The organism is Paenibacillus sp. KS1, assembly GCF_001680695.1.
Classification (GTDB): Bacteria; Bacillota; Bacilli; order Paenibacillales; family Paenibacillaceae; genus Paenibacillus_B; species Paenibacillus_B suaedae.
In genome coordinates, this window is record NZ_MAIS01000007.1 from 1 (window position 1) to 102,275 (window position 102,275).

At 48.5% G+C, this 102,275-nt stretch carries 95 protein-coding genes, 2 pseudogenes, 1 riboswitch and 1 other annotated feature; of the genes and pseudogenes, 26 read left to right on the forward strand and 71 right to left on the reverse strand.

Annotated elements, in window-relative coordinates:
* A partial coding sequence (uvrC, locus tag BBG47_RS03995) for an excinuclease ABC subunit UvrC (RefSeq protein ID WP_083189073.1) occupies window positions 1-2,022 on the reverse strand: 2,022 nt, incomplete at its 3' end.
* 189 nt (window positions 2,023-2,211) lie between these two features.
* Window positions 2,212-2,532: a thioredoxin gene (trxA, locus tag BBG47_RS04000; protein ID WP_065290629.1), complete on the reverse strand. Its 321-nt coding sequence runs from the start codon at window positions 2,530-2,532 to the stop codon at window positions 2,212-2,214.
* Between the two features lie 247 nt (window positions 2,533-2,779).
* Here trxA and BBG47_RS29285 point away from each other — a divergent pair, with 247 nt between their 5' ends.
* Window positions 2,780-2,929 carry a hypothetical protein gene (locus tag BBG47_RS29285; RefSeq protein WP_005551050.1) on the forward strand — a complete coding sequence of 50 codons (150 nt, stop codon included), beginning with the start codon at window positions 2,780-2,782 and terminating at the stop codon, window positions 2,927-2,929.
* A gap of 219 nt (window positions 2,930-3,148) precedes the next feature.
* On the opposite strand, the gene dnaI is transcribed toward BBG47_RS29285, so the two are convergent.
* The 7 genes from dnaI to BBG47_RS04035 form a co-directional block, all read right to left on the reverse strand.
* Entirely contained in the window at window positions 3,149-4,096 is a 948-nt protein-coding gene (dnaI, locus tag BBG47_RS04005) for a primosomal protein DnaI (protein WP_065290630.1), read from the reverse strand.
* A gap of 30 nt (window positions 4,097-4,126) precedes the next feature.
* Window positions 4,127-5,641: a DnaD domain protein gene (locus BBG47_RS04010; protein ID WP_065290631.1), complete on the reverse strand. Its 1,515-nt coding sequence runs from the start codon at window positions 5,639-5,641 to the stop codon at window positions 4,127-4,129.
* Window positions 5,642-5,914: 273 nt separating this feature from the next.
* The gene (locus BBG47_RS04015; RefSeq protein ID WP_254659736.1) at window positions 5,915-6,721 is read right to left on the reverse strand and encodes an aminoglycoside phosphotransferase family protein; all 807 of its coding nucleotides are present in this window, start codon (window positions 6,719-6,721) and stop codon (window positions 5,915-5,917) included.
* A gap of 72 nt (window positions 6,722-6,793) precedes the next feature.
* Window positions 6,794-7,150, reverse strand: coding sequence for a cupin domain-containing protein (locus BBG47_RS04020; RefSeq protein WP_065290632.1), 357 nt, complete (start codon window positions 7,148-7,150; stop codon window positions 6,794-6,796).
* A gap of 85 nt (window positions 7,151-7,235) precedes the next feature.
* The gene (locus tag BBG47_RS04025) at window positions 7,236-9,080 is read right to left on the reverse strand and encodes a S9 family peptidase (RefSeq protein ID WP_065290688.1); all 1,845 of its coding nucleotides are present in this window, start codon (window positions 9,078-9,080) and stop codon (window positions 7,236-7,238) included.
* A 198-nt stretch (window positions 9,081-9,278) separates the two neighbouring features.
* Window positions 9,279-11,018 (reverse strand): ribosomal protection-like ABC-F family protein, encoded by a 1,740-nt coding sequence (gene abc-f / locus BBG47_RS04030; protein ID WP_065290633.1) that lies wholly within the window; start codon window positions 11,016-11,018, stop codon window positions 9,279-9,281.
* Between the two features lie 481 nt (window positions 11,019-11,499).
* A complete protein-coding gene (locus tag BBG47_RS04035) occupies window positions 11,500-11,793 on the reverse strand; it encodes a YuiB family protein (RefSeq protein ID WP_036590368.1) in 294 nt (97 codons plus the stop codon).
* A 250-nt stretch (window positions 11,794-12,043) separates the two neighbouring features.
* Between BBG47_RS04035 and hemQ the strand changes: the two genes are divergently transcribed.
* Entirely contained in the window at window positions 12,044-12,796 is a 753-nt protein-coding gene (gene hemQ / locus BBG47_RS04040) for a hydrogen peroxide-dependent heme synthase (RefSeq protein WP_021252641.1), read from the forward strand.
* Between the two features lie 208 nt (window positions 12,797-13,004).
* Here hemQ and BBG47_RS04045 read toward each other — a convergent pair whose 3' ends face one another.
* The gene (locus BBG47_RS04045) at window positions 13,005-14,201 is read right to left on the reverse strand and encodes an NAD(P)/FAD-dependent oxidoreductase (protein ID WP_065290634.1); all 1,197 of its coding nucleotides are present in this window, start codon (window positions 14,199-14,201) and stop codon (window positions 13,005-13,007) included.
* Window positions 14,202-14,720: 519 nt separating this feature from the next.
* Here BBG47_RS04045 and BBG47_RS04050 point away from each other — a divergent pair.
* Window positions 14,721-15,728 carry an NAD(P)/FAD-dependent oxidoreductase gene (locus BBG47_RS04050; protein WP_021258539.1) on the forward strand — a complete coding sequence of 336 codons (1,008 nt, stop codon included), beginning with the start codon at window positions 14,721-14,723 and terminating at the stop codon, window positions 15,726-15,728.
* Between the two features lie 63 nt (window positions 15,729-15,791).
* Window positions 15,792-16,055: a hypothetical protein gene (locus tag BBG47_RS29385; protein WP_139070670.1), complete on the forward strand. Its 264-nt coding sequence runs from the start codon at window positions 15,792-15,794 to the stop codon at window positions 16,053-16,055.
* A 20-nt stretch (window positions 16,056-16,075) separates the two neighbouring features.
* Here the strand turns inward: BBG47_RS29385 and sda are convergent, their stop codons facing one another.
* Complete coding sequence (gene sda, locus BBG47_RS04055; RefSeq protein WP_028533731.1) at window positions 16,076-16,225, reverse strand: sporulation histidine kinase inhibitor Sda; 150 nt, start codon at window positions 16,223-16,225, stop codon at window positions 16,076-16,078.
* Between the two features lie 271 nt (window positions 16,226-16,496).
* The gene (locus BBG47_RS04060; protein WP_065290635.1) at window positions 16,497-17,159 is read right to left on the reverse strand and encodes a YheC/YheD family protein; all 663 of its coding nucleotides are present in this window, start codon (window positions 17,157-17,159) and stop codon (window positions 16,497-16,499) included.
* A 197-nt stretch (window positions 17,160-17,356) separates the two neighbouring features.
* On the opposite strand from BBG47_RS04060, the gene BBG47_RS04065 reads away from it, so the two are divergent.
* From BBG47_RS04065 to BBG47_RS04080, 4 genes are all read left to right on the forward strand, one after another.
* Entirely contained in the window at window positions 17,357-17,563 is a 207-nt protein-coding gene (locus BBG47_RS04065; RefSeq protein ID WP_028533730.1) for a hypothetical protein, read from the forward strand.
* Window positions 17,564-17,733: 170 nt separating this feature from the next.
* Window positions 17,734-18,414, forward strand: coding sequence for a response regulator transcription factor (locus BBG47_RS04070; RefSeq protein ID WP_021258542.1), 681 nt, complete (start codon window positions 17,734-17,736; stop codon window positions 18,412-18,414).
* The gene (locus BBG47_RS04075; protein ID WP_065290636.1) at window positions 18,411-19,805 is read left to right on the forward strand and encodes a sensor histidine kinase; all 1,395 of its coding nucleotides are present in this window, start codon (window positions 18,411-18,413) and stop codon (window positions 19,803-19,805) included. Before BBG47_RS04070 ends, BBG47_RS04075 begins: the two co-directional genes overlap by 4 nt.
* Before the next feature lie 111 nt (window positions 19,806-19,916).
* Window positions 19,917-20,315 (forward strand): DUF2871 domain-containing protein, encoded by a 399-nt coding sequence (locus tag BBG47_RS04080; protein WP_065290637.1) that lies wholly within the window; start codon window positions 19,917-19,919, stop codon window positions 20,313-20,315.
* Between the two features lie 128 nt (window positions 20,316-20,443).
* Here the strand turns inward: BBG47_RS04080 and BBG47_RS04085 are convergent, their stop codons facing one another.
* Together BBG47_RS04085 and BBG47_RS04090 are read right to left on the reverse strand one after the other, a co-directional pair.
* On the reverse strand, window positions 20,444-20,665 hold the full coding sequence (locus BBG47_RS04085; RefSeq protein ID WP_028533728.1) for a hypothetical protein: 222 nt from the start codon (window positions 20,663-20,665) through the stop codon (window positions 20,444-20,446).
* 256 nt (window positions 20,666-20,921) lie between these two features.
* A complete protein-coding gene (locus tag BBG47_RS04090) occupies window positions 20,922-21,281 on the reverse strand; it encodes a HesB/IscA family protein (RefSeq protein ID WP_065290638.1) in 360 nt (119 codons plus the stop codon).
* A gap of 267 nt (window positions 21,282-21,548) precedes the next feature.
* On the opposite strand from BBG47_RS04090, the gene mqnE reads away from it, so the two are divergent.
* Both mqnE and BBG47_RS04100 read left to right on the forward strand, forming a co-directional pair.
* Window positions 21,549-22,655, forward strand: coding sequence for an aminofutalosine synthase MqnE (mqnE, locus tag BBG47_RS04095; protein WP_021252630.1), 1,107 nt, complete (start codon window positions 21,549-21,551; stop codon window positions 22,653-22,655).
* Window positions 22,656-22,894: 239 nt separating this feature from the next.
* Window positions 22,895-23,968 (forward strand): NAD(P)/FAD-dependent oxidoreductase, encoded by a 1,074-nt coding sequence (locus tag BBG47_RS04100; protein ID WP_065290639.1) that lies wholly within the window; start codon window positions 22,895-22,897, stop codon window positions 23,966-23,968.
* Window positions 23,969-24,013: 45 nt separating this feature from the next.
* On the opposite strand, the gene BBG47_RS04105 is transcribed toward BBG47_RS04100, so the two are convergent.
* Window positions 24,014-24,268, reverse strand: coding sequence for a YuzB family protein (locus tag BBG47_RS04105; protein WP_021252628.1), 255 nt, complete (start codon window positions 24,266-24,268; stop codon window positions 24,014-24,016).
* A 91-nt stretch (window positions 24,269-24,359) separates the two neighbouring features.
* Between BBG47_RS04105 and BBG47_RS04110 the strand changes: the two genes are divergently transcribed.
* Window positions 24,360-24,605: a NifU family protein gene (locus tag BBG47_RS04110; RefSeq protein WP_021252627.1), complete on the forward strand. Its 246-nt coding sequence runs from the start codon at window positions 24,360-24,362 to the stop codon at window positions 24,603-24,605.
* Between the two features lie 204 nt (window positions 24,606-24,809).
* Here BBG47_RS04110 and BBG47_RS04115 read toward each other — a convergent pair whose 3' ends face one another.
* The 10 genes from BBG47_RS04115 to BBG47_RS04155 all read right to left on the reverse strand — a co-directional run bounded on the left by BBG47_RS04115 (window position 24,810) and on the right by BBG47_RS04155 (window position 35,625).
* Window positions 24,810-25,952: a glycerate kinase gene (locus BBG47_RS04115; RefSeq protein ID WP_065290640.1), complete on the reverse strand. Its 1,143-nt coding sequence runs from the start codon at window positions 25,950-25,952 to the stop codon at window positions 24,810-24,812.
* Window positions 25,953-26,085: 133 nt separating this feature from the next.
* Window positions 26,086-27,354: a GntP family permease gene (locus tag BBG47_RS04120; protein WP_021252625.1), complete on the reverse strand. Its 1,269-nt coding sequence runs from the start codon at window positions 27,352-27,354 to the stop codon at window positions 26,086-26,088.
* Window positions 27,355-27,583: 229 nt separating this feature from the next.
* Window positions 27,584-28,741: a sugar diacid recognition domain-containing protein gene (locus BBG47_RS04125; protein ID WP_065290641.1), complete on the reverse strand. Its 1,158-nt coding sequence runs from the start codon at window positions 28,739-28,741 to the stop codon at window positions 27,584-27,586.
* 148 nt (window positions 28,742-28,889) lie between these two features.
* Complete coding sequence (locus BBG47_RS04130; RefSeq protein WP_083189074.1) at window positions 28,890-29,672, reverse strand: SDR family oxidoreductase; 783 nt, start codon at window positions 29,670-29,672, stop codon at window positions 28,890-28,892.
* 238 nt (window positions 29,673-29,910) lie between these two features.
* Window positions 29,911-30,756, reverse strand: a complete 846-nt coding sequence (locus BBG47_RS04135; protein WP_021252622.1) for a MetQ/NlpA family ABC transporter substrate-binding protein — start codon at window positions 30,754-30,756, stop codon at window positions 29,911-29,913.
* A gap of 215 nt (window positions 30,757-30,971) precedes the next feature.
* Window positions 30,972-31,637 carry a methionine ABC transporter permease gene (locus tag BBG47_RS04140; protein WP_021252621.1) on the reverse strand — a complete coding sequence of 222 codons (666 nt, stop codon included), beginning with the start codon at window positions 31,635-31,637 and terminating at the stop codon, window positions 30,972-30,974.
* Entirely contained in the window at window positions 31,637-32,662 is a 1,026-nt protein-coding gene (locus BBG47_RS04145; protein ID WP_021258552.1) for a methionine ABC transporter ATP-binding protein, read from the reverse strand. Before BBG47_RS04145 ends, BBG47_RS04140 begins: the two co-directional genes overlap by 1 nt.
* A gap of 18 nt (window positions 32,663-32,680) precedes the next feature.
* Window positions 32,681-32,824, reverse strand: a complete 144-nt coding sequence (locus tag BBG47_RS29810) for a hypothetical protein (protein WP_161627349.1) — start codon at window positions 32,822-32,824, stop codon at window positions 32,681-32,683.
* Between the two features lie 86 nt (window positions 32,825-32,910).
* Window positions 32,911-33,053: riboswitch (SAM riboswitch) on the reverse strand.
* Window positions 33,054-33,130: 77 nt separating this feature from the next.
* Complete coding sequence (locus BBG47_RS04150; protein ID WP_065290642.1) at window positions 33,131-33,826, reverse strand: Cthe_2314 family HEPN domain-containing protein; 696 nt, start codon at window positions 33,824-33,826, stop codon at window positions 33,131-33,133.
* Between the two features lie 5 nt (window positions 33,827-33,831).
* Window positions 33,832-35,625, reverse strand: a complete 1,794-nt coding sequence (locus tag BBG47_RS04155; RefSeq protein ID WP_065290643.1) for a UbiD family decarboxylase — start codon at window positions 35,623-35,625, stop codon at window positions 33,832-33,834.
* 306 nt (window positions 35,626-35,931) lie between these two features.
* Here BBG47_RS04155 and BBG47_RS31045 point away from each other — a divergent pair, with 306 nt between their 5' ends.
* The gene (locus BBG47_RS31045; RefSeq protein ID WP_265332122.1) at window positions 35,932-36,066 is read left to right on the forward strand and encodes a hypothetical protein; all 135 of its coding nucleotides are present in this window, start codon (window positions 35,932-35,934) and stop codon (window positions 36,064-36,066) included.
* Window positions 36,067-36,242: 176 nt separating this feature from the next.
* Here the strand turns inward: BBG47_RS31045 and BBG47_RS04160 are convergent, their stop codons facing one another.
* Both BBG47_RS04160 and BBG47_RS04165 read right to left on the reverse strand, forming a co-directional pair.
* Window positions 36,243-37,169 (reverse strand): COX15/CtaA family protein, encoded by a 927-nt coding sequence (locus tag BBG47_RS04160; RefSeq protein ID WP_083189075.1) that lies wholly within the window; start codon window positions 37,167-37,169, stop codon window positions 36,243-36,245.
* 291 nt (window positions 37,170-37,460) lie between these two features.
* Window positions 37,461-37,799 carry a thioredoxin family protein gene (locus BBG47_RS04165; RefSeq protein ID WP_065290644.1) on the reverse strand — a complete coding sequence of 113 codons (339 nt, stop codon included), beginning with the start codon at window positions 37,797-37,799 and terminating at the stop codon, window positions 37,461-37,463.
* A gap of 226 nt (window positions 37,800-38,025) precedes the next feature.
* Here BBG47_RS04165 and BBG47_RS04170 point away from each other — a divergent pair, with 226 nt between their 5' ends.
* Window positions 38,026-39,297 (forward strand): DUF2515 family protein, encoded by a 1,272-nt coding sequence (locus tag BBG47_RS04170; protein WP_065290645.1) that lies wholly within the window; start codon window positions 38,026-38,028, stop codon window positions 39,295-39,297.
* Between the two features lie 63 nt (window positions 39,298-39,360).
* Here the strand turns inward: BBG47_RS04170 and BBG47_RS04175 are convergent, their stop codons facing one another.
* The 28 genes and pseudogenes from BBG47_RS04175 to BBG47_RS04310 form a co-directional block, all read right to left on the reverse strand.
* Entirely contained in the window at window positions 39,361-41,598 is a 2,238-nt protein-coding gene (locus BBG47_RS04175) for a helix-turn-helix transcriptional regulator (RefSeq protein ID WP_065290646.1), read from the reverse strand.
* A gap of 118 nt (window positions 41,599-41,716) precedes the next feature.
* Window positions 41,717-43,366 carry an extracellular solute-binding protein gene (locus tag BBG47_RS04180; protein WP_065290647.1) on the reverse strand — a complete coding sequence of 550 codons (1,650 nt, stop codon included), beginning with the start codon at window positions 43,364-43,366 and terminating at the stop codon, window positions 41,717-41,719.
* Between the two features lie 196 nt (window positions 43,367-43,562).
* Window positions 43,563-44,471: a carbohydrate ABC transporter permease gene (locus tag BBG47_RS04185; RefSeq protein ID WP_065290648.1), complete on the reverse strand. Its 909-nt coding sequence runs from the start codon at window positions 44,469-44,471 to the stop codon at window positions 43,563-43,565.
* Window positions 44,472-44,482: 11 nt separating this feature from the next.
* Window positions 44,483-45,472, reverse strand: coding sequence for an ABC transporter permease (locus BBG47_RS04190; RefSeq protein WP_254659737.1), 990 nt, complete (start codon window positions 45,470-45,472; stop codon window positions 44,483-44,485).
* A gap of 243 nt (window positions 45,473-45,715) precedes the next feature.
* Window positions 45,716-47,323 (reverse strand): acyl CoA:acetate/3-ketoacid CoA transferase, encoded by a 1,608-nt coding sequence (locus tag BBG47_RS04195; RefSeq protein ID WP_083189076.1) that lies wholly within the window; start codon window positions 47,321-47,323, stop codon window positions 45,716-45,718.
* Window positions 47,320-48,063: a 3-oxoacyl-ACP reductase FabG gene (gene fabG / locus BBG47_RS04200; RefSeq protein WP_036619097.1), complete on the reverse strand. Its 744-nt coding sequence runs from the start codon at window positions 48,061-48,063 to the stop codon at window positions 47,320-47,322. Before fabG ends, BBG47_RS04195 begins: the two co-directional genes overlap by 4 nt.
* A 31-nt stretch (window positions 48,064-48,094) precedes the next feature.
* Entirely contained in the window at window positions 48,095-49,039 is a 945-nt protein-coding gene (phaZ, locus tag BBG47_RS04205; protein WP_065290650.1) for an intracellular short-chain-length polyhydroxyalkanoate depolymerase, read from the reverse strand.
* Window positions 49,036-50,098, reverse strand: a pseudogene (locus tag BBG47_RS04210) (3-oxoacyl-ACP synthase). Before BBG47_RS04210 ends, phaZ begins: the two are co-directional and overlap by 4 nt.
* Window positions 50,076-50,384, reverse strand: a complete 309-nt coding sequence (locus BBG47_RS04215) for a hypothetical protein (protein WP_065290651.1) — start codon at window positions 50,382-50,384, stop codon at window positions 50,076-50,078. Before BBG47_RS04215 ends, BBG47_RS04210 begins: the two are co-directional and overlap by 23 nt.
* The gene (locus BBG47_RS04220; RefSeq protein WP_065290652.1) at window positions 50,381-51,397 is read right to left on the reverse strand and encodes a branched-chain amino acid ABC transporter permease; all 1,017 of its coding nucleotides are present in this window, start codon (window positions 51,395-51,397) and stop codon (window positions 50,381-50,383) included. Before BBG47_RS04220 ends, BBG47_RS04215 begins: the two co-directional genes overlap by 4 nt.
* Complete coding sequence (locus BBG47_RS04225) at window positions 51,397-52,263, reverse strand: branched-chain amino acid ABC transporter permease (RefSeq protein WP_065290653.1); 867 nt, start codon at window positions 52,261-52,263, stop codon at window positions 51,397-51,399. Before BBG47_RS04225 ends, BBG47_RS04220 begins: the two co-directional genes overlap by 1 nt.
* 29 nt (window positions 52,264-52,292) lie before the next feature.
* Window positions 52,293-52,997: an ABC transporter ATP-binding protein gene (locus tag BBG47_RS04230; RefSeq protein WP_065290654.1), complete on the reverse strand. Its 705-nt coding sequence runs from the start codon at window positions 52,995-52,997 to the stop codon at window positions 52,293-52,295.
* Complete coding sequence (locus BBG47_RS04235; RefSeq protein WP_083189077.1) at window positions 52,975-53,841, reverse strand: ABC transporter ATP-binding protein; 867 nt, start codon at window positions 53,839-53,841, stop codon at window positions 52,975-52,977. The genes BBG47_RS04230 and BBG47_RS04235 overlap by 23 nt, the downstream gene beginning before the upstream one ends.
* A 15-nt stretch (window positions 53,842-53,856) precedes the next feature.
* A complete protein-coding gene (locus BBG47_RS04240) occupies window positions 53,857-55,236 on the reverse strand; it encodes a substrate-binding domain-containing protein (protein WP_094183129.1) in 1,380 nt (459 codons plus the stop codon).
* 142 nt (window positions 55,237-55,378) lie between these two features.
* A complete protein-coding gene (locus BBG47_RS04245; RefSeq protein ID WP_065290655.1) occupies window positions 55,379-58,735 on the reverse strand; it encodes an AfsR/SARP family transcriptional regulator in 3,357 nt (1,118 codons plus the stop codon).
* A 103-nt stretch (window positions 58,736-58,838) separates the two neighbouring features.
* Window positions 58,839-60,503 carry a class I adenylate-forming enzyme family protein gene (locus BBG47_RS04250; protein WP_065290656.1) on the reverse strand — a complete coding sequence of 555 codons (1,665 nt, stop codon included), beginning with the start codon at window positions 60,501-60,503 and terminating at the stop codon, window positions 58,839-58,841.
* Window positions 60,472-61,653 carry an acetyl-CoA C-acetyltransferase gene (locus tag BBG47_RS04255; protein WP_065290657.1) on the reverse strand — a complete coding sequence of 394 codons (1,182 nt, stop codon included), beginning with the start codon at window positions 61,651-61,653 and terminating at the stop codon, window positions 60,472-60,474. Before BBG47_RS04255 ends, BBG47_RS04250 begins: the two co-directional genes overlap by 32 nt.
* A gap of 329 nt (window positions 61,654-61,982) precedes the next feature.
* Window positions 61,983-63,962, reverse strand: coding sequence for a methyl-accepting chemotaxis protein (locus tag BBG47_RS04260; protein WP_065290658.1), 1,980 nt, complete (start codon window positions 63,960-63,962; stop codon window positions 61,983-61,985).
* 269 nt (window positions 63,963-64,231) lie between these two features.
* Window positions 64,232-65,902: a putative polysaccharide biosynthesis protein gene (locus BBG47_RS04265; protein ID WP_065290693.1), complete on the reverse strand. Its 1,671-nt coding sequence runs from the start codon at window positions 65,900-65,902 to the stop codon at window positions 64,232-64,234.
* Between the two features lie 134 nt (window positions 65,903-66,036).
* A complete protein-coding gene (locus BBG47_RS04270) occupies window positions 66,037-66,513 on the reverse strand; it encodes a DUF456 domain-containing protein (RefSeq protein ID WP_065290659.1) in 477 nt (158 codons plus the stop codon).
* A gap of 45 nt (window positions 66,514-66,558) precedes the next feature.
* Window positions 66,559-67,293, reverse strand: coding sequence for a Cof-type HAD-IIB family hydrolase (locus BBG47_RS04275; protein WP_065290660.1), 735 nt, complete (start codon window positions 67,291-67,293; stop codon window positions 66,559-66,561).
* Between the two features lie 255 nt (window positions 67,294-67,548).
* A complete protein-coding gene (locus tag BBG47_RS04280; RefSeq protein ID WP_065290661.1) occupies window positions 67,549-68,430 on the reverse strand; it encodes a metal ABC transporter permease in 882 nt (293 codons plus the stop codon).
* Window positions 68,427-69,380, reverse strand: coding sequence for a metal ABC transporter permease (locus BBG47_RS04285; protein WP_021258579.1), 954 nt, complete (start codon window positions 69,378-69,380; stop codon window positions 68,427-68,429). Before BBG47_RS04285 ends, BBG47_RS04280 begins: the two co-directional genes overlap by 4 nt.
* 5 nt (window positions 69,381-69,385) lie before the next feature.
* The gene (locus tag BBG47_RS04290) at window positions 69,386-70,156 is read right to left on the reverse strand and encodes a metal ABC transporter ATP-binding protein (protein WP_094183130.1); all 771 of its coding nucleotides are present in this window, start codon (window positions 70,154-70,156) and stop codon (window positions 69,386-69,388) included.
* 50 nt (window positions 70,157-70,206) lie between these two features.
* Window positions 70,207-71,208: a metal ABC transporter solute-binding protein, Zn/Mn family gene (locus BBG47_RS04295; protein ID WP_065290662.1), complete on the reverse strand. Its 1,002-nt coding sequence runs from the start codon at window positions 71,206-71,208 to the stop codon at window positions 70,207-70,209.
* 285 nt (window positions 71,209-71,493) lie between these two features.
* Window positions 71,494-73,587: a peptidoglycan D,D-transpeptidase FtsI family protein gene (locus BBG47_RS04300; RefSeq protein WP_065290663.1), complete on the reverse strand. Its 2,094-nt coding sequence runs from the start codon at window positions 73,585-73,587 to the stop codon at window positions 71,494-71,496.
* A 109-nt stretch (window positions 73,588-73,696) separates the two neighbouring features.
* Complete coding sequence (locus BBG47_RS04305) at window positions 73,697-74,875, reverse strand: transglutaminase domain-containing protein (protein WP_065290664.1); 1,179 nt, start codon at window positions 74,873-74,875, stop codon at window positions 73,697-73,699.
* The gene (locus BBG47_RS04310) at window positions 74,872-75,312 is read right to left on the reverse strand and encodes an ATPase (protein ID WP_065290665.1); all 441 of its coding nucleotides are present in this window, start codon (window positions 75,310-75,312) and stop codon (window positions 74,872-74,874) included. The genes BBG47_RS04305 and BBG47_RS04310 overlap by 4 nt, the downstream gene beginning before the upstream one ends.
* Window positions 75,313-75,460: 148 nt before the next feature.
* Between BBG47_RS04310 and BBG47_RS04315 the strand changes: the two genes are divergently transcribed.
* From BBG47_RS04315 to BBG47_RS04325, 3 genes are all read left to right on the forward strand, one after another.
* Window positions 75,461-76,660, forward strand: coding sequence for an MFS transporter (locus BBG47_RS04315; RefSeq protein WP_065290666.1), 1,200 nt, complete (start codon window positions 75,461-75,463; stop codon window positions 76,658-76,660).
* A 153-nt stretch (window positions 76,661-76,813) separates the two neighbouring features.
* Window positions 76,814-76,942 carry a hypothetical protein gene (locus BBG47_RS31050; protein WP_260612440.1) on the forward strand — a complete coding sequence of 43 codons (129 nt, stop codon included), beginning with the start codon at window positions 76,814-76,816 and terminating at the stop codon, window positions 76,940-76,942.
* A 192-nt stretch (window positions 76,943-77,134) separates the two neighbouring features.
* Window positions 77,135-77,485, forward strand: a complete 351-nt coding sequence (locus BBG47_RS04325; RefSeq protein ID WP_065290695.1) for a toprim domain-containing protein — start codon at window positions 77,135-77,137, stop codon at window positions 77,483-77,485.
* Between the two features lie 4 nt (window positions 77,486-77,489).
* Here BBG47_RS04325 and BBG47_RS04330 read toward each other — a convergent pair whose 3' ends face one another.
* The 3 genes from BBG47_RS04330 to BBG47_RS04340 form a co-directional block, all read right to left on the reverse strand.
* Entirely contained in the window at window positions 77,490-78,089 is a 600-nt protein-coding gene (locus tag BBG47_RS04330; protein WP_065290668.1) for an SCO family protein, read from the reverse strand.
* A gap of 70 nt (window positions 78,090-78,159) precedes the next feature.
* A complete protein-coding gene (cyoE, locus tag BBG47_RS04335) occupies window positions 78,160-79,092 on the reverse strand; it encodes a heme o synthase (RefSeq protein WP_065290669.1) in 933 nt (310 codons plus the stop codon).
* Window positions 79,093-79,258: 166 nt separating this feature from the next.
* Window positions 79,259-79,543, reverse strand: coding sequence for a hypothetical protein (locus BBG47_RS04340; RefSeq protein ID WP_065290670.1), 285 nt, complete (start codon window positions 79,541-79,543; stop codon window positions 79,259-79,261).
* Window positions 79,544-79,656: 113 nt separating this feature from the next.
* On the opposite strand from BBG47_RS04340, the gene BBG47_RS04345 reads away from it, so the two are divergent.
* Window positions 79,657-80,640 carry a metal-dependent hydrolase gene (locus tag BBG47_RS04345; RefSeq protein WP_065290671.1) on the forward strand — a complete coding sequence of 328 codons (984 nt, stop codon included), beginning with the start codon at window positions 79,657-79,659 and terminating at the stop codon, window positions 80,638-80,640.
* Window positions 80,641-80,798: 158 nt separating this feature from the next.
* On the opposite strand, the gene BBG47_RS04350 is transcribed toward BBG47_RS04345, so the two are convergent.
* Window positions 80,799-81,017 (reverse strand): alpha/beta-type small acid-soluble spore protein, encoded by a 219-nt coding sequence (locus tag BBG47_RS04350; RefSeq protein ID WP_005551143.1) that lies wholly within the window; start codon window positions 81,015-81,017, stop codon window positions 80,799-80,801.
* A gap of 119 nt (window positions 81,018-81,136) precedes the next feature.
* On the opposite strand from BBG47_RS04350, the gene BBG47_RS04355 reads away from it, so the two are divergent.
* The gene (locus BBG47_RS04355) at window positions 81,137-81,337 is read left to right on the forward strand and encodes a DUF5325 family protein (protein WP_021254259.1); all 201 of its coding nucleotides are present in this window, start codon (window positions 81,137-81,139) and stop codon (window positions 81,335-81,337) included.
* 29 nt (window positions 81,338-81,366) lie between these two features.
* On the opposite strand, the gene trpS is transcribed toward BBG47_RS04355, so the two are convergent.
* Window positions 81,367-82,353 (reverse strand): tryptophan--tRNA ligase, encoded by a 987-nt coding sequence (gene trpS, locus BBG47_RS04360; RefSeq protein ID WP_065290672.1) that lies wholly within the window; start codon window positions 82,351-82,353, stop codon window positions 81,367-81,369.
* A 78-nt stretch (window positions 82,354-82,431) separates the two neighbouring features.
* Window positions 82,432-82,726 (reverse strand) — a binding site (T-box leader).
* Window positions 82,727-82,942: 216 nt separating this feature from the next.
* Here trpS and BBG47_RS04365 point away from each other — a divergent pair.
* Complete coding sequence (locus BBG47_RS04365) at window positions 82,943-83,908, forward strand: aldose 1-epimerase (RefSeq protein WP_065290673.1); 966 nt, start codon at window positions 82,943-82,945, stop codon at window positions 83,906-83,908.
* 149 nt (window positions 83,909-84,057) lie between these two features.
* Window positions 84,058-84,291 carry an alpha/beta-type small acid-soluble spore protein gene (locus BBG47_RS04370; protein WP_005551150.1) on the forward strand — a complete coding sequence of 78 codons (234 nt, stop codon included), beginning with the start codon at window positions 84,058-84,060 and terminating at the stop codon, window positions 84,289-84,291.
* A gap of 147 nt (window positions 84,292-84,438) precedes the next feature.
* Here the strand turns inward: BBG47_RS04370 and BBG47_RS04375 are convergent, their stop codons facing one another.
* Window positions 84,439-84,837 carry a hypothetical protein gene (locus BBG47_RS04375; RefSeq protein ID WP_021254262.1) on the reverse strand — a complete coding sequence of 133 codons (399 nt, stop codon included), beginning with the start codon at window positions 84,835-84,837 and terminating at the stop codon, window positions 84,439-84,441.
* Between the two features lie 237 nt (window positions 84,838-85,074).
* On the opposite strand from BBG47_RS04375, the gene BBG47_RS04380 reads away from it, so the two are divergent.
* Window positions 85,075-86,331 (forward strand): methyl-accepting chemotaxis protein, encoded by a 1,257-nt coding sequence (locus tag BBG47_RS04380; RefSeq protein WP_065290674.1) that lies wholly within the window; start codon window positions 85,075-85,077, stop codon window positions 86,329-86,331.
* Window positions 86,332-86,483: 152 nt separating this feature from the next.
* Here BBG47_RS04380 and BBG47_RS04385 read toward each other — a convergent pair whose 3' ends face one another.
* The gene (locus tag BBG47_RS04385) at window positions 86,484-87,671 is read right to left on the reverse strand and encodes an MFS transporter (protein WP_065290675.1); all 1,188 of its coding nucleotides are present in this window, start codon (window positions 87,669-87,671) and stop codon (window positions 86,484-86,486) included.
* Window positions 87,672-87,734: 63 nt separating this feature from the next.
* Window positions 87,735-89,525 carry a M3 family oligoendopeptidase gene (locus tag BBG47_RS04390; protein ID WP_065290676.1) on the reverse strand — a complete coding sequence of 597 codons (1,791 nt, stop codon included), beginning with the start codon at window positions 89,523-89,525 and terminating at the stop codon, window positions 87,735-87,737.
* Window positions 89,526-89,658: 133 nt separating this feature from the next.
* Here BBG47_RS04390 and BBG47_RS04395 point away from each other — a divergent pair, with 133 nt between their 5' ends.
* Together BBG47_RS04395 and BBG47_RS04400 are read left to right on the forward strand one after the other, a co-directional pair.
* Complete coding sequence (locus BBG47_RS04395; protein WP_021258599.1) at window positions 89,659-89,838, forward strand: YycC family protein; 180 nt, start codon at window positions 89,659-89,661, stop codon at window positions 89,836-89,838.
* Window positions 89,835-90,065, forward strand: coding sequence for a hypothetical protein (locus tag BBG47_RS04400; protein ID WP_065290677.1), 231 nt, complete (start codon window positions 89,835-89,837; stop codon window positions 90,063-90,065). Before BBG47_RS04395 ends, BBG47_RS04400 begins: the two co-directional genes overlap by 4 nt.
* A gap of 91 nt (window positions 90,066-90,156) precedes the next feature.
* Here BBG47_RS04400 and BBG47_RS04405 read toward each other — a convergent pair whose 3' ends face one another.
* Entirely contained in the window at window positions 90,157-90,861 is a 705-nt protein-coding gene (locus BBG47_RS04405) for a DUF2225 domain-containing protein (RefSeq protein ID WP_065290678.1), read from the reverse strand.
* 101 nt (window positions 90,862-90,962) lie between these two features.
* The gene (locus tag BBG47_RS04410; protein ID WP_065290679.1) at window positions 90,963-91,352 is read right to left on the reverse strand and encodes a globin domain-containing protein; all 390 of its coding nucleotides are present in this window, start codon (window positions 91,350-91,352) and stop codon (window positions 90,963-90,965) included.
* Between the two features lie 532 nt (window positions 91,353-91,884).
* Here BBG47_RS04410 and ylbJ point away from each other — a divergent pair.
* Window positions 91,885-93,174, forward strand: a complete 1,290-nt coding sequence (ylbJ, locus tag BBG47_RS04415; RefSeq protein ID WP_065290680.1) for a sporulation integral membrane protein YlbJ — start codon at window positions 91,885-91,887, stop codon at window positions 93,172-93,174.
* Between the two features lie 121 nt (window positions 93,175-93,295).
* A complete protein-coding gene (locus tag BBG47_RS04420) occupies window positions 93,296-94,132 on the forward strand; it encodes an NAD kinase (protein ID WP_021254271.1) in 837 nt (278 codons plus the stop codon).
* Between the two features lie 141 nt (window positions 94,133-94,273).
* Here the strand turns inward: BBG47_RS04420 and BBG47_RS04425 are convergent, their stop codons facing one another.
* Window positions 94,274-94,960, reverse strand: coding sequence for a YutD family protein (locus BBG47_RS04425; protein WP_083189078.1), 687 nt, complete (start codon window positions 94,958-94,960; stop codon window positions 94,274-94,276).
* A 186-nt stretch (window positions 94,961-95,146) separates the two neighbouring features.
* Window positions 95,147-96,049: pseudogene (gene lipA, locus BBG47_RS04430) on the reverse strand (lipoyl synthase); the annotation flags it as partial.
* A gap of 157 nt (window positions 96,050-96,206) precedes the next feature.
* Here lipA and BBG47_RS04435 point away from each other — a divergent pair.
* Window positions 96,207-97,304 (forward strand): M23 family metallopeptidase, encoded by a 1,098-nt coding sequence (locus BBG47_RS04435; protein ID WP_065290681.1) that lies wholly within the window; start codon window positions 96,207-96,209, stop codon window positions 97,302-97,304.
* A 202-nt stretch (window positions 97,305-97,506) separates the two neighbouring features.
* Here the strand turns inward: BBG47_RS04435 and yunB are convergent, their stop codons facing one another.
* The 4 genes from yunB to BBG47_RS04455 form a co-directional block, all read right to left on the reverse strand.
* Window positions 97,507-98,517: a sporulation protein YunB gene (gene yunB / locus BBG47_RS04440; RefSeq protein ID WP_065290682.1), complete on the reverse strand. Its 1,011-nt coding sequence runs from the start codon at window positions 98,515-98,517 to the stop codon at window positions 97,507-97,509.
* Window positions 98,518-98,753: 236 nt separating this feature from the next.
* Window positions 98,754-100,355: an S-layer homology domain-containing protein gene (locus BBG47_RS04445; protein ID WP_083189079.1), complete on the reverse strand. Its 1,602-nt coding sequence runs from the start codon at window positions 100,353-100,355 to the stop codon at window positions 98,754-98,756.
* Window positions 100,356-100,448: 93 nt separating this feature from the next.
* Window positions 100,449-100,754 carry a DMT family transporter gene (locus BBG47_RS04450; protein WP_260612441.1) on the reverse strand — a complete coding sequence of 102 codons (306 nt, stop codon included), beginning with the start codon at window positions 100,752-100,754 and terminating at the stop codon, window positions 100,449-100,451.
* A gap of 126 nt (window positions 100,755-100,880) precedes the next feature.
* Window positions 100,881-101,690: an alpha/beta fold hydrolase gene (locus BBG47_RS04455; RefSeq protein WP_065290684.1), complete on the reverse strand. Its 810-nt coding sequence runs from the start codon at window positions 101,688-101,690 to the stop codon at window positions 100,881-100,883.
* Window positions 101,691-102,275: the final 585 nt, after the last annotated feature.

Below are 102,275 nucleotides of genomic sequence, written 5' to 3' on the forward strand. Positions count from 1 at the left end.
GATCCCTGCCTCGCGCAATTGTTCGATCGATGCTTCCCGAATCTTCTTCAATGATCCGAAATGCTTCAACAGATGCTTGCGCCGCTTCTCGCCTATACCTGGAATTGAATCGAGCGCTGACGCGACCATAGACTTCGCACGCCGCTCCCGATGGAACGAGATTGCGAAGCGGTGAACTTCCTCCTGAATGCGCTGCAGCATATAGAATTCTTGGCTGTCTCGTCCAAGTGCCACAATTTCAGGCGGATCACCCGCCATCAATTGCGCTGTCTTATGCTTATTGTCCTTCACGAGACCGCACACTGGTATCGTCAATCCAAGCTCGTTCTCCAGCACATCAAGTGCAGCGGACATCTGGCCTTTCCCTCCGTCCACAATAATCAGATCAGGCATGTCGAGCTGTTCTTTCAAGACCCGCTCATACCGTCTGCGGATGACCTCGCGCATCGTTTCATAATCATCCGGCCCTTGCACTGTGCGTACCTTGTACTTCCGGTATTCTTTCTTCGCGGGCTTGCCATCGATGAAGACCACCATAGCCGATACCGGGTCTGAGCCTTGAATATTCGAGTTGTCAAAGGCCTCAATGCGGCGGGCATTGTCGATGCCAAGCGCTGCTCCGAGTCGTTCAGCAGCACGCAACGTACGATCCTCATTGCGTTCCTGCATCTTGAACTTCTCATCGAGCGCAACACGCGCATTTTCCATCGCCATCGAAATCATCTGCTTCTTCAGCCCGCGCTTCGGAATGTGCACTTTGACGTTCAGCCACTGCTGAAGCTCCTCAGCACCCGCTATACTGCCATCAGAGCCGCTATCCGCTTCCTCATCGATAGACTCCGCCTGCATAGGTTCATGCTCATCCTGAATTGCAGCATCTTGCGCGTTCTCACCGGCATCAGGGTCTAAGCTGCCCGAGTCCTTCTCTCCTCCATCTTCCTCGCGAGAGAATAGTCCAAGGCGATCCGAATCAGGGAGCAGTATTTCCTTCGGCAGCGCAGGGTTCTCACTATAATATTGGGTAATGAACGACATAAAGTCTGCATAAGGTTCCCCATAGAATGGGAATTTGGTTGCATGCCGTTCGATCATTTTGCCTTGTCGAACATATAGAATTTGAACGCACATCCAGCCTTTATCTACGGCAAAGCCAAATACGTCGCGGTCAAGCTGATCAGACGTATTAATGTTCTGCTTTTCCATAATGGCACGAATCGCTATCAACTGATCCCGATATTCCTTAGCACGCTCGAATTGCATCTCTTCAGCGGCTTCTTCCATCTTCCGCTGCAGTTCCTTTTTAATCTCCTCATGTCCACCGCTTAAGAACTTCGCGATCTCCTGCACCATCTCTTCATACTGTGCCTCTGTTACCTCGTATACACAAGGCGCAAGGCATTGTCCAATATGGTGGTACAAGCACACTCGATCCGGCAATGTATTGCATTTGCGAAGCGGATATAAGCGATCAAGCAGCTTCTTGGTCTGCGTTGCAGCGAAGGAGTTCGGGTATGGGCCGAAATACTTCGCTTTGTCCTTCAGCACACGACGTGTAACCTCAAGCCGTGGATGGCGCTCATTCGTAATTTTAATATATGGGAACGTCTTATCATCCTTGAGCAGCACATTATATCTAGGATGATGCTGCTTAATTAGATTACATTCCAAAATGAGGGCTTCCATGTTACTGGAAGTGACGATATATTCAAAGTCGCGAATTTCCGAGACCAGCCGCTGCGTCTTGCCGTCATGACTGCCATTGAAATAAGAACGCACTCGGTTCTTCAACACTTTGGCCTTACCAACATAAATAATGGTTCCCTCATGGTTCTTCATAAGATAGCATCCTGGCGAATCAGGAAGCAAAGCCAGCTTATTGCGGATTCGTTCCAATGCCTGTTCCCGTTCTGCAAGTTCCTCTGGCGACAGCTCCTGCTGCTCGTCCGTTGAATAACGTTCGTTCCAACGCTCCTTCCAGCGAACTGCCCGCCAATTGGATTGGTTGTTGTCTATTTCGCTCATCGTCCTCCCCCTTTCTTCTATAATACGAATATATGATCCTATTGTATACGAGCGGAGACATAAGAAAAAGCCCTCCCACAACGGGAAGGGCTGGCAATCTATAGCTTGCGCTTCGACACATCAAGCTGATTCAAGCTGTTCCGCAACAGAACAGACCTTCTATAGGTTGTCCTCTGTGGACAATCTCGATTATTGATGCTTGCTGATCAAGCTCTTCAATGCATCCTTGGAGTTCAAGCCTACAACCTTATCAACAGGTTGGCCGTCTTTGAACACGATGATTGTAGGGATGCTCATTACGCCAAAGCGAGATGCGGATTCAGGATTCTCATCCACGTTCACTTTTGCAACAGTCGCTTGACCGTTTACTTCGCTTTCCAATTCATCAAGAATAGGAGCAAGCATTTTACAAGGGCCGCACCATGGCGCCCAAAAATCGACCAAAACAACGCCTTGCTGACCTTCAACTTCAGTCTTGAACGTTTGGTCGGATACGTTAACGATAGCCATATTTGGTTCCTCCTTTATGTGAGAAGCTTACAATTTGAGTCAACATGTAAAGTATACCACAGTTCAAGGTTTTATGTGAAATTCGCACCTCATTTTTGCATCCAAATTGTCACATCCTAAGAGAGCGCTGTCTTTACAGTAACGACGCAGTTCGGTATACTAAAAACGATAAGAAATTGGGTGAAAATACCTGTCGCTGCCATGACATACGTCATTGCAACAGACATGTAAGATAGGAGGCCCCTTGATGGAAGCGAGAGCAATTGATCCGCGTGAGCATGTGAACGAGGAACCGCGCAACGATTTCTCCGATCTGATGTTCGGGTTCGGTGCAATGGCCGGATTTATGACGGTTGTCTTCTTCGGCATGGTTATCGTGAAGTTCATCATCTCCTAACCCTGGCTACGGTGCGTTCCCTTCATGGAACGCACCACAGTGGTATCCACAGCTCGTGAAATAAGCCCGGCTCGCACTAGATGCGGCGGGCTTTATTGCCATTGTTGGAGCCACTGATGCAAGGCTCAAATCCAACATATATTAATATATTAGTATAATATTAGTACTTCTTCTTGCTTCGAAAAGCCTTGGAGACAAACTGATCTTCTTCTTGGCAGTTTACTTACCACGCTTGTTCCGACCTTGTACGTGCACCTCTTTGACAAATGGAGCAATCCGATTCATCAGTCGCTCGGCCTTATGGACATCCTCACCTTCACGCGTGAAGCTAAAGTGCTTCTGCAAGGCTTCCATATCATAATTCGACGTATAGAACGTAGGCTTGCGGTTCATCCGATAATTCAAGATCGAGCCAAGCACATGATCCCGAACCCATGGCGTTATATTCTCAGCACCAATATCATCGAACACGAGCAGATCGGTTTCCTTCATCATCTCAATGGTCTCACGCAGCCTTTGCGGCTCCTGGAACATCGACTTGAGCTCTTCCACGAACTCAGGCATATACACGATAACCCCCGTATAGTTGGCACGGGCAAGCTCATACAATACATAGCTCATCAAGAAGGTCTTGCCGGTTCCGAACGATCCTACGAGATACAGTCCCTCTGGCATTAAGCCTTCGCTCTTCGTCTTCTCAATATATTCAATGATGCTTAAAACAGCAGGCGTCCGTTCAATATCATTCTCCAGTATTTCGGATGCTGAATACCCCCGCTTCAATGCAGTCTCGTCCACATAGAAGGAGCGTACTCGATTATGAATCGCCTGTTGGCGTTCACTTGCCAGCAGCTTCTTGCAGGGCACCTTCCGATCATAGATATAATTGTGCCCATTCAAGTTGTCAGCGCTCAACATCGTGTAATGGCCATGGAAGTCATTTGGGCATTGATCCAAGCCCGGACAATGGGAACAATGGCCATATTCCGTGACATACTGATACAGCTTGTTCATATTGATGCGAAGGTCGCGTTCCGTCAGCTCTGGATACTTGGAGCGAAATTGCATGACCTGCGGATCAGTAAGCAGCTTTTCAATTTTTTGTTCCGCTTGAGCTCTGCGGGCATTAACCGGCAATTGCTTCAATATATCTCCGATTGATTCCATACTTCGCACCTCCATTCTGATATAGCTCAATTATACGCGCCCTTCGTCCAAACGTCGCGCTAACTCACGTGCGCGCTCCAACTCCTCGGGTGACAACCCTGTTCCAGCTCCCGCTCCACTAGGCTGCACGACCGGAATCGAAGGCTTGGCGGCTTTGTTATTATAACGGTTGCGCGAACGAGGCTGTCTGCTTGCATCTGCACGAGAGGCTTGTGTTCGGCCTGCTCCATTCACCTGCGTCTGCTCACGCGTATACGTAACTGCTTGTTCATACGTACGAATCTGCTTGACCAGCATATTGGACACAATCGCCTCAACGAAGTTCCGGTTCAATCTGTGCTCCGATCCGCTTACCAGCATCGTCATCAAATAATGAATAAGAACATTGATAACCTCATCAGGCATCTTATAATTCAAGTCCATCTTGGTAAACATATCAAGGAATGAGTCCGGAACAGCACCCGGGAAGAACTTCTCAAGCAGCTGCGTATACGGTGTATTGCGAAGCAGCATATTGTATTGATGAATATCGCATTTATCACGGAATTGCGGCGGCACTTCTACATAGAATTCCATTTGCACCGCGACTTCCTCTTCATGCTCTTCCTTCACTTGCTCCTTCTGCTCAATCCGATGCTGCACTCGCTCGCGATGTTCGCTTCTTCGCTTGTTCTGACGGAAGTGAAGGTGGGCTCGGTGCTGAAGCTCCTCCAGTGCAACTACCCCATCCTGCGAGAAGACACCGTCTTCATCCAGCAAGCGGCACAGCTCCTGCAGAGTCAGCTCGAACTTGCGGACAACGTAATTAATAGTGCCCATACTTTCTTTATTGTATCGAAGTTGTTCTACGAACTTCCGATTATAGGATTGCTTCGGGAACCGCATAATAATATCTGCATAATTGATATCAACGGATTCTGGATCGGAATCTGAAATTGTCGTTCGGCTCGGGGCTACTTCTTGAAGCGCCTGTTCCAGCTCGAAATCAATGACATGCGTATTTAATCGGAACAGTTCATAGAAAGGAACAGATATGTTCTCCCGCTGCATATTGGAGGCGACGCCTTCATAGGGATCATCCGTCGTAAACTGCTGGCGCAAGGATAGCACCGCATATTTGCCGACCTTATCCCGCAAGAGAAGCGTCAAATGCTGTGTCTCAAAAAATTCCTTCGGAGACAGCGGACACTGCATCTCATACTCATACATACAATCATCCATATCAGGCAGCATCACTCTTGACGTGTTCAACAAACCCACAGCTTCAAGCTTGGAGGCTTGCTCTATAAAATACGTACGCCCCTTCTCACTTGGCTCCAATCCAAGAAGCAGGAACAACCGGCGCTGCGCATCTATTGCTGAATACCCCGTCTTGTCCGATGCTACATGCTGGCAGAGAAGCTGATACATGCCGATCGCAAATGCCCCCACCATTGGCTGATACACATGGGACAGCATCTTCTGATCCAACTCGCTTAAGCTAAATTCCCGGTAAATCACATAACGATGATGTTCTGTAAAATGGTGCATATTCGACATCCGCATCGTCGTATCTTTCTCTCCTTCCGCTCTTATCAGTCCACCTATTGTAACATAAATGGGGTCTGCCCGTCCGACAAAATCGTGGTAAAAAAGACACGCTATACCGGTCGCAAACAGGCATCAAAAAAGCGCAGAGAGCAATTTATATGCTCATCTGCGCAGGTCGAAATATGAATATATTCTATTCATAATTCATGATTGTCTGCTCAAACAAAATCACGCTAAAAGGCGATCGATCGCTTTCAATGAACGCTCCTGGATTGTGTAATTACTTTATCACTCCGATATCCACTCATCGAAATGATCAGATACAAACTGAATTTCGCTTTCATAATGCGCTAAATGTCCTTCTTCCACCATTTTTTGAAAGGCAGGATTTCCATCAGCGGCACCCGTTCTCAATGTATGGCATAGCGCAGTCAAACGCTCAATAATCCACCGCCGCAAATCGTTAGGCACCGGACTACCATACGCTTCAAAAAACAAATGAATTCGCCGACGGCGCTCTACAGCGTGTAAATCTGCTTGGTATGCTACTGTATTACCAATACAATGATCCGGCGCGAAACTGGAAAGCGGAACCGATGTGTATAGAGAATACGCAATGTCCCACATACGCGGACCAGGGCCGGCCATGTCAAAATCAATTAGCGCCACAGGCGCCTCCTGTTGAAAGACTACATTATACAATGCAGCATCATTATGACAGATTACCTCATGCTCGCCTTCATCAGGATAGCTAAGCTGCCATTTGCCCCCTCTTAGGAAAGCGAACCCTTCTGTCGCATCATGGAACCGGCGCTGAAGACGCGCCAAGCCTACAAGCGTCTCGTCCGACCACATGTATGGTTCAAGGTCAGGGTAGTTGTTCCCTGGAACTTCTCCAGAAATAAATGACAAGATTTCACGATCAGAGTCATCGATTCCGAGAAATCTGGGCGCCCCCTCAAAACCTTGCTGCTCCAAATGTAGCAGCAGTTCATGTACATACGGACTCCAATAGCCTGTGGGGCGGCGAACCGTGTTCGCCATGCGCACAATATGATTCACATTGCCGCCTGTTAATACTTCCTCCTGCGTCACTTGCTTCTTACCTCATTTCTTGTACGCTGCACATTGATGTGATCCATCCGTTTTAATAGATGGCAATGATCGCTATTCACGTTCTGGGTGTGATGAACTTTCTATAAATACGGTGTCCGCCTCTTCCTTCTCAAAGCAGAGATTGACCGTTCTTACCTTCGAACGTGTGCGATGCACGACGCCTGCTGGAATTTTCACAACCTCATTCGGGTATACAGCAAGCGTGCCCTCATTCTGCAAGTCGATGAACAGTTCACCTTCTACCACCATGAACACTTCATCGGAGTCCGGATGCATGTGCCAGTCGTATTCTCCCGTAAACACCGCCAATCGGATGCAGTGATCATTCGTACTCTCCAGCAGAACATTCATATATTCCTCTGTTACTGCATTGGTGATCTGAGTAATCTGCTTCTTTTCTATGTTCATATTCACTTATCCTCTCGCCTTTATGAAGGATGGCGTACGCGTCTATGCCTCTATATCCTCTATTCCCCAATAGACCCTAAAGACTCTAATCGACATTTTCTGCCGCAACTGCTGACACCGCTTCTTGTTCATGATGTCGCTTCAGGAATTCGACGATGCCTCGATAGACACGCATCTCATTCTCTTTCTTAGAGAATCCATGTCCTTCATCATCCAGTACAATATATTCCACCTCGCGCCCAAGCTGGCGAAGTTTCTCAACAATCTGATCAGACTCTTCCTTCACAACGCGAGGATCATTCGCCCCTTGAATAACCAGCATCGGATTCGTCATGCTCTCCAAGTACGTAATCGGAGAATCCGTGATGAAGCGTTCCTTATCCTGTTCCGGATCCCCTACCCATTGCTTCATAATCGGCTTCCAATGATCCGGTACGGAATTATAGAACGTGAATAAGTTGCTGACACCGAAAATATCGACAGCAGCTCGGAAGTAATCGGCATGTCTTCCAGCAAGCAGAAGCGTCATATAACCTCCATAGCTGCCACCTACCACGAATAGGCGCTCTTTCGAAGAGATGCCCTGCTCGAACAACCACTCCATCCCTGCCACACAATCGAGACGCGGCCCTTCCCCCCAGTCGCCTTCGACAAGCTTAACGAAGGAGCTGCCATAGCCCGTGCTGCCGCGGAAGTTCGGTGCGAATACATGGTACCCTTGTGCAAGGAAGTATTGGAACATACTGCGGAAAAAGCGGCGTTCCGCGGACTGAGGCCCGCCATGCGGCCAAAAGATCGTATAACCGTTCGCCAGTTCATCCTTTGCACGGAACAACAGAGCCTCAATCACCATTCCATCGAAGGAAGAATAGGTCACAACCTCAGGATCAACTAATTGCTCAGATGTCAGACCAACCGGCATATTTTGCGTAAGCTGCACCCAAGTTGTGCCTTCTTCCAGCTTATAGATATTGGTCGGCGTAACCGCACCACGATTGAGGATGTACAGGGCTCCCGACTTCGCAACGTGAAGCTGATTCAAGATTGGCGTCGGCATCTCGATTGCCTCTGGCGTGCCTGTATCAAGAGGAATACGGTACAATCTATCCTCTACCCCGACCTCTGTCACGAGATAAAGCGTCCGTGTATCCTTATGCCACTTGAGTTCCATGCCGCTCTCATGATCAATTCGGCACAATTCAGCATATTGCTGGGTAGGAATATGGTAGGTAGCCACATAGGCGAACTCTGCCTTGTAGTCTGTCAAGAAGGCGACCGTCTCCTCATCGACAAAGACCGCACTCAAGCTCAAATGCACCTCATCCGCCCCAGCTTGAGGAATAAGAGGGAAATCCCCCTCTTCCGTGTGTACGTAGCAAACTTGATAGGTGTTGCCGTAAGACTTGGCATACACGAACTGCTTCTCACTCGGACTTACTGCCTCCAGCTGATGCAGAGCATCCTGCCCCTCAATAAGCAGCTCATCCTGCTTCGTACGGAGATTGTATACACGAGCATTCAAAAAGGACGGGTTATTCCGGCTCGTGCAATAATAGATACGCTCCCCGTCATCAGACAAATGTGCAAAATAGAACTTATCTTTTTCATCTGCCTCAAGCAACGGCAGCGGATTTCCTCCCTCTGTCGGAAGCGCATACATATGATAGTTCTCATCGCCGTCTCTGTCGAAGCTGCACAGGATATGGCGCTGCTGCGGATCAATCGAGATAAAATTGCTTACTTGATTGTTATAAGTTAATGGATATGGGAAAGATGGCTTGTCTTGGTTCAAATCTATGGCCCACAAGTTGTAATGACCATTCAAGTTACTGCTGAATATAAGCCTAGTCTCGTCCAGGCTCACCGTGAACTGGCGGATGACTGTCGATTGAAAATATTGTTCAACATCAGGTGTTGGAAATTGCAACAACATGCTTCTTCCTCCTTATATGCCCAAACATTGGGTTAAGTGGTATATGAATATCCAAGTTGTATAATAGTTCCATCATAACGTGTTCGTAGATCGAGGTAAAGCCCCCTACCTTGCACACCCAAACCGCAGCACCTCCTTGCAAATGCTGCGGCGGTTTGGGTTGTGTATGCTCCGCTGAATTGTTAAGCTCCTTGCTTATTGCTGCTTGCGCCGCTTAAGCAGCTCCGTATATTGCCGCTCCAGCTCTTCGATGTTGTCTCCCTTGCGCGGAGCAGACAAACGTCCCATCAAGTCTGCCCATTCCAGATCCAGCTTCAATCGCTCCTCAGCCGACATCGATGTGAGCGATTGTTCATTTTTCAGAGCTTCCTGTGCAAGTACAAATTCTGAAGAGCCTCCTGCCTCAGCAGGTCGAGGGCGCTGTCGCTCACGATATGCTTCAATCGTCATCCATTCCAGCTCGCCGTCACGGAACACAATCGTATGGGTAGCCGTTCGATCCAGCAGCATGCGATCATGCGTCGCGAACAGGATCGTGCCTGGATACTCCAGCAGCACACGTTCCAGTTCCTCGCGCGTGTCGATATCCAGATAGTTCGTTGGCTCATCAAGCAGCAGCATATTCGCTTCGCTCATGAACAGTTTGGCGAGCTGTGTCTTCACCTTCTCGCCCCCACTTAGCTGCCATACCGGCTTCAACGCCTCATCCCGGCGCAGTCTAAGCCTAGCCAATACCGTCCGCACCATCGTCTGATCATAGGCGCTCGACTTCAATACATTGTCCAGTACACTGGCCTGCAGATCCAAGGCATACAGCTTCTGATCGAAATATGCCATTCGCGCACTAGGAGAGAAGCGAATTCGCCCTTCCCCCATCGCCACATCTCGCTCTCCTGCAGTTCTCAGCTCATAGGCCTCCACCAATCGACGGAGTAAGGTTGTCTTCCCAGCTCCATTCGAACCGACTAAGGCGACACGCATATTCGGTCGAATGCTGAAGGAACTGCTCTGTAACAGCTCCCGGTCGCCTGCACGCAGCGTAAGCCCTTGAACCTCCACAGCCTGCTTGCTGCGAATCGGAGCATGGCATTCCGCATTGAACAACACCTGCACCTGTTCAAATGGCTTTTCCACGACCTCCAGCTGATCAAGACGCTTCTCTATCGCCTTAACCGTCTTCTCTACCTTCGCCTGCTTGCGATTGAAGTGTGGACGCGCAAGCCTCATTTCCTTACTGGTCAATCCCTTCTTAGGCCTGCTGACCTTACTTGCCTGTTCCTTCTTCTCTACAATCGCTTCCTGCAATCGGCCTCTCTCCGCGACATAATTGTCATACGAGCGTTGGTGCTCCAGCCGCAGTCTCTCCTTTTCCCTGCGATAGTCCTCATATCCACCAGTAAAGACATGAATCTGTTCGTTCTCCACTTCCCAGATTCTCGTTGCCACATGATTGAGCAGCGTTCGGTCATGCGAAATGAACAATAAAGCGCCGGTTCTGGAATATTCGATCATTTGATCCTCCAGCCACTCCATTCCATCCACATCCAAATGGCTTGTCGGTTCATCGAGCATCAACAGTCCTGCACCTGCGTTCATGGCCTCATTCAATCGACGCTTCGTCCGTTCGCCACCGCTTAATGTCACTTCCTCTGCTTCTTCCTCCCGCACATCATCCAACTGTGGCACGAAGGATGTTACCACATTGCAGACTACGTTTCCTTCATCCGGCTCTACCATGCCAGCCAATATGCGCTGCAATGTCGTCTTCCCGACTCCGTTGGCGCCAATAAGTCCGATTCGATCTCCTGCATAAATGCGAAGTGAACCGTCCGTGCGGAACAAGCGGCGATCAGCTACATAGGCTGCCAATTGGTGGGCTTCCAATACAAGATGGCCCGATTTATTTTTGAATTGTGCTATATGGTTGTTAGTCATAAAAAAACCTCCCTGGGTAACCCAGAGAGGATAGTGTGCATACGGCTGCAAGCTTGCGCTCCACTTATGGTATGGAATCGAACAAGTATGCTAAGCACGTGCCTATACACACATATGCCACAGCAAACCGTCCTAAGAAGCGATGCGTCTCTCCCCGATTCTCCTCATTCAAAATTGACACTGAGGTAATGAGTACAAGTGCAGCACCGTAAGTTATTCCATTACAAAATAAGTGATGAATGATGCAAGCTAAAATATAACGGCCGATATCAATCTGCGAAAATGGGCAGACCTATCCTCTCTGAACGTACATTTTGAAATATAAAGCTGTCAAAATGACTTCTATCAGATCAGATTAGTTCTCCATCGCAGTAGATACCTTGCCCTTTCATTCGAATAAAATCTTACGCATCGAAAAGTTCTGATGCGATCTGTATCATTGTATGCCAATTTACTCAGATTTATCAAGTACAATTTGACATTAAAACATCTGATATCCGCTCTTGCGCAAGAAATGAATCGTCTTTCCGCTAATATATGCCCCTGCAAGTCCAGCTATCGCCGTTAAATATCCCTGCAAGCCAATGCCCGCCAAATTGTCCATAATCGATACATCCTGCTTCCACAGCATAATGACCATTGCTGGCAGCAATACGACTAAATAGATGCCGATCGGGAACCACGTTGTCTTCATCAGCATGTTCAGAATAAAGCCAATGCCGAACATCATCACGAAGAATAGCACCATTAAAATGAAGACCATTATCCAGCCCAACATGTTGCAACCCGCCTCCTGCTTCGCTTCGTACAATCTATTATTATCCAATTAAATATCCATATTTCGCTAATTCCTGAATAGTCTTAGTGTACTTGTACCAAGGCCAAAAATCAACGAACATTCAGTGACATTTATCACCTCTTAGTTGAATGCACTGCAAATAATAGCTACAATGACTTTAGTATGGCGATTTACACAAAAGTGGTTGTGGTACACAATCTTTTACGATAACGGAGGATAACGCGATATGAATGAAGCAGCTTTAACGCTCGACGGTTGGTATGCACTCCATGATTTCCGCACGATCAACTGGGCTCAATGGAAAAAAGCGGACGATGAAGAGCGTGCGCATGCGCTTGAGGAATTGCAAACGTTATGGTCGGAATGGTCCGAAACGGAAGCAGATAAGAAGGGCAGCACTGTCGTATACAGCATCGTAGGCCAAAAAGCCGACTTTGTCATTTTCCACCTTCGTGAAACACTCGAAGAGCTTAACGCGCTTGAAAATGCGCTGAATAAAACGTCTTTCGCTCAATTTACAACACCAACTTATTCCTATGTCAGCATCGTTGAATTAAGCAATTATATGACAAAGCCAGGATCGACCGAAGATCCAATGGAGAATCCGGAAATTATCGCTCGTCTGAAGCCAACCTTGCCGCAGAGCAAGCACATCTGCTTCTATCCAATGAACAAGAAGCGTGACTTGGCCGACAACTGGTACATGCTGTCCATGGAGGAGCGCCGCAATATGATGCGCAGCCATGGCATGATCGGCCGAGGCTATGCGGGTAAAGTGAAACAAATCATCACAGGCTCGGTAGGTCTGGATGATTGGGAATGGGGCGTTACGTTATTCAGTGACGATCCGCTTCAATTCAAGAAGCTCATTTATGAAATGCGCTTCGACGAAGTGAGCGCCCGCTTCGGCGAGTTCGGCTCCTTCTATGTAGGCAACCTGCTTACACCAGATACCCTGAATGATATGATGAAAATTTAAGATAAGATTTTGAGATTCATCCGTATGGAATGCCAATTCTGGCATCGAAAGGCCTGTATGATTGCGATCATGCAGGCCTTTTGCGTCTCTGCTTGTCATATGGCAACAAACAAAAAGCCGCTGGTATCCCCGATCAAAGACCGAAGATGCAGCGGCATATATTTGATTTAACACTTACCAATCAACCGTAAAACTGGTCACATTCTTCTTACAGGAATTTACCTTTGCGAAGAGCAAGAGAAATTCCGCCAATGATGAACAACCAACGGATATCGATGACTTTTTTCAATTGAGCAGCCCAGAAGCCTTTCAGCTTCTTCTTACCCACTACGCCGATCGCTTCGCCTTTACCCAAGGAAGCAACTGTACCTTTGTTGTGGTACTCGAACTTCTTAAGCGGCTGGTTGCGAATTGAAGCAACGATGTTGCTCGCGCATACCGGACCTTGCTGCATCGCCATTTGCGCTGTAGGCGGATATGGACGATCAATTGCCGGGTTAATCATGAGCGAGTTGTCCCCAATAATGAAGACATTATCATGTCCTGGCGCTCTCAAGAATTCATCAACCTTCACACGACCGCGCATTGCTTCGAAGCCAGCTTGCTCGATGAGACGGTTACCACGAATACCACCTGTCCATACAACAGTGGAAGACTTGATTTCTTCTCCAGTTGCAAGGAGAACTCCTTCAGGTGTGCATTCCTTGATCGCTGTTGCCAGCTTGAATGTAACGCCTTTTTTCTTCAATACGTTCATTGCATATTCAACAAGCTCAGGATCGAAGCCTGGAAGTGCTGTTGGCGCCGCTTCCACGTTATAAATATTGACCAATTTTGGATCGACATCAAACTGCTTGCACAGCATAGGAATCCGATCGGACAATTCACCGATGAACTCGATGCCTGTGAAGCCTGCGCCACCTACAACGAAATTCAGACGATCAGCACGAGTCTCATCTTGCTTATATAGAGCAAATTGATGTTCGATATGCTCACGGATTACGCGAACAGAGTTGATGCTGCGAATGCTGAACGCATACTCGCCAAGTCCAGGAATACCGAATGTTTCAGGCTCCCCACCGACACCGATCACCAAGTAATCATAAGACAAAGTTCCGTCTTCAAGAATGACCTTCTTATCTTGAATACGAATTTCCTTCACCGAAGACTTCACAAAGTCAATTTTGAACTCATCAATCAACTTCGAGATAGGCACTCGAGCATTCTCATAGGAATCCGTACCAGCAGCAGGCATATGCAAATGAGTTGTGAAGTAATGATAGTCATGTTTGCTGACTAATGTTACGTCTGCTTCATTATAGTTTAATTCTTTCTGAAGACGTTGCGCTGCCATGATGCCGCCGTAACCCGCGCCTAGGATTACGATTTTAGGAATGTTACTCATCTTTCATTAGCTCCTTCCAAATCGGGTCAATCATTTTGTGTAGGTTGGTAATAACATGTTACAACTTGAATATGAATACCCTTGTTCTAGAAACCCGCGTATATACATCAATCTTGTGAAGTTGTGAAAAACCCCACAAAAAACAACAAACGAAATCTAGGTACCTATACATTATACAACTGGTAATCATTTTTATTATGGTCCAAATGATTGAAAGTAACTCATTCAGATAGATCCATAATCACGTGCACATCGCATTATGCCCAACATCGACAAATTGTCGACAATTTACATACAATTCAACTGCAATGATATCGAGTTTCCAATTAAATTACAAGCACCTTTTTTGTAGAACAATGTATGAAAGCGTTTAATTTTGATAATTTTCACATTTATATCGAAATCCCTGGAAAATGTACGGTTTCCTTCTTGTCGAGCACCGTTTATAATGATAGATGTGCCAAAACACACAATGACCATGATCACATGGTCAGACATCGCCATTGGAGGTGCTCAGCCTTGAATTCACAACTTGTATCACAACAAGATGTAGTAGATATTTTAATTATTGGGGGCGGGCCTGCCGGCATGTTCGCTGCATTCTATGGCGGCATGCGACAAGCTTCCGTTCGTCTTATTGAAAGCATGCCTCAACTAGGAGGCCAATTAGCAGCATTATACCCGGAAAAGTACATCTATGACGTTGCCGGATTCCCGAAAGTAACAGCGCAAGAACTTGTTGATTCCTTGAAAAAGCAAATGGAACATTTCAATCCTGATGTTCGCTTGGAAGAGAAGGTTCAGGGAGTAGAGAAGCTCGACGAGCGTCTATTCGCCGTTACTACAGATAAAAGCGTTCATCACGCAAAATCCGTGATCGTAACAGCTGGTGTAGGTGCATTCGAACCACGCCGCTTGGAGCTGCCTGAAGCAGCCCAATACGAGAAATCGAACCTGCACTACTTCGTTAGCGATCTGCAGCAGTTCAAAGGCCAGCGCGTGCTGATCAGCGGCGGCGGAGACTCTGCTGTCGATTGGGCACTCATGCTGGAGCCTATTGCTGAACAAGTCACACTTATTCATCGCCGCGACAAATTCCGCGCGCATGAACATAGTGTTGAGCAATTGATGAATTCCAAGGTTCAAGTGATTACGCCTACAGAAATTACCGCTTTGCATGGTGATGCTAGTCGAATTGAGCGCGTAACACTGACTAACACCAAATCAAAAGAAGCAACAGATATCGATGTCGATGCAGTTATCGTCAACTTCGGCTTCGTGTCCTCCCTCGGACCAATATCTGAATGGGGCCTTAACATCGAGGGCGGTTCCATCGTTGTTGATTCTCGTATGGAGACGAACATTCCAGGCTTGTTCGCTGCTGGCGACATTACGACTTACCCAGGCAAGCTGAAGCTCATCGCTGTCGGTTTTGGCGAGGCGCCAACAGCTATCAATAACGCTAAGGTGTATATTGATCCATCAGCTAAGCTGTCTCCTGGACACAGCAGCAGCATGAAAATGTAACTAAATAAACGAAAGAAAGGGTATCCTATCTCCAACATCTTTATCTAACGGAGGAGGATACCCTTGTTTCATGTTTGTCCACTATGCAACGGCATGATCAGTCCCGAATTTCAATGTCCGAACTGTTTGAACCCAACCACTGACAGCGGCAAACTGGAAGATTATGTTGGACCTTACGCCCCATATCAGCCAGACGATTCCGTATCCCATCAAACGATGCTGGATGATAGTTCTGTATCTAGTTCTGTATCCATGCAGTGCCTGCATATAATCTATTGTGAGCACTGCCACGCAACCACTTATGTGAACGGACTGGCTTGGGAGTAAAGCCTCGGCATGCCGGTCATCTATGTGCACACCGGTATTCGGAAGAGGGTCGGACAAAGGCAGCGCCTTTTCATTTCCTCAAGCAGCAACGCGATGAATTCTTCATCCAATCGGAGCCTGATTGCCTGCTCATAGGAATCAATAAGCAGTTCATCGGAAAGCAAAGCCATCTGCATCACAACCTTTCCTAAACTTTCCTGCCGCATTCATCATATCACGGCCTCAGAAAGCAGAACAAGCGTTCCAATATCCACAGGCGTTTGTGGAAAAATTGTGAATAATTTGTTGATAAACGTCAAAAAACGCTATCTATTAGTGGGGATGATGTGGATATAATTATTCACATCTTTTTGGATTGTTTTTCTAATAAAAATGTTTAATCATTTTCCAATCTCTAGTAAATCTAATCTATCAAATCCCACTTCCAACGTAGATTGCCCCTTACTGCGGTCTTGTGTTCACCTCGAATATCCAGATATGACCGGAGCGATCAATGCCATAATCGAAGCCTAACTGGCCAATCCCCGGATATTTCCTCTCTAATAGCGATGTGCAGATCCGTGTCAAATATCTCATCTTACTCTTCTTGGCGCGGACGCTCTGTCCAGAGAGCGATCTTGCAATTCCTTGTGCTGCGGTTACCATCGTACCTCCTTTGCACAAGTTCGTCACGAACAAGCCTCTTCTCGCCAAGCGCCCAACCATCGAGCGTACACCCCATTTGCCATTTGACTTCACTACTTTAACCCGGTAATCGATCGGTCTTCCATTAATCGTAGCTAGATGGATTCCCCGCTGAATCAGGTAGGTACGCTTCTTTTTCGTACCGGACAATGATCGCACCATGGCATCGAAATCTCCAAAGCTGCGTGTATTGGCCTGATACGTATATCGATAAGTCGATCCGCTCTTCGTTACTTTAATAACACCGGCACCGCCAGAACCAACGACAGGCTTGATGACGACGAAACCGTGTATGTTTAACATTTCATGGAGATTAGACGTATTGTATATACGCGTTGCCGGAATATGCCCTGCTACACGTGAATCCGATATTAGCGCCGCGGTTTTCAACCATTTGCTGGCTAACTGTCTGCCTTCCATTCGCCACTCCCCTTTCGTCCTTAATACTTATACATACTCATGGCTCCCATCCGATTCTTGTATGATTGTCCATGGCATGTGCCTGATTTGCACAAGACTGGATCAAGTTGGACGCATAGTGCTTGTCTTTTTCAAGATTGGGATGGTATCGTATAAGGGATAATAATGGATGGATATAAAGGATGGGAGCGACCGTCATGTCAACTGCAGCTGTATATGAAGCGTTGTACTGGATTGCGATCGTATCTATGTCTGTCGTACTCGTGCTTGCCAATGTAGGTATACTTGCGATCGGTTTTCAATTTTGGAGAAAGCATAGACGGGTACTTGGAACAGCGTGCTGGCTGTTTTCAGTATTTTGTTTTTATTTGATCTCCATCATGATCAACAAGACGTTCTTATAATTGTCAGTTCTGATCATTTAGGAAGACTTGATCGACTCCCGCAAGACGGACAATGGGGCAAAATCCTTGGACTTCGCGCTTGGCGCCTGCTCCAGGGATTTTTGTTTTTGTGCTTTTCCCCTCATAATTAGACCTGATCACTCCCCACCTTGGAATGGAGGTAAATCGCATTGATCATTCATGTACTCGTTGCGGATGATGACCCGAATATTGTAACGATGCTGCGGCTTGTGCTCGAATCTGAGCAGTATCATGTGTTCGACGCGAGTGATGGACAAGCTGCAGCACATATATTGGAGCAGGAAACCATTCATATTGCGATCGTAGATGTCATGATGCCGCTGAAGGATGGCTGGACATTATGCGCCGAAATTAGACAGCAATATGATATCCCGGTGATTATGCTCACCGCGCTCGGCGAACTTGAAGATAAGGAGCAAGGCTTCGCAGCCGGCACCGATGACTATATGGTGAAGCCCTTCGAGCCGAAGGAGCTGCTATTTCGCATGAAGGCGCTGCTTCGGAGGTATCAGATCGTATCTGACAGCCTCATACGCCTTGGTGCAACAACTATCGACCGCAAGAGCTATACCGTTGCAGCCTCCGGCGAAGAACTGACTCTTCCCCGCAAGGAGTTTGAGCTGTTAGCGCAGCTTGCTTCCTATCCAGGGCGCATCTTCACACGCGAACAGCTGCTGGCTTGGATATGGGGTACTGACTACGAGGGGGACAGCCGAACCATTGACGTGCATATTAAGCGTCTTCGGGAGCGTTTTCCTGAGAATGCAAGTGGATTCCGCATCACTACAATCCGAGGCCTTGGCTACAAATTGGAGGTTCTTGAACCTTGAAGACACTGTATACCCGAATCGTGTTTTTCTCAGCTGTAATCGTATTTATCAGCTTCGTATGCGGCGTCTTTCTTGCGAATATCGCGCACAATCAAGCGATCTCCAGTCATTACGAGCAGAAGATGGAGAAGGTTGGGCAAGCGCTGGCGCGCATGAACAACATGTTATCGTCTGGTGAAGACACGGCTGACGAGGCGTTAACGAATCTCGCTGAACTGGGCTATCAGCTGTACCTTATCGATCCTGATCATCATGTGAAGACATTCGGCAGACCATTCAAGCATGCTGATCTTGCTCCCGAAGCGATTGACAGCGTTCTTCAAGGGAATACGTATCGCGGCATGCTCCAGCAAGGAACATGGAGCAGCTTATTCGTGCCCGCTATATTCGAGAATCGACTTGAATTGAGCCATGGTATCCCGCTTACCGTTAATGGCGAGCAGCACGCTCTGTTCATTCGCCCAGATATGGTGCAGCAGACCGAAGAAGTGCGTGTTCTCATTGCGGTACTACTCGTCTCTACCTTCGTTATCAGCCTAGTGCTCATTTCCGTGAAGACACGCTATCTCGTTAAGCCGCTGCAGCGGTTAACCCGAGCCACTATGGAACTGGAAAAAGGCAATTACGAAGTTAAGCTGGATCTCCACCGCAATGATGAAATTGGTGAGCTTGCAAGACGATTCACCGTAATGGCTGAAGCTCTTGGGCAACTGGACGCCGTACAGAAGCAGTTCGTCGCGAATGTGTCCCATGAGATTCAATCTCCCTTGACTTCGATCCAAGGATTAGCGCAGCAGCTCATGGATCACCCGCTGCCGCCCGAACAAGAACAACGCTATTTGCACATCATTGCGGATGAGTCGCGGCGGTTATCCGGGATAAGTCGGCAATTGCTGACGCTCGCCTCCTTGGAGCGAGGAAGCGAGATGATGAAGCAAGCCTCTATCCGACTGGATGAACAGCTGCGAGAAGTCATCATCCTGCTTGAGCCGCAATGGAACGTGAAAGACATCGAACTGGATCTTCAGCTTGATAGCGTGATGTTAACGGGAGATGCAGGATTGCTGTATCAAGCATGGACAAATCTGCTAACGAATGCGATTAAATTCACTGCGTCGCAAGGAACCATCGGGATACAATGCAAACAACAAGGAGAAGACATTATCGTAGTTGTATCTGACACGGGGATAGGTATTCCAGAGGATGTACTGCCACATATCTTCGAGCGATTTTACAAATACAGTGAGCTTGCTGAACCAGGACAGAGCCAGCATGGAACAGGGCTTGGCTTAGCCATCGTAAAGCGAATCATTGAATTGCACAACGGAACGATCCGCGTGTCTAGCGAAGTAGGACAAGGAACCATATTTACGATCCGATTCCCTAAATAGCGTATAAGCAGAACATGACCCCGTTGTCATGTTCTGTTCATATTGGGTTCATACAACTGCGGTACACTCCTATCATCCATGCGAATGACGAAACAAAGGAGAGAGTTTACTGTGAAAAAACTGTATTACACTTCATTCTTCTATGCCATTCTTGGCCTCATATCGGGTATCTTTTACCGGGAGTTCACCAAAATAAATGATTTCACAGCTTACACAGCATTAAAACCGCTGCACACCCATATTCTCGTTCTCGGCTTCCTGTTCTTCCTGCTTCTTACCTTGCTTGCGAAGCAGTTCCGCGTGCATGAAGTCCGTTCATTCAAAGGTTGGTACAATGTATATAATATCGGTCTGATGCTAAGTCTTGCAGCGATGACGGTTCGCGGCATCCTTCAGGTTAACGGAACAGATATGAAGGGCTTGAGCCACATGGCAGGCCTTGGTCATGCAGTCCTCGGAGCAAGCATCATTTGGTTCATGATCCTGCTAGGCAAACGAGTGAAGGAATAAACTGACCCTAACAGGCATATCCGAAGGCTGCACCTGCTCTTCTTATAAGAGTAAGGACAGCCTTCTTCAGTTGAGCAGAATAGATGGCTGCACAGCTCTGTGTTCAATTCGTTCTATCCCCACGCAAATTAACAGCTGCCTGAACTCTCAATAACGGTAGCTCCCGTGGTTCCTGCATGGTACGTATTGTTGTGATTCTGGGCATCCCTCGTTGAATCTTGACGGGAATCATAGCAAGTCCCATGCCACCCTCCTGGACATTCCGAGCAATACGCTCTATAAGACACCAGCAGTGTACGGTCTACATCAGTGGATTGCTGTACTTGATGTGCATCATGATGTTCATTCATAGGTATCACCTCCTGCTCGTTATAAGGTTCGCCGAAACAATTTGCAGTATGATTAGAAATATTAGGATTAGCACTATAGACGCCAAAAACAGCAAAAAAACCTCTTACAAGGTAACGATGCTCAACTCTACCGTAATAAGAGGTCTTCTATATTTCATTATCATCTAATCACGAAGTCTAATCGCAATTATCGAATCGATTAGAATCAGAATGTATCATTCATTTATATATGAGGTCTCATGCAAATAAGTGGAGACTAGTCGTCGCACTTCTCCGCTTTTCCCTCATTTGTTGCTGTACGGAAGCTGGAGCCGCAGCCGCAAGTTGCTACCGCGTTCGGGTTGTCGATCGTGAAGCCTCCGGACATGCCGGATTCCTTGTAGTCGATTGTAAGTCCACTCAAATGAGGAACACTTTCCTTATCGATGACCACTTTCATGCCGCCAATCTCCAAGTACACATCTTCTTCAGTCTCTTCATCGTCAAATCCCATACCATAAGAGAATCCGCTGCAACCGCCTGGACGAACACCGACACGCAGGAACATATTTTCATTTTCCTCTTGCGCAATCATTTCCTTTATCTTCTCAATCGCTTCATCGCTGATTGTAATCATTCTAATCACCCTCCTCGTATTACTAAGTATAACCATCCCCTTCGGCATATACAAGAGAACATCGCTGCTGGTAATTTGCACCTATACTTCCTGTAGACGTATTGCCCCACCTCTTGTGCGAATGTATAATGGTACTGACATCAATTAATGTGATTCGTTTCACTGCAATCTCCGACGGAACTTATCCGCCGCGGAGTTTTTTATTTGTCAACAACAGCATATTGTGCTGAATTGTAAAAAGATACCTTACCTGAAGGGGGCCTGTGTATGACTACAGTCATGACGCGTCATGCCGATCCACGTATGGCCGAAATCGCAGATAAAGTCGAACGCGGTGAGCGCCTGACGCTTGAGGATGGCGTTTACTTGTATGAAACGGACGACCTGTTGACCTTGGGTCAATTGGCAAATCTTGCGAACATGCGCAAGAACGGCAAAAATGTTTATTTTATTGAAAATATGTCCCTATACTTCACGAATGTATGCGAAGCGCACTGCGCATTCTGCAACTTCCGTAAAGATCAAGGAGACGAAGGTGCTTATACATTATCCGGTCAAGAAATGATTGACTTCGTAGATCAGCACATCCATCCGGGCGTACGCGAGTTCCATATCGTTGGCGGACACAACCCGCATGTACCGTTCTCTTATTATGTAGATTCGCTTCGTGCACTGAACGAGAAGTATCCGGACGTCACACTTAAGGCGTACACAGCAGCTGAAATTGATTTCTTCACACGCATCAGCGGCTTGAGCATTGAAGAGGTGCTTAAAGAGCTAATGAATGCCGGACTGGAATCTCTGACAGGTGGAGGAGCAGAAATTCTATCCGATGAATATCGGAAGAAGATGCGTGTCGAGAAAGCTGGCGTTGAGCGCTATCTCGAAGTTCACCGTACGGCACATCAACTTGGCATGAAGACACATACAACGATGCTGTACGGCGCAATCGAATCGCATGAGGATCGTATTCGCCATATGATCTCGATCCGCGAACTTCAAGATGAGACGAATGGCTTCCAAGTATTCATCCCATTGTCTATGCAGCCGAAGAGTCCTAAAGCCAGCATCAAGCGCCGCAACTCCGCTTATGAAGACTTGAAGACAATTGCGATCAGCCGCCTTATGCTGGACAACATTCAACATATTAAAGCGTACTTCATCAATATCGGAACCCAGTTGACACAAGTTGCACTTACGTTCGGTGCTTCCGACGTGCACGGCACGCTTGTGAAGGAACGCATCAGTCATGCAGCCGGCGCGCTTACACCGGAAGGTTTGACGCGCGATGAACTCGTATGGCTCATTAAGGGAGCAGGCCGTACGCCAATCGAACGCGATACGTTCTACAATCCGATAAAGATATATGAGTAATGTCGATGTAATTGATCATTGAGCATATTAGAGAGATAGAGGTAATGCATGACCCTATTGGATAATACAACAGAGAATCAGCAACCGCGGGCACGATTCATAACACCGAAGACATGGCTTCCAGCTGGCTTCACGGAATCGCGTCCCAGGCAAATGAGTGGAGCCATACGACGTAATCGCCGCTTGCGGCGCAGCACCTACCATCTTAATTTTTCGGCAACATGGGGGGAGTCGAACAGATGAAACGATACGTCATACTCGGTGGCGGCTACGGAGGATTGGCCATCATTAGTCGGTTGTTGGAGGGCGAGCTGCCTTCCGATGTACAACTTGTATTAGTTGACCGCATGCCTTATCAAGGCCTCAAGACGGAATATTATGCACTAGCAGCCGGAACGGTGTCGGATATGGACATTCGCGTGTCCTTCCCGGATGATCCGCGCGTGCACCTTCATTATGGGAATGTACTATCCATCGACTTGAACGGGCAGATTGTCCACTTCACAGATGGAGATGCACTCGCCTATGATCATCTAGTCATCGGTCTGGGTTGCACGGATAAGTATCATGGCATTCCAGGCGCCGAGCAGTTCGGCAACAGCATTCAATCACTCGCCAGTACAAGACGCACCTATCAATTGCTAAATGACATCCGTCCATACGGACACGTAAGCATTGTGGGCGGTGGGCTTAGCGGTGTTGAAATGGCGGCAGAGCTGCGTGAGAGCCGACCTGATCTCAATATCCGGATTCTGGATCGGGGATCGCGCGTGCTATCTGCGTTCCCGGAGAAGCTCTCTCACTTTGTCTCTGGCTGGTTCCTTGAGCACCATATTGAGCTTCGTTCTTTTGTGAATGTTAGCCACCTCGAGGATGGAGTCATCTATAACCGGAAAGAAGACATTGAAGAAGAGATTTTGTCGGACGTTACCGTATGGACTGCCGGCATTCAGCCTGTTGCTCCGGTACAGCAGCTCCAAGTTGCGAAGGATCCACAGGGCCGTGTCATCATTAACGAATATCATCACATTCCCGAATATCCGAATGTTTTCATTGTAGGAGATTGCGCAAGCCTCCCGTTCTCGCCTAGCGCACAAGCAGCAGGCGCCCAAGGGGAGCAGATCGCGGATGTCATTCGGGCGAGATGGAACGGGGAAACTCCTCGCTTAGGCAAAATTAAGCTGAAGGGCGTGCTTGGTGCATTAGGCAAAAAATCCGGCTTCGGCGTTGTTGGCAAGCGTGCCGTTGTAGGGTATGTGCCTCGCGTCATTAAGAGCGGTGTATTATGGATGTCTAAGAACCATTTCGGATAATACCTGCAATCATTCTATGATTAACAAAACATGGGAGCAGCGGCATCAATCGATGTCCAGCTGCTCCCATGCTTTTATTTCCTCTATTTTGATCATAATTTTGTCATATAACTCATCTGCCGTTTCCCCAGCAACGATTTCACCATTTACTAATGCAAACGGAAACATGTAGCACTCCCCGCAATTCCCTAGACAGCCATACTCCAGCACGTCATACTCCGGGTTGCCTTCTAGGCGCTTCATGACATTATCTGTCCCGTGATGCATATTATTCACACAAAATTCTATGATTGGTCGCATTGACATTATCCCCCGCTTTCATGTTGCGCCTTTGAATTCGGATAGCTTTATAATATAATAAAATCAGCATGGATGAAAGGAGTTGTCATAGATGAGTGAAAATGCACAAAGCACAGTTTACGATGAAGTGCTGGAAGTGTTGGATAAACTGCGCCCGTTCTTGCAGCGCGATGGCGGCGACGTTGAATTGGTTGATGTTGAAGACGGCATCGTTAAGCTTCGCCTGATGGGCGCTTGCGGCAGCTGCCCAAGCTCCACAATCACATTGAAAGCGGGTATTGAGCGCGCTTTGGTGGAAGAAGTGGAAGGCATTACAGAAGTCGTACAAGTATTCTAAATTGAATAATTGGACTTCATAAGAAGGAAGGCTGTCCACCAGCAGTTGAATCTGCCGGGGACAGCCTTTTTTCAATCCCGAATCATGTCATGGCATTTGCGCTAACTCATCACTGCTAAATAATGGATACAGCAACATTGCTGGATAGCTGCTACTGCTACGGCTGCTTCGCTTAACTGCAGCTTCTCCCCCATCATTCTTCCGTTATTTCAGCTGATTTCCGAGCTTCAAGGCCATGCCGATATTATAAGCAGTACGCTCCATATTGTCAGCAGCTTGTCCTAAGGCCTCCTCTAATGTCGTGACCCCCGGAACAATCGTAAATACCATATCGATACCGTGCTCATGAACCACTTCATGTCCAGCTGCAAGCGTGCCCGCAATACCGATAACTGGGACTCCATGCAGCTTCGCCGTCTTCGCTACGCCGATTGGCGTCTTGCCATAAATGGTCTGTCCATCAATCTTGCCTTCACCGGTAATGACCACATCAGCATCAACTGCATGATCTGCTAAGCCGGTTGCGTCGATGACAATATCTACTCCTCGCTTCAATTCAGCTTGCAGAAAAGCCACCACGCCTGCCCCAAGCCCTCCGGCCGCCCCCGCGCCTGGCATATGGGCGACATCACAACCGACGTCCTCCCGCATCTTCGCCGCGTAGTGCGCCAAGTTCGCATCCAGTTGCTTCACCATCTCCGGCGTAGCTCCCTTCTGGGGGCCAAATACTGCCGATGCTCCACGCTCTCCGATAAGCGGGTTGTCGACATCGCAGGCCGCTACGAATTTCACCTTCGCAAGCCGAGGGTCAACACCGCTCAAATCGATGCGTGCAATACGACCGACTTCTCCGCCTCCATCACCAATTTCAGTCCCATCCTCAGCTAACAGCCGTACACCAAGCGCTTGAGCCATCCCAGCGCCGCCATCATTCGTAGCGCTGCCTCCAAGCCCCAGGATAATCGTCTCTACCCCCTCATTCAATGCGGATAGGATCAGCTCTCCCATCCCCCGCGTCGTCGTAACGAGTGGATTCCGCTGTGCCGGTGGAACAAGCGCCAGTCCCGATGCCGCAGCCATCTCAATAACTGCGGATTTGCCATCGCCTAAGACGCCATAGAATCCTTCCACAGGTGTTCCAAGCGGCCCTGTTACTGTTGTCCGTACAATTCGGCCGCTTGTCGCATCTACAAGCGACTGCACGGTCCCTTCTCCGCCATCTGCCATCGGTACATATACGAGTTCCGCCTCCGGGAATACCCGCCCCAAGCCGCGGCCAATCGCCTGACATGCTTCCCACGCAGACAAACTTTCTTTAAAAGAGTCTGGAGCAATTACGAATTTCATACTGATCCACTCCTATCCATGCAATCTGACTTTCTCTCTTTCTCGCCGAGTTGTGCATTAGCTGTTTCTCAGTTATACCTGCACTAGCGGGGTCATGCCTCGTCACAACGCATTGTATTGTCCTTGCCTTGGCTTACAAGAACCAGCCGAAGACACCGAATACGAGCGTAGATACGATAGCGAGCACGAGACCGATTAGCGTTTCATAGGGGATAAGACGAAGACGTTCCTTCATCGCCATATTCACGCTGCCGCCAGTAGCGTGGAAGAAGCTGCCGTGCGGCATATGGTCGAATACCGTAGCGCCCGCATGTATCATTGCTGCTGCCCCTAAGGATGCGACGCCAAGCTCCATAATGGTCGAACCGAATACCGAGCTTGCTACCGCAGTACCTGCAGTTGTGGACGCTGTCGCCAGAGACATCAAGGCACCACTGATTGGTGCAAGTAAATAGGCTGGCAAGCCTGAAGCCGTCAAGCCATCGATAATAACATCCTTCAATTGTGAGTTCGAAATAATTCCGGCAAGTGTCCCCGTCCCGATAAGCATGACGGCAACACCCGTCATTTTGCCAAGTCCAGAGGTTGCATATCGGTTAATCTGTGTAATGCGTCCCATACAGAGTGCCCCTACTAAACCACCAACAGGGAGAGCGATAATGGGGTCAATGGCGATGCCTGCAATCGGGCGCAAGGCCAGCAATGCAATTGCTGTTATTGGCGCCATCATTGCAGCAAGAAAGCTAGGAAGCTGCTCCTTGCTATCCTCCACCTGCTCTACACCTGCTACCTTCGTTCCTTTATGAGACAACTTTTTCGCAATCCAATACGTTACGAACAAACCAATCAAAGCTGGGATAATTCCTGCTGCCATTATCGAAGTCAACGGGATATGGAAAGCATCCGCCGCAGAAATCGCGTTCGGGTTCGGCGACATAATGTTGCCTGCCTTGCCTCCCCCAATCATAGCGAGCAATATCGCCATACGGGACAAGTCTGCACGCTGCGCAATTGCAAGTGCGATTGGAGCCACCGTAATGACCGCCACGTCGATAAATACACCAACAGCTGTCAATACCATCGTCGCAAAAGCTAGTGCGAACAATGCGCGAGTCTCGCCTACCTTGCGTACTAATGTCTCTGCAATCGTCTTCGCTCCGCCTGATTCAATCAATACGCCTGCAAGAACACCTGCTGCTAATATTCGCAGCACTGCTGGAATCATCGTCTTGGCTCCGTCCATCATTAGCGTTACGGAGTCAATTAAACCAATTCCTCCGACTACGCCGCCTACCAGCGCGCCAATCATCATACCGTACGCCGGTGGGACTTTTCGTAAAATAAGCACGATAGCAACCACTAAAGCCGCCAGTGCACCAAGTACAGATACCGTTACTGTCATAGTCCCCATCCTCCTTGAAGATGCAGTGTTTCGTTGTTGTACCTTTACTTTACCTCCAATATGAAAGCGCTTCATCATGCATAAACATGAAATGAAGCGCTTTATAAAGTGTATTTTTTGTTCAAATGCACAATACAAGATCAATCAACCTTTGTCTTGCTGCTATCAGGCCGGTATGTGAAATAGGATACATGAAATAGACATGCTCAGCCTTTCCTTTGTTAACTGGCTAAGACTCATTACTGCGCAGCATCGCGTGAATCCACCACGCCGACATTAACGTATACAAATCGCGAAAGCTCTTGGGATCCTTGCCTGTCACATCCGCAATCCGCTGCAGACGATAACGGAGCGTGTTGCGATGGATGGCCAGCCGCTGTGCAATCCGCTGCTGCTCGCCGCTCTCCTCATAATACACCTGCAGAGTCTGCCTCAATTCCCCGCTCCGATCTTCTTGGATGAATCGCTGCCACATCTGCTCCATTTCATCCGTAACCCAGCTGCGGCCCACATTCGCCAGCACCGTCTCATTTGGCATATCCTCACTGTAATAGACCGTATGCTCAGGCAGGATTGCTTGACCCGCGCGCATCGTATCTTGAGCAGAGCGATAGGATGCGATGAGCCCATCAATTCCTGAATAAGCCTTGCCCACCGCGATACGAAGAGGTGCAATCTGCTTCTCTTCCAGCAACTTCCGAATTTGCCGTATTCCCTCGCATATATCCATATTCGGCTTCCGTGGGTGCAAATGCGGCTTGAATAGGACGATTTGCCGCGTATTCCGTATCGCGATAAGATCAATTGTCGGCCGCCCTTCCAACAGTTCTACAACTCTGCGCAGTGTAGGCACTGAATCCGCATCCTGTTCATCCGTAAGCTCCAGAATACAAGCAACACGAGGCTTGTCCGGCTTCAGGCCTATTCGTTCCGCCTGCAGGCGAAGCATGGCTTGATCTCCCGGTTCCGCATGAATGACCGATAAGAGGAAATCCTCCTTCATCCGCTTATCCCAGCGCGCCTTTTCCAACAAATCCGCCTGCTCCAAATACATCTCAGCTGTCATCTTGACAAGTTCCCCATACTTCGTCACTTCAGCAGGATCTCCCGTAATCCCGATAACGCCGACAACTTCTCCACGAAATTGAATAACAAGATTCGTCCCCGGCATAACACCATGAAGATTGCGTGCACTCTCTTTATCGATCTCGAACCTTCCCTTGCGCTCAATGGCAATGAGTGCCCCTTCATGCTTTTGATTAATGCGGGACAGGTCGCCCGAGCCAATGATCCGCCCACGCTCATCCATCACATTTACATTGTACCCAATGACCTGCATCGTCCGTGAGACGATTGCTTGCGCCAATTGCTTGGTCAGCCAACTCATATCTTCATACCACCTATCACGCGAAATCAGAAAGAGCTTAGGACATCCCGCATCCGTCCCTCCTTCTTCTCCAAAATATGAAAACGCCCTCGTTCCAACAGGGCACAGCAACCGCTGTGTCTGTCAGCCGACGGGCGTACATGCAGCATTAGGATTTCGAGCTAATCGTTGTACGAATAGGATCGAGTCCGCCTGAGACATTAATAATATTACCAGTTATAAAGTCAGAAGCATCCTCACATAGGAAGCGGATGACTCGTGTCACATCTTCACCACTGCCGGGACGGCCGCGCGGCGTTTCGTCATCGGTTAGATGAAGTACATCCTCGATTTTTCGCTCCTTGTTGTCACCACGAATATCGCCAGGGCAAATCATATTCACCGTAATGCCATTCTGTGCTTCCTCTACCGCCAGTGTCTTCGTGAAAGACACTAGTCCCACCTTGGCTGCGGCATACACCGCCCGATGGGGCCAAGAACGCGCCTCAGACGCATGGCCGAAGCCATAATGGATAATGCGCCCCCATCCCTTCTTCCGCATCGATCCGAGCAGCAAATGATCGAGCAGTATGACACCACTTAGATTCCCATTCAATAAATACATAATGTCCTCTTCCGAGTAATCCGCGAACAATCTCCGCTCTCTGATGAACGGCCCAGCATTGTTCACCACAATATCAGCCATACCGATGCGTTCATTCATTTCAGTAACGAGCCGCTTCACTTCCTCCGGCTTGGAAATATCCGCGCGAATGGCAATACACCGTATTCCCGTCTTCTCGAGCTGGAGCCGCAGTGCTTCAGACTCTGCCTCGCTATGTACATAATTTAAGACAATATCATGCCCGGCTTCGGCCAATGTCATAGCTGTCATCTTCCCGAGGCCTTTGGCGCTCCCCGTAATAAGAGCAATTTTACGCTGCTGTTCCACGTCGTAATCCTCCTTTTGAGCGCTTCAAAGAACTTCCACGTTCAGTATAAGATATTTGCCTTGGCAGAACAACTTTGCATTGGACACTGATGTAGACAAACTGTCCCGCTCCGCAATGCAATGTACTTGAATCCCTTCCACCTAGATTACAAAGAAAAAAGCCCTAGCAGCAAGCTCCACCTTTCTTATCGAAAGGCAGCTTGCCTCTAGGGCTTCTCTCATTGAAAGTATTCTACAATTAGAATGCAGGTACGATCGAACCTTGGTATTTATCTTCAATAAATTTCTTCACATCGTCAGACTGCAAAGCTGCAAGCAATTTCTTCACAGCATCACTATCCTTGTTGTCCTCGCGAGCCGTCAAGATGTTCGCATACGGAGAATCCTTATCTTCAATGAACAACGCATCCTTCGTAGGATTCAAGTTCGCTTGCAGTGCATAGTTCGTATTGATAAGCGAGAAGTCAACTTCATCCAACGTACGAGGCAGCATTGCAGCTTCCAGCTCTTTGAATTTCAAGTTCTTCGGATTCTCAGCAATGTCGTTAACCGTTGCTTCCAGACCTACGCCATCCTTCAACTTAATAATGCCCTGCTTCTCCAGCAAGAGCAGCGCACGTCCGCCATTTGTTGCATCGTTCGGAATCGATACCGTTGCGCCATCTGCAATTTCACTAACCGACTTAATCTTCTTGGAGTAACCTCCGAAAGGCTCAACGTGAATATTGCCTACAGTTACAAGGTTGTATCCCTTCGTCTTCACTTCATTGTCCAAGTACGGCTTATGTTGGAAGAAGTTCGCATCAAGCTGCTTCTCGTGTACTTGTACGTTCGGCTGAACATAATCCGTGAACTCCTTAACTTCCAACTCAATCCCTTGCTCAGCCAGCTTCGGCTTGATATGATTCAGTATTTCTGCATGAGGCACCGGTGTTGCACCTACGACAAGCTTCACTTTTTCTGTGCCAGACTTGCCTGCCTCACCAGATGCGTTCGTGTTATCGCCTGCTGTATTTTTGTTGCCGCAAGCAGCGAGTACCGCTACGAGTGTAATAAGCGTTAATACAAAAGTCCACTTTTTCATGTCATTCACTACTCCTTCCAAGATCCCCATTTTAATTGATGAATATTTGTAAGTTGAAGCTCCTAAGAGCGTGCTTCCTATGCCTATTAGGTTTTGATTCAAATGATCATTTCATCCAACTCGTAACTACCGATAATTCCAATTGAATTACTGGGATTATATCATATTTTGTGCTGCCGTCAACCATGAAATGACTGACTCAGCACAATATTTTTTTATTTCCTTGTATAGCGGCGAACAAATGCATCGCCAATCCATTGCAGCACCTGTACGAGTATAACCATAATAACGATCGCCACGATCATCATTTCAATCTCATAGCGATGGTATCCGTAGCGAATCGCTAGGTCACCGAGACCGCCGCCGCCAATGAGACCTGACATCGCTGTATACGATACGAGCGTAACCGCCGTTATCGTCGTCCCTGCAATCAAGCCTGGCATCGCTTCGGGCAGCAGAACCTTATATACAATCTGCCAAGTGGATGCTCCCATTGCCTGTGCTGCCTCAATAACGCCCCGATCAACCTCACGCAATGACGTCTCCACGAGACGAGCGAAGAATGGTGCAGCCGCGATAACGAGCGGCGGGATTGTTCCTTCTACACCGATAGATGTGCCTACTACAATTCGTGTAATCGGTATGATCGCAATCATTAGAATAACGAACGGTACTGAACGCAGCACGTTTACAATGAATGACAAGATACTATATACGATCTTCCCAGCTCTGCTACCCGTGCGCCCAGTTAAATACAAGAGCACGCCTAGCGGCAAGCCAACAAGGAAGGTGAATAGTACAGAGAACAGCATCATCTGCAATGTTTCTCCAGTAGCCGAAGACACGTCGCTCCAATTGACAGTAGAGAAATCGAAATTCATCACGCAATCACCTCCACTTCAAGACCCTGCGCCCGGAGAGAAGATAATGATTGCTCTACAGCACTTGTGTCGCCATCTAGACGAACGACCAATTGGCCGTAAGGAGTATCCTTCATCCGAGAGATCGTTCCCTGCAGTATCGCGAAGCTGACGCCCGCTTCCGTAAGGACACGATGCAGCACCGGCTCATACGTGACATCACCCAAATAGTTGATCTTCACAACACGGGAATGCTCAGCAGCCTGGCTCTTGAATGCCGCCCAAGGCTGAATATCCGCATCGCTGCGCTCTTCAAGAATGAATTCGCGTGTTACCGGATGCTGAGGCTTCAAGAACACGTCTACAACCTTGCCTGCCTCAGCAATCTTCCCGCCATGAATAACGGCAACTTTGTCGCATATCGCTTGGATGACGTGCATCTCATGGGTGATCAGCACGATCGTAATTCCGAACTTGCGGTTAATATCGAGCAGCAGCTCCAAGATCGCATTCGTCGTCTGCGGATCTAGCGCCGAGGTTGCTTCATCACAGAGCAGCACCTTCGGATCATTCGCAAGCGCACGCGCAATCCCTACGCGCTGCTTTTGTCCACCTGACAATTGAGCCGGGTATTTATGCTTGTGTTCTTCCAAACCAACAAGCCTAATCAACTCATTTACTTTCTTCTCTACTTTATCCTTGGATGTTCCCGCCAGGCGCATCGGAAATGCAATATTGTCATATACCGTTGCTGAACTGAGCAGGTTAAAATGCTGAAAAATCATCCCGATTTTGCGCCGCTGCTGCTGTAGCGCCGACTTCGACAGCTTCGTTAAGTTAACGCCGTCTACCTCAACTACGCCTGCCGTAGGCCGCTCAAGCAGGTTAATGCTGCGCAGCAGCGTACTCTTCCCTGCACCTGAATGGCCGATAATTCCATAAATCTCGCCAGATTCAACCGACAGACTCACATCATCCAGTGCCAGCAGCCCTTGCACCTTGCCGTTAGCACCATATTGCTTACTTATATGTTCCAACCGAATCAACGGAATCGTCACCTTCCTTCATGCTAGCCACATTCTAGAATAGATAGGCGCTACAGCCTTATCTTCATCTATTCGTATGCTGTATCCTCTCAATAACTGTCGCCAAATATACCACATTGCCTTGGCTGCCTTCACTTCTCCATTTTGGGGCCGCACGTTCATGCAAAAAGCCCCCTCTTGGCAGATGCCAAAAGGGGGCGAACGTTCGGTATTCTGTGAAGAAACCAGATGAAAAATCGACTCTCCCTTTCTTATCTGCCAGAACATTACGTTCTGAAGGAATTAGCACCATTGACATCTTGCAATCGCATAACTTATTGTTATGCATCCGGGTTGCAAGATCGGTTGCCGGGCTTCGCAGGGCCTGTCCCTCCGCCACTCTTGATAAGAAAACAGTTATGAAATTAAGTTGAGTATAATGCAGCAGGTGAAAGTTGTCAATTAACTTTTATTCCCTTTTCAATTCCATTACTTGACGGGAAGCAGTCGAAACACATGGATTAATGCGCCACACACCATCTCCAGACCATGCTGCAAATCTGCCACATTGGCCTGAATATCCTCAAGCTTAATTTTGTCATTCAAGCTGCGATGCCGCTGCCATAAATCATCCTGCATTTCTGGGTTCATATGATGAATCTCCATATTGCGTCGCTTGCGCAGCCGCTGAAGCGCATCTTCATGCTGCTCCTTCAATGCCAGCAGGGCATGTTCCAATTCAGGATGCTGTCCCTTGAAGCGCAATTGGCGAAGCACCGTAAAGTAAGAGAAATGATGCTTCACCCTCTCGGTCTCCAAGGACAGCACTGTATTCAGCATCGTTCCAAGCTTGTCCAAGATCGAGAACACGCGAATAAATCCATTTTTATAAAAATAGACGTACCGGTAATAATCATCCTGCTCCGATTCAGACATCTCGGCCTCATAATGCTTCGACACACGATCGGCGAACTTGTCAGACGCATATACGCTTTGTTCCAGTTCATCCAAGGAGGTCTTCAGTCCGACTGTCCATACTTCTATCTTGCGCCAGAAGTGATCGGGATCGCCTGTTCCCTCCATGCGACTGCGTATTGCTTCCAAATAGTTGTCCATCCCCGCCATTGCATCCTTCAACGTTCCGCTGTCAACACGGGGCGGCTCCCCGAACAAGCTGCGCAGCATGGAACTCACCCCCGCTTAATTCCGTTTGGGAAATAGTCTTTCCAACGGCGGTCGACCAATTCCACAATATCCTCACGCGGGAATAACTCATCTGGGTAGCCTGGCTTCATGCGGGCATCGATAACAATTGGCAATTTATACGAGAGATGGTGATTACGGACTTCCATTGCCGCGTATATATCTGATGCGGGGTTAAATCGCGTAAACACCGTCCACAAGAACGACAACTGCGTATTGGCAACCTGAGCGTCGTCAACGAGGAAGACGAGCGGCCACTTCGTCTCTTGTGCAGCAAGACGATGTAGCAATCGCTCCGCCAGCTGTGGTTCTGCTTCATACGAAGCACCTGACATTGTCAAGCAGCCACGGCAAAATACAGCCACATCGTTAATCTCATCGATCGGGCCTTCTTCGTACACGCCAGGCAATTCACGGACTACATCGCCCACGCCGAGCAATATCCCCTTGCTGCCATGGTTCAGCTTATGCCCCGTATAGTCAAGTGTGTCATGGGACGTATTATTAATCACGTACAGATCCGTCTCTGGCTTGAAGCGCTCTAGCACCGCTTCCGTAAGCTCTGCAAAGTTCTCTAAGTCAACCGGCTGATCCGTCAACATCAAGAACTTCGTCAAGCTGAGCTGCCCTTCGCCAAGAATACGGAAGCCAGACAGAAGCGCCTCACGAGAATAGCTCTCACGTACAACAGCTGCGGCAAGCGAGTGAACGCCTGTTTCTGGATATGGATGTACCTTGCGTACCGCCGGCATAACCATCGGGAACGCTGGCGACAACAATCTAACCAGATACTCGCCCAAATAGTAGTCTTCCTGACGCGGCTTGCCCACGATTGTAGCTGGGTAGATCGCATTCTTGCGATGGTACATGTGCTTCACATTCAGGAACGGGAACTCATGCGCCCATGAGTAATAGCCGTAGTGGTCGCCAAATGGCCCTTCCATGCGGCGCTCATGTGGTGGAACGTACCCTTGGACAACGAATTCTGCTTCCGCTGGGATGCGATGTCCTTCGAATCCGCTGTCTACCACTGGAAGACGCTCACCCATGACGAATGATGCCATCAACAGCTCAGGGAGCTTCTCCGGCAGTGGAGCGATCGCAGCCGCAATCAGCGCCGGCGGCCCGCCCACGATGACGGATACCGGAAGCGCTTCATTGCGCAGCTCAGCCTCATGATGATGGAGGCCGCCGCCCTTTTGAATTTGCCAATGCACACCTGTCGTGCTGTCATCGTAAATTTGAATTCGGTACATACCGAGATTGTGATCAGCGCTCTTCAGCTCCGGATGTTCGGTATAGACCAATGGAAGCGTAATAAATGGACCTCCGTCCAGCTGCCAGCTCGTCAATGCCGGCAAGCCCTGCATCGGCTTGTCTGTACGCTTCACCTGCATAATTGGAGCTTGCGAAGAAGATACATCCTTCATGCCAACCTTCATAAGGCTAAGGAGCTCTTTCACCGTCGAACGCTCTTGCCACAGCTTCTTCGGCGATGGAGGCATTAGACGGTTTACGGCCTCTACGCACTTATTCGCGAGCTGCTCAGGACGCGTTCCGAAGGCCATATCCACCCGGCGCATCGTACCGAACAGGTTCGTCGTCACTGCAAAGGGGCTGCCCTTCACATTGGTGAATAGAAGCGCAGGACCTCCCTCTTCAATGACGCGTCGATGAATTTCTGCAATTTCCAAATACGGATCAACTTCCGCTTCAATAACGACGAGGTCATTCTCACGCTTCAGCGTGTCGACAAAGTCGCGTATATTCGTAAATGACAACTACGAGCCCTCCTTGAAAAAAATAAGCGTATCTGTGTTGCTGTACATGAACAGTTACATGGATGCCGCAGGATGTCTGCAATAATTTGCGTTCACAAGCGGGCATTGATGACAAACGAAAACTTCCTCTTCTGTAGTATAGCTGTTTTTTTGATGAACCTAAAGCCTGACCAAGCAGACAACTTACGACATTATTACGACATTGTAAGATAGCCGTAAGCCGATTACATGGTACGAGCAGAATGTCTACAGGTATAATGAGGTCATCAAAGGGAACACATCAAAAATAATTGGAGGTAGAATGATATGAAAAACAACAATCAAGTTATCGTACGCAAGCCGTGGAATGTTCGCTGGTTGGCAGCAGCAAAGGCTGCTGCATCTATCGTATTGCTCGGTGCGCACTCGAATGAAACACAGCAAGTAAAGGAAGGCGCCTAATCCAATGAATGTTTCTCAGAGAAAAAGAAGCAGCTCGCTTGCCTCTCGTTGACAATCTCTATTGTCCAACAGTAAGCGATCTGCTTCTTTATTTATAACCACTGAATCCATTCTATAACTCAAACTCAATCTTCTTCGGTTCTTCTTACCACCATCACAGCCAGGAGAAACGATCCTTATTTTTGCCGCAGCTGCCAGACTCGGATGCTCATATAACAGAGTACACTGAACAGTCCACAAATCAATACCGTATGTAATAAGCTTGCAAATAGGAATAAGTCAGGATTCGTGATCGTACTCGCAACGACCGCGCCGCTTGCAATCTGTGCTGCACATAGGATAAGCGCCCAAATGCCGCACAACTGAATCTCGCGATTGTCCTTGTGTTTGTGGTAAGCAAAATGTGACATAATCGCGATTACAACAAATAATAGTGCTGCTGCCACACGATGCATGAAGGCAATTCCCGTCCCCCCCGACAGCTCCGGAATCAACTCCCCGTTGCACAGCGGCCAGCCCATGCATGCTCCTGAAGAGTCCGTGTGCCTAACAAATGCCCCTACGTATATTACGATATACGTATATAGAAGTGTGAACCATACCCCATACCGAAATTCTGCGCGAACGGAGTTTACAACAGATGTAGAATCGATGCCGCGTTCGTAGCGCCTTGCCACTACACTCATCATGAAGGAAGAAGCGAACGCCAGCAGCGAGAATCCGAAGTGAAGCGCCATAACAGGCGGAGACTGGGTAAAGACTACCGCAAGCGCTCCCATAATTGCTTGTATAATAGTAAATAATAAGGTGAGAGAAGAGTAATATAGAGCCTCACGATGATGCTTCGCATAGCGAAGAACGTAGATGAACAAGGCCAGAACAAGCAATCCTACAACACCCGTCACAGATCGGTGAGAGTATTCGATCATGGATTCGATCGTATATGCCGGAACAAACTTGCCATTGCATAGTGGCCAATCCGTGCCGCAGCCACTTCCGGAGCCTGTCTTCGTTACAAGCGCCCCGTTTAACACTACGATAAACATACCGATGCAAACCGCGTAAGATAACCGCCTCAATATCCGGTAGATGCTCGCGTTCACTAGTTTCACCTGACCCGTTGTTCAATTTTTTGCCATTACAAATTATGAAAACAGTTCCAATCGTCCTCCATTATACAAGATTTCCTAGCTGAGTGTACGGCTAAATTGTGACAAATATTACATCTTTCTTCTCTGAAATCGATCATCCAGCCCCCTTACCTCATGTACAAGATTGACTTCTAATTTCGGATTGCTTCAGCTGTAAATCGCTCTACATCCTTTCAAGGCAATAAAAAAACCGCCCCACCAGCGGGACGGTTCTCATATGTGCATCGAGTGACTATTCACTTATTATACAGCTGCAGAAACTGCAATTGCCCGATCAACGAACTGCTCGATTTCAGGACGAGTCTTGCGCAGCTTGTTGACGAAGCGAATGGTTTCCTTGCCGCCCTTGAAGGCTACGAAGCTTGGAATACCAAGAATGTGGTATTGCTGTGCAACATCAAGGAGCTTCTCCGAATCGATTTCAACGAACGTCACCTTACCTGCATAATTCGTCTCCAATTCAGGCATGAAAGGATCGATGAAGTGGCAATCTGGGCACCAGGATGTCTTAAATACCGCTACAACTGGCTCCTCTTGTGCAATGATCTCATTGAACCGCTCAACTGTTTCTATTCTTTCCATACACGCTTCACTCCCTACTAAGTTCACAGAATCTAACATGGAACTTCTCTTATCCAACATCCAGCAGATGTATTCTGATACTTCTGCTTTCTTGAACTTATAACATTTGGAGAATGGAAAAGTCAAACCCCACACATGAACGTCTACGGCTGTTTTTGGGCATACTATGAAGAAAATCAATGAAATCGGTCACGTATCGTCGTCTCGAAATGGAGGGGAACAATCGATGCTGTCCAATCTATCCAAGCGCATGCGCCACGCGATACAGCTGATGCGCCACTCGTTCGATACGGCATATAGTGTCGTACGTTCAACTTGGAATGAACTTTATCAACAACTCTTACAATGGCGGGAACGCCCGTCGTTTGATTGGAATCGCGCCGCAGCGAAACGTGCGGAAGAGCAGGCCAGTAGACTGCTGAACGAGAAAGTACGTCAGCAGGGTACAGTCAGCAGCTTTCGAGAGCGAGGAGATACGGAATTCTCAGCAGAGGAATGGCGGATCATCCGGCAAATTCAGAGCTCTGTTCGTACAGCCAATCGCAACAATATTACACGCACTGCAGCCTATGCGCGAATCTATCAGTCTTATCCAGAGCTGCATTGGGCCCTGCTCGCGCATATGGTCTCACGAAATGGCGGCTGGAGTATGACTGATTTGCAGGGAGAATGGCTACCCCGCATTATGAGTGCGAACCATAGATTGTGGACCTACCGAGTGCTGGAACGATCAAATGCACTCATATTCCATGATGCCTATCCGCAGCTGCTGCTGTATGCAGCCAGCCGCCGAGCCGGCAAAAGCCTGTTCCATCTGCTTCCTGCTTTTGGCGTATCTGCCTTCATGACCCCATTCTGGGACGGCTTCTGGGTACAGCAGACAAGTTCGCTGCTCACGACAGCACTTATTATTAACGAACAGAACGTCATTGAAGGCAGAGTCATGCGCAATCCCACCTACCGGGCGCATGTGCTTAATGAATGGGATTTCCAATTGCATGGTTGGCTGCAGATGAATCAAGTCATTTTCCCGCTTGGTGTCCCATCTCCACGAGAGGAAGAAGCGATTCCGCTCGTTGGGCTTAATTTAGAGAACTTTACTGACTTGGATGAACGCATAGCGTTCGGAGAGAAGCTGTATGCGCTGCTGTTCCATACGCCCCATATTTATAATCATGCTGTTCGTTTCATGCGCGCGGCCCCTCATACGGGATCGAGAGCAGACTATTGGCCGCACCGCTTTGTGAAGCAGGCGATCCCGCCCGATCGAACCGAACTTTCTGTTACATACCGCGCCTACAGTCCAGCCTTAACTGATGTCTGGAAGGACGAGCCGGCACGGCAAATTGAAGAAGGCGATTGGTTCATAGATGAGCGAATGTATCGGCATCTCCAGCCGATTTCAGCTCCGCTGCAGGCTGACATGACCAGCTCTCATGATCGGTTGTGGAGAGAGACTGCCTCGCTCGCTGGGTTCATTCATCCGAGCAAGGGATAACGAAGCAGATATATAGGATTGCAGTCAAAGAAGGACACTTCTCCAGTAAGTGTCCTTCTTCATTCAGCCTGCCGATTCCATGTATTCATCCGGCTTAATGCCTTCATATCGTGTAAACGCACGTTTGAACGAATATACGTTTTCGTAGCCTACTCGGCGTGCGATGTCATCAATGCCGCATTTCTTTTCTCGCAGCAATTCCTTAGCCATTTCAATGCGAAGCCGGCATAAATAATCGTAGAAATTGATTCCGGTGACTTCCTTAAATAGTTTAGACGCCTTGGAGACCGACATCTGGAAGATTTCAGCAAGCTGTTTTAAGGATACGTCGGCACTCGTATAATTTTGGTTTACGTACTGCAGCAACTGACTTCCAGCTTCAATCGTCGATGACGTATTGGAATACCGATTTCGCTCGCATAGTAACGTTCCCACTTCAAACACATAGCCCCACATTTCCTCCGTATTTCTGCCCTTTGCTCTATTGGCAAATTGTTTCGCGTAAATGCCCGTATCGAGATTGAGCTCATGCAGCACTCTTAGCAGCGTTTCCATCAATAATGAAACGAGCTTGATCGTACTTGCCTCAGACAGGTTTCGTTTCCCGTTTTCCGCGCTGATTTCATAAAGAATCTGCATCGAGGTATCTAGGTTCCCTATTTTCAAGTTATTAATCAACTGAACCTCCCAATCTGTCGGATAATAATAGTCAACGATGCTTGGAATGGTCTCCTCCGGCACGACCTGTAGATGTTCCCGTGAAAACAACGTATACTGCAAACTTTCATTAGCCGTATAGTACGACTTACTAATGCCAACGAGCCCCTTCTCCATCGTTCCATACAGGACAAAAGGCTGGAAACCACATGTATGTTCAATTTCTTCCGTAATTCCGGCAGCAATTTGTTCCATCATGCCATCTTCTCCAAATCGGTTTGTGGAGGATAGGATCAAAGCTTTGTCCGCATTCGTCACTTCGAATAGCTCATAGTCCAGCCGATGACAACTCATTACTTTTTCGATGATTACCATCGTCATCATTTCGATTTTCCTGATCTTATCCAGATCGGAAAAATCACGGATGGCATGAAAGCTGATCAACATCGTGCAATAATGCATTTCCTCGGTATAGCCGATACCGAATTTCTTCAACCCGTTCAAGTGCTGATCATCGGCGAAATACCCTTTAAGCAGCTGGAGGAACAAATTCGACTTCGCCGCTTTTTCGTAGTCCTGCATAGATTGCTGAAGCACCTGATTTTCACTCAACAGCCGGTCGAACGATTCCTCAATGTAATTGTATTCAGAGCCGGATACGGGACTATTTTTACCCTCCTCGTAACGAATCCCTGCGGAGAGCTTGTGAAGCAAGGTTCCTAGAGGTCGGTAACTGACCTTGGCCAGCACAAAAGCCGACAACGTGCCGACCGCAATGGAGATCAAGATAGCCAGCAGTGAACTGAATAAGTTATTGATACCGATGACACTGTTATCGAAGTAAGAGATTTTATATTGCAGACTGCTCTCTTGGGAAGGCACAACAAGCTCATAGGTCTGCTCATTTTCCTGAACCCCGTTATCCGGATTCCGGCTCTGCTTGAAAATAGGCGTCCCATGTGTCGTAATTAAGATGTCTTTGGATTCCACACTCCCGAAACGACGCATGTATTCCGAGAAGTAATCGCTGTCAATAAATAGAGCCAGTACCGCCCGCGGGTGATTGACCACCTCCAGACTTTGAAGGACAGGAATAACCCTCTTACTGCTGCCCCACAAATTGACCGTTGCTGGCGCCATTACTTTGAAATACTGTTGCTCCCGAAGAGCGCTTTGCATCATTTGCCGTGTATCTCCATCAAATACAGCAATATTAGAGAAGAAGTGGTCTTCCGAAAATGTCCCCCATGTCGATAACATCTGTTGTTTATCTGGAAAAATGACTGTGCCGAAAGATAGTACATTTGTAGAGTTAATTGAATTTTCGAAATTCCTTCGGATTTCGAGCATCTTCAACAAATCAAATTCATCATCATAAACATCCGTATTCTGCATCATCTTCCGAAGCCATGATTCAATGCTAATCATCTTCGCAATATTTTTGAGCTCACTTAATTTATTGTCCACAACCGCCGCAATCCGATTTGCATCCGATACATGCTTCTCATGCAGCTTCTGACGCTCCTCCATGATGTTCCGCTGTACATTTAAGGTGCTGAATACGATGATGGGGATGATCAAGATCGCAGTATAGGATAGAAAGATCTTTCGAAACGTCCCGCTCCCAAAGCTCCAATGTCGCATAGTCTGCACCTCCTTCGGTTTGAAGACCACATTGCATAATGAAGCAATATGAAGAAAACGGCGAACTCCTCTATGGAAGCCGAGGAGAACGCCAATTTTCCGTATTATTGATGCAATGTTATTGGATGCTGTTGTATCTATCGAGCAGCTGCTGATCGATTTCCATTAATTCATCAAGTCCGAGCTTCTTCAGTTCGGAGATATATTGATCCCAATCGTCAAGCGATTTTTGGCCTAGAGCAAGCTTGGTCGCAAGCTCCTGAGAATACGTAGTCAAGTTGGTTAAAATTTTTGTTTTCTTCTCGAGCTGCTGATCATCAGGAATGGCCAGATAGTTCAGGTTCATATTCACAAAATATGGTTTGTAATTCAAAATATTCAGTTCATGATCAGCTTTTGCTTTGGGCACACCAGAGAGCTCGAATTCGAGATTGGCGAATTGAATACGTGGAAAAACCGTGTCCCCGAATAACGGACGCCCAGTAATTTGACCCGATTTAGCCAACTCTTCGTCTGAGCCATTATTAATAAATACCTTCGCGCCGTTGCTGTCCTTCTTGTAAGTTTGCCCTTCGATTCCCCAATACAGAAGATCTGCATATTTTTCCGAGTAAATCGTATCGAAAAACTTGATGGCTGCTTCCACGTCTTTGCAATCTTTTGTAATTGCATACTTCTGCCACACAAGGAATGGAGGTTCCAACTGTGCTGCCGGAGTGATACCGTCGACCGCCTTGAGCGGCATCAATGGGAGGAACTCCCCTCCACCGTTAATGGTAGGCTCCTGATAAGTTTCCAGATTATAATCACTCAATGAAGCAACCTGGTTTTCTGTCATTTTTTGTTGCTTTTGCTCCCCTGTTGCCCCAATCAGGCTTGTGTCGAGAATGCCCTCTTTCGTTAACTGCTGCAAGTAGCGGAAGTAATCTTTAATTCCGTCTTGATACCAAGGGGATACTACCTTTTTGTTCTCAACATCTATTGCCGTGATATCTGTACCAAGCCCGAACCATTGCGCGATAGCGCCTTCAAATTTGCTTGGATCGTATACGAGCACTTCGTTTTGCTTGCCGTCTCCGTTGGCATCCTTCTCCCGGAACGTCTTCAATGTTTGCAAATATTCTGCAGCTGTGTTAGGAACCGGGAGCTTCAGCTTATCAAGCCAGTCTTTACGAAGCAGCATCGTCAATGCAACCGGAGCTGGTGTTTTTTCCTGATATGTTTTTTTATGAAGATTGCTGAACCAGTACATTTTGCCGTCAGGCGATGTTGTCGTCTTTTTGGCGTATGGGAATTCTTCATTGTACATTTTCTTAATGTTGCCGTTGCTGTACTTCTCGATCAGAGGATTCAGATCAAGCAGGACACCCTGCTTCGCCAAATTCAACACCGTCGTGTTATCTAGTGCCGAAATGTTCACGATGTCAGGAAGTGAGGAACCAGATGCCATTCTCGTTTGAACGACCACTTTATATTGCTCGCCTGGAACCATCTCGTAGTCCAATTGCAAACCGGCATCTGTGAGCATCTTATCGACTTCTTTCCATACCGGATATTTTTCTCTCTCATCGAATTTGATATATTTGTTCGAACCTTGCGGCCCGAGCAGTTTCAACTTTTTGACTTCGGCAGAAGCAGATCCTCCCGCTTCCTCCTTCTTGTTATCACCGCTGTTGGCGCTGTTACTGGAGGTGCTGCATGCCGTGATCGACCCAATCACGAGAATTGCCGTTAATACGGAGATCAGTGTTCTTTTCCATTGTTTCATTTTTAGATTCCCCCTCGAATCGATAAAAACGAATTTCAAAATGATTTCACCGAAATCTGGCCCTTGTAGCTGAAATGCTAGAATCTTATCCCAAGATATATTGTAAACGCTTTCAATCTGTAAAAAACATTCTTTATAGTCCAGACCGCAATGCCCTTCGACGTTAATTCGATCTGTTCCCTCAAAGAGTATAGTCCTACTCTTTTAAAGAACCAAGAAGCGCTCCCTTGATGAAATACTTTTGAAAAAATGGATACGTAAATATGACAGGCAATGCCGTAAAAACGATAATCGCGTATTTTAACTGGATGTTGGTCAACATGTTCGCCACCGCATTTTTGGTATCTTCCAGCGATAACATCTTTAGATCCACCGACTGTTGAACGACGACACGGTATAGATACATTTGCAGCGGATGAAGCTTTTCGTTCGGCAGATAGACAAGCGCGTCGAACCAGCTGTTCCAAATGCCGACAATCGAATAAATCGCAATAACGGCAAGAATCGGCTTAGAAATCGGCAATATAATCTTAAACAGCAGCTGCAGATGGGAGGCCCCGTCGATAAAAGCAGATTCCTTCAGACCATCTGGAATCGTCATAAAAAACGTCCTGACGAGGATAATATTCCAAATACTGACCATCCCGGGGATAATAACTGCAAACATGGTATTGTACATCCCGAGCTTATTCACGAGCAGGTAGGAGGGAATTAATCCACCCCCGAAATACATCGGAATTAGTAGAAATACAACGATCCATTTTCGCCCCTTCAGATTGCGCACCGTTAACGGGTATGCACCCAATACAGCCATTAAGCAGTTCAAAAGCGTGCCTGCGACGACGTAAATCAAAGTGTTCGAATACGCCCACCACATTTTCGCATCTCTTACGATCAATTCATATGAGCTTAGGTTAAAGCCTTTCGGAAACCAAACAACATTCATGGCGGCTACTTCCGAAGGCGAACTGATCGACATGATGATGACGAAATAAAACGGATACAGGGTGATTAAGCAAATGACGAGCGCGATCGCGTACAAGATAATGTCGACCACGACAGAGCCTTCCCTGATCTTGTTCGGATTTTTCCTGACCGAGGCCATTGTACTCCTCCTTACCACAAGGCATAATCTGAATATTTACGGCTTAGCGTATTTGCGAAATACAGCAGCGTGAAGTTGATGACCGATATGAACAGCCCAACTGCCGTTCCTAAGCTGAATTGTCCGCCAAGCAAGCCATCGCGGTACAAATAGGTGCCAATGACATCCGCCGTTTCATATACCATTGGGTTGTAGATCAACAAAATAAACTCGCTGTTCGCTGAAAACAGACTGCCAATCGCGAATATAAGCAGGAATAAGATGGTCGGACGAATGGATGGCAACGAAATATGGAGGATTTGTTTAAAGCGGTTGGCTCCGTCCATCTTGGCAGCTTCGTATAAATGAGGATCAACAGAGGACATGGCTGCCAAATACAAAATACTGCTCCAGCCAAATGATTTCCATATGCTCGTAATCGTATAAATGGCCGGAAAATACCCCGCTTCCGTGTTTATCGCGACCGGTGCCCCGCCGAACATCTTCACGATGGTATTAATGATTCCATCTGTATTAATGAATGACAACACCATGCCCGCAACGACGACGTTTGAAATAAAGTGAGGCAAGTAGCTTGCGGTCTGTACGTACTTCTTGAAGATGCCATTCTTCAGTTCGTTAAGCAATACCGCAAACAGAATGGGCACCCAGAAGCCAAACAACAGAAAATAAAAGCTGAGCGAGAACGTATTACGCATCAATCTTCCAAAATACGGACCATTAAAAAATTCAATAAAGTGTTTAAAACCTACCCAATTCGTATCTGTAAATGAGAAAAAAGGTTTTCCCGGGAAATAATCTTGAAATGCGATGATTATCCCGTACATCGGAATATAGCTGAAAATAAAAATATGAAGTAGCACGGGAAGCATTATAAGGTAGAGTTGAGCATTTTCACGCAAGTGAAATGATCGGCGTCCCCCCGGTTGACTGTTCGTCTTCATGATCTTCCCCTTTCCATATCGATTGCGGTAATTTTTGGGCCCCTTCCGCAATTTCATGATAATCTCGCCCGGTTTTGTAAGGCAAGCAACATTTTTTGATAGCGCTCACAATATTTTCGCTGCCTTGAAAATCACCTCGAACAGCCATTGCAGACGCAGGTGATGGAGGCGAAGCAGCAATAAAACAAAAGGTCGAGTTAGGGTACCAACGTCCCCCTTACTCGACCTTTCACATTACCAGTTATCATCTTACAGGCAGTAAATCAGCCTCAGCTTATGAGACAGTCTCTATAACAGTCCCTATCGGAACAGATCCTCTCCCATCCGATTCAGCTGTGTACTGATGCGAGGCACGATGTCCATATTGGCTAGAATGTCTGCTTCCAGCGATAGTCCCTGTGCCATCTCGATAAGTTCTAGTTCCCCTGCATACAGACGGAATACTGCGCGCTCTGTCACATACAGCACTTCGATGCCACGTCGCTGTGCATAATCTGCGCAGAAGGTGAGTTGCTCTACCTGCCGAACGAACTTCCGGAAGCGTCCCTCTTGAAGGATGCGGAGGCCCCTATCAGCCATCTCCATCTTCAGACCGCCAGCCGTAAAGGTGGAGCAGAAGACAAGCTTCTTCGCATTTTGGCTTATATTAATGAAGCCGCCGCAGCCTGTCAGCTTGCCGCCGTACAGACTCACATTCACGTCTCCTCTGCCGTCTGCCTCTGCCATCCCCAGACAAGCAACATCAATCCCTCCTCCATCGAAGAAGTCGAATTGAGCTGGCTGATCAAGAATAGCCTCCGCAAACGCAGATGCGCCGAAGCTTAACCCGCGTGCAGGTATGCCACCAACAGGGCCGGATTCAAGCAGCAGCGTCATATCTGTTCGTCCCGCTTCAAGTGCTGCATATCCAACTCCCTCAGGCAGTCCGATACCGAGATTAACAACACTGTGGGAGGGGATTTCCTTAAGGGCTCGCCGTGCAATGACTAGCCGCTCATCTCTTGCCATTGGAGGCACATATGCGGCGGACGATTCCTGCTGTATCTCCCCAGCATATGCGGGGTTGTATACCTCTGCGAACGTCATTGTATGCTCCTCTGGCCTAGCGACAACGACAGCATCGACCAGCATGCCTGGGATGACTACCTGCTTCGAATGCATGGTTCCGTGCGGCACGATGCGCTCTACCTGCGCAATTACAATTCCTCCGCTGTTCCTCGCTGCTTGAGCAAGTGCCAGCATTTCTAATGTTACTGCCTCTCGCTCCATGGAGATATTGCCGCGCTCATCAGCAGTCGTGCCGCGCACGAAAGCGCAATGAATTGGAAAAGCTCGATAATAGAGCTGCTCTCGGCCTCCAAGCTGCACCAGCTCTACAAGCTCTTCCACCGTGCTTGCATTCAGCCTGCCCCCTCCATTCCTCGGGTCGACAAAGGTATGAAGGCCGACATGGGTCAATGTCCCCGATCGGCCTGCAGCAATATCACGATAGAGATGTACAATCACACCCTGCGGAAAATTGTAGGCTTCTATCCGGTTATCGAGCGCAAGCGCACCCAAACGCGGAGCAAGTCCCCAATGCCCTCCAATGACCCGCTTCACCATGCCTTCATATGCAAGATGGTTCACGCCGCGAACAACGCCATCCCCTTGTCCGGCTGCATACACAACTGTAAGCCCTGTCGGCGCCGCCTCTTTCAAGAAACGGCGCTCCAACGCTGACGTAAGCGCTTCTGGGTGAGCACATCCAACGAAGCCTCCCACAGCAACCGTTGCATCATTCGCAATAAGCGCCACCGCTTCATCCGCGCTCATAACCTGAGCGCAGCGGCGCAGGACAAGCGGTTGATTCAGCCGCTGATCGAATCGGCTATCCACTGTGCTGTGACGAGCATCTAGTCCATTCAAATGGACAACCCTCCGTTCACTTCCAGCACTGTTCCATTTATATAATCAGCTGCATCCGAAGCGAGGAATAAATACGCTTGTGCAACTTCATCCGGCCGTCCTAATCGGCGCAGCGGTACTTTTTCACGCATGCTGTCAATAATCTTGTCCGGCATCTTGGCCACCATCTCTGTTGCGATGAAGCCTGGGGCAACCGCGTTCACACAGATCCCCTTGTATCCTAGCTCCCGAGCCCATGTACGCGTCATGCCAATGACGCCTGCTTTGGTCGCAGCATAGTTCGTCTGTCCAATATTGCCTTGAACGCCAACAATCGATGAAGTATTAATGATTTTACCCTTGCCTTGCGCCGCCATATAAGGAGCTGCAAGACGCGTGCATAGAAACACTCCATTCAAGTTCACATTGATTACATCCTGCCATTGCTCTGGGGTCATCTTCAGCAGCATTGCATCACGTGTAATTCCAGCATTGTTGATCAGAATGTCGATACCGCTAAATGTTGCAACCGTCTGCTCCATCAGTTGCCGCACGCTTTCTTCATCCGCTACATTCGTCTTCACGAATAACGCGCGATCACGCTGTTCACTTGCCAGCTCATCGATCACTTGCTGTCCCGCCGTCTCATTGAAGTCAGCGATGACAACATTCGCCTCTGCCTCAAGAAACAAGTGTACCGCTGCAAGCCCTATGCCGCTTGCTCCGCCTGTAATGATTGCCGTTTTCCCTGTAAGCTTCATCGTCATCGTCATCGTCTTCCCCTGTCTCCCTTCAATCTGTATGGCCGGCCGATGCAGTTGACCCGCTAGGAGCTGCTTCTGATGAATCTCTCCCCAAGAAGGACTCAATTGCATCCAGCAGCTGCGGAAGATCGTCAACTAACGGTGAGTGACCGCATCCTGTCAATGGAACGAACTCCGCAATGTCTCCCAGATCGGCCAGCGTCTCTCTCGTCATCGCCTCAGTAATAACTAAATCCTGCATGCCCCGCAGAACCAAAACGGGGGCTTTAATTCGTTTCACAGCCCCGCTTCCCGGAGATGCTTCATGATCAAATACACTCACGTTAAACGTGTTCAGCGCATGATACACATCCATCAGATTTCGTTGCGTCAAAATATCGTCTATATAGGTTTCGTATCTTGCCTCTTCCGGTTGATTCCGATCATAGATAACGGCCTCATACAATTGCTTCATAAACCGGCGATCCCGACGTATGTTTGCCGATTCGATGAGGGTATTGCGAGCCAATGATCGAATACCTTCTATTGTCGTAATCCGGCGCGTAACATCTGGCAAACCATCCGATCCGTCCTCATAGAATGGATATCCACGAGTCGAGACGCTTGCCAACAGCACTAGCCGCTTTACCTCATCAGGATAAGCGGCAGTATACTCCATTGCCACCCCGCCACCAGTCGACCAGCCAATGAGGGTAAAACGAGTTAGACCGAGTAAATCGACCCATTGCTTCACATCTGCAGTGAAATCAGACAAGGACTCAATCGGCGTATGATAGGTAGAAATACCAAATCCCCGCAGGTCGACCGCATACAGCTTATACCGAGCATCCATCTGTTCCAGCACGACGTCCCAATGACAGGACGAATTCATGTTGCCATGAATCAGCACAACTACCTCATCGCCGCCATCACGTTCACGGTATCCGAGTGTTTCCCCATTTGGCAATTCAACGGATTTTACATGAATCTTCATGCTTCATCCCCCCATCTTAAGGTGAGAGCTCCCCACGCATATCCGATGCCCGCAGCTGCCAATACAACAATGCTGCCCGGTTGAATTAATTTCCGATTTACGCCTAATTCAATACATAGAATCGGATCAAATTGACCGATATGTCCGTAGTCCTCCAAATAAACGGAACGTTCTTCGGGAATCCCCAAGGAACGCAGCACGAATTCATGTGCAGATCGTTTCATATGAAGCAAGCCGATAAAATCAATATTCGAGATCGTATATCCACTACCCTGAATAGCTTGTTCCACCACCTGAGTGAATCGCTGCATCGACACCGCATCCAGTCGCGACTTCATCCGTTCTGGATCTGGGACTCGGAAGCAAGCCTGACCTTGCGCCAATAGCTCAGCCGTCAATGGCTCCTTCGTTCCCCCTGCTTGAATGATGACATCCTGCGCAAATGATCCATCCGTAATAATTGCTGAATCCAGCACCTCTGGATACGAAGGACCCGCCCCACGCTGGAGCAGCATCGCTCCGCCGCCAGCACCCAAGTTCGCCATGAAGCGAGTGTTCGGGTCCGTTAAGTCAATCAGGTCGCCGTTGCGGATAGCCACCAGCAAGCAGCACAGTGCGAATACGAGCATCCCCCAACATCATCGACTTCGCTGTCTGAGCGGCCATAATTGCCGTACAGCATCGGGAGCCCATATCGAAACCCCACGCATTTACAGCTCCAATCTCATGCTGCAGTTGAAGAGCCGCCGTCCATACCGGGTATTCCTTGTATTCTTCACCGATATATATAATGAGATCAATTTCCTCAGGCGCGATCTGGGCACGACGAATCGCTTCCTTCGCTGCTGCAACCCCCATCGCGCAGGGATGATCATCAGGCCCTGGTACAGGCTTCTGCCGGACGCCCAGCTTCGACTCCACAATATGCTGAGGAATGCCTGATGCTTCTGCAATATCGCTGCTAGTCATTTTCGGTTCAGGGATATAAGTTCCTACGGACAACAGACGGACGATCGACTGCTCATTCTTTTCTCTTTCATTCATTCCGTTCTCGTTCATACACGTCATTCCCCCGCTTCATCATCAGCTGCATATAGCCAACCGCTTCCTCCCATGAAGCAACGGTCTGCTCTTCCTGGCCCTGTACATAGGTAATTCGGATTCGCCAATCGTCCAAACCCTCGGTCTCCTGCCGTATCCGGCAGCGGACGACAAAGGAACCGACCACAGAGGTATCCTCAACCAAATGATGTCGATTGTACTGATTTCGACTGTCATGAGCCTCCAAGTGCACATCCTCATCCAAGTGTTCCACAGCCGAGTCCTTCTGCCTGCGAGAAGTCATCCTGCCTCCTCCTTCCCATGCCGAGATGCTGTCTCTGTAGGAGACGAAGAGGTTCTCCTTCCTCTCCGCTTCATCCACCACAATCGGAGCGTTCCGGTTATGCCTGCTGGGAAGACGAGCACGACGACAATATAGAGAAGGCCAAAGAAAATAATCCATCTCTCGAATATGGGGTGGAACTTAGCCAGCTCAGTTAGGCCATGGTGCGCCCATTCAATAATCGCTGAGCCAATAATCGCCCCGAATAGCGTCCCAACGCCGCCAATAATCGTCATCAGAAGCGCGTTCAAGGTCATATCCATCGCGAACACCGTCGTATTGACGAATCGCAGTGTCAGCACATACATTGAGCCGCTAATGCTGGCGACTACACCTGCGACTACACTTGCAAACACCTTGTAGTGGATGATCTCATAGCCGAGCGAAGCGGTTCGCTGCTCGTTTTCACGTATCGCCATCAACACACGACCGACGGGGGATTGCGTGAATCTTCTTAGCAGCATATAGATGACAACCATCACAGCGAGCGATACCATGTACAGCACCGTCCGATCCTTTAGCTCCGAGGGAATCGGGAACGTGAAGCCGTCATTTCCTCGCGTCAGAGACCTCCACTTCTCCGCCAAGACAAGCAGTAATCCGGAAAAGGCCAACGTAAGCATTGCGTAAAAGTGATTCTTCAAACGCAAAGACAACATGCCTACCAGATAGCTGAGCAGCGCCGACAAAATCACACCTGCTGCAATCGACAGCAGCAAGACTCCGATGTTAGCCCCCATCCGATCGAGCATGACACCAGTTGCGTACGCACCAATACCGAAGAACATACAATGACCGAATGAGACAATGCCTGTATAACCGAGCAAAATGTCGTAACTCATCGCAAAAACAGCGAAGATGCAAATTTGCGTCATAATAATGAGGAAGCTGCGCGAGTCATTGATCCACGGCAGCACGGCAAGTCCAATGACGAGCAGAAGGAACCATTTCGTTCCGATGTTTATATGTCTCATTACGCTCCCCCCTTCGCCCCGAACAAGCCTGAAGGCTTAATGAGAAGGACAACCACCATCAACAGCATATTGCCTGCAAGCGACAAGTCCGGCACATAATAGGCCATAAATGCTCCCGACAAGCCAACTAACAGTGCAGCCAGTACAGAGCCTTGGATGCTCCCCATGCCGCCAATGACAACGACGATGAAGGCAAGAATGGCAAATTGCATGCCCATTTCGGCAAATATCACTCCTGAGTATGGAGCAAGCAGTACGCCTCCCAGTGCCGCCAGACCTGCCCCAACCATAAATACAAGCGTAAATACACGCCGAATCGGAATGCCTAGCGCTTGAACCATTTCCGGATTCATAACGCCTGCGCGCACGATTAGACCAATCTTCGTACGCTTCAATATGAACAATAATCCGCCGTACACGAGCGCACCAATTACGATGATGAAGATTCGGTATTTAATTAGAATCACTCCGCCAACTTCCCAGCTTCCGCTGAGTATAGGCGGGGCATCCGCCTTAAGTGGATTCGGGCCGAATACAACTTTGAGCAATTCACTTAACACGAGCATAACGCCTAGCGTGACCAGAATCTGCTGCACATGATTGCCGTACACGGGCCGAATGACAATGCGTTCCATCATGAAGCCAAGCAGCATTCCAACAAGAATTGCTCCCACAATCGCCAAGACGAATGAGCCCGTTGCCGCATACAACCACACCCCGCTATAGGCACCCCAGGCAAACAAGCCGCCGTGCGCGAAGTTGAGCACGCTCATAAGCCCGAATATAAGTGTCAGCCCCGACGCGAGCAGGAAGACGAGCATTCCGGTCGCAAGCCCATTAACAATCAGATTGATGAACCCGTTCAATACATACTCCCTCCTCTTTGGCGCATCGGTTATGCAATGCCCAAATACTTCCGCCGTGTCTCCTCGTCATAACGCAGTTCATCCATCGTTCCTGCCTTCACGACGCGCCCTTCGTCCATCATGTAGTACGCGCTTCCAATGCGGCTCGCCATAAGGAAGTTCTGCTCAACTAGTAGCACGGTCGTTTTCTCCTTCATCTGCTGGATAGCTTCCATCAGCTTCTCCACCATAATCGGGGCAAGACCTTTGCTAGGTTCATCGATGAGGAGCAATTCATTGTCGTTCACATATGCCCGGGAGATCGCCAGCATCTGCTTCTGCCCTCCGCTCAAGAGTCCACTCTTGCGGTTCCAGAAGCGGCGCAGATCTGGGAACAGCTCCATTGTCCATTCCAGCCGAGCAGCAGCCTCTTCGCTATTCCCTCTCATCGCAATACGCATCGTTTCTCCTACCGTTAGATCAGTGAAAATTCCCTGATCCTCTGGAACATAACCGACCCCTTTACGAGCAATAAGATGCGTCGGAAGCTGATCCAATCGTTCTCCCTTATAGTGGATTTCTCCCTTGGATGCCGGATTCAATCCCATAATGGAACGCAGTGTCGTCGTCTTGCCCGCCCCATTGCGGCCAAGCAGTACGGTAATCCCACCAGCCTTCACTTGGAAGGTGACCCCTTGCAAAATGTGAAACTGTCCGATATACGTTTCAATTTCATTCACCTGCAGCAGTGTCATCATACAACCCTCCCAAGTAAGCAGACTGTACCAATTCATTATTCATAATCTCATCCGGATGACCATCTGCAAGCAGCTTCCCATTAAACAGAACGGCGATCGTATCGGATAAATCCAGAACCATCTCCATCTTGTGCTCAATCAGTAATATCGTTCGATCTTTGGCATCCTTCACCCGACGGATCACTTCCATAATCGCTGGAACCTCTTCCACCGATATGCCAGCCGTCGGTTCATCGAGCAGAAGAAGCGACGGCTGGAGCGCTAGCAGCATCGCTAGCTCCAGCTTGCGCTTCTCTCCATGCGCCAAGTGCTTCGCTGTAGCACTGCCTCTTCTTCCAAGCAGCACCATATCGAGCCAATGCTCCGCTTCTTCTTCAAACTGACGATACGCTCGCAGTGATCGATACCAATTCATGCGAACACCATGTCTGGATTGGACAGCAAGCCGTACATTCTCCATCACCGTCAGATTGGGGAATACATTCGTGATCTGAAAGGATCGCCCCATCCCAAGCCTTGTCCGTTCGAATGGGGGCAGCAACGTCACGTCGCGCCCCTCGAATTGGACCTGGCCAGAAGTTGGCCGCAGCTCGCCGCTTAACAAGTTGAACAAGGTCGTCTTACCTGCACCATTTGGGCCAATGATTGACTTGAAGCGATTTCGCTCAACGGTGAGGTTCACTTCCTGTACTGCGATATGTCCGCCGAACGCAATCGTCAAATCTGTTGTGCTCAAAATTTTATCCACCGCTTGGGACGAATGGGAGCGGCGAGCTCTATTCGTCCCCTGTTCAATCGGCAGCGACTCGGCCGTCCTGAGGTTGTTCTCCGCTCCGCTCATGTCCCGACCTCCTAGTTAACGTTTGTTGCGAATCGGCGGTGCCGTCTCTTCTGGCGACAGTTCACGGATAAGTACAGGAACCGGATAATCGGTACCATCCTTCTTCTCCAGCTTCACCGCATACATCGTCTGCAGTGCTTGATGATCCTCCGCTCGGAACGTCATCTTGCCCTTCGGCGCATCAAATGTCATTCCTTCCATCGCTGCAATCAGCTTGTCGGCAGTCGTATCCCCGCCCGTCTTCTTCACGGCTTCCACGATCGCAATCGCTGCTGACATGCCTCCAGGTGTGAACAAATCTGGCAAATCTCCATTGAATCGCTTCGTATGTTCTTCTACGAGCCATTTATTCACATCATTGCTCGGAAGTGAATGGTAGTACACCGAGAAGCCTTCCATCCCCTCCAGCTCCTGCATTGTCTTCAGAGCTGCGATATCCGGAGCTCCAGTAGACAGTTTGATGCCTTGCTCCGTTACCTTCATATCCTTGAGCTGCTTCCACGGCGTGTTCGCCCCCGCCCATACTACGAACAAGTAATCCGGTTTTGCACTTACAATTTTCTGAATGTTCGCGGTAAAATCCGTTGCTGTAGCGTCCGCGTACTGCTCTTCTACAATTTCCGCACCAAGCTTGATCGCTGCTTCCTTGAATGCCTTAATGCCATCGCGGCCGAACGCGCCATCCGGTGCGAACGTTGCAATCTTAACACCCTGCTTCGCTATCGCCGCCGCGCCTGCAACCGCGTCCTGCGAGGAATTGCGTGCAGTGCGGAATACGTATTTGTTCCACAACTCGCCTGTAATGCTATCCGCAACAGCTGGCTCGACGACCATAATCTTCTCGTATTCCTCAGCAAGCGGAAGAACCGCTAATGTATCCCCTGAGCTGGATGAACCAACAAGGAAATCAACCTTATCGGTTTCAAGCAGCTTGGTTGCCTTCTTAACGGCTACGTCCGGCTTCGTTTCCGTATCTTCTACAATGAATTCAACTGGCCGTCCATCAATCGTCTTCGTACCTTGTGTGGCATAGTCGATGCCAAGCTCGAATCCGCGAACCGTCTGTTTGCCGTAACTCTCAAGCGCCCCCGACATGGAAGCAAGCACTCCGATCTTGATTGGCGTCTTATCTCCATCGGACGATTTCTTCTCTTCCGTTTGATTATTCTTGTTCTCTGTCGATGCTGCACCATTGTTCTCTTGCTTCGCGGAGTTCCCTCCCGCATCACTTCCACTGCTTCCACAAGCAGCTGTCAGCAGCAGGAGCAAGGACATGAAGCTGAGCAGCAATAGTCTTGACATCTGTATGCGAACCGCCCGTTGCTTATCATGGCTGCGATGCAATTGTTGCTTCTGATTGCTTGTTTCACGAATAAATAACTGTGTCATAGACACCAAAAACCCCCTTACGAATCATTTCCCATTCATCATAAGAGGGTATAGTTACAAATGAGTTGCATCGGTTAGGAAGCCGCAGCACGACATACTGCCAGCTTAATCAACAGATAAGCAAGCAACATTCCGCAGCAGTACCCTCTTACTCGTCATCACTCAGCATTACACTCGATATGTCCCGAACAAGTTCTCGGATATCCTTCATCGGCTCGATCCCTAGCTCTTCCTCCAACGCCTTGCGGCATTTGTTGTACCAGCGCAAAGCTTGATTGCGATTGTTCATTTGAAGATGACAAGCAATCAGGATTCGGTACGCCTCTTCCCAGCAGCGATCTTTCGCTACAATCGATTCCGCCCAGCGGATCGCCTTGTCGAAGGTATTCATAGCCGCATAGTGGCCAGACAATCTCTCTGCTCCACGCATGAACAATACTTGCAAGCGTTCCCGTTCCTCAATGCACCAATCCTCGTAACGGCGTTCAGGCATATAGTCGCCTTCATAGATAAGGAGTCCTTCTTCCAGCAGTTTGATTGCCTGCTCCACATCGCCAGCTTCAAGCCCTTGTTCGATCGCCATCTCGAAGCGATTGGCGTCGAGCACCCAGCCCGCAGCCGGATTCAATTGATAGGTGGTTCCCCGTCTAATGATGTAATAAGGGTTCGAACGAACACGACGATGCGGTTCCAAGGCCGTATTCAAGGCATTTAGCGCCACCTTGAAGTCTCGATTGGCCGCCTTCTCCTCTGATTGGGGAAACAGAGAATCCAGCAGTTCTTCCTTCGTCAACGAACGAGTCCGTCTAGTCACCAGAAGCTGGAACAGCTCTTTTGCCTTGCCACGCTGCCAGTCTTTGTCCGACAACTCAATATCGCCAAGCTGGACGACAAAATTCCCAAGCGTATGTATATACAAGGTATATCCAGGGTGGTACGTAAGCTGATCTAGTCCTAATTCCGTAAGCATCGTCGATGCGTAGGAACGGCAAATATCAAGTCGTACCGCTTCAATAAGCAGCGGAATGAGCTGCTGCGTGTCGCTCGGCCCGAACAATGTACGCCGCGTGATCAGGAATGAGTAGCCTTCCCGCTCCGTCCGCGCCAAAAAGCGCTCCATCGCAACCGCGAACTTGCTGTCCTGCTCTGTCCGATAAGCGCATAATGCGAGCCACATCTCAACAGCAGCGCTGCCGAATCCATCACCGCAAGCGAGGAAACGTTCACTACATTCACGGAATACATCCTCGGCTTCGGCATACCGATTCGCGTTGAACAGTGCAATGCCCATGCTCAGCCTAATTAGCGAGGTGAGCCAGCCATCATTCGCGAATTGCGTCTTCTCCCAAGCACTATGCCCGTATCGTAGAGCCGTATCCGTTGAACGAGCTCTGCCGAAGAGCAAGCAGAGCCCCATATATGGCTCAGCGCTGCCGCGCTTCACTTCCAGCCGTTCCATGATTGACAGCGCCGCCTGATAGCAATCAGCAGCTACCTTCGCATCATACTTCCCAGTCAGCTGCGCAGCATGGCCCATTCGCATCCATCCACAAGCTTCCACGAAGGGCGCCTTGAGGCGAATGCCCTGCATCATTCCCGCTTCTGCCGCCTCCTTCGCCGCAACTGGCTCTCCGCACATACTGCTGATAAGCGAGAGCAGCAGGTCAATCTCGCGGTGCGAGCGGGATAATGTCTTGGAATGGTAGCTAAGCCCGCGGAAGAGCGAACCCTGTTCCTGTTCCATCATCTGGGCATGCATTAGCTTCGACTTCGCCTTGTGCAGTCTACCGGTGCGGAGGAACAACCGCGCTTCAAGCAGCCAGTCTCTTCCCTCTGCGTGAATATGAATAGCCCGATCGTACCAGAGCTGCGCTTCTGTTCCTCTGCCCGCATTAAGCATATTTTCAGCCATCAATGTATATAAGCGGCCAAGACGCTCACGCTCGCCCGTTCGAACCCTTCCACCTGATTCATAGCTTGAATGCCGCAAGTGAACGCTTTCAATTCGATCTACATGCATGATCCGGCCTCCATAGAGCGACTCTGCAATTGCAATCGCACGCTCCAGCAGAGGCTCTGCCTTGCCAGGTTGTATCGTATCCAGAAATAAGAGAGCTTGCCCTTCAAGGGCCATCATCTGAACAATGCGATTGCTGGCACTATCTGCTTCATATTCGGCTATGCGGTATTGGGCTGACGCCTCTTCATACTGGCAGCGATAACGCATAATATCCCCATGCAGCACATGCAAATATGGGTATCTTCGCTTCGTACGCTCTGGAATCGTCAGCAAGGAGGCATGGACGAATTCCAAATGACCGCCCTGTATCAACTCCTCGCCCCCATCCTGAAGCAGCAGTGCCGTCTCTTCGGCATCCTGCAGCACCATCGCCTGTGCCATCGCCAGATCATAGCGGCCGCGCGATGCGAAGATGTGAATGGCCTGCTTCGCCAAAGACACGTAACGATCATGCTGTCTTCTCAACTTATCGAGCAGGAATTCACGGAACAGGGCATGATAGCGGAACTGCTTGTCATCGACTGCTGACAAGAAGCCGCTGCCGCACAGCTCAAACAACAGCGCATGTGAACCGCTTCGCCCGCATACGGCATCACACCAGTCACCGGTAAGCTCGTCAAAGATACTCGTCTCCAACATGAAGGAGCGCATCGACAAAGATTGCTTCTGGAACAGCTCCAATGCCAGAAACTGAAACAACTCCTCCATCGTATCTCTTGGCGCCCGCAGAAGTTCTTCTAGCGACCCATTGGAAGACAGCAGCCGCTGCCATATAAGCTGCACCGCAATAATCCAGCCTTCCGTCTGCTTATAAATCCGCTCAAGCTGCTGCTTCGTAAGCGGGTATCCGTAATAATCGCTGTACAACACTTCAATTTCTTCTTCATTGAATGCAAGCTCTTCCTTGCCAATTTCCAGTACATGGCCTCGGATGCGCAGTGCAGCTAGACCATCCCACTGAGGCTTGGCGCGTGAGGAAATGACGATGCCCATCTTGTCGCAGTCAGGCAAGTAGGACACAACATACTGCATCCATTCGTCAATGCTTGTAGTCGGTTCGACGAGGTGGTAATCATCAATAATTAATATCGTCCGCTCTGAAAGCGATACCAACTCATTCAAAAATAAGTCTGCCAAGGCAATGATATCTTCACTGCTGTTCCGATTTCCACCGCTGTGCAGCTCAGCAAGCAGCGATTCCCCGAATTCGGGAACCGATTGCCGCAACGTATAAATGATATGGGATACAAATGGGATAAAGTCATTGTCTTGGGGAGATGCTCCGTACCATGCATACGTCATGTCCGAGGAGCGCAAATAGGCGGACAGCGCCGTCGTCTTGCCGAATCCCGGACCAGAGGTCAATATGGTGAGCGGGAAATCTGTAATGCGGGTTAGCACTTTAGCAAGACGAGGACGGTGGAGCAGCTGCTTCTTCAAAGGGGGCGGCATTAATTTCATTTTAAGCACGCGGCCTTCTTTCATGCAGAACCTCCGATTCCTCTATTTTCCAATGTTGTCCTGTATATTGTATCACAGTTATACCTGCTTCAAGCACTTTTACAAAAAAATGAGCGGCTGACCTCGGTCAACCGCCAAACCATGCTTTCATTGCCTTTTTGTCCAGCTTGCCCACTACTGTCTTTGGAAGCTCTTCAGTGAAAATAAAGCGCTTGGGCACTTTATACTTCCCAATCCTCGCTTGACAGTATTGCTTGAGTTCTTCTTCCGTCAAGGAGGAGATCTCTCCTGTACTGACAGCGGCAACGACAACTTCGCCCCACTTCGAATCTGCTATGCCAAGCACAGCTGCTTCCAGCACCTTCGGATGGCTCTCGAGAATATGCTCCACTTCAAGTGGATATACATTCTCTCCTCCGGTAATAATCATATCTTTCTTCCGGCCAACAATATAGTAATAGCCGTCCTCATCCCTTCGAGCCAGATCCCCCGTCAACAACCATCCATCCTGCATCGTCTCTTCAGTTGCCTGCGGATTGTTCCAATAATGAGAGAACAAATGACCTCCCCGAAGCACCAGCTCTCCGACTTGACCTGCTGCCAGCACGCGCCCGTCAGATCCAATAATCCTTGCCTCTCCGAGCAGCATCGGCACACCTACCGATCCGGGCTTCATTCTAGCCGCTTCCGGCTCGATTACGAAATTGTTTGGACCAGACTCTGTCGCACCGTATCCTTCCTTGAAAGGCAAGCCTCTAACGTGAAATGCTTCATATACGGATAATGGACACGGGGCACCTCCCGAGAGGAAGGTTCGCATATCCGGAAACATATCATTTCTAAATGAATCGCACTGAACGAGCAGATGATACATCGTCGGTACCATTAACACAATCGTACAACGTTCTTCCCAAAGGAGTCGGATCATGTCATCCGCTTGGAAATTACGCACGAGCACGACCGTTCCCCCAGCCATAAGTACAGGGAATGTCAGTGCATTAATGCCTCCAGTATGGAACATAGGCAAGATGGTCGGCGTAACGTCCGATTCGTTCAACTGCCAGCTAATTACCGTGTTCGCCGCATTCCAGAATACAGAGCCATGCGACAGGACAACCCCCTTCGGTTTCCCTGTCGTTCCCCCGGTATAGATCATAAGCCATGGATCATCGAGGCAGATTGCTTGCTGTGCCAATATGTCACGAGGTTGTACAAGCTCATCTGCCGTTGCCCCGGCTGCAATCTCAGCAGCTGCATCCTCGATTGCATTGACTGTCGAACTCCCCGGCTGTTCACATTGAGTCTCCGCCTGTTCATGCAGCAGCGCAGACACATCCAATACTTCTACGCTTCTTTCTTGTAGTGCTTCAGATAGAGCAGCAAGCGAAGGAACCGTTCGATCATAGAGCAGCACCTTCGGCGAACAGTCCCGTACAATTTCATGCAGCTCTGCTTCCGCGAGCCTCCAGTTCATTGGGGCGCCAATCGCGCTCAACAGTCTGCAGGCAAGCAGTGCATCCAGCATCTCAGCCTGATTTAGCAGCAGTACAGCAACCCGATCCCCAGCGCTAACACCATGATGCTGCAGTACAAGCGCCAATTGCCTTGCACGGCATGCAAGCTCTCGATACGTGTATCGATTCCCAGTATGAGCGTCTACGACCGCGACTTTATCCGGCGTCTTCTCGCAGCGATGCTCGAACCAGTATGCAGCACTGTCCACCGTTTCAAAGCTTCGCCATGAATGCTGTCGTTCCGATTCAGCCCCGCTCAACGATGACAGCGACACCATGACCGCCTCCTACACAGAGCGCAGCCGCGCCGTATTTCACCTTTCTTCGCTCCATCTCGTGAAGCAGTGTCACAAGCACTCTTGTCCCGCTGGCACCAATCGGATGTCCGAGCGCAATCGCGCCTCCGTTCACATTGACGATCTCTGTATCAATGCCCAGTTCCTCGGCAACAGCCAGCGCCTGTGCCGCAAAAGCTTCATTGATCTCGAACAGTTCAATATCCTGCATGCGCAGGCCTGCCCTGTCAGCAGCCTTCCGCAGCGCAGATACAGGTCCGAGTCCCATCCATTCCGGCTCCACGCCTACTGCTGCATAGCCGCGCACCACCGCAAGAGGGGATAAATTACGCTTCACAGCTGCTTCCGAGCTGCACAAGACAACAGCAGCTGCCCCGTCATTAATCCCGGACGAATTGCCCGCTGTAACCGTGCCATTGCTAAGGAAGGCAGGCTTCAGTTTGCTTAAATTGTCCATGGTCATGCCATGGCGAGGGTGCTCATCCGTATCCACCGTCCGGTATGCCCCCTTGCGTTCAGGTACTCGGATTGGAACGAGCTCAGCTTCGAATCTTCCTTCACGCATCGCTGATTCCGCACGTTGTTGGCTCATCAGTGCAAATGCGTCCTGCATGTCACGTGTGATATGATACCGTTCCGCTAATTTCTCTGCGGTAATGCCCATTGGCTGCTGTAGAAAGGCACAGGTCAGTCCATCATGCAGTACAGTATCCAACAGCTCCCCGTGCCCGTACTTATATCCCTGTCTTGCCTGCTTGAGTATATAGGGAGATTGGGTCATATTCTCCATTCCGCCAGATACGACGATATCTGCATCACCCGTCCTGATGTTCTGTGTCCCCAGCATGACAGCCTGCAGCCCTGATCCACAGACTAGGTTGACCCCCGTCGCTGGCGCATGGATAGGGATGCCCGCCTGTAAAGCCGCTTGTCGTGCCCCATTTTGCCCGACTCCAGCTTGCAGCACCTGTCCCATCCATACTTGATCCACATGTTCTCCCATGATGCCAGCGCGGCTGCAGGCCTCTTGAATAGCAGCTGTGCCCAGTTCCACTGCAGTCACATCCCGATAATTGCCTTGAAATGAACCGATTGGCGTGCGTGCCGCACCCATTATCCACACTTCATTCATCTATTCCACCCCACGTTCAGGATTTATGGCTGCCGCTTGCAGATATGTCCTGCAATGTTCAGAGGCTAACCCCCTCCCCAAATGCCCGTTCACCCGCAAGCCTGTATATCCACCATTTCCAGTAAACGCGATGACAGTTGCAAATCAGTTGCATAACGGTACAGACATGAACGCACTCCATGACCTCGCTCTTCACATAGGCTATTTCGAAATAGATGCGACCGAGAAGAAGTGAACCGATAGGACAACAAAAAAGCACTCGAACCGCGACGCGGTTCAAGTGCTCTCCGTAATTTGTATATCTTTATTGCCGCATCTAGCAAGGCAAGCTATGCCTTGAACTTCGCAGACAACTGCTGCAAATCATCAGCAATGGTAGCCAAGTGGTTCGCGTACGAAGCCATTTCCTGCATAGCCGCATTTTGCTGTTCACCCGCTGCCGCCACATTTTCCATTTCAAGCAGTGTTGTATTAGTCATTTCACTCGCTTCATCGAACGAAGTGATCATCGTACCATTGGCACTAGAGAGTTGGGTGCTCATTTGTGCAATATGACTCAGTTGTACGTTCATTTCATCAACTGCCGCGAACATGTCGGCGAAGCTGCTCGTCACCGTCTTCGTCACCTGCTGACCTTCCTCTACCGACGCTGAACCGTTCTGCATTGCTGTCCATACCGCTTCAGAACGTTCATGAATGTGCTGAATCATGCCTGTAATTTGTCCAGCCGCTTCATTCGTCTGCTCTGCCAGCTTGCGAACCTCGTCAGCCACAACCGCAAATCCACGTCCATGCTCGCCCGCATGTGCAGCTTCAATCGCTGCATTCAGGGCAAGCAGCTTCGTTTGTGCAGACAATTCTTGAATGAATACGACAATACGGCGAATATGCTGGGACTGCTCCATCAACTGTTCCGTTTCCTTGGTCGCCAGCTCTGTATGTTCTGTAATTGCATTCATTTGCGAGCGTACACTGCTCAACGCCTGCTCTCCTCGTACTGCCCATTCACTCATATCATTAGCAGCCTCGGAGGACAGATTAACCAGTTCGGTAACTTCCTTCAACTGGCGGCCTGACTGATGCGCATCAGAGCGAACCGCTTTGAGACGATCATTAAGGAGCGATGATTGTGCAGACACCTCCTGATAAGAAGCAGCCACCTGCTGCAAAGACGCTACATTCTCCTCTGTATTAGCGGAGAGCTCCTCAGCAGAAGCCGCAACCGTCTCGGACACCTCACGAATACGAAGCAGAACATCAGTCAAGGACTGTGCCATCGTGTTGGAGTTTTTCTCCAAGCGTCCAATCTCATCGCTGCGATCCGACTCCGGAATCCGTTCTGTGAAGTCACCCGCAGCAATCCGTTCCGTCAGCTGCTGCACGCGGAGAACGGGACGAATAATGCTCTTTACAAACCGCCATAAAAATAGTCCCATTAACGCGATAAGAACGACTAGGAAGATGGATGCGACAATAAAAATGTAGTTGGCTTGACTGTTGATTTCCGACAAGGCGATGACCGAGACGATGCTCAGGCCCATTTTGTTGCGTTTGTCGTAACTGACGAACTCATTACGTCCTGCCGCATTCGACTTGTAGGCGCCGTGATCTTCCGCTGTCGCCAGCTCTCCGTACGTGGCTTCGTCCAGAATTGTTCCTTGCTTGTACACCGGGTGGGTTACGACCTGATTATCCTTGTCAACCAGGCTAATATAACCGCTTTTCCCTACTTTGTATTTCTCTACAGCCTTGTTAATCCGATCGATTGCCACATCAATGGCAACAACTCCATTCTTCCCTGGGAGCTCTTTAGCGAACGTAACTACCAAATCATTCGTTATCGCATCGCGATACGGCTTCGTCACAATTACTTTCCCGGCACTTTTCTTTGCCTGCTGATACCAGTCCCGCTTCATCGCATCAATCGTCTCATCACTGTCATTAGAACTGTGTATGTATTGATTATTTACAAAGACATATGCCGCATATATATTGTCAATATCTTTGGCAATCTCCAGCATGCGATCACGGATCCAGTCCTTTTGTTGCGACTTCTTACTAATGCTGTCAGCCAGGCTGTTTACCGTATAGGCATTAGAATCATACATGTCATCCAGCATACCGACAATGGATTGGGTAGCCCCATTCACTTGATTGTAGACCATGTCTTTCGTATTGCTTGCTGCCGTACCTGTCAGGATAATGATAAGAATAATCGTAGGAACGACAATAAATAACGCAAGTAAGCATATTATTTTCTTTTGTAAGGATTGTTGTATTCCTGTAGTCCACTGAATAAACCTCTTCATGTTGACACCCCTTTGCTTGCCAAGTCTCGTTGCCAAAATACGTTTGGTATATCGGTATAAAACGGTAAAAGTTTATACATTGTTACAAAATCAACATATGGTAATTAACACCATATTATCCTTGTATCCTCCCGTATCGCTTCCTTTCCCTTGTGCACCCTGGTGTACGACAAAAAAAGCTCCACGAAGGAAGTGCATCGCTTGCGCTTCCTTCGTGGAGCTTGTCAATTTTTTTATTCTCACTACGCTATAAATAGCGCGTATGTGAATTAACCACGTTCTCCCTGCAATCGCATCAATGGACGCAGTACCTTCTGAACCGCACGCGGATAACCCGACAGCTCATCATATCGAATAACGCGGAAAGCAACCAGCCCAACAACGAACAGAGCTACTACCCCCACGCCTACAACACCTGCCGTGAACATGAAGGCAAGCTTGGCCGGCAAGATGCCCACTAATTGCTCGCCCAACCATTCGCAGCCATATCCTACGCCACCCGACAGCACGATGGTCATCAGGAAGCCTATCCAGCGATTGCCTAGTACCGAGAACGGAACAACCTTCTTCATGACACGAAGATTGAGCCATGTAATAAGCAGGAAGCTTAATGCTGTTCCTCCAATAATGCCGTAAATACCAAAGAAGTGAACAAGCGAGAAGCTCGCAATAAGCTTAATAATAATACCTAATGTTACACTGATCATAGCAATATAAGGCTTGCCAAGTCCAATTAGAATCGAGCTTGACGTCATCATCGTAATTTGGAATATCGTACCGAGCGTCAACGCTGCAATAATGCCTGCACCGTCCAACGTACTGAACAAGAAACCGTTCACGGAATATGCTGCAACCGCTAGAGCCAATACGATCGGCATGCCACTCAATACGGAAATACGCATTGCCATTGTAGTCTGCCGCTTCAAGTGAATCATATCCCGCTTCGCAAAGGCAGCGGAAATGACCGGGATGAGCGACGTGCTTAACGCAATCGCCAGAATTGGCGGAATGCCAGCGATCGATTGTGCACGCTGACCAAGGATACCATACAGATGCTTCGCCTCATCTACCCCAACTTCCGGTGAGAGAAGTGGAATCGTGATGGACGTATCAATAAAGTTAACAGCCGGTACGGCAAGTGAAGACAATACAATCGGTACGGACATCGCGAAGATTGAACGGAAAATATCGCTAAGCGGTACTTTCTTCGCACCCCTGCGGCGTGCACGTACTCCAGCTTCCCGATCTGCCTGACGGAGCTTACGCAAGTAATAGATCATAATAATGAATGCGCCGACACTCCCTAGCACACCGCCGAAGGAAGCACCCGCTGCGATCCACTCTTGGTTCTGCCCCGTGCTCATCAAGATATAGGCAAGTCCGATCGCCGTAAGAACACGTAAAACCTGCTCTACGATCTGCGATACACCGCTTGCCTGCATCATATTGCGCCCTTGCGTATACCCGCGCATCATGGCAATGACCGGGAACAACAGCAGCGCAGGTGCTAATGCACGAATAGCAAGTGCAGCCTCAGGCAGCTGAATCATATCCGCATACACACCTGCGAACGCGATGAGCAGCAAGGTTGTAATCACACCGGATATGAGTCCGAACAGCAGCGCAGCATAATAGACCCGCTCCGCTTCGCGCACCTTATTCAGCGCGTAGCGTTCGGATACCATCTTGCTTAATGTACTCGGAATACCTGCTGTCGCTATTGCAAGTATCATCAAATAGACTGTCTGTGAGGCAGCAAAAGAGGCATTACCCACAGAACCGAGCATATGCTCAAGCGGAACGCGCTGAAAGAGCCCTAAGACGCGAGCGACGAGGGTAGCCGCTGCAATAATGAGCGTTCCTTTAATAAATGATTCCTTTGCCAAACGTTTCCCTTCTTTCTGTATGCTAGCCCGTATCCTAATATCCCGTCCGAACATACTACATTCAATTCTATTCATCATGGCAAAAGCCACCGTATTTTCTCCAAAGAGCAGGAAGCCGCTCCATAAGACAGCCCTAGTCTATATCAGACCGTCAGACCGTCTTATGGACACCTTTTCTATTAAAACATTTACAACCAAAGGAAGAACAGGACAATCATCACGATTTGCAGCGCAAATTTTACGACAATGCTCGTAAATAGTCCGACAACCGCACCAATGGCCGATTTTGTCGATTTGTTCACACTCGCTCCTGTCATAAGTTCCCCGATAAACGCGCCTAAGAGAGGCCCAAGTATAAGACCGAACGCCGGAATGACGAACGGACCGATGATGACCCCTATTGTACTCCCGATGATTGAAGCCTTAGACCCTCCGAATCGCTTGACTCCCCAGGCATTGACCACGTAATCGGCAATAAACAGCACAGCTACAATAATCGTCTGAATCGCCCAGAACCAGAACCCGAAGGGTTCAAAGCTAATGCATAATCCATACACAAAGAAAGCTGCATAGATTGCCAACGCACCTGGTAAAATCGGATAGATAGCCCCTGCCATACCGACAAGAAACAGGACTATCACACTAATCCAACCGAAAATAACCATCCGTTACACCACCTTGCACGAGAATAAACGCTCGTGAACAATCGATTACAGCATATACTCCCTAATGACTTGGGCAACACCATGCTCGTTGTTCGTTCGTACGACGATGTCCGCAGCCTGCTTCACTTCGTCCTGCGCATTCCCCATAGCTACACCAAGCCCCGCAGCTTGAATCGCGGCCATATCATTCAAGCTGTCGCCTACAGCAACCACTTGCGACATCTCGCAGCCAATAAGCTCGCATACAGTTTGTATTCCCGTTGCCTTGTTGACTCCTCCAGGATTAATCTCAATATTATGTGGCGATGAATTGGTCAATTCCAATCCACCCATGGCACGCAGTTCGCGCCACAGAATTTCGCGCACACGATCATCCTTCGTAAAGTAGCCGAACTTCAGCCATTCCTCAGCCTCGATATCGGCTCCCCAATTCTCTTTGTTGTACAATCGTTCCGTCGAATAAGCCCAGAACCACACATTATGCTCCTCGGACATCGCGTGCATACGCTTCACCGCCTCGCGATCCAAGAGATGACGCAAGTGCAGCTCACGTGTATTCTTCCACACTTCACTCCCATTGACTGTTATCATTGGAGCATTCAATCCTAGTTCTTCCGCATAAGGAAGTGCATTGACGAACGCGCGGCCAGTGGAGAAGATGACCGTAATTCCCGCATCGCAAGCACTGCGAATGGCATCGGCATTTTCCTTGGAAATGCGCTGATCATCATCCAATACTGTCCCATCCATATCGAGAGCCAACAACTTATATTTACTCATCTCATCCGTCACTCCTGTCTCTGATGCGTTCCGCTTCAGACGAGTTGTGATTCGTTATTTGTCGAAGCTTGTAACACTCTTTGTCAATCATTGTCGTGCACAAATTTGCATAACGCCATTGTATCATATGCAGGCATTTACAACAAAGAATTCCTTTCCTTTACAAAGAGGCCGCTTACGCAGTGGTTCCTATGTGGCAATAACAAAAAACACCCCGCTCCATAATCAGGAGCAAAGGGTGTTCCTAAGCTGCTTCTAAGCAGTCATCTCTGCAATCCGACGACGCTTCAGCACGCGTGCCAGCATTCCATGAGTCGGGGACAACAGAAAGGCAAGTATGAACAATGCACCCGCTACCGTGACCATCATTCCCGCTATTGACGCATCCAGTAAGGAGGACAAGTAGTAGCCAGCTATTGCACATCCAATTCCAATGGCCACACTGTACACAATCATGAGACTCAAGCGCTCCGTTAGCAAGTAGGCGGTGGAAGCTGGAACGATAAGCATGCCGACGACAAGGATAGCTCCTACACTTTCAAATGAAGCCACTGTCGTCATGGACACGAGCCCCATCAGCAAATAATGAAATAACGCAACAGGTATGCCGCAGGCGATAGCCATCGCCGGATCAAATGCACATATTTTGAACTGCTTATAGAACAACCCGATAACGAGCAATATCACTAGCAGTGTAAAGCCGAGTATCCATACGGCCTTCGGCACCATGTCGATGCCGAACAAGGTCATTGTATTCCAATGGACATAGGCGATTTCACCAAACAGAACACAATCCAAATCCAGATCCACATTGCGTGCATTCAAGCTTACGAGCACAACGCCAACCGCGAATAACGCGGTAAATACCACTCCAATTGATGCATCCGATTGCACGCCGCTATTTTGAAACAGCTGAATGAGAAATACCGTTACTAAGCCTACTGCGGACGCACCCAGCAGCATGACGAACGAATCACGCGAGCCGCTTAGCATGAAGGCTATAACGATGCCGGGAAGCACGGAGTGGCTGATGGCATCCCCGATCATGGACATTTTGCGAAGCACGAGGAAGCAGCCCAATATTCCGCAAGTTGCAGCTACTAGCGCACCGGTCAGTATAATCCATAGGTCTGTCACAACGACGCCTCCTTTCGCAATCGAGGCTCCGTCTCCTCTAGACGAATTCGCTCCTCCACCCGAATCGATTGATGATTACGGATCCGACGAATCCATTTCGCAAGCACACCGCGGCGCGGGGCAAATACAACCGAGCAGCAGAAGACGAAGGTTGCAGCTAATACACTGAGCGGGCCAGTAGGCAAATTGCTCGTCGTCGTACTGACAAGTGTTCCAATAATGCCGCTTACTGCTCCAAACAGCCCGCTGAGCAGCACCATCAATCCGAGTCGATCGGTCCAATATCGTGCAGATACGGCAGGAGTAATCAACAGTGCCGCAACAAGCACAACGCCGACTGCCTGAATGCCAACAACGACGGCAATTACGGTAAACAGCATAAGCAGCTGCTCCAGCACGCCAACCGGAAACCCGAGTCCGCGCGCAAAGCCAGGATCGAAGCTGAGCAGCTTGAATTCCTTGAACAGCAGGCTGCATGCCACAATAATAAGCAGCGACACGCCTGCCATCGTATAGACATCACTCTGCATCATGGAAGCTGCTTGGCCGAAAAGAAACTTGTCGAGTCCGCTTTGGTTACCGTAGCTGGAATGCTGAATTTGCGTCAGCAACACAATGCCAACACCGAAGAACACCGACAGCATAATCCCCATTGCCGCATCCGCTTTGATGCGCGTATAGCGAGTCACGACTGAAATTCCCGCTGTTGCCAGCATACCGGACAAGAAGGCCCCTAGGAAAAATAATGGCAGTGATTTGACCCCAGTGAGCATAAAAGCAATGCATATGCCTGGCAGCGCAGCATGCGCGAGCGTATCCCCAACCAGGCTCTGCTTCCGCAAATAAGCGAAGCTGCCCACAATGCCGCTCATGAGACCGAGCAGCAAACAACCGACGAGAATCCACTGTGTATTTGGATCACGCAACACGTCCCAAGATATTCCGAACATTGCACTCACCTCGTTCCTACCATGACGGCGCCCGCATTTTGATCCAACACGGTAAGTCTGCCGCCATAGGTTTGCTGCAACATGCTTGTGTTAAATATTTTTTCTGTTTCTCCACAGGCAACCAATTCAACATTCAGAAGCATTACCCAATCGAAGTATTCCTTCACTGTTGCCAAGTCGTGATGGACGACAAGCACGGTCTTCCCCTGACGCTTCAATTCATTTAATAATGTAATGATCGCCTTCTCCGTCATCGCATCTACACCAACGAACGGCTCATCCATAAAATAGATGTCCGCATTTTGGGCAAGCGCCCTTGCTAGGAATACACGCTGCTGTTGTCCGCCGGATAGCTGACTTATTTGCCGATCTGCAAAATCCGCCATCCCCACCTTGGCCAAACAATCGAGCGCAATCTCCTTCTCCTTCGCGCCAGGTCGCTTGAACCATCCTAAGTGTCCGTAACGGCCCATCATTACAACATCGAGTGCGTTCGTGGGGAAATCCCAATCTACCGATTCGCGCTGTGGGACGTAGCCTACCCGTTTACGGCTTTCCGAGTAAGGCTTGCCGAATATGCTCACCTCTCCACTTACTCGAGGTATCAATCCGAGAATGGATTTAATTAGTGTCGATTTCCCCGCTCCGTTCGGGCCGATAATGCCGATCAAATTGCCCTCCGGTATCGTAAAGCTAACATTGCGAAGCACGGGCTTCTTCTGGTATGCAACAGTTAAGCCACTCACACGAAGCGGCGTATTCCCCTTATCCATCATGCTCATTACGCTCCTCTCCTACCGTGTTATATCTCTCGAAGTTATGTACATTACTTCAGTGCATCGACGATCGTATTGACGTTAAAGCGAACCATGCCAATATAAGTTCCCTCTTCTGTCCCCGGCTCGCCCATTGCATCCGAGAATAATTCACCGCCAATGACGACCTCATGGCCTTTTTTCTTCGCTCCTTCGATGACCGCCTCAATTGCCTTCTTCGGTACACTCGATTCAATAAAAACTGCCTTAATCTGATTGTCCACCAGATAATCGCGAAGATCGGATACATCCTTGCTTCCGTACTCAGAAGCCGTGCTGATTCCTTGAAGCCCCATAACCTTCATGCCGTACGCCTTGCCAAAATATCCAAACGCGTCATGCGCCGTCACGAGCACGCGGCTCCCTTCCGGAATCTCTTCTATCCGCTTGTGTACATACGCATCAAGCTCTTGCAGCTTGCTTACATATGCCTCAGCGCGCTGCTTATAGGCTTCTGCATGTGCCGCATCATATTCCACCAGCGTGTCACGAATGACCTCCGTCGCCTTGATCCAATTCTGCACATTGAACCAAATGTGCGGATCATGCGATTGTGCTAATGTCGGATCTGCGAGCAGCTCAGATTCCGAAATTGTTCTGGAGACGGGAACCGTCGTCTTGCTGCCGCTCATTTTCTCCAAAATATCGACCATCTTCCCTTCCAAATGCAAGCCGTTGTAGAATACGATGTCCGCATCATCCAACTTCTTAATGTCTCCTTGGGACGCCTTGTATAAGTGAGGGTCAACCCCTGGCCCCATCAACCCAATCACATCAACACGGTCTCCTCCTACCTCTTTCACCACGTCAGCGATCATACCAATCGTAGTTGTTACCTTGATTGGATTAGCATCGGCAGACGTTGCAGTTCCCTCTGTCTTGCCCTCGTTTGTGCTGCTGCCACATGCTGCTAATCCTACAGCTACGCTTAAGAACAATATCGTCATAACCAACCGCTTCAACGCCGAATTCATTTTGAACTTCCCATTCGGTCTTTCAGCTGCCTTCGTCATCTTTCGTTCCCTCCCACATGAATACCCAATGTTTTTTTGTAATGATTACGTTTATCACTGATCATTGTTTAATATACACAAATATGTTTCCCTAATGCAACTATTTTCGTATAAAAAAAATTCTTTCCCTAGACATATAGTTTTGCAAAAAGAAAAGACTTTTCCATATCGTATGCGATGTGCTCCCTGATCGGTGACACCATGTACGATATGAAAAAGTCTTTATTTGAGGCTCGCAACGCTCAGAAATGCATCATTGCCACTGAACGCAGCGACTCCTCCTGCTTATTGATTGTTGTTAGCTGCATCCGTAGATTCGCCGCCTGTGGCTTGCTTCTTCTTCGGCGTACCCGTAAGTCCGTATACCTCATCATACGCATCGAACATAGCACGCGCGATCGGAGCCGCCCCGTAGGAACCATATCCGCCCTCTGGGACGACAACCGCAACCGCAAGCTTCGGCTTATCCGCCGGCGCATAGGCAATGAACACGGCGTTTTCTAGTCTTTTCCCTGCTATATCTTGCTGCGATGTACCCGTCTTTCTATAGAACGAGTATGGGAATCCATCAAAACCGTGAACGTTAACCTTCGACATCCCTTCTTCAACGACACGCCAGTGCGTGTTATCGAAATTCGTCTCATTTAACACTTCACGACCGAATGACTTGACTACCTTGCCATCCCCATCTGTAATCTTGCTTACGAATTGCGGCTTAATGCGCTTACCATGATTCGCTAGGGTAGCTGCATATTGAGCGAGCTGCAAGGTTGTATACTTCCCTTGCTGACCAAAGGAGGCGTATACGAGAGCGGACTGTGCATTGTTGCGCTCCGCCTCTACCAGATAGTCCTTCAATCCTGCGGATTCACCAGGCAAGCCGCTATCTGTCTTCACGCCAAGGCCAAAGGCCTCCATGTATTTATCCCACAATTCCAAACCGTTTCTGTCAGAAAGGGAGAAGAGTCTCTTACCAATCATATCCACCATAAAGGCGTTAGAAGATACTTTCAAGGCTTTTGCTGCATCCATGTAACCGTAAGACGTTTTGCTTGAGTTCCATACCTTCGTCTCATGACCGCGGCGTCCGAATTCACCGTAACCTTTGTCATAGTAATCTTCCCATGGACCGAACAATCTTTCTTTCAACCCGACGAGAACCGACAATGGCTTCATCGTAGATCCAAGATAGACAAGGGAAGTTGGATGACGTCCGCGCTCCTTGTCATCATTATACGGACCATAGACTTCGCGAACGGCCCCATTTCCCATATAAAACTGGATCTTCTCATAATCCTCGACGCTGATTTGGCCGTTGCGCCATACATTCGGGTCATAATCCGGCATACTGGCAATCGACACGATATTGCCCGTGTCCACTTCCATCGCAACTGCATAGCCTGTGCGTGCATTTGGTGCATACTCGGTGCGGTTCGAGGAATTACGAATCTTCTCCAGCGTTTTTACGATGGACTCCTCTGTTGCCTTTTGGATATCGCGGTGGATCGTCAGATGAATGTTGTTCCCGCGCTCCGGCTTCGTCAGCTGCATCGGACCGATAATACGACCCGCCACGTTGACCGGGAACTTCTTCACCCCGTTCAAACCGCGCAGCTCGTTCTGATACATCAATTCGATGCCGTCAACGCCAACATCCTCGTATTCCAAGTATTCCTTCTCCGTAGGAAGCTGTTCCTGCTTCTCATACTGTTCCTTGTAGAACGGCATCCGCTCGCGAACACCCTTGAACTTTTTCAAATAGCCGACCGTCTGTACTGCGATCGTATCCTTATCATAGTTACGGACACTATCCTCGACGATATCGATGCCTTTGAACTGCGATTTATGCTCCAGGAAGTAAGCAACCTCTTCCTTCGTCAATCCTGATTTAATGAGCCTGGGAACGAAAACAAAATTCATCTTCCCACCCAAGTCCATTCGCTTCAAAATTTCTTCAGCTGTTAATGGCTTGTCTTGAGGACTGCCTATCTTCTTGAATATTTCCTCGAGCTGCATCGCAAGCTGCTCTACTTCAGCTCGATTCTTCTTCTGGTCATCCGTCATCTTCTTGCTCGGATCCCCGTAATTTTTCACCACATTGAAGTAAAGAGATTGCGACGCTGTAGAATAGGCTAGCCGCGTATTCGAAGCATCATAAATAGTTCCCCGAAGCGGCGGTACCGCCGTTTCCCGGAATCCAAGCTGGGACTCCTTCTCCTTCAGGGCGGGACCTTCAACGAATTGCAAAATGGCCAGTCTCACGATAAGCACGGTGAAAATCAAAAATGTAATAAAAAAGAATAAGTTCAACCGAAACGAAAACGTACGCCGGTTCTGTACTTCCCGCTTCTGCGGATCATCCGCATTTGGATGACTCAATGCCAATCATCCTTTCTTGCTAACTTTTGCTGTACAATCTTATTTATTTTACCATACTGATTTGCCTATATTCAAAGGTTGTGCAGCTTCTAATCGCCATCGCCGCAAATTATCTTATCGTCAATGGCTTGTCTGGAATATGAGTGGTGTCGAACTTAGGAGGATTGAACCAATCTCCCGATGATGCCCATGTGCTATCTAGCGGCACCCATTTCTTCTGTTCGCTTAGCCAGACCTGATTCCAGGCATGCGGTCCATAGCCGCCATTGCCATTGTATCCAAGACCGGTCACAACCTTGACTTGAAGCCCTGAGGAACGAGCCATGACTGCATACAGACGTGCATAATCGATACATACCCCCTGCTTCGTAGCGAAGGTATCTTCCGGGGTCTGCTCCTTCCAAATCCGCTTCGTCTCGTATTGCTTGGCCTTATCCCAATCATACTGAACCCAGGAACCGACCCAATCATACAAGCGTCGCGCCTTCTCTTCATCGGTCGATGCTCCTGCCGTCACATCACGCGCGGCTTGCTTCACATCGGAAGAAATCTGATTATCAATGACTTCATATCGTCGCTGCAGAAGTTCTCCGAATTCTTGCCCCATTTGGGAGGTGAAGACAGGCAGACTCTCTGTAATTAATGACCCCGCAAGCGGCTCGATCACTTGGTTAGCCACCGTACGATAAGCAGAAGAGGATTGAATGATATCGCTTGCCTTCGTAGCAGGCTGAAGGGCAACATATACGAATAACACCATAATAATGATGAAGGCGCGCACACCACCAATTAGCACACCAATTGCACCACCCGTTAGCCAATTGGCCATACGGCCAATCACTTGCATGAACCCTGAGCGAGAAGATGAGCTTCCTTCTTCTTGACTCGCCACAGAAGCCCCGCTCCAGATCAAAGATACGAGCCAACCCATTATTCCTCGAACGAGCATATAGATGATGCCGAACAAGATTGCAACGCGCAGCAGGGCGAAGTCCCGTATCCCTGTCACGAAGGTATAATAGATCTGCTCCCACCAAGCCAGTGCATGGGAGGGTATAACAATATTCCAATCAACGAACTGACGCTGTACCATGGGCGAGAGCCACATCGCAGCAGCAAAGGACAGGATAAGCGATACAATGGTGCAGGCCGACTGAGCAACAAATAGAAAGAGGTGACGCATGGACCCCGAAGCGCCTCTCGCCACCCCTTGAACTGCGGAAAGAAGCACGACCGCAAGCAGTACTAGCGTTATCGCGTTCCATTCCCACTGCAATCCAGTACTCATTTGTTCTGCTTCGCTTCCTTCACGAAATCGCGAATCGTATCGTTCATGCTCCATTCACCAAGGGAGACTCCATTGAACGATAATTTCACTTTGTCACTGTTAGGAGTGCCTGTAAGCTCCAAATTCGGCGACTTGATCGTATAAGTCCCGTCCTCATTGCTCTTGAACGTCGCCTTCTTCGCTTCCTCCATCATGGAGTTCATCGCTTGATCCTTCAGCTTCAGCACCGTCTCATCCTTCACTGTCGTCACTACGTTGTTCACGTCGTCCCACGTAATTCCGCTATAGACGGCTACAGCAGCGACAATTACGACGACCAGCGCCCATTTTATCATCGTTTTCACGAAACTAACAATTGCGAGCAGTACGATGAGTGCGATTAGGAAGACAAGCCAATTTTGCTTAATAAATTCAAACCACATTTCGAGTTGACTCACTTCTTCAATCACCCTTTCCAAAGCGTATTATACATCATTCCCATATGATGCAACAGTCAGACCATCTAACATCTTCAGCCAAATTCGGGTACTAAGTTCGTCCGCTAATACGTACAAGTATACCATAGCGATCTGGAGGTGACTTGTCTTGCGTTCTGTCTTTTGGCTCTACCTGTTTTTATTCGTTGCGTTTTTCGATTTGCATGCGCAGTACCCCATTCTGACCCCATTTGCAATCTCTCTTGGTGCTGCTCCATCCTTCATCGGATTAATGATGGGTATGTACTCGTTCACCCATCTGCCTGGCAACGTCATGGCCGGTTACGGAGTAGACCGCTTCGGCAGCCGCATCTTCATCGTGTTCAGCCTCATTGGAGCCGGCATTATTCTCATGCTTCAGGCCCATGTCGTCAACCCATGGCAGCTGCTTATTCTACGCTCCATAAGCGGATTCGTGCTGGCGTTCCTCTCCCCTGCTTGCCTGTCTCTGCTTGCACGAATGGCACGCGATCATGTTCATCAAGGCAAGTTGATGGCAGGCAATGGGCTCGTCCATACATTGGCTTCTGTTGTCTCTCCTGCCGCTGGCGCTTATCTCGTGTCCCAAATCGGATTCGTCATGGCGTTCCAAGCGCTGGGCATTGGCCTTATCCTTGTTGGTATGTTGGCATGGCTGTTTATTCAAGATGTTCAAGAAAGTGAAAGTCCCTCCTCTAAGACGACAGCACCAAGCATCCCTACTTCAACACCAGCTGCATCTTCTGAGCATGCACCTGCTATCCCATGGCGCTTCTACTTTATGCCGCTTGCCATTGCCTGCTCGCAGGGCATCTTATTTTTTGAGTTGCCATTTATGGCTGACGCATTAACCTCAATAATGAAAACAGGCGTATTGTTCTCGGCCATCAGCCTCGGGGCGCTCCTTACCTTAAGCATGTTGTTCTTGAATCAATATTCTGCTTATATGCGCACATGGCTCGGCTCCTTTTCGCTAGCGATTCTGTTCTTTCTATTGGCAATTCACTGGCCTGTGCCTTTACTTCTCTCCTTATTTCTTATCGGGATGACGAAGGGAATCATTTTACCGGCTTTATCAGCTCATCTCTTGCTGCTGAGCGGCGGAGCCAGATATGGTCGAATCTTCTCTATTTTATCGATTGCTTCTTCTATCGGCTCCTTCATTGGACCGATGATTGCCGGGCAGCTCCGTGGGCAATTATCGCCGTACTTCATCGCATTTCTCGTCCTTATGACAGCCGTTACGCTGCTCCCGCCAGGCAAGCCTACATCGTTAGTGAAGAAGACTGTCCACAGCACGCGTCCACCTTCGACGAACCCAACTACATAAGAACAAGAGCTGAATGTCCTGTCCCGGCATCTTGATGCCTTCACATGGTTTGCGCCCATATTCCCAAATATGGGTGAATACACAGAACAGGATAATTCCGCGAACATACTATAATGATGAGAAATGACTACCGACGAAAGCAGGTGAACCTAGTTGGGGTATTATACTGAGCCTGGCGGTGGGCCAGAGCTGGCGTTCGGCGCACGCTTCTGGACAATAACCACCGTAATTCTCGCCCTGTTCATCCTGCTCGTCATCATTCTGCGTGCTCCTCTGCTGTAACCCCCCATCTTGCTCTCTCCTTATACGGCTTGCCTCCGGGCAAGCCAATTTTGTCATGCGCTTCTCGTTGCATCGCCGCAATGGATTTCATCATTCGTGGTACACTATTGATAATGGGAGAATTACTGGCCGGATCATTTCCATCAGATTCGGAATGCTGCCCATACCGCATAGAGGAAGAAGGTGAACACGCTGGAAATCGCTCTCATCGTAGAAGGCAAAAACGATCGCAGCCGCTTGCGAAAGCTGTTGGCTGACGAAGTTGACATCATGTGCACATATGGGACATTGAATACCGATCGCACAGAAAAACTGCGTAAGCAGGTTGGAGATAAGCCCGTATACTTATTTATGGATAATGACTCTTCTGGGAAACGTATTCGAGCTATTCTGCGAGATACGTTCCCAGATGCAGATCATCTCTATACGCGCCGAGGGTATGCTGGAGTAGAAGGCACGCCAGATGAGTATTTAATCCAACAATTAGAAAAAGCGGGGTTAGACGAATACATCGTGTATCCGGATCTTCCCCCGCTTAACTAATCTTTTATTTAATTAATTTCATGACATCTTCGGCAATGATTTCAGGCGTTGTTCGCTCCCGATCATTCGCGTTATACGCTTTGCGAATATTGCCCTTCTGATCGACCAGGGTAATGACATTGAGATGTGTAAAGTTGCCATCCTGATCCTTCATCACAGCAGAGTCCAGCGCTGGCATCATGTTGGCCACATCCTCTTCTTTTCCGCGAAGGAAATACCAGCCTGAGTAGTCAGCGTTGAATTTCTGCGACCACGTCTTAATCGCATCCATCGTATCCCGCTCCGGATCGAAGGAGATGGATACGATACCTGCCTCTTTACCAAATACGCCTTTCTCCTGCAGTAAAGTCTGTACTTCAGACAGCATAAATGTCGTCGGCGGACAGACGTCCGGACAATTCGTGAAATAGAAATAGAAGAGCCTTACCTTCCCGTTCGTACTATCAAGACTTACTGTGCTTCCATCCACATTTTGCATTGAAAAATCCGGTGCCTTCTTGAAATCTTCACGCGGCCAGTATAACCAAGCAGCAATAATTGCAAATACCACAACCAGTGACATTAAGAAGATTTGCAAAGAATACTTCTTCGCCCATTGAGACATCGTCTGTTCCTCCCGTTACACTCCCTTTAGTGGTCAGGCTGAATTCCAATTAATTCGATTTGATGCGATATTACATTTTCCCCATCGTATCCAAGACAAGAATGAACAAGTGCAGCAATAACCAGTTAATCGAAAACAAGAAGTTGCGCTTCGCCCAAGCTTCATTGTCCTTCGCCTTGAAGCCCGAGATGCAAATATACAGCCAAATCACATTAAGAATGGTTCCTAATACCCCGTAAATCCAGCTTACATAGCCATACGAATAGAACAGCCAAGTAACCGGCAGAAGCAGCACAACATACGGGATCATTTGCTTCTTCGTCCGCTCGATTCCTTTGACTACGGGAAGCAGCGGGTATCCAGCGGCACGATATTCTTCAACACGTCGAATGCCTAGCGCCCAGAAGTGAGGCGGCTGCCACAGGAATAGAATGAGGAACAACAGGATAGCCCCTTCATCCACTTGACCTGTCACAGATGTATACCCCATAACGGGTGGCATTGCTCCCGAAATGGCTCCAACAGAGGTGCTCCATGTCGATGTTCGCTTCAACCACAGTGTATAAATGACTACATAAACAAACATGCCCAGAACGCCAAACCATCCTGTCAATGGATTGGTCATCAGGAACAAGACCGACAGACCTGCAATACCAAGAATAATGGCATACCAGAGCACAATATTCGGCTGTAAACGACCCGTAGGAAGCGAGCGATTGCGCGTACGTTCCATTTTCATATCGAAATCTCGATCAAAATAGTTGTTGAACACGCATGAGGACGACATCGTAAGTGCTGTACCAATTATCATCCACAGCAAGGTCATCCAAGGAATATCCCATTTGGCTGCCACCCAAAACCCTGTGAATGCAGCCATTAAGTTGGAGCGAATAATACCCGGCTTCGTTAACTGAACAAACTCTTTCCATAATTCGACCCGCACCGGTTCCGGCGATAGCGGGATAGAGTCGGAAGGAGCCTGGTACGTATATTGTTTATCCAAAATGACCTGTTCCTCCTTGTGTTGTACAAACAAGAGCAGAAACTTTGTGTTTCCGCTGTAATTTTCATCATATCAAAAACGTCCAATTGCTGACAATGTCTCGTAGCATCGTTCATCATTTTGACAATCTATTGGATCTTCCTCACAATAGCGTGTGTGGCTATACTTATTTGGAAATTGATGCGAACTCCCAGATATGCAATTTGGATCTGCCGCCAGGAATGCAAGCGGTAATAACGTCCCATTCACTTGTTTCCTCCAGACGAATCCGTCTTAGCTGCAAATACTCTTCGTGTGTGGTATCCATCCACTGCTCCACGAATACGTTAGGTTGGTCAGTTCCTTCATATAATACGACTTGAGGAAAAGGCCGCAGGCGCTCTGTAATCTGTTCTAAATATGCTTCTCGCTTGTCCGGATCAATTCGATACTCGACAAATATAATGTTCATGGTTGATTCCCCCTCTTTCTTATGTTGCCCCCACTGAATCCTTCTTGTGAATTGTACTCATGAGTCATATTCTGGTACATAATTGCTCACAATACAAGAGGGTGATTACGAATATGGATACAAGCACACATGCTGTTATTGGATTGGGGCTTGCCGGACTCTCACACATTGATCCTGCCGTCATGACCCATCCTGCTACGGCTTCGGCCGTCTTCTTCAGTGTTCTGCTCGGATCACAGGCTCCAGACGCGGATGTTGCACTCAAGCTGAAGGACAACACCACCTATATTCGTCAGCATCGAGGCATCTCACATTCCATCCCAATGCTGCCAATATGGGCACTGCTTATCGCAGGTCTAATGACTTTGCTGAACAAGGGTGCCTTGTTCTGGCACGTTCTGCTCTGGACCGCTCTCGCCGTAGTCATACACGTCATTACTGATCTGTGTAATGCCTATGGAACCCAAGCGGCGTGGCCTGTTACAGACAAATGGCTGTCCTTTGACTTCATCTCGCTGTTCGATCCGATTATTTTCTCTTCCCACCTCGTAGCTGTAGCATTGTGGGGATTGGGTGTCTTGTCACCAAGAATAGTATTTCCCGTGCTGTATGCGCTGCTCCTTATGTACTTCTTATGGAGGGCATCTGTACACAAGAAGCTCAAGGATCAGATGCTGCTCTTCGATGAAGAGTACGTCCCTTCGGACACGTATACACTTATTCCGACCGTATCGCTATCCAGATGGAATGTAGTCAAGCCTCTTCCAGAAGGGGCATACCGAATCGGGAACTGGAATCACAATCGTCTCCATTGGACAGAGACGGCCTACTGCGATAAGCATCCAGCAGTAGAAGCTTCCAAGGAGCACCCTGCTGTAGAAGCGCTCCTGTACATTTCACGCTACGCTTGTGCAACGGTAGAGCCAACCGGTTATGGATATGCCGTTCGCTGGGCCGATGTCAGGTATAGGCATCGCAAGCAATTCCCCCTCGTTGCTGTCGTCATGATGAACGCCAAGTATGAGACGCTTGATTATTTCGTAGGCTGGCTGAACAAAACTCACTCCGGCAAGCATTTTGGATTGGAATACGAATAGAAACGGCGTGTAAGGGCACTTAGAAGAAGAAGGTACAGGGAATCTGTGAAGACAGGATCCACTGTACCTTCTTTTTTGGCCAAATGCTGTTGATGCTCACTTATCATAATAAAAGGCTACCCCGCGCGCAGGGTAGCCAAATCATTAGTGCATTTCGATTAGCGGGAACCGCCGGAAAGCGATTGTTGTGCCATTTGCACCAAACGCTTCGTCATGTATCCCCCGATAGAACCGGTATCACGGGAAGTGTAGTTCCCGTAGTAGCCGTCTTGTGGAATTGGAACGCCCAACTCCTGAGCAATTTCGAATTTCATTTGCTGCAATGCAGCAGTAGCCTGAGGAACAACCAAGTTGTTGGAACCAGAACGATTAGACATAGGTGAATCTCCTTTCGCAATTGGCGCTTCTAGTTGTGCAAGCTTGCAAACTTATTTTATCCGGCCTGCAAAATGTTATACTTATCTGTAACATTATTTTGCGAAAAGGAGTCTTCCCCATGAACAAATGGTTATCACTATGGTTTGCATGCTCTTCCATCGCCCTGCTGATCGCAACAGCGATCTCCATCAGCCAAAGTGTCTGGCTTGCTCTTCTCTTTACCATACTTGCTATCGTGAATATGGGATGCGGCTTCATTGTGAAGGCCAAGCTTCGTCGGCGAAGCTTAGCCCAACAAGATCATACATCAGGCCAGTAGGCAAGCAGGCTTAACAAATCGTCCTAGATTTATTGCGGGAGCACGAAGCCCATCCGGCGTTTCACTTCCGTCAATGTCTGCTCTGCCGCTTCACGTGCTCGCTCAGCACCACGACGCAGCGCCTCGTGATGTTCACCTGTGCGTCTTACTTCATGATAGCGGGCCTGAAGCGGCTCGATGAGCGCAGCGACATGCTCAGCCAAATCTTTCTTGAACGGCCCGTACATTTGGCCTTCGTATTTCGCTTCAATTTCAGTTATGGACATACCAGCGGCATGTGCATAAATGCTCATCAGGTTGCTGATTTCCGGCTTATTCGCAGGATCATACTTCACAAGTGCCTCTGAGTCTGTCTTGGCACGACTGATTTTCTTGCGAATGACAGCAGGATCATCTAGCAAGGCAATATAGCTTCCAGGGTTCGGGTTGCTCTTGCTCATCTTCTTGGAGGCATCATCCAATGACATAATCCGTGCGCCGACTTCCGGGATATACGGTTCTGGAACAGTCAGGAAGTCGCCGAAGCGCCCGTTGAAGCGTGCAGCCAAGTCCCGAGTAAGCTCCAAATGCTGCTTCTGATCATCGCCAACGGGAACAAGATCTGCTTGATATAATAAAATATCTGCAGCCATAAGAGATGGATATACGAACAAGCCCGATCCAACTGACTGCTTCCCTTCCGACTTATCCTTAAATTGCGTCATCCGCTCCAACTCACCCATATAGGTGAGTGTGGTCATCAACCATCCAAGCTCTGCATGCTGATGAACATGAGATTGGAGGAAGATGTTCGACTTGCTTGGGTCGAGGCCTGCCGCAATATACAAGGCAGCTACAGATTCTGTCTGCTCACGCAATTTTTCCGGATCCTGCGGTACAGTAATGGCATGCAGGTCTACCACCATGAAGAAGCACTCATGTTCTTCCTGCAGCTTCACGAAGTTTTGGATTGCTCCGATGTAGTTGCCAAGTGTCAATTGACCGCTTGGCTGAATACCAGATAGTACGCGTTTCATCACGCAACACTTCCTTTTCCACAAATATCATTATTCTTGTATCGTCATACTCGAGAACGCAAAAAAGGCCCTTCATCCGCAAGGGACGAAGAACCGTGGTGCCACCCTAATTCGCCTGCATAATCGTATGGCTGTGATTTCTTACAAGCACAATCCTACGAATGTTAGGAAGCATCAGCAAACTATGCTGACTCCCTCATTGCAAGCCTTGACCTCTGTAACGCAGAGCTGCGGCTATGTCTACTTCATGCACTTCACCGGTTCAACACAGCACTCCGAGGCCCATTCCAACTATGCATTCGCGTCGGTTCACAGCGACCACCGACTCTCTGGAGCTACCGCATAGCGTACTTGTCCTCATCATCATTTTACACGAATTCAATTATATCCTATCACTTATGCGAGCTCTACATAACTAGGAATTAGCCATAAGGATAGCGAAGATCATTGTATTTGTCAATCTGTTCTGTTGCCCGTTTATCGCCCGCTTGAATTAGACCTTGTGTGCTTCAATGACTTTAATGCGTGAATTTGCTATCATGAAAATAACAAACCATTACATAACTTCACGAGCAAAGGGGCAATTCGCATGTATCAGATTACGAGAGGCAAATGGAACGATCATGAGACAGTTATTCTTCACAGTGACACGCTTGAGGCAACATTGCTGCCTTCCCTAGGCGCTAATCTCATTCGTCTGTGGGACAAAGTGCTTGAACGCGATATTTTGCGTACGCCAGCTGAGAGCGATCTGGATTATTATATGACCAAACCTTACCACTTCGGCATCCCTATGCTTATGCCGCCTGGACGGATACGCCGCGGACAATTCCAATATGCAGGAGTGTCCTATCAGTTTGATCAGAACACAGCCAACAACAATCACATTCATGGCTTGCATCGTTTGCAATCGTGGCAAGTTATATGTGCCGAAGCAACCGAAGATCACGCTATCGTCACGGTTCAGTTCCATTCTTCTGAAGATAAGCACTGGATGGAGCAATATCCAACACCTCTCCAGTTCGAGCTTACTTACGAACTGAAGGGAAGCCAACTGACACAACAATTGCAAGTAACCAACGTTGGTGGGCAGACTGCACCATTTGGCTTCGGAACACATACGTGGTTACAACTTGATGGCGAACCGAACCGCTGGACCCTGCAGGTTCCTGTTACAGGTGTGTATGAGCTGGACGAAGAGCTTATTATGACAGGAAATACGTTGCCGCTGGGTGATAACGAGAAGCTGCTCTCCGGAATGAACTTAGAAGGAACCGACTTCGATACGGTATTCAGCATAGGCGAGCATAAGCCTGAAGCTTGGCTGTCCCGCGAAGACGGTTATCGTATCCGCTATACAGGCAATGAGCCTTGGTTCAAGCATTGGGTTCTCTACACTCGAGGCACTGCGAATGAAATTATCTGCATAGAGCCTTATACTTGGCTTCCTGATGCGCCAAATCTTCCATTCGGCAATGAGGTTACAGGCTTGATTGAACTTGAGCCGAACAAGCCAGTTATCCTCAACTTAGAGCTTGAAATCCAACATCCATAACAGGGGAGGCGACAAGCCTCCTTTTTGCGTTCCACCCACGATTGCCAGATCAGGACAACTTGGCATTATTTACATTTCACAACGAGCACTTCCTCTCGCATATTTCATCTCTATCTCTCCATAATAACTATCACAAGGAGGTGAACAACATGCCAAATCAACAACAAGGAAGCGGAAGCCGTTCCAACAATCTCGTTGTTCCTCAAGCAACAGCAGCACTTCAACAAATGAAATTTGAGATTGCTCAAGAATTGGGTATTCCAATTTCTCAAGATGGTTACTACGGTAACTATACTTCTCGCGATATGGGCTCCATCGGAGGCTACATCACGAAGCGTCTTGTACAAATTGCTGAACAGCAATTGGCTGGCCGCGCTCGCTAAGCTTAGCTGTTGAACCTTTTTAAGCTAGTTACGCAACACCCCATACTTACGAAAAAAAGCAGGACGTCCTACTACAACCAACTGGTGTTAGAAGGGACTCCTGCTTTCTTATTTACAAATAACATTCGACAATTGCGAATGAATACATTAAGATACATTTCTGTAAGTATGTAGATTCTCTTCCTTCTTATCCAAAATATGAACCATATTATGATTCGATTCAAACCATGTGCTGACATGCAGCTCCCCATGCCTAACTGTAAAATCGTACACAATCTCCCCATGCGTCCAATGCTTTTTATGTTTCAGCGCATCAATCGCCGTTTGCAGAAATTGGGCAATCTGCTGCCTCGACAATCCTTGTCGAATCGGCTTTAGTTCACCAGCACAGCTTTCCAACGCATCGTGCTTCACACCGAATTTCCCAATGATATCATTGCGAAGACAAACTACAATTGTTCCACCTGTCAAACCAATCAGCTCTGATTCTAATTTCTCAAAAACTAGGCTTATTTGCCTAGCTAATGGAATCGAGACAGACTTCATCTTATTCATTCCTCCCTATTTTGACAGAAGCTTAGCTTCAATTTTATGGTTCTTTAGTCACAGTATAAGGGATTATTTTCCTTTAATCAACACATTTTTACATCACCTAAAATCGTCTTGACGAATTTCGTCTAATCGTGTTGAATTTACTAACATTTTCATAGACCATCTTCACAGCCGATGCTATAATGATTTCAAATTCTAAATTTTGGCATGACAGGGGAAAGGAGCGGTCCTATGAACTGGTTCTACAAGTTAAACTTCAAACAAAAGCTGCTGTTCGGCTGTTACAGTATCGTCGGCCTATTCGCACTAGCGACAATAGTCCTACTCCTAGCTGATGTATCGCTTACAACCGGGATAATCATTATCGCCATTCTAATCGGTGTTAGCTATCCCATTATTAACTTTCTGGAAAGTTCATTGAGTGCCCCGATCAAAGACATTGCCCAGTCAGCCCTGCAAGTATCGAAGGGTGACTTCTCCCAAACGTTGAACGTGACAACGAATGATTCACTTGGCGAGTTAGGGCATGCTTTTAATTCCATGATCATTAAGCTTCGTGAGATTTTACGCCAAACGACCGATATTACGCGGCACGTATCCGAATCAAGCAGAGAAATGTATCATATGAACCACAATTTAAAGCTCGTTATGGAACAGGTGACAGCTTCATCAAATGAACTTGCGATTGGAGCAGCGGAAATCTCCGAAGATGTCGCATCGATGTCGGATTCCGTCAAGCAAATTGAGCAGAAGGTTGAGTCCTATACATACTCTACGAAGGAAATGAATGAGCGTTCTGCCCTTACAGTCGGTCTCGTTGCTAAGGGAAGAACGGCAGTCGAGACACAAAGCGCAGGCATGCAGCGCAACATCGAGGCAACTGATCAAGTAGCTTCGACAATTGAGGAACTTGCACGGCAGGCAGATGGCATCTCCAAAATTACACGCACCATCTCTGACATTGCTGAGCAGACAAACTTATTGTCTCTAAATGCCTCTATCGAGGCGGCACGTGCTGGCGAGCATGGCCGTGGCTTCGCAGTCGTCGCACAGGAGGTTCGCAAGCTTGCTGAAGAATCTTCCGCTTCGACGAAGGAAGTATTTACTCTGGTGAAAAGCATTGAGTCAGGCATCCGCCAGGCAATTACGAATATTCAAGTCAATGAAGAGGTCGTTCACGCCCAAACGGATTTAATTAAAGAAACAGAGCGCATCTTCCTAGAAATTGTAGATAGCATTCAATTTATTACCGAACAAATTGCCGCCTTCGCGAATGAAAGTGACACAATGCTGGAGGGAGCTGTAACCATTTCAAGCTCCATCGAGAACATCTCAGCAATTACACAGCAATCTGCTGCGGGAACAGAGCAAGTATCTGCTTCTATGAATGAACAAATTACATCCGTGCAAGCGATGGCCGATGCCACGGAGCAAATGCAGCAAAAGGTCATCCAGTTGCAGCGCACGATTCAAGTTTTTAAATTCTAATAATGCATATTCGATAACCAAAACAAACGGGGCAGCCACTAGTAGAATGCTACTAAGGGCTGCCCCGCTGTTATTGGATTACCTATTTACTTATCTCACAGCTATTCAGCACCGTAAATGATAAGTTTTAATCTCCAATTCCATTATGCAAGTTATACAGTTGCTTCTTGTTCAACTGCAAGCGTGCGCTTGCGATCCTTGCGGTTCCACAACATGAAGCCAAATGTTCCAAGAAGGGCAAGGACAAAACCAATGCTGTACATGACATTACCGCCATACGATTCCTGCAGTGCTCCGCCAATAACTCCTCCTGCCAATCCGGACAAGCCAAAGAACACCATACCGAGCAGCGATTGTCCTGTAGCTGCTAATTTCTGCGGGAGAAGCTGCACTACGAATTCGATTGCTAAGGCCCAGAAGCAAGCATACGTAATCGAATGCAGTCCTTGCAGTACGATTAGCATCACCGGCTCCGTCGTTATGGAATACAGCAGCCATCGAAGCGCATATAGCATGCCTACGGCGGAAAGCAATGTCAACATTCGATAACGCTTCATGATTCGTCCCATAATGATGAAGCCAAAAACTTCACTGAATCCTGCAACAGCCCATGCAATCGATACCTGCCCGGAGGTTGCGCCCAAATCGCTCATATGCAGCGATAGTAGCGCATCATTCATCCGGTGGGGCATCCCGATGACGAAAATAAGAGCAAGCAATACAAGCAAGGAAGGAATGGTGAGCGCCTTTTTCAAAATGGTCATGTTCACCGCTTCATCCGGCTCGCCATCATCATATCTCGGTTCCTTCAAAAAGAACATGCCGATAAAAAAGCTGGACCAGACCGGCAAATACATCCAGAACAGTGAATCCACTCCGCCCACCAAATCAAATACCTGTGCTAGCGTTACAGCCGTTATGGTGAAGCCAACTGAACCCCAAAGGCGAACAGCTCCATATGATTGCTGCATAGAATTGGCTATTTTAACTGTTAACGTATCAAGCAATGAAATCGATGGAAGATAGCAAATATACAAAATCAGAATACTTACCGCGACAAGGATACGATCCGTTGTCAAAAAAGCTAATGACGCTGATATTCCCAATACAATCCACAAGCCGATTAGTAGCGGGCGAACCTTTCGGATGCGGTCGCTAATCAGACCTGCGGCAGGCTGTGCAAACATCGCCAGAAAAGGCCCCAACATTAATATAGTGCCTACTTCAAACGGTTCGAAACCCCGCTCCCGCAATAGAAGCGGCAAATAAGAAAGCAGAACGGCATTCGTTGAGTAAAACAAAGCATGGAACAGCTTAAGAAGCCTAGTTGATGTCGCCAAGTTGTTTTTCCTTTCTATTTAAGCCTCATTTAACTTGCACGGTCTATCCGTTGTCACTCTAATTTATTCAGTCATTTGCAGGAACAATTCCACGTCTTGCAATGTCACATCTATCGCCGATTGCCAGAAATCTGGCTTCGTCAAATCTACGCCAAGGTGCTTCTGTGCAAGATCCTCTACCGTCATTACCGCTGTATCTCTCAGCAATGCATCGTACTTCGCTGCGAAGGATTCGCCTTCTTCTAAAGCCCGCGCATACAATCCCGTACTGAACAAGTAACCGAACGTGTATGGGAAGTTGTAGAATGGCGTTCCAGTCAGATAGAAGTGCAGTTTGGACGCCCAGAAATGCGGGTGATACGAATCCAGTGCACCACAGTATGCTTCCTTCTGCGCCTCTTCCATAAGCGAGCACAATTCTTCAGAGGACAATACTCCTTGCTTGCGTTTCTCATAGAAGCGAGTCTCGAACAGGAAGCGCGCATGAATATTCATATAGAACGCAATGGAACGTTGAAGCTTATCTTCCAACAGCGCCAGCTTCTCCTTCTCGTCCTTCGCTTGCTTCACCGCAGAGTCAGATACGATCATCTCGGCAAAAGTGGAAGCCGTCTCTGCAACGTTCATTGCATATGACTGTGCAAATGTAGGCAGATCCTCCATCACATGCGTATGATAGCCATGTCCAAGCTCATGAGCGAGGGTGGACACATTCGACGGTGTACCTGCATACGTCATGAAAATACGTGTCTCATTGCTTGCAGGCATCGAAGTACAGAACCCACCTGGACGCTTGCCAGGGCGGTCTTCCGCTTCGATCCAGCGCTTCTCGAATGCATTCACTGCGAACTTGGCCAAACGCGGGCTGAACTTCTCGAATTGCTCGACAATCGTACGCGCACCCTCATCATAAGAAATCTTGGATTGCGTGCTGCCAAGTGGAGCCTCTACATCACACCATGTGAGTTTTTCTACACCAAGCAGTTTCGCTTTGCGCTCCAAATATTTCACGAACGGCTGCTTGTTGCGGACAATTGTATCCCACATTGTATTTAGCGTCGCCTGCGACATCCGGTTGTAGGCAAGCGGCTCCTTCAACACTTCGTTCCAGCCACGGTTCTCATATAGCTTCAAGCGGAAGCCTGCAATTCGGTTAAGGGCATCAGCACAGTAGTCCGCACGCTCTCCCCATGCTTCTTCCCACTTCGCAAACATGTCCTCTCGTACCGAGCGATCAGCATCGGACAGCTTGTTATCAGCCTGACCTGCAGACAAGTGTACGATCTCTCCATTTTCCTCATGAGTGATGCGGAAATGAGATACAATCGTGTTGTAACTTGCTCCCCAGCCATGATAACCATCCGTTGCCAAATCGCCAACAAGCGCTTCCTTCTCCGGTGACATTTTCTCCCGAGCCCATTCACGGCGTTCGGTCAGATTAAAGGAGATGCCTGCAATTTCAGGCAGTGCAACAAAATCAGACCATACTTGCTCGTCCATGCCGCGCAGGATCTCATCATACAACGTATTCAAGGTTACTAATCGAGCGCCGATGGAGCGTACACGATCGGATAGTTGAATTGCTTTTTTATCCTTCACGTTTTGCGCCGTCAAGCAGCCTATGTAAGAACCAGCTTCCGATAATTTTGCAAGCATCTGCTGCAGCTGCTGTGTCAACCGAGCAAGCTGCTGGGCTTCTTCAACCGATTGAGGGATCGTCATGCTTTTAAGCTCGCTCGTAATCGAAGTGATTTTCTGCTCGCCAGAAGACAGTGAAGCCTGCAGTGCTTCGGATTCTGATCCACCTTCAAAAATGACATCCAAATCCCATGTTTGACTTAACGGTTGTTTCATCGTGCACACACCTTTCATTTGGCTTAATTTGTCCACACCTATTCAACCTTGCAAAGTTTGAGTTTTGCACCTTGACCGTGTATAACTAAACTATATCAAAATTTATAAGAACTCGCATAGGGAGGTTCGTGAGATGAAACCATTGCCAATCTCTGCAGACACTGCTGTCAAACTGTCTAAGGCGCTTAATGTTCCCTTAGAGCAGCTCATGCATATGCCGCAGCACATTCTTATACAGAAGCTCGCGGAGCTTAATAAGGCCGATCAGAGCCCTTCTGGCGCAGAACAATCATCGGAGAACACCAAGGAATGATACCATTTGAAAATACACTGCCGTATGATCAGCTAATGGGCGACCTGTATATATCAACCTGCCCGTTTTGTAAGAAAGACAATGTCCTTCTTCCCATTAAGCCAAATGAGCTTCCTGATATCCATGACGGCAAGAAACGGCTCCTTGTATTCCCTTGTTGTCGCAACCGCCTCGTCATCGTCGACGCGGATAACGATTATTTGCTCGCAGACCGCGCGATTCGATAGAATGCATGGATCAGTGAGGATTGATTTTCACTGGTCAAGACAAAGACGTGTACCCCACTTCTGCCGGATACACGTCTTCTTGTCTCCTCATTCAATCGGCCATACTTGATGTAGCGTTTTCAGTTGCTTCTCTCATTTCCTCACGAATTAATGTCCACTGCTCTCTAGCAGCTCGGATCATTGCCGCATCCATGATCCTTTTATCATGAACAATTTTACTGAAGCATTTCACAGCCTCATTGAATTCGCCTAATCTGCGATACAGCTCCCCGATAATAAAAATGAGCCGCGCATCGTTCTGATCGCGCCACTCCTGCTCCAGCACGGCAACATAGGCGTCAAGTGCATATTGCATATATCGACGCTCTTCTACCACATCATTGCGATATCGATACAACCATGCGATATGGTGAAGAAGACCAGCAACCACACGATGGCTCTCGCCAATAGTCTGAGCTGTTAACAGAGCCAGCTGGTACGTTGCAAGCGCATCCTCCCAAGTCCGCTCGCCACCGTAATCACGGTTCTTCCACTGGTTCGCGATGCGTGCTTCGAACTTCCTACGCTGCGGCTCGTACCAATGTTTTAAGGAATTTTCTGTGGATGCACATCCACATGAAGGACATACCCGAACTACGTAATAGTCCGGATTCACCTTGCCCTCGTCATAATGCGTACAAAAATCACTGTCAATGCGTGAGGGCTTCTTGAAGCGAGGCCGTACACGCGAAGTAACAAATACCTGTTCACAGTACGGACAGCCTACCTTCACCGTAAAAAGCGGTTCAACCTCCATAAATCGTTCCTCTTTTCTGCTGATCGATTATGTGAGTCGCACGAAGTCCATGAAAACGAATCTATTATGGAATACATGAGCCGTTCTATTTGAACAAGGAATTAAGCCTCATCATTCGTATTAATAAAGTGATACGCTGGGCCCGATAAGCGATCGATAACCATCGTTGCCAGCCCTGGCTCCATTCCAATCTCATGAAGCGCTTCCCGCATGCAGCCTAACCATGCATCTGCACGATCACGCGTTATCGGAAATGGTAGATGACGTGCACGCATCATTGGATGTCCGAACTGATCAGAGTAGAGAGATGGTCCTCCGAAAAACTGCGTCAAGAACATGAATTGTCGTTCCATTACCGGCATAATATCCTCTGGGAATAGTGGCGCAAGCAAAGGATGAGCCTGGACTCGTGGATAGAAAGCCTCCACCATCTTCCGAACCGTCGCCTCTCCGCCGATCGCCTCATATATTGTTTGACTGTACCGTTCCATAATCGCTCCTATCTATTCTCCATCATGCGACTGCCATCAACAGCCAGCATTTCGTCAATAAAGTAGTCCTTGTTCAACACTTTATTACAAACGAGCAGAAGTTTCAATCAAATGAATGGTGAACGCGCAAATAAGCACAAAAAAACGCTGAGCATCTGTTCAGCGTCTGGCCGTAGTTGTAGTCTCTTCTTACCTTTATTTACCAATCTTCTTCTGGTGATCCCATTAACGATTCCCGAATGACATAAACAAAAGCGCAAACAAGGATGCCTGCAATAATGCTCACACCAATCACCCCTAACGATCGGATACGCATTTCATCTTTCTTGTATTTTTAGTGTACCATAATGCTTCCCGAAATGACACGGATAAATGCAAGCGTTTCCTTTACGTTTTGATTACAGAATAAAGACAGAATTGTATCATCACAGCGCTGTTCTGAAGGTGAACAGCATGATTGTTGTCCCTTTATCATATGTTGTATTGCAGTGGTCGTCCCATTGACTGAAGAAGTAGAGGGAGTGAATATACAATGAGCCGCTCTCGGACAAGCTCCTCCATCCAGATTGTACTCATCGCAGCAACGATTGGTCTCTTCATTTTATTAATGATCATATATCCTGACACCGTATTATCCGCTTCGACACGGGGGTTGGCCATCTGGTGGGACGTTCTGTTCCCATCCTTGCTCCCGTTCTTTATTATATCCGAAGCTCTGCTTGGTTTCGGAATTGTACACTTCATTGGCACCTTGCTTGATCCAATCATGCGCCCGATGTTCCGCATCCCTGGAATCGGCGGGTTTGTGGTCGCTATGGGGTATGCTTCCGGTTACCCTGTTGGAGCCAAGCTCACCACTCAGCTGCGAATGCAGAGGCTCATTTCCCGTGAAGAAGGGGAGCGCCTCGTCGCCTTCACCACGTCATCCGATCCCATATTTCTAATAGGTGCTGTATCCATCGGATTTTTCGGAGACGCCAGCCTAGCTCTTACGATTGCACTTGCTCATTACGGAGCGGCATTTGTCGTCGGGCTATTGATGCGATTCCATGCTCCGCATGCTCCTATGACACCCATAGCAGCAGCTGTCGAGCCGATCTCCTCCCATGGACAGACGAAGCGTGTCAGGCAGACTCCCCTCGTTGTCCGCGCCTTCTGGGCCATGCATGAGGCAAGGCAGAAGGATGGCCGCTCCCTCGGCACCTTATTGCAGGAGGCTGTTGCCTCCTCTTTAAAGCTTATGATCGTTGTAGGAGGGCTGGTTGTCTTTTTCTCCGTTGCGATGGACTTGCTGTCCGCAATTGGGGTTATGCGTGTATGGGAGGCTGTGCTGCAAGGGCTGCTTCAGACTGTTCAATTCCCCGCCTCCCTCTCTTCCGCCTTTTCCGGTGGAATATTTGAGGTCACTCTTGGCGCTAAGGGCGCTGGAGCCGCGGACTCAGCTGGCACTCATGCACAAGTGGTAGCCGCAGCTTGGATTTTGTCATGGGGCGGATTGTCCGTCCATGCCCAAATCGTTAGTATTATGAATCAGTGCGATTTACGATATATTCCTTTCTTTGTTTCCAGACTCATTCACAGCTTCCTTGCCGCATTCGCCGCTTTTATCCTGTATCCGCTGCTCCATACAAGAACGGTACAATCCTTGCTCCCTACGTGGCTGTCTGACTTAGACAACAGCATAATCCCAACGAAAGTATGGAATACAGCATGGTCAGCCACACATACTGGTCTTCTAGCAGCCTTCGCCATTCTCATTATATTGAGCATCGGATCAGCGGCTGTTGGATTGCTGCGATACTTCCATCGAATGGGCAGATAAGGGAACGGTAATCTGCTTCAGATGAAATGGCGATTGTATTCCAGATGTGGAACGTATAATATGGAATTGGATATACTTCGTTATAAATCTTAATGAAAAGCAGTGCAAAGGAGCCAACGCCTTGAAGTACGCAGTAATGAACCGGGGAGACGACGTATCTGCCGCATTAGCTGACACGTTCCACCAACTGGCCAACGATCGGGGCCTAGTACGTGATGATGACGAACCGAATATTGTATTATCCATAGGCGGAGACGGCACGATGCTTCAAGCGTTCCATCGATACATCGATCAGCTTGATCAACTTGCATTTGTTGGCATCCATACCGGCCACCTCGGGTTTTACGCGGATTGGAAGCCAGATGAAATTGAGATGCTCGTTCAGTTGATTGCAGATAATCGAACTCAAGATCAAATATCACCGCGCATCGTCAAGTATCCGCTAATTGAGCTGCAAGTCGCTACTCATGACAACGGCTCCAACAAGACATACATCGCATTGAATGAGTTTACGCTTAAAGGGGTAGAAAATACGCTCGTCGCTCAAATTGATATTAATGACGAACTGTTCGAAATGTTCCGTGGAGATGGGGTGTGCGTATCTACTCCGTCTGGAAGTACAGCTTACAATAAGAGTCTCGGCGGGGCTATGGTTCACCCCTCGATCCCATCGATTCAACTTGCTGAGATTTCATCCATCAACAACCGTGTGTATCGTACGCTTGGATCGTCGCTTATTTTGCCGAAGCATCATCATTGCGACATCCATTCTCAGAAGAAGCAGAAATTGCTCCTGACGGTTGATCATATCAACATTCCGTTGGAGCAGCTGTGCTCCATACGCTGTAGAGTCGCCGATCAGAAGGTAACATTTATTCGCTATCGTCCATTCCCGTTCTGGAATCGGGTGCGTGAAGCCTTCCTCGGATATGACGAGCACGGCTGTTATAACGTATAAGTTCAACTTCACAATGCCCGCTGTTCACTGGACGGCGGGCATTGCTATGTCCTATTCATGCAAACGGCACCGCTTCTCGTCTTGAACAGATGAGAAGCGGTGCCGGTAAGTCCATCTACTATGGTATTATACTGTGTCTGCTTAGGAACGCACTTCTTTAGGTGCGCGTTCTACCCGCTCTGCCCGTTCCTTCGATTCCGCAGCAGGTCGTGGCTGCGCACCTGCCTGATTCGGTGTACCGCCTTTGCCATGATTCTGCTTATTGCGATTGCGCGAATGACGAGGCTTACGCTCAGACGAGGATGGCTTCGCAGCTGGTTCCGCTACTTCATCCTGATTATTTTGCTTCGGCTGGAGTACGATCCCCTGCTTCGGTTGCTGCGGCGGCAAATCCGCAGTAGGCGCTTCCAATGCTGCTGCACCTTCTTGTTCTGCTTCATCTCCCTGATCTCCAGCAGTCCTTACACGGACATCCTTGTTGCCTACCCTCTCCAATATGAAATAGGCGCATCCGAAATTGCAATATTCATTAATGTAATCCATCATTCCGGACAAGGCGCTATCCTTAGTGGATTTCGCATGAGTGTCACGGAAGAAGCCTTTGAGGCGAAGCTGATTGTATCCCCAATCCCCTAGAATGTAATCATACCGTTCTAGTACTTCGCTATAGCGACCCTTGAATGCTTCCGGATTCCATGCGTTCTTGTACTCATGAATGACTTCGTACGATCTGCCTCCAATTTGAATCACGTCCGTGATTCCCCCTTCCCCTGCCGCAGCAGGCTCAAGCACGAACGGAGGAGCGCGCTTTATCGAGGTTGTTCCCATAACATAGAGGCCTGCATGCTCCCTCTCCTCCCGATTGCCGCCGCTGCTCCTTACAAGTCGCTAGCAACTTGTAAGGAGACTGGGACATCGAGTAGATGATGCATTCTTCCCGCTGCTGAACATCGGCTTCTCGAACGGTCACTCTTTAGGCGAACTCCGTCTCATCGCCAGCGGCTAACAACACGATTACGCTTGTGTAGCCATGGACTTATGAGCGGACTGGACTTGTTCATGCGCATGGTAGGAACTGCGGACAAGTGGTCCCGATTCCACATGGCTGAACCCACGCTTCAATCCTTCGTTCTTCAGCTCTGCAAATTGTTCTGGAGTGTAATATTTCTCAACGAACAAGTGTTTCTTCGTCGGCTGTAAATACTGTCCAATTGTCATAATGTTGCAATCAACGGCGCGAAGATCGTCCATTGTCTGCAAGATTTCATCCCATTCTTCCCCTACGCCAAGCATTATGCTGGATTTCGTAGGAATGTTCGGCTGCATTTCCTTAGCACGCTTCAACAATTCAAGTGTGCGTTCATACTTCGCCTTCGCACGTACACGGTCGGACAACCGTTCTACCGTCTCGACGTTATGATTGAGAATGTCTGGCTTTGCGTCCATAACCAACTTAAGTGCATCCCAATTACCCATAAAGTCCGGGATAAGCACTTCCACACTGCAGAGTGGCAACCGGCGACGTAGCGCCCGGATCGTCTCTGCAAAGATCGATGCTCCTCCATCATTCAAATCGTCTCTGGCTACGGATGTAACGACACAATGGCGCAAGCCCATGCGCTCTGCAGCTTCTGCTACGCGTTCTGGCTCCTGCAAGTCCAATTCCGTCGGCATGCCGGTATTGACCGCACAGAAGCGGCAAGCACGAGTGCAGATGTCTCCCAAAATCATAAACGTCGCCGTACGATTTGCCCAACATTCATAAATGTTCGGACAACGTGCTTCCTCGCATACGGTGTGCAACGTTTTGGAGCGCATCATATCTTTAATCTCGGAATAGTTCTCTCCGGTAGTCAGCTTGATGCGTATCCAATCTGGTTTCTGCTTCTGCTCTCTCGTTTTCATGGAGTCTACCTTCCTTCTTGTTCGCTTAACCTTGACCTAATTCTGTATTATACCATGAACCCTTCAAAATCTATACCTACGTGTCCATTGCTTGGATAAAAAGGCCATTTACGCACATTCTAACATTAAATCAACCTTTTCAGGTATGGAATAAGGAGGAAATGAAGACATGAGACAAGCTCCATCTTATCTATGTGCAGGACTTGCCTTATGGCTGGGGCTGATGACACCACATTCGGCGGTGTCGGTTCATGCCGCTCCGTCTGGTTCACAGCAGCAGAAGATTCAGTCTAGCCAGCAGTCTGGAGCTGCCAAAGATTCTGGTCAGGCACCATCCCCGGCAGGGGATGTATGGAAAGAGCGTCGAAATTTATATGAGCAAATGTCGATACTGACCGGAATCCCTTGGTACCGATTAGCTGCCATCGACCAGTACGAGCGGGCGTTGACCAAAGCCAACCCAAAACAGCGTAAACATCCAGATCGACTAACAGGCGTATATGTGGATCCCCATAAATGGGCTGGCATGCTAAACCCGGATATCAATGATGACAACCCGAAGTCGATATCTATCTTTAGAGGTATTGGACGCGACGGTTCCGGGGACAATCGTGCGGACGCCTCGAATGATGTGGACTTGCTCTACAGCGTCGCTTCGATCATTGGAGCCTATGGGCCTAATGTCGAAGATTTCGGCAATGGACTGTGGCATTATTATTCCAATCCACGTGCTGTTCAGCGTGTCCAGCAGTATGCGCGGATTTTCGAGCATTTCGATAAAGTAGATCTGTTCGAGTATACTTTCCCATTGCCTCTTGGAAGCTCCTATTCATATCGAAGTACTTTTGGAATGGGACGGCATTACGGGGGATATCGTATTCATGAAGGCACCGATATCTTTGCCGGATATGGGGTTCCTGTGCGCAGCACCTGCTATGGCATCGTTGAGGTGAAAGGCTGGAACCGTTACGGCGGCTGGCGGATCGGCATACGTGATCTGAATAACATTTATCATTATTACGCCCACCTTTCTGGTTATGAAAAACATATTAAGGTTGGCGATATCGTCACCCCAGGTCAGACAGTAGGATGGGTTGGCAGTTCTGGATATGGCAAGCCTGGCACATCAGGCAAGTTCCCTCCGCATCTCCATTATGGCGTATATCGCGATCGCGGCTTAGTCGAGTACGCATTCGATCCGTACCCGCTTCTGTATCAGTGGGAACAATCCGATAAACGCAAGCGGCTGAATTCCAAGCGGCGCTAACGATTGGGTTCTAAATAAGGCAAAAAGGGCACATCTTTCGGCCGTACCGATGAATGTGCCCCTTCTTCATATACGAATCCCATACACATTCCATTACACATCTGATACAGATGCATGCGCCCTTTATCATACAGAATTGATTTTTTATCGCTTACAGCCTCATCATACTTTTCATTTCATATCTTTGTGCGCCATAATCCGATCACGATCCAGTATTGCCGTTACCGCCATGCTGCTGCACATCACCAGTCTCGGCCGGAGCTGTCGGATCAGCATGCGTTTCCGTCTGTGCTGGAACTGTTATCCCTTCCTGCTTGCTGCCGGAAGTAATACTCCCACTTCCTCCGCTGCTTGGAACCGACTGCATAGGCAGCGACAAGGCAGGGGCTTTTTCCCGATTCGCTCCCACTGGCTGGCCCTTGCCATCATAATAGTACATTGGAACATCCCCTACGACGAGCAAATAGGAGATTGGAATTTGAGTTTCAACCACTTCAGGCTCCAGATCGAATGGAATGACAATCGCGACCTCTTCCGTCACCTTGATATACACCTCAACCAGTACCATATTGATGCCAACGTCCATAGGGCGAGTATTCAACTCCACCTTAACCGCACCCTGCGGCTCCATCTTAACCGGTATCCGTGGGCCGAAGGAAGCGATCAGTGGACTGCCCAGCGCTTGACCAAGCGGAATCTTGTCACTGATTTCATGAATATTCTTGAGCGAGGACTCTACAATATCTACCGTTTCGGAGGTAATCCGCATATGCTCGTTGTAATTCAAGACGAAGCTTGTCACTTTACCGCGTGAATCGGTTTTCCATTCAATCAGCTTATCGAGTTCTCGTCCACGCATCACCTGATCGGTAATCGCTCGGTTAATGGCCTGCGTCGCAATTTGCTTTACACGAATTTTAGCCAAATGCATGAGCGGCCCCTTCACATTTCTATCCACGTAGACAAACAATTGCACTGTCAATAGGGTGAAAATAACGAGCGCAATGAAGAAGGCTCTGCGTTTTCGCTTCGGCTTCGCTTGTCTGCTGCTCCAGCCTGTTGATACATTTTTGGCTTCTGATTGACTTGCAACTGGCATCCTCGGCCGTGGACGCCACCCTGACGCTCTCCAGCCTGGACGGCGTTTGCTCCAAGATATTTTCGGCCATCTCCATCGCCGCGCACGGAACCCGCTCGAACGCCACCTGTTCACATCCGATTCCCCCTTCCGGTCGGTGCAACGAGCAGCCTGTACGTTCTCAGTGTATGCTTGCCCGAGGGAAAAAAGAAGAAATCAACCGTGTAATGTATTGCAGTACAAAAAAACGAGCAACCAGATTAATTCGGATTGCTCGTTCGATATGAATGATAAAAATAGTCTCCTGAATTCCGATTTGCTCCATTACTTTTTCATTCACCATTCAATTTATTACGTACATGTAACCTGTATCAAAATGTTAACGAAGAATATCTCCACTGATTATCTAGTGCCTTCCATACATCGTTCGTCTCAGCACCTACATACCAATAGGCAAATCCCGCTACATTGCGCTTGCTCGCCATTGCATACTTCGAACTCAGGGAGCGGCTTTCTTCTGCCCACACTTGATGTCTTATTCCTCGATCCATGAAGTCAGCGATATACTGTGATGTTCGGTCATCCCATTTGACCTTGCGGGAACGAAGCAGCTCACCCTGCTCGTTCAATGTCATTTCACGGGAAGAAACACCTTTTTCTTTGATCGCCCAATCTCTCGTATAGAAGGGAAGTGCTGCGATGACTTTGTTAGCCGGTACCGACTCCACAAGTTTATCCAGCGCGCGCTGCACCCATGGCAGCGATGACACGGATCCCGCATTCGGCGCACCGTCCCAGTGCTCATCGTAACTCATCAGCACCATATAATCCGCAGACTTGCCAAGTGCTGCATAGTCAAACGCCTCCGTCCAATCTGTCCCCAAGTCAGGAGACACATCAATAGATAGGACTGCCTTCTGTTGATGCAGCTTAGCCGCCAGTTCCGACACGAACACGGTTAAGGCCTGTCTATCATCTGGTCGCACATTTTCAAAATCAAGATTTAAACCATCTAACCCATATGTCTTCACAAAGCCCGACAGCTTCGCAATGACCGCATTCTTCTTCGTCGGATCCGTAAGCACCTGATGCGTTAAATTCGCATTGAAGCGATTGCCGACAAGCGCCCACACCTGCTTGCCATGCTGCTTCGCCCACGTTAGGAGCGCCTTATCAGTTTGATCTGTAACCGTCTGCTTCTCATCAAGGAAATACCATCTTGGCGATAATGTATTAACGGTTGATCCCGAAACCTTCTCTATATACTGCTGCGTCGTAAGCTCATGCATCCATCCCATCTCGATGCGCTTCGGCGGGGTCTTCGTCAGAGCCTTCGACCAATCAGGACGTTGAAGCGCCCGATTCAATACGACGGCCGTCTCCTGCCGGGTCAGCGGATCATTTGGACGGAACCCTTCATCGTCACCGGTCATAAGGTTCAGCTTTTGCATGATGCTTACATACGGTACTGCCCATTTCGCAATACGCGATGAATCTGGATAAGACAATACTCCAGAGCCGGATATCGCTGATTGCTTGAAGGCACGTACAATCATTGCAGCCGCTTCCTGGCGAGTTACAGGCTGCTGCGGCTGGAAGCTTCTCTCCCCTGTTCCCTGTACCAAATGCAGCAATGACCCAGCTTGAACCGCACCATAGTACCAAGCGCTGCGCGGCACGTCATCATAGGCAGAAATGTCACTTGCCACGGGGTGCAAATTAAACATTCGATTGATCATGCTGATTAACTCCGCTCGGGTCACAGATTTCTCCGGTTCATAGCGTCGATTACCAGACCCGTTCACAATGCCTTTCTTATATAAGGTGACAATATCCTGCTGTCCGTATATGCCAGCAATATCATCGAATGGCAAACCTGAACTTGCACTCTTTGATTCTCCCCATGCCAAACTTCCGGTTATAAACATCGCGGCCACAGCCGTTAACAATACAATTTTGCGTCGAAAGGTCACTTCGATATCCTCACTTTACTAGAGATGATAGATTGCGCTATCTTCCATCCTAGCAAAAAAAGACTCTTTAATAGCCACTAAAATAATGGAAAATTACATATTTGTATGTTTATAGGACGCGAAACTCCCAATAAGCAACGAAACCAATATGATAAATAAAGCTAGCCACGTATTCATATCAAACTGATCCCCCAACAAAATTGTACCGAGAACAACACCTATCACGGGAACAAAATAATTAGTTAATGAGGCAAAAGCAGCTCCGGATTGTTTAATGAGTTGGTTAAAAATCATATAGACGATTCCCGCATGAAATATTCCGAGAATAAGAAGGGACAGGATTTGAGAGAGAGTTAGCTCCATGCTTAACGGACTTTCCATTAAAAAGCTTGCTGGAATGAGAACAAGACATTATATACCCCCTCTGCAATTGACATTCGGTAAGCCGGATCACTTACTGTGTGCGGATGCACCGCCCTTGATTGTGGAGTTTGGAAAGGACGTATTGTCTCACGATTTCACGCTTTATTGACCGCGAACTTCGCCAAAGAAGGAAATGACAGCTTCATTGAATGCCGCAGCCGAATCCGCATTGGAAATATGTGCGGCACCCTGAATCTCGACATAACGCGCATTCGGAACGCGATCCGACATGCGGCGGGAAATAACTGGCGGTGACATGCGATCCTGCTCGCCTGCAATGAACAGGACGGGCATGGTAAGGGAGTCCATACGCATGATTGCATCGAAGCCGACAATTCCCTCCGCCACATAAGCGAGCGATTGTCCGTCGGCTGTCGCTGCTAGCCCATGCCATACCTGATAGGTTCTCATCCCTTCCGCACTGGCACGGAATGCTTCGTTGACATTCATAGGCCAGATGCCTTCAAACCGCTTGACTGGACCGTCCTCACCTCGGAACATTCTAGCCCATCCTTCAGCCATGTTTCGGAACTCCTCTGTTGCCGTCGTATCGAAGCTGTTAGCGACGATTAGTTTACCGACGCGCCGAGGCTGTGTGAGCGCAATCTCGAGCGCCACCATCCCGCCCAGTGACAGGCCGATGATATCGGTAGCTTCGATCGAAAGATAGTCGAGTAGCGCAAGCACATCTATGGCAATATCAGATACGCCCAATGGCCGGTCGAGCCTTGCCGAAGCACCATGCCCGGCGTGGTCAGGCACAATCACCCGATATCCCGCTTTGACCAACGGCGCAATCTGTGGCGCCCAGGCGCGACCGGAGTTGCTGATGCCATGCAATAGGATGACAGGACGGCCGATCCCAAATTCAATGTAATAATTCCGACGGTTACCGTTAATGTAGTAAGCCATGATTTCATCTTACCTCCTTGTATCAATCACAATAATGCTCCTTGCCACTTCATTGTAATGGCGAGTTCTAAGTGCTACAATTCATAAAAAGTAAAACTGTATCGGTACAGATTTGAACGAAATGCGGGCATTAATCGTAATTCAGTGAGCACTTTCGAGTGATAACTGTCTTATCTGACTATTGCTTTTTCAATACAAAAAAAGATCCCCCAATCCGTTTTCACGGCTTGATGGAACCCTCATCTGTTGTCTTATTTCGAAAGGCTTCTACCCGATTTCCGAGATAATAATTAGTGTCCAAATAGCAAGGTTAAATGACTGGGTAAAAGCTGAGATCAGGTTCTCTAAAGTCAGGGTAAAGGCTTTAGAAAAGCCAAAGCCCACATCACCAAACCCTTGTACAGTCTGGGATTCTGCTTGAGTTTTAATTCGGGATTCATCAGGGAAATCCCTGCTTCTGATCGCCGCGGAGGATGAAAAAAGACTGGAGAAACGCTTGGGGAAAGGCCCGTGCATTTTCCAGTCTTCAGTCTTGTATGGACACTATTTTTTATCCCTGGACACTTATTTAGGGTCGTGGACAGG

What these genes read in the sequence shown, in the direction of transcription:
- trxA (WP_065290629.1), bottom strand. Translation starts at nt 2,532, where the DNA reads ATGGCTATCGTTAACGTATCCGACCAAACGTTCAAGACTGAAGTTGAA.
- BBG47_RS29285 (WP_005551050.1), top strand. Translation starts at nt 2,780, where the DNA reads ATGGAAGCGAGAGCAATTGATCCGCGTGAGCATGTGAACGAGGAACCG.
- dnaI (WP_065290630.1), bottom strand. Translation starts at nt 4,096, where the DNA reads ATGGAATCAATCGGAGATATATTGAAGCAATTGCCGGTTAATGCCCGC.
- BBG47_RS04010 (WP_065290631.1), bottom strand. Translation starts at nt 5,641, where the DNA reads ATGCGGATGTCGAATATGCACCATTTTACAGAACATCATCGTTATGTG.
- BBG47_RS04020 (WP_065290632.1), bottom strand. Translation starts at nt 7,150, where the DNA reads ATGAACATAGAAAAGAAGCAGATTACTCAGATCACCAATGCAGTAACA.
- abc-f (WP_065290633.1), bottom strand. Translation starts at nt 11,018, where the DNA reads ATGACTAACAACCATATAGCACAATTCAAAAATAAATCGGGCCATCTT.
- hemQ (WP_021252641.1), top strand. Translation starts at nt 12,044, where the DNA reads ATGAATGAAGCAGCTTTAACGCTCGACGGTTGGTATGCACTCCATGAT.
- BBG47_RS04045 (WP_065290634.1), bottom strand. Translation starts at nt 14,201, where the DNA reads ATGAGTAACATTCCTAAAATCGTAATCCTAGGCGCGGGTTACGGCGGC.
- sda (WP_028533731.1), bottom strand. Translation starts at nt 16,225, where the DNA reads ATGGCTTTGCTTTCCGATGAACTGCTTATTGATTCCTATGAGCAGGCA.
- BBG47_RS04060 (WP_065290635.1), bottom strand. Translation starts at nt 17,159, where the DNA reads ATGGAAGGCAGACAGTTAGCCAGCAAATGGTTGAAAACCGCGGCGCTA.
- BBG47_RS04065 (WP_028533730.1), top strand. Translation starts at nt 17,357, where the DNA reads ATGTCAACTGCAGCTGTATATGAAGCGTTGTACTGGATTGCGATCGTA.
- BBG47_RS04085 (WP_028533728.1), bottom strand. Translation starts at nt 20,665, where the DNA reads ATGAATGAACATCATGATGCACATCAAGTACAGCAATCCACTGATGTA.
- BBG47_RS04090 (WP_065290638.1), bottom strand. Translation starts at nt 21,281, where the DNA reads ATGATTACAATCAGCGATGAAGCGATTGAGAAGATAAAGGAAATGATT.
- mqnE (WP_021252630.1), top strand. Translation starts at nt 21,549, where the DNA reads ATGACTACAGTCATGACGCGTCATGCCGATCCACGTATGGCCGAAATC.
- BBG47_RS04100 (WP_065290639.1), top strand. Translation starts at nt 22,895, where the DNA reads ATGAAACGATACGTCATACTCGGTGGCGGCTACGGAGGATTGGCCATC.
- BBG47_RS04105 (WP_021252628.1), bottom strand. Translation starts at nt 24,268, where the DNA reads ATGCGACCAATCATAGAATTTTGTGTGAATAATATGCATCACGGGACA.
- BBG47_RS04110 (WP_021252627.1), top strand. Translation starts at nt 24,360, where the DNA reads ATGAGTGAAAATGCACAAAGCACAGTTTACGATGAAGTGCTGGAAGTG.
- BBG47_RS04115 (WP_065290640.1), bottom strand. Translation starts at nt 25,952, where the DNA reads ATGAAATTCGTAATTGCTCCAGACTCTTTTAAAGAAAGTTTGTCTGCG.
- BBG47_RS04120 (WP_021252625.1), bottom strand. Translation starts at nt 27,354, where the DNA reads ATGACAGTAACGGTATCTGTACTTGGTGCACTGGCGGCTTTAGTGGTT.
- BBG47_RS04125 (WP_065290641.1), bottom strand. Translation starts at nt 28,741, where the DNA reads ATGAGTTGGCTGACCAAGCAATTGGCGCAAGCAATCGTCTCACGGACG.
- BBG47_RS04135 (WP_021252622.1), bottom strand. Translation starts at nt 30,756, where the DNA reads ATGAAAAAGTGGACTTTTGTATTAACGCTTATTACACTCGTAGCGGTA.
- BBG47_RS04140 (WP_021252621.1), bottom strand. Translation starts at nt 31,637, where the DNA reads ATGAATTTCGATTTCTCTACTGTCAATTGGAGCGACGTGTCTTCGGCT.
- BBG47_RS29810 (WP_161627349.1), bottom strand. Translation starts at nt 32,824, where the DNA reads ATGAACGTGCGGCCCCAAAATGGAGAAGTGAAGGCAGCCAAGGCAATG.
- BBG47_RS04150 (WP_065290642.1), bottom strand. Translation starts at nt 33,826, where the DNA reads ATGCTGCGCAGCTTGTTCGGGGAGCCGCCCCGTGTTGACAGCGGAACG.
- BBG47_RS31045 (WP_265332122.1), top strand. Translation starts at nt 35,932, where the DNA reads ATGAAAAACAACAATCAAGTTATCGTACGCAAGCCGTGGAATGTTCGC.
- BBG47_RS04165 (WP_065290644.1), bottom strand. Translation starts at nt 37,799, where the DNA reads ATGGAAAGAATAGAAACAGTTGAGCGGTTCAATGAGATCATTGCACAA.
- BBG47_RS04170 (WP_065290645.1), top strand. Translation starts at nt 38,026, where the DNA reads ATGCTGTCCAATCTATCCAAGCGCATGCGCCACGCGATACAGCTGATG.
- BBG47_RS04175 (WP_065290646.1), bottom strand. Translation starts at nt 41,598, where the DNA reads ATGCGACATTGGAGCTTTGGGAGCGGGACGTTTCGAAAGATCTTTCTA.
- BBG47_RS04180 (WP_065290647.1), bottom strand. Translation starts at nt 43,366, where the DNA reads ATGAAACAATGGAAAAGAACACTGATCTCCGTATTAACGGCAATTCTC.
- BBG47_RS04185 (WP_065290648.1), bottom strand. Translation starts at nt 44,471, where the DNA reads ATGGCCTCGGTCAGGAAAAATCCGAACAAGATCAGGGAAGGCTCTGTC.
- BBG47_RS04190 (WP_254659737.1), bottom strand. Translation starts at nt 45,472, where the DNA reads ATGAAATTGCGGAAGGGGCCCAAAAATTACCGCAATCGATATGGAAAG.
- fabG (WP_036619097.1), bottom strand. Translation starts at nt 48,063, where the DNA reads ATGAAGCTTACAGGGAAAACGGCAATCATTACAGGCGGAGCAAGCGGC.
- phaZ (WP_065290650.1), bottom strand. Translation starts at nt 49,039, where the DNA reads ATGAAGATTCATGTAAAATCCGTTGAATTGCCAAATGGGGAAACACTC.
- BBG47_RS04215 (WP_065290651.1), bottom strand. Translation starts at nt 50,384, where the DNA reads ATGACTTCTCGCAGGCAGAAGGACTCGGCTGTGGAACACTTGGATGAG.
- BBG47_RS04220 (WP_065290652.1), bottom strand. Translation starts at nt 51,397, where the DNA reads ATGAGACATATAAACATCGGAACGAAATGGTTCCTTCTGCTCGTCATT.
- BBG47_RS04230 (WP_065290654.1), bottom strand. Translation starts at nt 52,997, where the DNA reads ATGACACTGCTGCAGGTGAATGAAATTGAAACGTATATCGGACAGTTT.
- BBG47_RS04235 (WP_083189077.1), bottom strand. Translation starts at nt 53,841, where the DNA reads ATGAGCGGAGCGGAGAACAACCTCAGGACGGCCGAGTCGCTGCCGATT.
- BBG47_RS04245 (WP_065290655.1), bottom strand. Translation starts at nt 58,735, where the DNA reads ATGAAAGAAGGCCGCGTGCTTAAAATGAAATTAATGCCGCCCCCTTTG.
- BBG47_RS04250 (WP_065290656.1), bottom strand. Translation starts at nt 60,503, where the DNA reads ATGGTGTCGCTGTCATCGTTGAGCGGGGCTGAATCGGAACGACAGCAT.
- BBG47_RS04255 (WP_065290657.1), bottom strand. Translation starts at nt 61,653, where the DNA reads ATGAATGAAGTGTGGATAATGGGTGCGGCACGCACGCCAATCGGTTCA.
- BBG47_RS04260 (WP_065290658.1), bottom strand. Translation starts at nt 63,962, where the DNA reads ATGAAGAGGTTTATTCAGTGGACTACAGGAATACAACAATCCTTACAA.
- BBG47_RS04265 (WP_065290693.1), bottom strand. Translation starts at nt 65,902, where the DNA reads ATGTTCGGACGGGATATTAGGATACGGGCTAGCATACAGAAAGAAGGG.
- BBG47_RS04270 (WP_065290659.1), bottom strand. Translation starts at nt 66,513, where the DNA reads ATGGTTATTTTCGGTTGGATTAGTGTGATAGTCCTGTTTCTTGTCGGT.
- BBG47_RS04275 (WP_065290660.1), bottom strand. Translation starts at nt 67,293, where the DNA reads ATGAGTAAATATAAGTTGTTGGCTCTCGATATGGATGGGACAGTATTG.
- BBG47_RS04285 (WP_021258579.1), bottom strand. Translation starts at nt 69,380, where the DNA reads ATGTTCGGAATATCTTGGGACGTGTTGCGTGATCCAAATACACAGTGG.
- BBG47_RS04290 (WP_094183130.1), bottom strand. Translation starts at nt 70,156, where the DNA reads ATGATGGATAAGGGGAATACGCCGCTTCGTGTGAGTGGCTTAACTGTT.
- BBG47_RS04295 (WP_065290662.1), bottom strand. Translation starts at nt 71,208, where the DNA reads ATGACGAAGGCAGCTGAAAGACCGAATGGGAAGTTCAAAATGAATTCG.
- BBG47_RS04305 (WP_065290664.1), bottom strand. Translation starts at nt 74,875, where the DNA reads ATGAGTACTGGATTGCAGTGGGAATGGAACGCGATAACGCTAGTACTG.
- BBG47_RS04330 (WP_065290668.1), bottom strand. Translation starts at nt 78,089, where the DNA reads ATGTCTCAATGGGCGAAGAAGTATTCTTTGCAAATCTTCTTAATGTCA.
- BBG47_RS04340 (WP_065290670.1), bottom strand. Translation starts at nt 79,543, where the DNA reads ATGAACATTATATTTGTCGAGTATCGAATTGATCCGGACAAGCGAGAA.
- BBG47_RS04345 (WP_065290671.1), top strand. Translation starts at nt 79,657, where the DNA reads ATGGATACAAGCACACATGCTGTTATTGGATTGGGGCTTGCCGGACTC.
- BBG47_RS04350 (WP_005551143.1), bottom strand. Translation starts at nt 81,017, where the DNA reads ATGTCTAATCGTTCTGGTTCCAACAACTTGGTTGTTCCTCAGGCTACT.
- BBG47_RS04355 (WP_021254259.1), top strand. Translation starts at nt 81,137, where the DNA reads ATGAACAAATGGTTATCACTATGGTTTGCATGCTCTTCCATCGCCCTG.
- trpS (WP_065290672.1), bottom strand. Translation starts at nt 82,353, where the DNA reads ATGAAACGCGTACTATCTGGTATTCAGCCAAGCGGTCAATTGACACTT.
- BBG47_RS04365 (WP_065290673.1), top strand. Translation starts at nt 82,943, where the DNA reads ATGTATCAGATTACGAGAGGCAAATGGAACGATCATGAGACAGTTATT.
- BBG47_RS04370 (WP_005551150.1), top strand. Translation starts at nt 84,058, where the DNA reads ATGCCAAATCAACAACAAGGAAGCGGAAGCCGTTCCAACAATCTCGTT.
- BBG47_RS04375 (WP_021254262.1), bottom strand. Translation starts at nt 84,837, where the DNA reads ATGAAGTCTGTCTCGATTCCATTAGCTAGGCAAATAAGCCTAGTTTTT.
- BBG47_RS04380 (WP_065290674.1), top strand. Translation starts at nt 85,075, where the DNA reads ATGAACTGGTTCTACAAGTTAAACTTCAAACAAAAGCTGCTGTTCGGC.
- BBG47_RS04390 (WP_065290676.1), bottom strand. Translation starts at nt 89,525, where the DNA reads ATGAAACAACCGTTAAGTCAAACATGGGATTTGGATGTCATTTTTGAA.
- BBG47_RS04395 (WP_021258599.1), top strand. Translation starts at nt 89,659, where the DNA reads ATGAAACCATTGCCAATCTCTGCAGACACTGCTGTCAAACTGTCTAAG.
- BBG47_RS04400 (WP_065290677.1), top strand. Translation starts at nt 89,835, where the DNA reads ATGATACCATTTGAAAATACACTGCCGTATGATCAGCTAATGGGCGAC.
- BBG47_RS04405 (WP_065290678.1), bottom strand. Translation starts at nt 90,861, where the DNA reads ATGGAGGTTGAACCGCTTTTTACGGTGAAGGTAGGCTGTCCGTACTGT.
- BBG47_RS04410 (WP_065290679.1), bottom strand. Translation starts at nt 91,352, where the DNA reads ATGGAACGGTACAGTCAAACAATATATGAGGCGATCGGCGGAGAGGCG.
- ylbJ (WP_065290680.1), top strand. Translation starts at nt 91,885, where the DNA reads ATGAGCCGCTCTCGGACAAGCTCCTCCATCCAGATTGTACTCATCGCA.
- BBG47_RS04425 (WP_083189078.1), bottom strand. Translation starts at nt 94,960, where the DNA reads ATGGGAACAACCTCGATAAAGCGCGCTCCTCCGTTCGTGCTTGAGCCT.
- BBG47_RS04435 (WP_065290681.1), top strand. Translation starts at nt 96,207, where the DNA reads ATGAGACAAGCTCCATCTTATCTATGTGCAGGACTTGCCTTATGGCTG.
- BBG47_RS04455 (WP_065290684.1), bottom strand. Translation starts at nt 101,690, where the DNA reads ATGGCTTACTACATTAACGGTAACCGTCGGAATTATTACATTGAATTT.